At 45.6% G+C, this 115,343-nt stretch carries 96 protein-coding genes and 1 tRNA gene (1 of these 97 only partly in view); 82 read left to right on the top strand and 15 right to left on the bottom strand.

The genetic code is table 11. The features are described from left to right. From CCC17_RS11195 to CCC17_RS11110, 18 genes are all read left to right on the top strand, one after another. A protein-coding gene (locus CCC17_RS11195) for a class I SAM-dependent methyltransferase (RefSeq protein ID WP_287083106.1) crosses the window boundary here: on the top strand, positions 1–771 show its 3' portion. The gene continues 36 nt to the left of window position 1, outside the view; the window shows 771 of its 807 coding nt (coding positions 37–807); its start codon lies beyond the left edge, outside the window; it ends in the stop codon at positions 769–771. Positions 772–784: 13 nt separating this feature from the next. Then, on the top strand, positions 785–1,720 hold the full coding sequence (locus CCC17_RS11190) for an acyl-CoA thioester hydrolase/BAAT C-terminal domain-containing protein (protein ID WP_161209044.1): 936 nt from the start codon (positions 785–787) through the stop codon (positions 1,718–1,720). 116 nt (positions 1,721–1,836) lie between these two features. Further along, complete coding sequence (locus tag CCC17_RS11185) at positions 1,837–2,466, top strand: TetR/AcrR family transcriptional regulator (RefSeq protein WP_227573844.1); 630 nt, start codon at positions 1,837–1,839, stop codon at positions 2,464–2,466. Between the two features lie 176 nt (positions 2,467–2,642). Beyond that, positions 2,643–4,397 carry an ABC transporter ATP-binding protein gene (locus tag CCC17_RS11180; RefSeq protein WP_287083105.1) on the top strand — a complete coding sequence of 585 codons (1,755 nt, stop codon included), beginning with the start codon at positions 2,643–2,645 and terminating at the stop codon, positions 4,395–4,397. Position 4,398: 1 nt separating this feature from the next. Continuing rightward, positions 4,399–6,138, top strand: coding sequence for an ABC transporter ATP-binding protein (locus CCC17_RS11175; RefSeq protein ID WP_287083103.1), 1,740 nt, complete (start codon positions 4,399–4,401; stop codon positions 6,136–6,138). A gap of 208 nt (positions 6,139–6,346) precedes the next feature. Next, positions 6,347–6,496 (top strand): hypothetical protein, encoded by a 150-nt coding sequence (locus CCC17_RS11170; RefSeq protein ID WP_156906918.1) that lies wholly within the window; start codon positions 6,347–6,349, stop codon positions 6,494–6,496. 105 nt (positions 6,497–6,601) lie between these two features. Continuing rightward, the gene (gene clpB / locus CCC17_RS11165; protein ID WP_287083102.1) at positions 6,602–9,184 is read left to right on the top strand and encodes an ATP-dependent chaperone ClpB; all 2,583 of its coding nucleotides are present in this window, start codon (positions 6,602–6,604) and stop codon (positions 9,182–9,184) included. 285 nt (positions 9,185–9,469) lie between these two features. Next, positions 9,470–9,643, top strand: a complete 174-nt coding sequence (locus tag CCC17_RS11160) for a DUF4250 domain-containing protein (protein ID WP_110925881.1) — start codon at positions 9,470–9,472, stop codon at positions 9,641–9,643. Positions 9,644–9,946: 303 nt separating this feature from the next. Beyond that, complete coding sequence (locus CCC17_RS11155; RefSeq protein ID WP_021651325.1) at positions 9,947–10,465, top strand: MarR family winged helix-turn-helix transcriptional regulator; 519 nt, start codon at positions 9,947–9,949, stop codon at positions 10,463–10,465. Next, positions 10,458–12,620 (top strand): ABC transporter ATP-binding protein, encoded by a 2,163-nt coding sequence (locus CCC17_RS11150; RefSeq protein WP_092068410.1) that lies wholly within the window; start codon positions 10,458–10,460, stop codon positions 12,618–12,620. Before CCC17_RS11155 ends, CCC17_RS11150 begins: the two co-directional genes overlap by 8 nt. Further along, entirely contained in the window at positions 12,617–14,449 is a 1,833-nt protein-coding gene (locus tag CCC17_RS11145; RefSeq protein WP_015527233.1) for an ABC transporter ATP-binding protein, read from the top strand. The genes CCC17_RS11150 and CCC17_RS11145 overlap by 4 nt, the downstream gene beginning before the upstream one ends. A 397-nt stretch (positions 14,450–14,846) precedes the next feature. Continuing rightward, positions 14,847–16,214, top strand: coding sequence for a hypothetical protein (locus tag CCC17_RS11140; RefSeq protein ID WP_092068733.1), 1,368 nt, complete (start codon positions 14,847–14,849; stop codon positions 16,212–16,214). Between the two features lie 4 nt (positions 16,215–16,218). Beyond that, positions 16,219–17,370, top strand: coding sequence for an aminotransferase class V-fold PLP-dependent enzyme (locus tag CCC17_RS11135; RefSeq protein WP_118368957.1), 1,152 nt, complete (start codon positions 16,219–16,221; stop codon positions 17,368–17,370). A 124-nt stretch (positions 17,371–17,494) separates the two neighbouring features. Next, positions 17,495–17,788: a hypothetical protein gene (locus CCC17_RS11130; protein WP_110103239.1), complete on the top strand. Its 294-nt coding sequence runs from the start codon at positions 17,495–17,497 to the stop codon at positions 17,786–17,788. Between the two features lie 104 nt (positions 17,789–17,892). Then, positions 17,893–18,762 (top strand): AraC family transcriptional regulator, encoded by an 870-nt coding sequence (locus tag CCC17_RS11125; RefSeq protein ID WP_092068404.1) that lies wholly within the window; start codon positions 17,893–17,895, stop codon positions 18,760–18,762. A 172-nt stretch (positions 18,763–18,934) separates the two neighbouring features. Next, positions 18,935–21,304, top strand: a complete 2,370-nt coding sequence (locus CCC17_RS11120; protein WP_092068401.1) for a glycoside hydrolase family 31 protein — start codon at positions 18,935–18,937, stop codon at positions 21,302–21,304. Positions 21,305–21,461: 157 nt separating this feature from the next. Then, positions 21,462–21,782 (top strand): putative heavy metal-binding protein, encoded by a 321-nt coding sequence (locus tag CCC17_RS11115; protein WP_015527228.1) that lies wholly within the window; start codon positions 21,462–21,464, stop codon positions 21,780–21,782. Between the two features lie 5 nt (positions 21,783–21,787). Continuing rightward, a complete protein-coding gene (locus CCC17_RS11110) occupies positions 21,788–23,890 on the top strand; it encodes a HelD family protein (protein WP_287083100.1) in 2,103 nt (700 codons plus the stop codon). 98 nt (positions 23,891–23,988) lie between these two features. Here the strand turns inward: CCC17_RS11110 and CCC17_RS11105 are convergent, their stop codons facing one another. Then, positions 23,989–24,756, bottom strand: coding sequence for a response regulator transcription factor (locus CCC17_RS11105; protein WP_256163851.1), 768 nt, complete (start codon positions 24,754–24,756; stop codon positions 23,989–23,991). Positions 24,757–24,760: 4 nt separating this feature from the next. Then, positions 24,761–26,563 (bottom strand): sensor histidine kinase, encoded by a 1,803-nt coding sequence (locus CCC17_RS11100; protein ID WP_287083099.1) that lies wholly within the window; start codon positions 26,561–26,563, stop codon positions 24,761–24,763. 285 nt (positions 26,564–26,848) lie between these two features. On the opposite strand from CCC17_RS11100, the gene CCC17_RS11095 reads away from it, so the two are divergent. From CCC17_RS11095 to CCC17_RS11085, 3 genes are all read left to right on the top strand, one after another. Further along, entirely contained in the window at positions 26,849–28,174 is a 1,326-nt protein-coding gene (locus CCC17_RS11095; protein WP_015527223.1) for an ABC transporter substrate-binding protein, read from the top strand. Positions 28,175–28,258: 84 nt separating this feature from the next. Next, positions 28,259–29,140: a carbohydrate ABC transporter permease gene (locus tag CCC17_RS11090; RefSeq protein ID WP_287083097.1), complete on the top strand. Its 882-nt coding sequence runs from the start codon at positions 28,259–28,261 to the stop codon at positions 29,138–29,140. Beyond that, a complete protein-coding gene (locus tag CCC17_RS11085) occupies positions 29,140–29,961 on the top strand; it encodes a carbohydrate ABC transporter permease (RefSeq protein ID WP_287083096.1) in 822 nt (273 codons plus the stop codon). The genes CCC17_RS11090 and CCC17_RS11085 overlap by 1 nt, the downstream gene beginning before the upstream one ends. 90 nt (positions 29,962–30,051) lie before the next feature. Here CCC17_RS11085 and CCC17_RS11080 read toward each other — a convergent pair whose 3' ends face one another. Further along, on the bottom strand, positions 30,052–31,182 hold the full coding sequence (locus CCC17_RS11080) for a pyridoxal-phosphate-dependent aminotransferase family protein (protein WP_287083095.1): 1,131 nt from the start codon (positions 31,180–31,182) through the stop codon (positions 30,052–30,054). A 54-nt stretch (positions 31,183–31,236) separates the two neighbouring features. Next, complete coding sequence (locus CCC17_RS11075) at positions 31,237–31,794, bottom strand: ECF transporter S component (RefSeq protein ID WP_287083094.1); 558 nt, start codon at positions 31,792–31,794, stop codon at positions 31,237–31,239. Between the two features lie 444 nt (positions 31,795–32,238). Between CCC17_RS11075 and CCC17_RS11070 the strand changes: the two genes are divergently transcribed. From CCC17_RS11070 to CCC17_RS11055, 4 genes are all read left to right on the top strand, one after another. Further along, positions 32,239–33,369, top strand: coding sequence for a hypothetical protein (locus CCC17_RS11070; RefSeq protein WP_059086908.1), 1,131 nt, complete (start codon positions 32,239–32,241; stop codon positions 33,367–33,369). A 176-nt stretch (positions 33,370–33,545) separates the two neighbouring features. Then, positions 33,546–34,319 (top strand): class I SAM-dependent DNA methyltransferase, encoded by a 774-nt coding sequence (locus tag CCC17_RS11065; protein WP_287083093.1) that lies wholly within the window; start codon positions 33,546–33,548, stop codon positions 34,317–34,319. Between the two features lie 17 nt (positions 34,320–34,336). Then, a complete protein-coding gene (gene hslO / locus CCC17_RS11060) occupies positions 34,337–35,218 on the top strand; it encodes an Hsp33 family molecular chaperone HslO (protein ID WP_015527218.1) in 882 nt (293 codons plus the stop codon). A gap of 19 nt (positions 35,219–35,237) precedes the next feature. Then, positions 35,238–37,187, top strand: a complete 1,950-nt coding sequence (locus CCC17_RS11055) for an NAD(+) synthase (RefSeq protein ID WP_021651334.1) — start codon at positions 35,238–35,240, stop codon at positions 37,185–37,187. A gap of 74 nt (positions 37,188–37,261) precedes the next feature. Here the strand turns inward: CCC17_RS11055 and CCC17_RS11050 are convergent, their stop codons facing one another. Further along, the gene (locus CCC17_RS11050; protein ID WP_287083092.1) at positions 37,262–37,699 is read right to left on the bottom strand and encodes an FMN-binding protein; all 438 of its coding nucleotides are present in this window, start codon (positions 37,697–37,699) and stop codon (positions 37,262–37,264) included. 167 nt (positions 37,700–37,866) lie between these two features. On the opposite strand from CCC17_RS11050, the gene addB reads away from it, so the two are divergent. Both addB and addA read left to right on the top strand, forming a co-directional pair. Further along, positions 37,867–41,289, top strand: coding sequence for a helicase-exonuclease AddAB subunit AddB (gene addB, locus CCC17_RS11045; RefSeq protein ID WP_330577317.1), 3,423 nt, complete (start codon positions 37,867–37,869; stop codon positions 41,287–41,289). Further along, the gene (gene addA, locus CCC17_RS11040; RefSeq protein ID WP_287083090.1) at positions 41,270–44,992 is read left to right on the top strand and encodes a helicase-exonuclease AddAB subunit AddA; all 3,723 of its coding nucleotides are present in this window, start codon (positions 41,270–41,272) and stop codon (positions 44,990–44,992) included. The genes addB and addA overlap by 20 nt, the downstream gene beginning before the upstream one ends. Before the next feature lie 52 nt (positions 44,993–45,044). Here addA and CCC17_RS11035 read toward each other — a convergent pair whose 3' ends face one another. Then, positions 45,045–46,505, bottom strand: coding sequence for an RsmF rRNA methyltransferase first C-terminal domain-containing protein (locus CCC17_RS11035; protein ID WP_287083089.1), 1,461 nt, complete (start codon positions 46,503–46,505; stop codon positions 45,045–45,047). Between the two features lie 256 nt (positions 46,506–46,761). Here CCC17_RS11035 and CCC17_RS11030 point away from each other — a divergent pair, with 256 nt between their 5' ends. From CCC17_RS11030 to CCC17_RS10985, 10 genes are all read left to right on the top strand, one after another. Then, positions 46,762–47,079 carry a PadR family transcriptional regulator gene (locus tag CCC17_RS11030; RefSeq protein WP_015527209.1) on the top strand — a complete coding sequence of 106 codons (318 nt, stop codon included), beginning with the start codon at positions 46,762–46,764 and terminating at the stop codon, positions 47,077–47,079. Between the two features lie 2 nt (positions 47,080–47,081). Then, positions 47,082–47,858, top strand: a complete 777-nt coding sequence (locus CCC17_RS11025) for a DUF1700 domain-containing protein (RefSeq protein WP_092068371.1) — start codon at positions 47,082–47,084, stop codon at positions 47,856–47,858. Beyond that, positions 47,855–48,772, top strand: a complete 918-nt coding sequence (locus CCC17_RS11020; protein WP_287083088.1) for a DUF4097 family beta strand repeat-containing protein — start codon at positions 47,855–47,857, stop codon at positions 48,770–48,772. Before CCC17_RS11025 ends, CCC17_RS11020 begins: the two co-directional genes overlap by 4 nt. A 13-nt stretch (positions 48,773–48,785) precedes the next feature. After that, positions 48,786–48,968 carry a PspC domain-containing protein gene (locus CCC17_RS11015; protein ID WP_015527206.1) on the top strand — a complete coding sequence of 61 codons (183 nt, stop codon included), beginning with the start codon at positions 48,786–48,788 and terminating at the stop codon, positions 48,966–48,968. A gap of 97 nt (positions 48,969–49,065) precedes the next feature. After that, positions 49,066–49,257, top strand: coding sequence for a small, acid-soluble spore protein, alpha/beta type (locus CCC17_RS11010; protein WP_287083087.1), 192 nt, complete (start codon positions 49,066–49,068; stop codon positions 49,255–49,257). 168 nt (positions 49,258–49,425) lie between these two features. Beyond that, positions 49,426–50,370: a DUF308 domain-containing protein gene (locus tag CCC17_RS11005; RefSeq protein WP_215638213.1), complete on the top strand. Its 945-nt coding sequence runs from the start codon at positions 49,426–49,428 to the stop codon at positions 50,368–50,370. A 43-nt stretch (positions 50,371–50,413) separates the two neighbouring features. Beyond that, complete coding sequence (locus CCC17_RS11000; protein ID WP_287083086.1) at positions 50,414–51,229, top strand: arginase family protein; 816 nt, start codon at positions 50,414–50,416, stop codon at positions 51,227–51,229. After that, entirely contained in the window at positions 51,229–51,999 is a 771-nt protein-coding gene (locus CCC17_RS10995; protein ID WP_015527202.1) for a prolipoprotein diacylglyceryl transferase, read from the top strand. The genes CCC17_RS11000 and CCC17_RS10995 overlap by 1 nt, the downstream gene beginning before the upstream one ends. Positions 52,000–52,103: 104 nt before the next feature. Further along, positions 52,104–53,915, top strand: a complete 1,812-nt coding sequence (locus CCC17_RS10990; RefSeq protein WP_118752997.1) for a S8 family peptidase — start codon at positions 52,104–52,106, stop codon at positions 53,913–53,915. Between the two features lie 220 nt (positions 53,916–54,135). Then, the gene (locus tag CCC17_RS10985; protein ID WP_287083085.1) at positions 54,136–55,224 is read left to right on the top strand and encodes a class II aldolase/adducin family protein; all 1,089 of its coding nucleotides are present in this window, start codon (positions 54,136–54,138) and stop codon (positions 55,222–55,224) included. Between the two features lie 151 nt (positions 55,225–55,375). On the opposite strand, the gene CCC17_RS10980 is transcribed toward CCC17_RS10985, so the two are convergent. Then, positions 55,376–56,602 carry a 6-phosphofructokinase gene (locus tag CCC17_RS10980; RefSeq protein WP_015527199.1) on the bottom strand — a complete coding sequence of 409 codons (1,227 nt, stop codon included), beginning with the start codon at positions 56,600–56,602 and terminating at the stop codon, positions 55,376–55,378. A gap of 157 nt (positions 56,603–56,759) precedes the next feature. On the opposite strand from CCC17_RS10980, the gene CCC17_RS10975 reads away from it, so the two are divergent. The 17 genes from CCC17_RS10975 to CCC17_RS10895 all read left to right on the top strand — a co-directional run bounded on the left by CCC17_RS10975 (position 56,760) and on the right by CCC17_RS10895 (position 70,595). Next, positions 56,760–56,990 carry an HPr family phosphocarrier protein gene (locus tag CCC17_RS10975; RefSeq protein WP_015527198.1) on the top strand — a complete coding sequence of 77 codons (231 nt, stop codon included), beginning with the start codon at positions 56,760–56,762 and terminating at the stop codon, positions 56,988–56,990. 216 nt (positions 56,991–57,206) lie between these two features. Next, on the top strand, positions 57,207–57,485 hold the full coding sequence (locus CCC17_RS10970) for an autorepressor SdpR family transcription factor (RefSeq protein ID WP_015527197.1): 279 nt from the start codon (positions 57,207–57,209) through the stop codon (positions 57,483–57,485). After that, the gene (locus CCC17_RS10965; RefSeq protein WP_242981968.1) at positions 57,472–58,131 is read left to right on the top strand and encodes an SdpI family protein; all 660 of its coding nucleotides are present in this window, start codon (positions 57,472–57,474) and stop codon (positions 58,129–58,131) included. Before CCC17_RS10970 ends, CCC17_RS10965 begins: the two co-directional genes overlap by 14 nt. Before the next feature lie 155 nt (positions 58,132–58,286). After that, positions 58,287–58,718: a hypothetical protein gene (locus CCC17_RS10960; RefSeq protein ID WP_092068357.1), complete on the top strand. Its 432-nt coding sequence runs from the start codon at positions 58,287–58,289 to the stop codon at positions 58,716–58,718. Positions 58,719–58,752: 34 nt separating this feature from the next. Continuing rightward, positions 58,753–60,039 carry a vWA domain-containing protein gene (locus tag CCC17_RS10955; RefSeq protein ID WP_287083084.1) on the top strand — a complete coding sequence of 429 codons (1,287 nt, stop codon included), beginning with the start codon at positions 58,753–58,755 and terminating at the stop codon, positions 60,037–60,039. After that, positions 60,036–61,556, top strand: a complete 1,521-nt coding sequence (locus CCC17_RS10950) for an ATP-binding protein (protein WP_287083083.1) — start codon at positions 60,036–60,038, stop codon at positions 61,554–61,556. The genes CCC17_RS10955 and CCC17_RS10950 overlap by 4 nt, the downstream gene beginning before the upstream one ends. A gap of 124 nt (positions 61,557–61,680) precedes the next feature. Further along, complete coding sequence (locus tag CCC17_RS10945; protein ID WP_015527192.1) at positions 61,681–62,553, top strand: phosphoribosylaminoimidazolesuccinocarboxamide synthase; 873 nt, start codon at positions 61,681–61,683, stop codon at positions 62,551–62,553. A 177-nt stretch (positions 62,554–62,730) separates the two neighbouring features. Beyond that, complete coding sequence (gene srtB, locus CCC17_RS10940; protein WP_021651401.1) at positions 62,731–63,549, top strand: class B sortase; 819 nt, start codon at positions 62,731–62,733, stop codon at positions 63,547–63,549. Between the two features lie 32 nt (positions 63,550–63,581). Continuing rightward, positions 63,582–64,304 carry an NAD-dependent protein deacylase gene (locus tag CCC17_RS10935; RefSeq protein ID WP_287083081.1) on the top strand — a complete coding sequence of 241 codons (723 nt, stop codon included), beginning with the start codon at positions 63,582–63,584 and terminating at the stop codon, positions 64,302–64,304. 50 nt (positions 64,305–64,354) lie between these two features. Next, positions 64,355–64,549, top strand: coding sequence for a DUF951 domain-containing protein (locus tag CCC17_RS10930; RefSeq protein ID WP_022426426.1), 195 nt, complete (start codon positions 64,355–64,357; stop codon positions 64,547–64,549). Between the two features lie 115 nt (positions 64,550–64,664). Then, positions 64,665–64,952: a 30S ribosomal protein S6 gene (gene rpsF, locus CCC17_RS10925; protein WP_015527189.1), complete on the top strand. Its 288-nt coding sequence runs from the start codon at positions 64,665–64,667 to the stop codon at positions 64,950–64,952. A gap of 74 nt (positions 64,953–65,026) precedes the next feature. Then, entirely contained in the window at positions 65,027–65,485 is a 459-nt protein-coding gene (locus tag CCC17_RS10920) for a single-stranded DNA-binding protein (RefSeq protein ID WP_015527188.1), read from the top strand. 48 nt (positions 65,486–65,533) lie between these two features. Then, positions 65,534–65,797: a 30S ribosomal protein S18 gene (gene rpsR, locus CCC17_RS10915; RefSeq protein ID WP_021651398.1), complete on the top strand. Its 264-nt coding sequence runs from the start codon at positions 65,534–65,536 to the stop codon at positions 65,795–65,797. 172 nt (positions 65,798–65,969) lie between these two features. Continuing rightward, the gene (locus CCC17_RS10910) at positions 65,970–68,018 is read left to right on the top strand and encodes a DHH family phosphoesterase (protein ID WP_022426425.1); all 2,049 of its coding nucleotides are present in this window, start codon (positions 65,970–65,972) and stop codon (positions 68,016–68,018) included. Between the two features lie 2 nt (positions 68,019–68,020). Then, positions 68,021–68,467, top strand: coding sequence for a 50S ribosomal protein L9 (gene rplI / locus CCC17_RS10905; RefSeq protein WP_015527184.1), 447 nt, complete (start codon positions 68,021–68,023; stop codon positions 68,465–68,467). 3 nt (positions 68,468–68,470) lie between these two features. Continuing rightward, positions 68,471–69,799: a replicative DNA helicase gene (gene dnaB / locus CCC17_RS10900; RefSeq protein ID WP_015527183.1), complete on the top strand. Its 1,329-nt coding sequence runs from the start codon at positions 68,471–68,473 to the stop codon at positions 69,797–69,799. Between the two features lie 226 nt (positions 69,800–70,025). Continuing rightward, positions 70,026–70,595: a MerR family transcriptional regulator gene (locus CCC17_RS10895; protein WP_022426424.1), complete on the top strand. Its 570-nt coding sequence runs from the start codon at positions 70,026–70,028 to the stop codon at positions 70,593–70,595. A gap of 46 nt (positions 70,596–70,641) precedes the next feature. Here the strand turns inward: CCC17_RS10895 and CCC17_RS10890 are convergent, their stop codons facing one another. After that, on the bottom strand, positions 70,642–70,812 hold the full coding sequence (locus CCC17_RS10890; RefSeq protein ID WP_015527180.1) for a DUF362 domain-containing protein: 171 nt from the start codon (positions 70,810–70,812) through the stop codon (positions 70,642–70,644). Positions 70,813–71,019: 207 nt separating this feature from the next. Here CCC17_RS10890 and CCC17_RS10885 point away from each other — a divergent pair, with 207 nt between their 5' ends. Further along, on the top strand, positions 71,020–71,220 hold the full coding sequence (locus tag CCC17_RS10885) for a DUF1858 domain-containing protein (protein ID WP_015527179.1): 201 nt from the start codon (positions 71,020–71,022) through the stop codon (positions 71,218–71,220). 106 nt (positions 71,221–71,326) lie between these two features. On the opposite strand, the gene CCC17_RS10880 is transcribed toward CCC17_RS10885, so the two are convergent. Continuing rightward, complete coding sequence (locus tag CCC17_RS10880; protein ID WP_114002148.1) at positions 71,327–72,094, bottom strand: adaptor protein MecA; 768 nt, start codon at positions 72,092–72,094, stop codon at positions 71,327–71,329. Between the two features lie 359 nt (positions 72,095–72,453). Here CCC17_RS10880 and CCC17_RS10875 point away from each other — a divergent pair, with 359 nt between their 5' ends. The 10 genes from CCC17_RS10875 (at position 72,454) to CCC17_RS10830 (ending at position 83,161) form a co-directional block, all read left to right on the top strand. Then, a complete protein-coding gene (locus CCC17_RS10875; RefSeq protein ID WP_227573883.1) occupies positions 72,454–72,723 on the top strand; it encodes a hypothetical protein in 270 nt (89 codons plus the stop codon). A 185-nt stretch (positions 72,724–72,908) separates the two neighbouring features. Next, positions 72,909–74,558 carry a glycosyl hydrolase family 18 protein gene (locus CCC17_RS10870; RefSeq protein ID WP_278795525.1) on the top strand — a complete coding sequence of 550 codons (1,650 nt, stop codon included), beginning with the start codon at positions 72,909–72,911 and terminating at the stop codon, positions 74,556–74,558. An 85-nt stretch (positions 74,559–74,643) separates the two neighbouring features. Continuing rightward, positions 74,644–75,363, top strand: coding sequence for an N-acetylmuramoyl-L-alanine amidase (locus CCC17_RS10865; RefSeq protein WP_022426421.1), 720 nt, complete (start codon positions 74,644–74,646; stop codon positions 75,361–75,363). Positions 75,364–75,432: 69 nt separating this feature from the next. Then, positions 75,433–77,430 (top strand): hypothetical protein, encoded by a 1,998-nt coding sequence (locus CCC17_RS10860; RefSeq protein WP_287083079.1) that lies wholly within the window; start codon positions 75,433–75,435, stop codon positions 77,428–77,430. Continuing rightward, the gene (locus tag CCC17_RS10855; protein ID WP_173746037.1) at positions 77,420–78,130 is read left to right on the top strand and encodes a glycosyltransferase family 2 protein; all 711 of its coding nucleotides are present in this window, start codon (positions 77,420–77,422) and stop codon (positions 78,128–78,130) included. The genes CCC17_RS10860 and CCC17_RS10855 overlap by 11 nt, the downstream gene beginning before the upstream one ends. An 18-nt stretch (positions 78,131–78,148) precedes the next feature. After that, positions 78,149–80,407 carry a DUF2298 domain-containing protein gene (locus CCC17_RS10850; RefSeq protein WP_287083077.1) on the top strand — a complete coding sequence of 753 codons (2,259 nt, stop codon included), beginning with the start codon at positions 78,149–78,151 and terminating at the stop codon, positions 80,405–80,407. A 135-nt stretch (positions 80,408–80,542) separates the two neighbouring features. Beyond that, positions 80,543–81,124, top strand: coding sequence for an HD domain-containing protein (locus CCC17_RS10845; RefSeq protein ID WP_022426060.1), 582 nt, complete (start codon positions 80,543–80,545; stop codon positions 81,122–81,124). Positions 81,125–81,136: 12 nt separating this feature from the next. Then, positions 81,137–82,219: an L-threonylcarbamoyladenylate synthase gene (locus CCC17_RS10840; protein ID WP_022426059.1), complete on the top strand. Its 1,083-nt coding sequence runs from the start codon at positions 81,137–81,139 to the stop codon at positions 82,217–82,219. Next, positions 82,200–82,628 (top strand): ribose 5-phosphate isomerase B, encoded by a 429-nt coding sequence (gene rpiB, locus CCC17_RS10835; RefSeq protein ID WP_015527166.1) that lies wholly within the window; start codon positions 82,200–82,202, stop codon positions 82,626–82,628. Before CCC17_RS10840 ends, rpiB begins: the two co-directional genes overlap by 20 nt. A gap of 38 nt (positions 82,629–82,666) precedes the next feature. Then, the gene (locus CCC17_RS10830) at positions 82,667–83,161 is read left to right on the top strand and encodes a deoxycytidylate deaminase (RefSeq protein ID WP_015527165.1); all 495 of its coding nucleotides are present in this window, start codon (positions 82,667–82,669) and stop codon (positions 83,159–83,161) included. Between the two features lie 86 nt (positions 83,162–83,247). Here CCC17_RS10830 and CCC17_RS10825 read toward each other — a convergent pair whose 3' ends face one another. Further along, positions 83,248–85,932 carry a sensor histidine kinase gene (locus tag CCC17_RS10825; protein ID WP_287083076.1) on the bottom strand — a complete coding sequence of 895 codons (2,685 nt, stop codon included), beginning with the start codon at positions 85,930–85,932 and terminating at the stop codon, positions 83,248–83,250. A 42-nt stretch (positions 85,933–85,974) separates the two neighbouring features. Continuing rightward, positions 85,975–86,676 (bottom strand): response regulator transcription factor, encoded by a 702-nt coding sequence (locus CCC17_RS10820; protein ID WP_161209093.1) that lies wholly within the window; start codon positions 86,674–86,676, stop codon positions 85,975–85,977. A 236-nt stretch (positions 86,677–86,912) separates the two neighbouring features. Here CCC17_RS10820 and CCC17_RS10815 point away from each other — a divergent pair, with 236 nt between their 5' ends. Next, positions 86,913–87,848, top strand: a complete 936-nt coding sequence (locus tag CCC17_RS10815) for a radical SAM protein (protein WP_287083165.1) — start codon at positions 86,913–86,915, stop codon at positions 87,846–87,848. A gap of 182 nt (positions 87,849–88,030) precedes the next feature. Here CCC17_RS10815 and CCC17_RS10810 read toward each other — a convergent pair whose 3' ends face one another. Next, a complete protein-coding gene (locus tag CCC17_RS10810; protein ID WP_021651380.1) occupies positions 88,031–89,470 on the bottom strand; it encodes a TrkH family potassium uptake protein in 1,440 nt (479 codons plus the stop codon). A gap of 12 nt (positions 89,471–89,482) precedes the next feature. Next, complete coding sequence (gene trkA, locus CCC17_RS10805) at positions 89,483–90,841, bottom strand: Trk system potassium transporter TrkA (protein ID WP_015527160.1); 1,359 nt, start codon at positions 90,839–90,841, stop codon at positions 89,483–89,485. A 244-nt stretch (positions 90,842–91,085) separates the two neighbouring features. On the opposite strand from trkA, the gene CCC17_RS10800 reads away from it, so the two are divergent. From CCC17_RS10800 to CCC17_RS10790, 3 genes are read left to right on the top strand one after another with little or no spacing between them, the layout of a single operon-like run. Beyond that, entirely contained in the window at positions 91,086–91,331 is a 246-nt protein-coding gene (locus tag CCC17_RS10800) for a spore coat associated protein CotJA (RefSeq protein ID WP_015527159.1), read from the top strand. After that, the gene (locus CCC17_RS10795) at positions 91,331–91,609 is read left to right on the top strand and encodes a spore coat protein CotJB (protein ID WP_015527158.1); all 279 of its coding nucleotides are present in this window, start codon (positions 91,331–91,333) and stop codon (positions 91,607–91,609) included. Before CCC17_RS10800 ends, CCC17_RS10795 begins: the two co-directional genes overlap by 1 nt. 3 nt (positions 91,610–91,612) lie before the next feature. Further along, positions 91,613–92,236, top strand: coding sequence for a manganese catalase family protein (locus CCC17_RS10790; protein ID WP_015527157.1), 624 nt, complete (start codon positions 91,613–91,615; stop codon positions 92,234–92,236). Between the two features lie 135 nt (positions 92,237–92,371). Here the strand turns inward: CCC17_RS10790 and CCC17_RS10785 are convergent, their stop codons facing one another. After that, on the bottom strand, positions 92,372–96,613 hold the full coding sequence (locus CCC17_RS10785) for a 2-hydroxyacyl-CoA dehydratase (protein WP_256163838.1): 4,242 nt from the start codon (positions 96,611–96,613) through the stop codon (positions 92,372–92,374). A 302-nt stretch (positions 96,614–96,915) separates the two neighbouring features. On the opposite strand from CCC17_RS10785, the gene tgt reads away from it, so the two are divergent. From tgt to CCC17_RS15220, 11 genes are all read left to right on the top strand, one after another. Then, entirely contained in the window at positions 96,916–98,067 is a 1,152-nt protein-coding gene (tgt, locus tag CCC17_RS10780; RefSeq protein ID WP_015527155.1) for a tRNA guanosine(34) transglycosylase Tgt, read from the top strand. Positions 98,068–98,224: 157 nt separating this feature from the next. After that, positions 98,225–98,539, top strand: a complete 315-nt coding sequence (gene yajC / locus CCC17_RS10775; protein ID WP_015527154.1) for a preprotein translocase subunit YajC — start codon at positions 98,225–98,227, stop codon at positions 98,537–98,539. A 680-nt stretch (positions 98,540–99,219) separates the two neighbouring features. Further along, entirely contained in the window at positions 99,220–100,575 is a 1,356-nt protein-coding gene (locus CCC17_RS10770; protein ID WP_173761274.1) for an SPFH domain-containing protein, read from the top strand. Between the two features lie 84 nt (positions 100,576–100,659). Beyond that, the gene (locus tag CCC17_RS10765) at positions 100,660–101,745 is read left to right on the top strand and encodes a hypothetical protein (protein WP_022426084.1); all 1,086 of its coding nucleotides are present in this window, start codon (positions 100,660–100,662) and stop codon (positions 101,743–101,745) included. A gap of 13 nt (positions 101,746–101,758) precedes the next feature. Beyond that, entirely contained in the window at positions 101,759–102,559 is an 801-nt protein-coding gene (locus CCC17_RS10760) for a TPM domain-containing protein (RefSeq protein ID WP_021651410.1), read from the top strand. A 266-nt stretch (positions 102,560–102,825) separates the two neighbouring features. Next, positions 102,826–103,911 (top strand): 3-isopropylmalate dehydrogenase, encoded by a 1,086-nt coding sequence (leuB, locus tag CCC17_RS10755; RefSeq protein ID WP_173746050.1) that lies wholly within the window; start codon positions 102,826–102,828, stop codon positions 103,909–103,911. 119 nt (positions 103,912–104,030) lie between these two features. Next, positions 104,031–105,704, top strand: a complete 1,674-nt coding sequence (ilvD, locus tag CCC17_RS10750; protein WP_092068317.1) for a dihydroxy-acid dehydratase — start codon at positions 104,031–104,033, stop codon at positions 105,702–105,704. A gap of 15 nt (positions 105,705–105,719) precedes the next feature. Continuing rightward, positions 105,720–107,402, top strand: a complete 1,683-nt coding sequence (gene ilvB / locus CCC17_RS10745; RefSeq protein WP_092068314.1) for a biosynthetic-type acetolactate synthase large subunit — start codon at positions 105,720–105,722, stop codon at positions 107,400–107,402. Then, the gene (serC, locus tag CCC17_RS10740; protein ID WP_015527147.1) at positions 107,395–108,477 is read left to right on the top strand and encodes a 3-phosphoserine/phosphohydroxythreonine transaminase; all 1,083 of its coding nucleotides are present in this window, start codon (positions 107,395–107,397) and stop codon (positions 108,475–108,477) included. Before ilvB ends, serC begins: the two co-directional genes overlap by 8 nt. Further along, entirely contained in the window at positions 108,477–109,640 is a 1,164-nt protein-coding gene (locus CCC17_RS10735; RefSeq protein ID WP_021651414.1) for a phosphoglycerate dehydrogenase, read from the top strand. Before serC ends, CCC17_RS10735 begins: the two co-directional genes overlap by 1 nt. 520 nt (positions 109,641–110,160) lie before the next feature. After that, on the top strand, positions 110,161–110,406 hold the full coding sequence (locus CCC17_RS15220; RefSeq protein WP_370816449.1) for a pentapeptide repeat-containing protein: 246 nt from the start codon (positions 110,161–110,163) through the stop codon (positions 110,404–110,406). Positions 110,407–110,589: 183 nt separating this feature from the next. On the opposite strand, the gene CCC17_RS10730 is transcribed toward CCC17_RS15220, so the two are convergent. Then, positions 110,590–111,561: a carbohydrate kinase family protein gene (locus CCC17_RS10730; RefSeq protein ID WP_022427213.1), complete on the bottom strand. Its 972-nt coding sequence runs from the start codon at positions 111,559–111,561 to the stop codon at positions 110,590–110,592. A gap of 215 nt (positions 111,562–111,776) precedes the next feature. Here CCC17_RS10730 and glgB point away from each other — a divergent pair, with 215 nt between their 5' ends. Both glgB and CCC17_RS10720 read left to right on the top strand, forming a co-directional pair. Continuing rightward, positions 111,777–114,050, top strand: coding sequence for a 1,4-alpha-glucan branching enzyme (glgB, locus tag CCC17_RS10725; protein ID WP_287083074.1), 2,274 nt, complete (start codon positions 111,777–111,779; stop codon positions 114,048–114,050). A 124-nt stretch (positions 114,051–114,174) separates the two neighbouring features. Continuing rightward, positions 114,175–114,247, top strand: a tRNA-Thr gene (locus CCC17_RS10720). The last annotated feature ends 1,096 nt before the right edge of the window (positions 114,248–115,343 follow it).

Here is a 115,343-nt window from a genome sequence, read left to right as displayed (position 1 = left end):
ACGATGGTACAGACTCTGTATGCAAGAGCAAAAGAAACAAGAAAGAAAAATGCTAAAATAAACGACGAAATTGCAGTAGAACTTGTGAAAAATCTTGATTATGACTTTTCTAAAGCGGATAAAGATAAAGCCATGAACTATGGCGTGATTGCAAGAACAATTGTATTAGACCGGATGGTTGAGCAATATTTGGAGAAAAATGCAAATACAATTGTTATAAATATTGCATGTGGACTGGATACCAGATGTTATCGAATGAAAGGGAAATATCTGCATTGGTACAATATAGATTTGCCGGAGACTATGAAGATAAGGCGGCAATTTCTTCCAGAAACAGGTCCGATATATCAGATTGCAAAGTCTGCAATGGATGATTCCTATGTAGATGATATAGATTATCACTGTGAGAATGTTCTGGTAATAATCGAAGGGCTTACAATGTATTTGTGTGAAAAAGATATCAGAAAGATGTTTTTTATTATTGAAAAATCATTTCAGAAAGTAACCGTAATGGTCGAAACCATGTCACCTTTTGTTGTAAACCATGTGAAAGAAAAATCCATAGAGGGAAGCAATGCAAAATTCACATGGGGAGTTAAGAACGGAACAGAACTGCAAAGAATTGTGCCGGGATTTTCTGTTCAACAGGAAGTCAGTCTGGTTGAAGGAATGAAAAAGCTTATGCCGATTTATCGTGTGATAGGAAAGATTCAAATCGTTCGGAATATCTCAAACAAAATAATAGTTTTGGAGAAACGTGGCCGATATTAAGGAGATGATACAAATGAAGAAAAGACATTTTGATGTGGAAACAGATGGATTTTATGGTGCATACTGGAAATGCAAAACAGGATCAGACTGTGCAATGATTGCCATGATCGGGGATGATCCAGAGGATTATCTGGCGCGTACATCCGTGAAATGGCTACATAAACTCGGTGTGAATGTGATGACAATGTCACCTGGAAAAAAAGATTATGGACATCATAATTATCCATTGGAACGTATAGAGAAAGCAATCAATTGGTTAAAAGCACATGGTGATCAGAAGATAGGAATTGTCGGGGCATCTACTACAGGAACACTTGCATTGACTGCCGCTTCTTATTTTGAGGATATTACATTAACGATAGGTCTGACACCGAGTGATTTTATCTGGCAGGGGTTTATGCAGGGCAAAAAAGATGGCTGTAAGGAATGGCCGATTGAAGGAGAATCTCTTTTTTCTTACAAAGGAGAACCCCTTCCGTATATGCCATTTTGCTACAAACATCCGGATTACTGGCATGTGATTAAGAAAGAAACAAAACGGACCGGTGATATGATTAATTCAAGAAAACTGTTTGATGACTCGGAAAAGGCTCACCCAATCACAGAAGACGAGATGATCAAGATTGAAAAAATCCATGGAACGTTATTGCTGATTGGTGCGGAAGATGATGTGTTGTGGGATACTGCAAAATATATCCGCCGTATGAAGCAGCGTATGAAAGAACATTCACACACATGCAGATTGGATTATGTCATTTATGAGCATGGAACCCATTTCGTTTTTCCGGAGAGCATGCTAAAGACAATGCTCCCGGTTGGATCCGGACTCTTTGTGAAACTGGCATTTCAGGCAGCAAGAAAACATCCGAAAGAATGTCGCAGAGCACGTCTGGATATTGACTGGCGGGTAAGAAATGCTGTTGCAAAATGGAAAAGAGTAGATAGATAAAAGATAAAGAAAATCTAAACAGCAGACTTGACAAATTCCTATAATGAGTTAAAATATAACAGTGATATATAACACTGTTATATTTATGAAAAGAAAATTTTGAGGATACAAAAAGCATGTCGACGAAAGCAGAAGATACACAAAAAAATATATTAAATACAGCCAGAAAACATTTTCTGAAAGATGGTTTGACAGGAGCATCTTTAAGAAATATTGTAAAAGATGCAGGGCTTACTACTGGCGCATTTTACAAATATTATCCGACGAAAGAGGCACTTTTTGATGCACTGACGGATCCTTATATGGAACATATTTATCAGATTTATGACCAGATCGTTGAGGAGTTTGAAAAGCTTTCTGCCAGTGATCAGACAAGGAATATGTCGGATACATCCAGTGATGGGATGGAGAAGATGGTTGATTATATCTATGATCATTATGATAATTTCAGATTATTGTTGAAATGCGGAGACAGTGGAAAATTTGAACTATTCATACACAATATGGTAGAGCGGGAAATGAAGTCCAGCTTGAATTATATGGAAAAGATGAAAGAGAACGGTGTGAAAATACCGATTGTAGAGGAAAGCCTTATGCATATGATCTATACGGGATTTTTTTCATCAGTATTTCAGATCATTGAGCATGATATAGATAGAGAGACTGCAAAGAAAAATGTGCATCAGCTGAAAGAATTCAATACAGGTGGCTGGGAACGATTGTGGAATATTGAGTTTCCGGTATAACTGATGTAAGAATCCGGAATAGAATGTATGTGTTGCATGTTCTGGATTTCTGAACGAGAATCCGACAGGATAATAATATCAGGTGGCTGGTGCCAATAGGCCGCCTGTTTTATTATACATAAGTTAGATAAAGCTAACAAAAATAACAATAAAACGAACGTAAGGAGTGAACAGATGTGAAAGAAAAAAAGAAGTCGGCAGTCAGCTGGATCCTGACATGGGCCGGACAAAAAAGAATTGCCTATGTATGGAGTGTGTTACTTGCAATAGGAAATGTGATTTTTAAGATTTTGCCGTATTTTATTATTGCAGATGTAGTAAAGCTGTTTTTAAATGGTGAAAAGGAGTTTAAAACATATCTTGCAAAAGCGGTTCTGATCGCATTGTCGTTTATCATTGCAGAATTGCTTCATTCACTCTCGACAGCATTGTCGCATAAAGCGACGTTTGCAGTACTCGCAAATATAAGAAAATCCTGCTGTGACAAACTGGCACGGGTACCTCTTGGTTATGTAAAGGATACATCCTCCGGCACATTTAAGAATATCATGGTGGAAAGAATCGACAGTATCGAGACAACACTGGCGCATATTGTCCCGGAATTCACGTCCAATCTGCTGGCACCGATTGTGATTTTGATTTATTTCTTCCTGACAGACTGGAGACTGGCACTCTGGTCATTGGTGCCGGTTATAGTGGGATTTCTTTCCTATTTTGGAATGATGCTGGATTATAAACCAAGCTTCGAGAGAACGGTTCAGACAACAAAAGATCTGAATGACGCGGCAGTGGAATATATTGACGGAATCGAAGTGATCAAGGCATTTGGAAAGACAGAAAGTTCTTATGCAAAATTTACAAAGGCGGCTATGGCTTATGCAGATTCCTTTATTTCCTGGATGAAACGGTGCTCGATCTTTCATGGACTGATGATGGTGGTCACACCTTATACGCTTCTTACGGTATTGCCGTTTGGGGCACATTATGTAGCCAATGGAACACTTGCGATTTCAGATTTTGTCATCTGCATTATTTTATCACTTGGAATCGTTGGACCGTTGATCACAGTGGGTTCCTATACAGATGATCTTGGCAAGATCGGAGTGATTGTTGGTGAAGTGGCAGGAATTCTGGAACAGCCGGAGCTTGAACGTCCAGAGAAAAGTAAAAGTGTTCCAAAAGATAACTCCGTTACTCTTGAAGATGTCAGATTTGGTTATCACGACAAAGAAATCCTGCACGGAGTAACTATGGAGATGAAAGCAGGAACGGTAAATGCGATCGTAGGACCTTCCGGAAGCGGCAAGTCGACCATCGCAAAGCTGATTGCGTCCCTGTGGGATGTGGATTCCGGAAGCATCAAAATCGGTGGAGTTGATGTCAAAGAACTGGCATTTGCAGATTTTAATCGGAAAATTGCATATGTTGCACAGGACAATTATCTGTTTAATGAAACAGTCCGTGAAAATATCAGACAGGGAAATCCGGATGCTACAGATGAACAGATCATCGAGGTGACAAAGAAAAGTGGATGCTATGAATTTATCATGCAGTTGGAGAATGGATTTGATACAGTTGTAGGAGGTGCAGGAGGACATCTGTCAGGTGGCGAGAGGCAGCGTATCTCCATTGCAAGAGCAATGTTAAAGGATGCTCCGATCGTGATCCTTGATGAGGCAACTGCTTACACAGATCCGGAAAATGAGGCAATTCTGCAGAATTCTATCGCAAAACTGGTAGCAGGGAAGACCCTGATCGTAATAGCACACAGACTTTCTACTGTTAAGGACAGTGACCAGATCTTTGTTGTAAATGATGGAAATGTAACAGCACATGGCACACATGAGGAACTTCTGGTGTCATGCCCGCTTTATAAGGAAATGTGGAATGCCCATATTTCTGTAAAAGATACGGTGAAGGAGGGAGAATGATATGTTTGGGATTCTGGCAAAATTCTTTCGTTTTTCAGGCAGGGAAAATGGCAATAAATTTAAACTGTCGATAGTGATCGGACTCATAGAGGCTCTTGCTTCAGCAATGAAGATTCCGGCTATTATGTACATACTGATTGGTCTGCTGAGTGGGAAACCGACAGGAAAATATATTGGAGGCTCCGTTGCGATTATGGTTCTTGCAATTGTAGTCGACGTAATCTGCAAGAGATGCTCTACAGTGCTTCAGACAGAGGGAGGATATAATGCAAGTGCTTTTGTGAGAATCAAGATTGCAGAACATCTGCGATATCTGCCGATGGGGTATTTCAATTCCAACAGTATCGGGGAAATTTCTTCCATTACAACCAATACAATGGAAATACTTGGCGATGTGGCTGCGAGAGTGGTCATGCTGACCATGCAAGGAATTCTGGAAACATCCATGATCATTCTGATGTTGTTTCTTTTTGACTGGAGAATCGGACTGATCGCCGCAGCAGGAGTACTTATTTTCTTTGGGGTCAATTCTGTGATGCAGAATGCGGGTGAAAAAGATTCAGAGCAAAAAGTGGTATGCGATATGGAGCTTGTAAACCAGATCATGGAGTATCTGCAGGGAATATCAGAAGTTAAATCATATAACTTGCTTGGGAAACAGGCGAAAAGATTAAATGATGCAAATGAAGCATGTGAAAAGATCAATACAAAGATGGAAATGCTGTTTGTGCCCTATCATTTTCTGCAAAGTGTGATAACCAAAATTACAGGTGCTGTGATCGTGGCTTGCAGTGCATATTTTTATATTAATGGAACTATGAGTGCGGTCTATGCGATCGGTATGACAATTTCAGCATTTATGCTTTATGCCAGTCTGGAATGTGCAGGAAATTATTCATCTCTTTTACATGTGGTAAGCGTATGTGTAGATAAAGCAAATGCAATATTGGAGCTGGATACCATGGATATCGACGGTAAAGAAATACAGCCGGAAAATTACGATATCAGACTTTCTAATGTTTCGTTTTCTTATGACAAACGGAAGATCATTGATGATATATCGCTCTCTATTCCGCAGAAAACGACGACAGCAATCGTTGGACCATCTGGTGGAGGAAAATCAACGCTTTGCAATCTGATTGCCAGGTTCTGGGATGTGGATTCCGGAGAAGTGACACTTGGAGGTGTGAATGTAAAAGACTACAGCATGAACAGTCTGATGAGTAATTTCTCATTTGTGTTTCAGTCGGTGTATTTGTTTGCAGACACCATTGAGAATAATATTAAATTCGGACGTCAGGATGCAAGCCATGAGGAAGTGGTGGAAGCGGCGAAGAAAGCATGTTGTCATGATTTCATCAGCAAACTTCCGAATGGATATGACACAGTGATCGGAGAAGGAGGAGCCACACTTTCCGGTGGTGAGAAGCAGCGTATTTCGATAGCCAGAGCGATTATGAAGGATGCGCCAATCGTCATATTGGATGAAGCAACGGCAAATGTTGATCCGGAGAATGAAAAGGAGCTGATGGATGCAGTAGATGCACTTACAAAGGAAAAAACGATTATTATGATTGCCCACAGATTAAAAACAGTCAGACATGCAGACCAGATTGTGGTTGTTGAAAAAGGAAGAATTGCACAGCATGGAACACATGAGCAATTAATGAAACAGGAAGGTATTTATAAGAGATTTGTGGATGCAAGGCAGCAGGCGGTAAGTTGGAAAATGGTGCACTGAGAAATAATCCACAGTTGGTGAATATCCAAATTGAATTGTCTGAAAGAGATTTAATTTAAGTTTCGCTAAGTTTCACTTATATAGGCAGAATGAGGGATATTCAATAAAGTAATATGAAAAAAGCACTGAAAACCGTTGGATTGATATGCTCCCCATATGGTAGACAATGGAAATATCCAAAAATCTATCATATGAGGAGCATATTTTTATGTCTAGGAAACAGTATAGTAAGGAGTTGAAACTTGAGCTCGTAAAGAAACACCTTCCAATAAAAGAGCATAAAGGGCTAAAGGCGGAAATTAGTTTTTCATTTTACGGTTGCAAAAAAATAACACAAAAATTAGCACTCACCTCTTGACAGTGCTAACAAATAGTGTTATAGTTCTCCTAGAACAAGAAAAAAGCACAGCATTTCCAGTATGCGAATATTGGAAATGCTTTTCATAGAATAGGAGGAAAGCCTATGAATATCAGTAAATTTACACAGAAATCCGTACAGGCTGTCCAGGATCTTGAGAAGGTTGCTTATGAATATGGCAATCAGGAGATCGAAGAGGAACACCTTCTGTATGCCTTGCTGACACAGGAGGACAGCCTGATCCTTAAGCTGATCGAGAAGATGGAAATCCAGAAGGAATATTTTATTGATACAGTTAAGAGGGCACTGGATGCCAGAGTTAAGGTTTCCGGTGGAGAGCTTCGATTTGGTCAGTATCTGAACAAGGCACTGGTCAGTGCAGAGGATGAAGCGAAGGCTATGGGAGATGAGTATGTATCGGTTGAGCATCTGTTTCTTTCCATGCTGAAGAATCCAAGCCCGAGCATGAAGAAGCTATTCAATGAATTTGGTATCACCAGAGAGCGTTTTCTTCAGGCATTATCTACAGTCAGAGGAAACCAGAGAGTTGTCAGTGACAACCCGGAGGCAACCTATGATACCCTGAATAAATACGGTGAGGATCTTGTGGATAAGGCGAAGAACCAGAAGCTTGATCCGGTGATCGGCCGTGATATGGAGATCCGGAATATTATCCGTATCCTTTCCCGTAAGACCAAGAACAACCCGGTTCTCATCGGTGAGCCTGGCGTTGGTAAAACAGCAGCCATCGAGGGACTGGCACAGCGTATTGTGGCAGGAGATGTACCGGAAGGTCTTAAGAATAAGAAGATTTTTGCCCTGGATATGGGTGCGCTGGTTGCAGGTGCCAAGTATCGTGGTGAGTTTGAGGAACGTCTGAAAGCGGTACTTGAGGAAGTGAAAAAGAGCGAAGGACAGATCATTCTGTTTATCGATGAGCTTCATCTGATCGTGGGTGCAGGTAAAACAGACGGCGCCATGGACGCAGGAAACATGCTGAAGCCTATGCTTGCCAGAGGTGAGCTGCACTGTATCGGTGCAACAACTCTGGATGAGTACCGACAGTACATTGAGAAGGATGCTGCACTTGCCCGTCGTTTCCAGCCGGTTATGGTAAATGAGCCGACAGTGGAAGATACCATTTCCATTCTCCGTGGCCTGAAGGAAAGATATGAGGTATTCCACGGTGTTAAGATCACAGACAGTGCATTGGTTGCAGCTGCCACACTTTCACACAGATACATTACAGACCGTTTTCTCCCGGATAAGGCCATCGACCTTGTTGATGAGGCCTGTGCGCTGATCAAGACGGAACTGGATTCTATGCCGACAGAGCTGGATGAGCAGAGACGTAAGATCATGCAGCTGGAGATTGAGGAGTCTGCCCTGAAAAAAGAAACTGACAACTTAAGTAAAGAGCGTCTGGCTGATCTGCAGAAAGAACTTGCAGAGCTGAGAGATACTTTTAATACCCAGAAAGCTCAGTGGGATAATGAGAAGCATTCCGTAGAGAAGCTCCAGAAATTACGTGAGCAGATCGAGGATATCAATAAACAGATCCAGAAAGCAAAACAGAATTACGATCTGGAGAAAGCAGCAGAGCTGCAGTATGGTGAGCTGCCGAAGCTTCAGCAGCAGCTGGAGATTGAGGAAAAGCAGGTTAAGGAGAGTGACAGAAGCCTGGTACATGAGGCTGTTACGGATGATGAGATCGCACGTATCATTTCCAGATGGACCGGTATTCCGGTAACCAAGCTGACAGAAGGTGAGAGAACCAAACTGCTGGGCCTTGAGGATGAGCTGCACAAACGTGTAGTAGGACAGGATGAGGGTGTTCGTCTTGTAACAGATGCGATCCTTCGTTCCAAAGCCGGAATCAAGGATCCCACAAAGCCGATCGGTTCCTTCCTGTTCCTTGGACCAACCGGTGTTGGTAAAACAGAGCTTGCCAAGTCTCTGGCTGCCACACTGTTTGACGATGAACAGAATATGGTCCGTATCGATATGAGTGAGTACATGGAGAAATATTCCGTGTCCCGTCTGATCGGAGCGCCTCCAGGATATGTCGGATATGAGGAAGGCGGACAGCTGACAGAGGCCGTTCGAAGAAAACCGTACAGTGTTGTTCTTTTTGATGAGATCGAGAAGGCTCACCCGGATGTATTCAATGTACTTCTGCAGGTACTGGACGATGGACGTATCACGGATTCACAGGGACGTACGGTTGATTTTAAGAATACGATCCTGATCATGACTTCCAACATTGGTTCTCCGTACCTTCTTGACGGTATCGACGAGAAGGGAGATATCAAACCGGAGGCACAGGAACAGGTTATGAATGATCTTCGTGGTCATTTCCGTCCGGAATTTCTGAACCGTCTGGATGAGATCATCATGTTCAAGCCGCTGACCAAGGATAATGTAGGTAAGATCGTAGATCTTATGGTCAAAGAGCTCAGCGACCGTCTGGCTGACCAGGAGCTTTCTCTGGAGCTTACAGATGCTGCCAAACAGATGGTAGTGGATAACGGTTATGATCCGGTTTACGGCGCACGTCCTTTGAAGCGTTATCTCCAGAATTATGTGGAGACACTGACAGCCAAGAAGATCCTTTCCGGTGATGTACATGCCGGAGATACCCTTGTGCTGGATGTGAAGGACGGAGCGTTTACCGTCAGCACGAAGTAAAAAATAACTCCATAAAGTTATGATAGATTGACAAGGAAAAGAACTGTCGGTTCTGATAGAAATCCATTTCAGGATGAAAATCGGAACCAGGCAGTTCTTTTTTGGACAAGGAATGGAATATTTTTATCAGATACTGAAGAAATAAAAAATCCTGAAAAATTTTTTACTGGCTCTTGACAAAAAATAAAATTGGTAAGATAGTAAATCTGATATTTCAGATCAGACAGCTATCCAGCAGCATCTGGGATATTGGATAAATATCAGATAAAAGGATGGAAACAGATTATGATACCAAAGGACCCGGTAATGCTTTTAAGCTATGTGAACACGCAGCTGAGGGATTTTTACAGTTCCCTGAATGCTTTCTGCGAGGACAGAGGACTTGACAGGAAAGAACTGGAGGATAAGCTTGACATGATCGATTATGCTTATGATCCGGCTGTGAATCAGTTTGTATAAGAAAATCAGGAACAGAAAGAAGTACCCGTTTCGAATAAAAAAACGAAGCGGGTATTTTTTTTGCGAAAAAAATAGGAAAAACAGCAGAAAATAAATTAGCTTGACAAATTAATTAATAGATTTCAGGTGGAAATTAAAGAAGCTGTAAATCTTAAAAAAGTGTAAAATTTACAAAAACCAGTTGCATTTTTTGTGCAGATGTATATTATATATAGTTAGCCGACTAATTAAAAAAGAAGATCACTGCTTCGTATATCATTAACAAAGAGCAGGTGTCTGATCGGATGAGAGAGGAGTGACAGCGTGTTTTGTAAGGAGGAAGATGAGAAAGAAAGGCAGAGCAGCTTTTTATCTCTGTTTATGAAGGTAGACCGTTATTTTATGACGAAATGCTTTGGTCAGATGCAGGAGCTTGGGATTTATCCGGGACAGATACCGGTTCTGGGGCTTGTGTCCGGAAGGGATGGCCTGAGTCAGCGGGAAATTGCAAAGATCCTGCATATCAAGCCGCCTACGGTAAATGTATCGATACAGAGACTGGAGAAAGCAGGCTTTCTTTATAAGAAACCGGATGAAAAGGACCAGCGTGTGACCAGGATCTACATGACAGAAAAGGGAAAGGAAATCAAGGCAAAAGCACTGGAACGGATCCATAAAAATGAGGCTGTGATGATGGAAGGCTTCAGTGAGGCGGAACAGTGCCTGCTTCGGAGATTTCTGGAGCAGATCCTTGTAAATATCGAAAAGATCCAGCCGGAGGAAGCCATAGAAAAGCTTCATCCGGATGAAATGACAGAAAGGAAGGAACAGAAACGTGATTAAACTGATGAAATATCTGAAACGATCTGCAGGTTACATCGTACTCATCATTGCGCTTCTTTTTCTTCAGGCATACTGTGATCTGTCTCTGCCGAATTACACATCAAATATCATTAATGTGGGAATTCAGCAGAACGGTATTGAAGACAGTGTTCCTGAGAAGATCAGAAAGACGTCTATGGACAGTCTGAAGCTGTTTATGGAAGAGGATGATGCGAAAACTGTGGATGGATTTTATGAGGAAGAGGGAGATGATCTGGTATTAAAGGATAAAATCTCCAAAGAAGACAGAGAAGAACTCAACGATATCTTCGGCAAACCGATGGTGATCGTTTCTACTCTGACGTCCGACAGTGAGGAATCAAAGGCAGCTCTTGCAAAAATGGGAATCCCGGAAGGGACGGATCCACTGGCGGCTCTTTCTCAGATGCCGGCAGAGGCTTTGGCTGCTATGAAGGACCAGGTCGGAGAAAAGATCGACAAGATGCAGGAATCCATCATCACACAGGCAGGTGTTTCCTATGTTCGTGTAGAATATGAAGCTATGGGTGAAGATGTGGATGCCATACAGATGGATTACATGAAAGCAACAGGTATCCGCATGGTGCTGATGGCACTGGTCACCATGATGGCTGCAGTATGTGTGGTATTTCTTTCATCCAGAGTTGCTGCATCTATGGGACATGATCTCCGTGGGCTGGTTTATAACAAAGTCATAGGTTTTTCCAGCAGAGAGTACCATAAGTTTTCAACAGCATCCCTGATTACACGATGCACGAACGATATCCAGCAGATCCAGCAGGTAATGGCTATGATGTTCCGTATCGTGCTTTACGCGCCGATCCTTGGAATCGGTGGTGTGATCCGCGTGCTTCAGAGAGATTCCTCCATGACATGGATCCTTGGGGTGGCCATTGTACTGATCATGGCATTTATGGCAATGCTGTTCAGGATCGCAATGCCGAAATTTACAGCCCTGCAGACCATGGTAGATAAGCTGAACCTGGTAACAAGAGAAATCCTTACCGGTATTCCGGTTATCCGTGCATTCAGCCGGGAGAAACACGAGGAGGAGCGTTTTGAGGATGCAAATATCACTCTGACGAAGACAAACCTCTTTGTAAACCGTTGTATGACATTTATGATGCCGGTGATGATGCTGATCATGAACGCAGTTTCCGTACTGACCATCTACAGCGGTTCTTATGCAGTAGACAGCGGAAGCATGCAGGTTGGTGATGTTATGGCGTTTATCCAGTATGCAATGCAGATCATCATGTCATTTTTGATGATCACAGCAATGTCTATCATGCTGCCGAGAGCAAATGTATCTGCACGCCGTATCAACGAGGTGCTTGAGACAGAAGTCAGTGTCCAGGATCCGGAGGATCCGGTACAGCCTTCCCAGGATGTGAAGGGGACTGTAGAATTTGATCATGTAAGCTTCGCATATCCGGAGGCAGGAGAGAATGTTATCACAGACATTTCCTTCAAGGCAGAAAAAGGTGAGACAGTAGCGATCATCGGAAGTACAGGAAGCGGTAAGAGTACACTGATCAATCTGATCCCGCGTTTCTATGATGCAACAGAAGGATCTGTGAAAGTGGATGGCGTGGATGTCCGGAAAATGACACAGAAGGATGTCCGTGACAGGATCGGTTATGTTCCGCAGAAGGGTGTACTTTTCTCAGGAACCATTGATTCCAATATCCGTTACGGAAAGACAGAGATTTCGGAAGATGCAGTGAAAAAAGCAGCAGAGGTTGCACAGGCTACGGAGTTTATCGACACCAAGCCGGAGCGATATAAGACTCCGATCGCACAGGGAGGAAGCAATGTTTCCGGTGGACAGAAGCAGAGGCTTTCCATTGCCAGAGCTATCGCAAAAGATCCGGAGATCTTTATCTTTGATGACAGCTTTTCCGCACTGGATTTCAAAACAGACAGCACACTTCGAAAAGCGCTGAAAGAACATACAAAAGAAGCAACAACCATTATCGTGGCACAGCGTATCAGTACGATCTTAAATGCAGATAAGATCCTTGTACTGGACGATGGACATATGGCAGGGATCGGAAGCCATAAGGAGCTGATGAAGTCCTGCGAGGTATATCGCCAGATTGCCATGAGTCAGTTATCAGAGGAGGAATTGGCATGAGTCAGCAGAGAAGAAGAGGTCCGATGGGCGGACACGGAATGCAGCCAACAGAGAAGGCCAAGGACTTCAAAGACTCCATGAAAAAGCTCTTTGGCTATATGGGCAGATATAAATTTCGTTTTATCCTGATGTTTATCTTTGCAGTGGCAGGTACAGCGTTTAATATTGCAGGCCCGAAGATACTTGGAAAAGCTACCACAGAGCTGTTCAATGGTCTGGTTGCTAAGGTAAACGGTACAGGCGGTATTGATTTCGGTAAGATCGGAATGATCCTTCTGTGGACTTTGGGACTGTATGTGGCAAGTGCATGCTTTTCCCTGATCCAGGGATTTGTCATGACGGGGATCTCCAATGATGTTACATACAATCTCCGAAAGGATATTTCAAAGAAGATCAACCGTCTGCCAATGAATTATTTCGAGAGCAGAACAAACGGTGAGATCCTTTCCAGGGTGACAAATGATGTGGATACCCTGCAGATGAGCATCAACCAGAGCATGACACAGCTGATCACATCCGTAACAACACTGATCGGTGTATTTATCATGATGCTTTCCATCAACGTGTGGATGACACTGGCAGCAGTGCTGATCCTGCCGGTTTCCATGCTTATCATTAATAAAGTAATGAAACACTCCCAGAAATATTTCCAGGCACAGCAGGAGTATCTGGGAAAAGTAAATGGTCAGGTTGAGGAAAATTTCGGCGGCCATGATGTGGTAAGAGTATTCAACAAAGAGCAGGATGCGCTGAAGGAATTTGAGCATGACAACCAGAAGCTTTATGAGTCTGCATGGAAGTCACAGTTCTTTTCCGGAATGATGATGCCGATCATGCAGTTTGTGGGAAATCTGGGATATGTGATGGTGGCACTTCTCGGAGGGATTTTTGCCATCAAAGGAACTATCGAGGTTGGAGATATCCAGTCCTTCTTCCAGTATATCCGTAACTTTACACAGCCGATCCAGCAGATCGCCCAGGTTACAAACCTTCTGCAGTCCTCGGCGGCAGCTTCTGAGCGGGTATTTGAATTTCTTGAGGAGCCGGAGGAAGAACTTCAGCCGGAGAACCCGGATTCCATTGAGGGACTGGAAGGAAATGTACAGTTTGAGCATGTGAAATTCGGTTATAATCCGGATAAGATCATTGTAAATGATTTTTCCGCAGATGTGCATGACGGTCAGAAGATCGCCATTGTAGGACCTACAGGTGCAGGAAAAACGACGATCGTAAAGCTGCTGATGCGTTTTTATGATGTAAATGGCGGAAGCATCAAGGTTGACGGACATGATATCCGGAACTTCAACCGCAGCAATCTCCGTGAGATGTTCGGAATGGTGTTGCAGGACACTTGGCTGTTTTCCGGAACCATTATGGAAAATATCCGCTATGGAAGACTGGACGCAACGGATGAAGAGGTGATCGCAGCAGCAAAAGCGGCCCATATCCACAACTTTATCATGCAGCAGCCCGGCGGCTATCAGATGGTCCTGGATGAGGAGACCAGTAATGTTTCTCAGGGGCAGAAGCAGTTGCTTACCATTGCAAGAGCGATCCTGGCAGACAATAAGATCCTGATTCTGGATGAGGCCACATCTTCCGTTGATACAAGAACAGAAATGCAGATCCAGAAGGCTATGGATAACCTGATGAAGGGCAGAACCAGCTTTGTTATCGCCCACAGACTTTCTACCATTAAGGATGCAGATCTGATCCTGGTGATGAAGGACGGAGATATCATTGAGCAGGGAGATCATGAAGAGCTGCTGGCACGGAAGGGCTTCTATGCGGATCTGTATAACAGTCAGTTTGAACAAAAACAGGCATAATCCTGTTTTTGTTCATGAGGAAGTAGCGAAGCGGATTCCGAATGTCTGCTTTGCTGAAAGAGGCACAGGCATAAGATAACCTGAGTATTGGGCAGGATTACAGCACCGGAAATGTACTTCCATCCGAAAAACGGATCGGCCACGTTTCCGGTGCTTTTTTTTGCGGATTTTTTTCAGGTTAATGTGGTGAATAAATATTGTATAATTCATATAAAAATGATGGGAATAATAATATAAATTATATGAAAATAGCACAAAATCGTAAGAAAGTACAGTCTGTTCGGAAGAATAAAGAGGAATTCCATGATTCATACAGTATAATAGGATATATCGAGTGTGTGGAAAAACTACAAACTGGAAAATGCGGAATGTTAAAGAGAAGAGAGGTATTTTTATTATGAAACAGAAAGCAATGGATATGAAACTTGTAGTAAAACCGTTGGTTGGATGTCTGACACATACACATTTCTGGGAGGGACCATGTCGTGCCGGACATAAAGAGGATATGACTGTTGAAGCTGAGACAAAAGCAGCTGATGAGGCGTTCAAAAATTCAGTTAAGGGATTACAAGGGGTTATTGATGAGGTAGAATTCACGGAGCCTGTGGATGTCCGCTATAATGAGTCTTTTGTTGTAGATAAAGACCTTTTTGCAAAAATCGGAGAGGATGTTGATGAGATCGATTGCTTCCTCTGCATGGGATGGAGAATTCCTAAGCTTGAGCGTTTCGGAAAGCCGGTCGTTATCTGGCAGAACGGAAACGAAGGAATTGATTTTGCAGCATACTGCCGTTCCATCGGAGTAGAGGCATATGTATGTATGGATCTTCAGGATGTGAATGAGATCATGCATATTCTCTGGGTAAGAAAAGCAGTTCGCAATACAAGGGCGCTTGTACTGACAGCAGGATCTCAGCCTACATTCGGAATTCAGAGTCTGATCCGCGATCCGGAGATCCTTCGTCAGCGTTACGGAGTTGAAGTGGTGAAGCTTCCATTTACATCCATTTTCAAATATATGGATGAGATCACAGATGAGGAAGCAAAACCGATTGCAGATAAGATCATTGCAGGATCTACCGATACACAGGTAAACACAGACTGGTTTATCAATGACGTGAAATATTATCTGGCTGCCAAAAAGATGATGGATATTTATGACTGCAACGCTTTCTCAACCGCATGTCATGAGCTCTGTACAACAGAAATCCCGCAGAACCGTAAATTCACACCATGTATGTGCCATTCCATCATGAAAGACGAGGGAATTCCAAGCGGATGTGAGGAAGATCTTAATGCACTGATGGCCATGCTAATCATGCAGTATGCCGGAAAACGTCCGGCATTCATGGGTAACCCGAACCACGAGACAGACGAGCTTCTCCGCATCCACCATGCAGTACCGGCTCTTCAGATGAACGGTTATGGAACAAAACCGCTGGCATACAAACTCTGGGCATTCACAGGCCAGGGATTCGGTGGAAAACTGCAGGTTGACTTCACAGAGAACGATGATGATTATATCACACTTGGACGTTTCAATCCGGCAGGCGATACCATGTGCATCAAGAAAGGCAAGGTTATCCGTTCTGAATATGCAGATACATACTGCAGTCCGTTCTACTACATCCAGATGGACGATGCAAGAGAATTCATGCACAATCTTGCAGGATTCGGACATCATCAGGTGCTGATCTTCGGTGATTACACAAAGATGATCAAGAAGATTGCAAAAATTATGAACTTCAATATTCTGGAAGGATGATTGGATGATATATCTGAACAACGGGGCAACTTCCTGGCCGAAGCCCCCTGCTGTTTTGGAAGCTGTGCAGGCGTGCCTTAGCGGCACGCCTGCTTCGCAGTTCCGGGGCGGCAGCTCGATCATGAAAAAAGATGTGGAAGTACTTTGCCGGGAAAAACTGGGACAGCTCCTTGGAATCAGGGAAACAGAGAGAATATTTTTTACATCAGGGGCAACAGAAAGCATGAATACAGTCCTTGGGGGGCTGGACTATGGTGAAAAAGGCAGTAGCATCCTGGTAACGCAGACAGAGCATAACAGTGTGCTACGTCCGGTATATAATCTGGAACAGCTGAGAGAACATCCGGTGCTGGTAGTGAAGTGTACGATAAACGGGACAGTGACGGAAGAAGCCCTGGAAACAGCAGTACGACCGGACAGCCGTGTGCTGATCGTGAACCACTGTTCCAACGTGACAGGCTGTGTGCAGGATATGGAGATGATCCGGGAATTTGTAAAGAGACATGGACTGATCCTGATTGTGGATGTGTCGCAGAGTGCTGGCTGTATCCCTGTTGATGCAGATAAATGGGAAGCAGATGCGCTTATTTTTACAGGCCACAAAAGTCTGATGGGAATTCAGGGAACCGGCGGATTTTATGTCAGGAGCGGAATTGAGCTGAAGCCTCTGAAATATGGGGGAACCGGAAGAAACAGCGCACAGCTTACCTACGAGAACAAAGATTATGAGTATGAGGTAGGAACTCAGAACATGCCGGGAATCACAGGACTTCTGGCTGGGGCGGAGTTTATTGAGCAGACAGGACTTGCGGCAATTATGGAAAAAGAAGCTCGTCTGATGGAAATGCTTTATTGTGGTCTGGAACAGATAGAGGGTGTAAGGAGCTACGGAAACCATGACGTATGCAGAGGACCTGTGATGAGCCTGAATTTTCAGGGACTGAAAGCTTCGGATGCCGCGTATATTCTGGAAAGCGGATATGGGATCATTGTCCGTTCAGGGCTTCACTGTTCGCCATTGATCCATAAGGCAATGGGAACAGAAGAGGGCGGAACTGTGAGAGTAAGTGTTTCGTGGTTTACGGAGGAGAAGGATATAAAGGAATTTTTAGGAGCTGCGAAGGAAATAGCAGCATCTGTGGCACGGAATATTTAGCAGGCAAGTTACAGAGCAAATTTATACGGATGTATTACGAAGAACGATCACAGGAATCAGTCATATAGAGCAGACAGCAGATCCACGGGAAATCTGCCTGTAAAGGAAAGGGGAATACACGATTATGAAAATAATAGGAAAACAGCCTTCCAGGGAAAAATGTGCAGAATCCGGCTGGTTTGCCTGGGATTATCTTCTGGATGAACCGGTAGAGCGGGAATTCATTCTGAAGCTGAGACCATTGGGGGGATTCACATATCTTGATATGCTGAAACAGCCGTTTTTTAAGATTGACAGCGATTACTATATGATAAAAGGAATTCAGGGTAATGATTATTTCCGCATTGCTGTCCATGGGAAGCACGAAGATCAGCTGGAAGAGTTAGAACGAACTATCACAGATTGCATGGAAAAATAATATCTGCTATAATATTGTGAGCGTAAGAAGACACTGGAAAGGCTGCCGGTCCTGCCGGAAACAGCTGATGCGATGACAGTGTCTGCGTTTACAGGAGGCAGAATTTGCGATTAGAGAGAGACAACATACCCCTTGACAAAGAATTTCCTTTTCAGATTTCAGAGGTGGAACTGACACCGGAGAACAGTCGGCCTGGAAGTTATCACTGGCACAGCTATTTCGAGATCACCTGTGTGTTGGGGGGCAAGGGAAATTATTTTGTAAACGGGCAGGAATATACAATGGAAGAAGATGACATCATCATCTTCAATAATGTGGAGCCTCATGGATGGAAGCTGATCGGTGGAGACATGAAGCTTCTTGTGATGATCTTTTCACCGGAATTCGTGGCCGAAAAGCTGAGTATTTTTGATACGGAATATCTGAAGCCTTTTGTTGAGAGAGGAAGTAATTTTAAGAACCGTATCGGCAGGGAAGAAGAGGTAAGCGGAGAGATCCGTTCCAGTATCTGGGAGATCTATCACGAATGGCAGCAGAAAAAAGAAGGCTATCCGCTGATGATCAAGGCGAATGTACTTCGCATCCTTACCATGCTGATCCGGGCTTATCAGGATGAGAGCAAGTCAGGGGAAATGCTCCGTGAGAAGAAAAATGCAATGAAGCGTCTTGAGCAGGCTTTTAATTACATAGATGATCATTACTGTGAGAAGATCACTCTGGAAGAAGTTGCTTCTTCCGTATATATGAGTTCCAACTATTTTTCTTCTTATTTCCGTAAGGTGACAAATATCAGTTTCAGCGATTATGTCACAAGGATGAGGATCAACCATGCGCGTGAGCTTCTTCGGGAAACAGATAAAAATGTTACGGAAATCGCCATGGAATGCGGATTTAATAATATTTCCAATTTTTACAGACTTTACAAAAAACACGTGGGGAAACCGCCGAAAGATGAGAAGCAGAAGAAACAGTAAAAATAGTTAAAATTCATGAGCGGATAAGTCATAGACGGAAATCAGGCTTCGATGTTAGGATAAAAGTAAGAAATTTTGTCCTGATATCGGAGCTTTTTTATTAGAAAGGCTCCGATATCAGAAACGGAATATTAATGTCTGATTTACCGGACAGATAAGGAGAAGGGAAATTATGGTTAAAACAGATAGCTATGTACAGTTTGAAGCAGGAAAGCTGACATACCGGGTGGTTCCGGTGACAGAGGAGATCATCCGCATGATCGTTTCCGGAAAAGAGATCAAAGAGGCACAGGACTCCCTGATCATTGAGAAAAAAGAATATCCTGAGGTTGATTTTTCAGCAGAGGAAAATGCAGGAAGTATCATTGTGAAAACTGTGAAAGTTTGTGCAGAGATCAACACTGCATCCGGTGATATCATCTGGAAGCATGCAGACGGAAGCAAGTGGCTTTCCCAGAAGAAACCGGAACTGACTGAAACAGATGTGATCCACTATAATACAGGCGATGAGGAGCCGATCATCAACCGTGTAAAGACAGTTGACGGTGAGAGGAATTTTATCCAGAATCTGAAAGCTGAGAAAGTAAGAACAGCATATCGTGGAAAACTGTTCTTCACATGGAAAGAGGATGAGGAAATCCATGGGCTTGGCCAGGCAGAGGAAGGTATTTACAATTACAGAGGTCACTGCCAGTACTTATATCAGCATAACATGCGTATCCCGATGCCGGTTTTGGTTTCCACAGAAGGATATGGAATTCTTGTTGACTGCTGTTCACTTATGACTTTTAATGATGATCTGAAAGATTCCTATCTGTTTCTGGATACTGTAGATCAGATCGATTATTATTTTATGGGCGGTCATACTATGGATGAGATCATCCATGATTACCGTTATCTTACAGGCAAGGCGCAGATGCTGCCGAAATGGGCTTATGGCTATGTACAGTCCAAAGAGCAGTATTACACGGCAAAAGAGCTTCTTGAGATTGTTCGCCACTACCGTAAGATCGGGGTTCCGCTTGACTGTGTGGTACAGGACTGGAATACCTGGGATCCTGGAAACTGGGGCGAGAAGATCCTGGATCAGAAGCGTTACGGAGATATGAAAGAATGTGCGGAGGAAATCCACAAACTGAATGCCCATACCATGGTTTCCGTATGGCCGAATATGAATGCAGGCGGCAAGAACCATACAGAGTTTTTTAAGACTGGTCATCTTCTTTATGATTATGCGACTTATGATGCTTTTAATGAAGAAGCGAGAGAAATGTACTGGAAACAGGCACAGGAAGGACTTTTTGACCAGGGCTTTGATTCCTGGTGGTGCGATTCCACAGAACCGTTTTCCGGTCCTGACTGGAGTGGTGCAGCAAAGAGAGAGCCATGGGAAAGATATGAGCTTGTCGGCGGTGAGCACAAGAAATATCTGGATCCTGCTGTTGCCAATGCTTTTGCACTGATGCATGCAAAGGGAATTTATGAGAATCAGAGAAAAACTACAGAAGAGAAACGAGTTCTTAACCTGACACGTTCCGGCTATGCTTCCGGCCAGAAATATTCTGCAATGCTGTGGTCAGGCGATACCTGTGCATCCTGGGATAATCTTAAGACACAGATCGTGGAAGGCCTGAATATGGGACTGAGTGGATATCCATACTGGACACTGGATATCGGCGCTTTCTTTACAGTTGCTGATAAGTGGCAGAACCGTGGATGCGGCTGCAACACAGATCCGGAGCCGAAATGGTTCTGGCAGGGCAAATATAACGAAGGTGTGAAGGATAAAGGATACTGTGAGCTGTATACAAGATGGCTGGAGATGGGAACCTTCCTTCCGATGTTCCGTTCCCATGGAACTGATACACCAAGAGAAATCTGGAACTTTGGTGAAAAAGGAACCATGTTCTATGATGCCATCGAGAAGTTTATCAAGCTCCGTTATCATCTGATGCCGTATATTTATTCCCTTGCAGGTGCTGTACATTTTAATGATTATACGATTATGAGAAGCCTTCTCTTTGACTTCCCGGAGGATAAAGAAGCACGCAAGGTTGAGAATGAGTTTATGTTCGGACCGTCCCTTCTGATCTGTGCTGTTACAGAGCCGATGTATTACGGACCGGAGAGTACTGAGCTCCATAGAGAGAAAACATGGAAATGCTATCTCCCGGCAGGTACGAAATGGTACGATTACTGGACAAACAAGGAGTATGAAGGCGGCCAGTACGTAACCGTAGATGCTCCGATCGACCGGATGCCGATCTTTGTAAAAGTAGGAAGTATCCTTCCTGTTGCAGAAGGACTTGTTTATGCATCCCAGAAACCGGAGGAGCCGGTGAAACTTATGGTATATCCAGGTGAAGACTGCAAGTTCACTATTTATGAGGATGAGGGAAATAACTACAATTTTGAAAACGGTGCTTATGCAACAACAGAGCTTACCTGGGATGATAAAACAGGAACTCTGACTGTTGGCGGGCGTCAGGGAAGTTATCCGGGAATGGAAGAAGTTTCCTACGTGACTGAAGTTGTAAAATAAAATAATCGATAATAAGGAAAGACTGTCTGAAAAGGTGCCTGGCATCTCTTTGGGCAGCCTTTTTTTACTCTATACATCGTGACGGCTTTCGGGTATAATTCTGTAATAAGGCATTTTTATGCCTGAGAAAAAACAACAGAAACGGGAGGATTTTACCATGATCATAACAACAACGCCATCTGTAGAGGGAAGAGCAATCCGTGAATATAAAGGAATCGCATTCGGAGAAGTGATCACAGGAGTAAATTTCATGAAAGATCTTGGAGCAGGTCTTCGGAATTTCTTTGGCGGCAGAAGCGCCGGTTATGAGGAAGAACTTCAGAAAGCCAGAGGAGAAGCCCTGGCAGAGCTGGAGCAGCGTGCAGGTGCAATGGGAGCTAATGCAGTGATCGGTGTGGATATTGACTACGAAGTGCTTGGTGCAGATAATGGAATGCTGATGGTAACAGCAAGCGGAACTGCTGTAGTGGTGGATTAAGGCTTATGGCAGCGGTAAAAAACGGACGTGAATACCTTTCACATGTGACAGAGTCATTAAAGCACAGGATCGCACAGCTGGATGAATCCATAGAGGCCGGACAGAAAGAAATCGAAGGTATGCATGAGTACTACTGGGAAAACTATACAGAGATGGACCAGTACGGATATGAGAATTTTGATAACCAGCAGGCACTTCTCCATGAGATCAATGCCAGCAATGAGAAGATCGAACTGCGTCGGAGATTCAGGAAGATGATGGATTCACCGTTTTTCGGAAGGGTGGATTTCTGCTATGAAGGAGAAGATGAGCCGGAGATATTTTATATCGGAATTGCGAACCTGGCTGAGGAGAACGGCGGACTTCCGCTGATCTATGACTGGAGAGCACCTGTGTCCGGACTGTTCTATGATTTTGACAAGGGACCGGCTTCCTACCAGGCTCCGCTTGGCGAGATCCACGGGGATATTGCTGCCAAGTGGCAGTACAAGATCCGCGGTGGAAAAATGATCTATGAGTTTGAGAGTGATGTGAAGATCGACGATGAGATCCTGAAGGCAGAGCTTGGAAGCAACGGTGATGTACAGCTGAAGAATATTATCCGCACGATCCAGAAGGAGCAGAATGCGATCATCCGAAACACTTCGGATCGTATCATGGTGATCCAGGGAGCAGCAGGAAGCGGAAAGACTTCCATTGCCCTGCACAGGATCGCTTATCTCCTGTATCATGACAGGAAAAATCTGAAATCTTCTTCTGTGCTGGTGCTTTCACCGAATGGGGTGTTCTCGGACTATATTTCCCATATCCTGCCGGAGCTTGGCGAGGAGAATATCCGGGAGATGAGCTTTGACCTTTTTGCATACAAGAGACTGAAAAATGTTGTTTCTGACTGTGAAGACAGATATGATCTGATCGAGCGTCAGATTGCAGGATTATGCGATGAAAAGCTTCTGAAAGAGAAACTGTCACGGGATTTTCTGGATCGTATGGAAGGATATCTGGTGGAGCTTGAGGACAGCCTTATGAACTTCCGTGATGTGGAACACAGAGGCGTGGTCAAAAAAGAGCAGGAGATCATAGAGCTTTTTTACTTTAAATTCATGGATATCCCGCTGCTTTCCAGAATGGATGCAGTAGCAGAATATTTCATTGATGAGGTGGAGACTCTTAAGGGATTCGATCTTCCGGATGAGGAAAGGGAGGCTGTGAAGAACCGTTTCTACAGGATGTATGAGACAAGAGATCTCTATGTGCTGTATAACCGTTTCCTGAGACAGGAGGGTTTTCCTTCTCTTCCACAGGTTCAGTATGAAAAAAGAAAGCTGCGCTATGAGGATGTGTATCCGGTTTTGTATCTGAAATATCGGCTGGAAACTCAGCAGGAGGATTCCGGTGTGCGCCATCTGATCGTGGATGAGATGCAGGATTATTCCATGATCCAGTATCTGATCATTCAGAGACTCTTTAAATGCAGGATGACTATTCTTGGGGACAGAGAACAGACTATGGACGGCGAGCAACAGGATGTGCTGACATTTCTGCCTAAGATCTTTGGAAAAGATATACGCAGGATCGTGATGAACAAGAGCTACCGTAATACTGTTGAGATTGCGTCTTATGCCAATAAACTGGCGGGAATTACGGAAGTGGAGCTTTTTGAACGTCATGGAAAACCTGTTGTGGAAAAAGAATTTCCGGGGCTTGAGGAGGCACTGGAGAGCGTAGTGAGAGAGCTGCGGCTTGAGAAGCAGGCAGTCATAGCTGAGAATGCAGATGAAGGTGTTGAAGATATTATTTCATATGAAACAGCAGCAGTGATCGCAAGAACTGCAGATGAAGCAAGGGAAACTTACTACATTCTGAAGGAGAAGCTGGAAGCAGAAGGCTTTGATACCAAGGAGCGTTTGTCCCTTCTTCACAGAGACAGCACAAACTTCCAAAAAGGACTGACTGTCACAACATTCTACATGGCAAAGGGTCTGGAGTTTGATCAGGTATTTTCTGTATTTCCTGGGCAAGACCGAAGTCAGATCGTGGAGCGGGCGAGATATATTGCGGCGACGAGAGCTCTTCATGAATTGTATATGTATGAAGTTGTGAAATAAAATATAAAAAGTCATTTCAGAAGCCGGATGCTTTGGGAACAGAGCATAACCGGACGTCGTGAAATGACTTTTTTGTTTATATATACCTGGAAAATTTATTAACTGATCTGCTGGCTCTCTCCCTCATCTTTATATTCCAGAGGGCTTTTCCCTGTATGTTTCTTAAAGATCCTGCTGAAATATCCCTGGTCGTGATAGCCGCACATTTCACCGATCTGTTTTACAGAAAGGGAAGGCTCATGGATCAGCAGCTTCTGTGCATGGCTCATCCGGAGATTGATCAGATATTTGGTAGGGGTGCAGTCATAGACCTGACAGAAGATTTTGGTCAGGTAGCTGGGACTGTAGTTCATGGTTCCTGCAATCAGGTTCAGGTTGATATCCTCTGCATAATTCTGTACCATGAAGTTCTTGAGAAGCTCTGCAATCTGTCCCGGTGACATGCAGGAAGCACCTGGGGCGAATACGGTTTCGTAGTCATCACGTTTGATCTGAAGTTCCTGTTTGATCTTAAGGAGAACATTTTGGAGTTCGTCCGGATCTACAGGCTTCAGAAGGTAATCAGAAACCTTCAGCGTGATGGCTTTTTTTGCGTATTCAAAATCAGAAAATCCGCTGGTGATCACAAATTTCGTAAAGGGAAACTGATCACGGATCCTGGTGAGCAGGGTGATTCCGTCCATGACGGGCATCTTGATATCCGTAAATACCACATCCGGGCTCATCTGTTCCACCAGCGAGAGGGCCTGTGCACCTGTCTGTGCTGTGCCGATCACCTGAAAATCAGGATCTGCTTTTTCAATCTTATGTACCAGATTATTCAGAAGAAGTTCTTCATCTTCTGCCACAATAACAGTATAGTTCATAGTATTATTCCTCCGCATCTGTCTGAAAATACCGTCCAATAGAAACAATTCCGTGGCCGTCCGCTGTATTTCCATACCTGAAAATGATGTCATCTTTGCAGAAGAGTTTCCAGCGGAGAAATACATTGACAGTGCCAAGACCGTTGATCTTCAAAGCAGGCATGCCGGGATTTCGAATGGCATTCATGATATCTGAATTTATTTTTTTCTTGGCTTTTTCAGTGAATCCCGGTCCGGTGTCTGTAACATCGATCTGCCAGCTGTTTTGGTTTATTGTACTGCTGATTGTGATAGTCCATGGCGGTTCGCAGTCAGAACCATATTTGATAGCGTTTTCCACAATAGGCTGGATGATCAGCTTCGGAACCGGCTGATCCAGAAGAGATTCATCCACATCAATGGAATAATTCAGACTGGACTGGTAGCGGACCTTCATGCAGTAGAGATATTTCTGGACATAATCAAGCTCTTCGCGGAGTGTTACAGTTGTTTCAGCAGTATTGGTAATATAACGCATGATCCTGGAAAGATTGCGGCACATTTTTTCCACGGTATCCGTATCTCCGTTTTCTGCAAGCACCATAATGCTGGAAAGAGAGTTGTAATAAAAATGAGGATTAATCTGACTCTGCAAAGCCATGCTGCGTGCTTTCATTTCCTGCTCCTTGGCTTCGTTAAGCTGAGTCATGGAATCTTTTAGGTTATCGCTCATCAGCTGGAATGCCTGATACAGTTCTTCCAGTTCATTGACGGAAACCGGATAGGAAGTGACTTTTTCCTGGCCGAGAGTGTCCAGTTCCATACGTTGGATAATGTGCTTCAGGTGTTTCACCGGTTTTACTACAGAACGGGAAAGCCTGTAGGAAACGATTACTGCTGCGGCAAGAAAAGCAGCAACAACAGCCAGAAGGATCTTCAGCATTTTGTATACAGGGGCAAGGATCACAGATTCCGGCTGGATAGTCAGATAAGTGTAGCCTGTATATGCGGAATTCAGTCTGGAGACGTATTCTTTCTGATCTGTGACGGGACTCTGTACGGTAAGGGTATCCTGGTCAGAATCAGTAAGTTTGTAATATTTTGAAATATCATTGGTATCGTCGGCTGTGATATCATAAGGATAGATAAGATCGCCGGACTCATTGAAAACATAGACACTGGCAGCATTTCCGTGATTTTTTTTCTCATAGGAAATGATGCTCTTAAAGATGGATTTACATTGTTTGGCGGTTTCAATCACGCCGACACCACGGCCGTACTGGTTGGTGAAGGAGCGGTACAGGGAGATGAACCACTGGGGATAGCGGGCAGATTTGGAATAGACGTAAGTGCTGTAAGGAGCTGTCAGGACTTTTTTTCCGTTGGCTTCACGGGCTTTCTGGATCCATTCATTATGAGAGTCGTCGCTTTTTTTGACCATGGTGGAAAGGCCGGCCTGGAGCACATATCCGGAGAAATCATAAAGATTTACCTGATCAGCTTTCAATTCGGTGCCGCTTAAGGAGATAAAAAGATCGGACATGGCAGAAAGCATTTCATCGGAAATATTAAGGTCAAATTTCTGGTCGAGAACGGATTTCGACATGTTGCTGTAATTGATGTTTACAGATACAGTGTCAAGATTCTGGATTGCAGAGTCTACCTGGGACTGAAATGTGGAATTTAAGGTGCTTATGGCACTGATCTGGCTTTTCTTCAGCTGCCCGGATGCAAAAACATAAAAGAATATGGCAAAAGAAAAAAGGATCAGGCAGGCCATGCCAAGATAGGCGATAAAAAGTTTGGACTGCAGACTGCGTGTTTTCATATTGGTAAGCCCCCTGTGTGTGAAATGGTCGTGCAAAACATTGGCTAAAAGTATAGCACATTTGTAAAAAAAGTACAAACCATAAAAATGTAATTCTGAAATAGTGCTTGAAAATGTCAATAGAAACTTGTGTATAGTTACGGAAAATATGAAAAAAGTATAATGAACTGTGAAAAAAGTACAAATACAGGGCAGGAATATCCATGGCTTTTAAAATCATCAGATGATAAACTAATATCATCAAGAGAGAACGAAAAATCAGTTCAAAAAAAGGAGGAAACATTAATGAAAAGAAAGAGATTTCTGGCAGTAGCCTGTGCAGCAGCAATGATCGCTTCCATGACGACAGGACTTGCAGTGAACGTATCTGCAGCGGATGAGAAGAGCGATTTCGCAGGCGAGGAGCTCAGCATCCTGGTTTCAGCAGGATGGATGGACAATCGTTACGATGAGACAATTAAACGTTTTGAGGATACCTACGATGTTACCGTAGACCTTCAGACGATTCCGGCTGATCAGTATTCAGATCTTCTTCAGTCCAAACTTGCTACAGATTCCTGTGCAGATATCTTCTGGATCCAGTCCAACCCGTTTGCAATTGAATCTACCATCGTTGATCCTGAGAAATACTGCATCGACTTTACAGGAGCTTCCTGGGAGAATGTTATGCCGGAGACAAGAAAAGAGTCCTGCGTATACAATGACAAACTGTACGGACTTCAGATCTGGAACGCATCTCCGGAGTATGTAATGGTTTACAACAAGACACTGTTCGAAGAGAACGGCTGGGAAGTACCGACAACATATGATGAGCTGAAAGAACTCTGCGGTAAGATCCAGGATGCAGGAATCACACCTTGGTTCATGCCTGGTGCAGATGGATGGCAGCATCAGCTGGCATTTTTCCAGATCGGCGGCGTTTATGAAGAAGCAACACCTGGTCTATATGACGAATTAAATGAAAACAAAGCAACATTTGCAGATAACGAGAAGATGCTTGAAGTTCTGAATGAGTTCAAAGAACTCTCTGATGCAGGATACTTCGGAGAAGACTGGATCGGAACAGACAGTACAAACATGTCCAACGAATTTGGTGACAGAAACTGTGCAATGGCACTTGCAAATTCCAGTTTCATCAAACAGATCCAGGAAGACACAGGCACATCTGATGAGTTTGGAATGTTCCTTGAGCCACTTGGCGACAATACCTGGTATCCAAGCAGCAACTCCGGCCCGACAATGTTTGGTTACAAGGGAACAGAGCATGAGGATCTTGTAAAAGAGTTTTTCAACTTCGTTACAACAACAGAGAGCCTTCAGGAAATTCTTGACAACTCTCCGGCATACACAAACCTTGACGTTAACGATGACAAGCTTGAGCAGCACTGGCTGCCGGAGGAGCAGGAGTTCCTTAAAACAGTTCCGGATGACAAGAAGGCTGTTGTAACACTTCAGACAGGTACAAAATATACAAACGATTACTGGACACAGTTTGGTCAGGATATGGTTGCATTCTGCCAGGGCGAGATGGAAGCAAACGATGTTCTTAAGAACATGGATACCAACCGTGCTGAGGCAGCAAAAACTGTAGGCGACGAGAACTGGAAATAAATAACAGAACTTAAAACTAGTTGACCCGAAGGCAGAGCCGGTATTTGCCGGCTCTGTTTTAACTTAAAACAGGAGGTGCTTTCTGTGAATAAGAAGAGAATCTATCCACAGTGGTTTCTGATACTGCCGTTGGCATTATATATCATTTTTTTCCTGCTTCCCAGTGTAATGGGTGTTGGTTACTCCTTTACAGACTGGAACTCCAGAAGTGTTCTTAATGGTACTCATTTTGTGGGACTGCAGAATTTTGCTGAGATTTTTACATCAGATAAGTCTTATCTGAGCGGTATTGGCAATACATTGAAGTTTACTATCATTTCCAACATCGTTAAGCTGATCCCGGCTCTTCTGATCGCGATTATGCTTCAGGAGGGACTTAAAGGCAAAGGGCTTTACAGAACATTGCTCTACCTGCCGTCTATTCTGCCTTTTGTAATCATTGGTCTTGTATTTAAATCCATCCTGAATTATAATAACGGACTTTTAAACACACTTCTTGATGCATTCCATCTTGGAATCTTCAAACAAAAATGGCTGTCTGATCTGGCTGTTGTATGGAAATCTATCTATGGCGTAGATGCATGGCGAGGTATTGGTTATGTTATGACTATCTTTCTTGCAGGTCTGAATACGATTCCGAAATCTTATTATGAGGCTGCGCAGATCGATGGTGCAAACTTCTGGCAGAGACTTCGGTATGTAACACTTCCGATGCTGAGTGGTGCTATCATGATCAACCTTGTATTTGGTATTACATATGGTCTGAAAGTATTCGATATTGTTTATGTACTTACAAACGGCGGTCCTGGACATGCAACAGAGGTTCTTACAACTTATGCATTCCAGCTCTATTCCAGAGGCCAGTATGGAATGTCTTCTGCATTGAATACTGTTCTTCTTGTAATTACAGCGATCATAGGTGTATTTATTGTTAAGACATTAAGTAAACAGGAGGTACAGCAGTAATGGCAAAAAAAAGAATTCAGAATTTATTAAAACATGTTATATGTATCCTGCTTTGCTTATGTGTCGTGCTTCCATTTTATATGGTATTGATCAATTCTTTTAAGACAAAAGCAGAGGCAGCCAGAATGAGTCTGGCACTTCCTACAGAGTGGGTATTTTCCAACTACTCTGAGGTTATTGAAAAAGGAAGCCTGATCCAGGGATTCCTGAACAGTTTTGCATATGCGCTGATCGCTACAACACTTGGCGTTGTACTTTGCTCCATGGCTGCATTTGTTATGTGCCGTAAGAGAACAAAATTGAATGTATTCCTGTACTACTTTGTACTTTGCGGACTGTTCTTCCCTGTCAACTATGTAACATTGGTACGTGTACTCAGTACACTGCACCTGAACGATACAAGAGTTGGCATTATCATGGTATTTACCAGTGCAATGATTCCGTTCTGTGTATTTACCATCCGTAACTTCGTAATCTCTGTCCCGGTTGAGCTGGACGAGGCTGCTGTTATCGACGGCGCAGGCCCGTTAAGCCTGTTCTTCAAGATCATCATGCCGCTTCTGAAACCAACTATGGTAACATGTTTTATCCTTCAGTTCATGACAGTATGGAGCGATTTCCTCACACCTTTGTATCTGTCAAGCAAGAGCCGTCTCTTCCCGATGACAATGGCTGTATATCAGTTCTTCGGAAAGAACAAGAGTTACTGGAACTATATTTTTGCTGATATCGTACTTACCTGTATCCCGGTTATCATTGTTTACATGATCGGCCAGAAATACATCGTAGGTGGTATGACATCCGGTGCGGTAAAAGAATAAAGAAAAATATTATAAGAATTATAAAAAAGCACTGCGAGATGAAAAGTTGGATTCATCTTACAGTGCTTTTTACTATTGAAATCTCAGAAATTACTGCATGTTTTTGCAGAAGATTTCTTCCATGGATCCGGTAAGAGGAACGCCAAGCTTCTGCAGGGTTCCGTCCAGAGCATGGAAAACTTCACGTACATTGTAGAAAGCTGCATTATTTCCCATGTGACCGATGCGGATAACCTTTCCGGCAAGGACATCGAAGGAGCCTGCCAGCATGATGTTATAGTCTTTTCTGACTCCGTCCAGGATCGCAGCGGCAGTGGTGCCTTCCGGGACTTCAAAAACAGTTACCGTGTTGGAATAGCCGCTGTGGAGATACAGCTTAAGTCCGGCTCCTGTAATGGCCTTTCGGGAGGCTGCGGCGATTTTGGCATGGCGTGTAAGGATCCCGGGATCATCGGCAATGTTGTCAATAGCAGCCCGCAGACCATAGATATCGCTGATCGGCATGGTATATGGAAACCATTTTTCTTCATAATAATGTGCGAAGGTTGTGAGATTTGCATAGAAAGAAGCAATGGGTGTCTTTCTTTCAGTCATTGCCTTTTTTGCATCGCTGCTGACTACAACAAAGGTAAGTCCCGGAGGTGCAGATACCACCTTCTGTGATCCGCCGCACATGATATCGATCTGGCATGCATCAATGTTCAGAGGCTCGCCGAAGGAAGCGGAGACAGAATCTACAACGGTAAGGATCCCGTATTTTTTAAGGAGCGGGCAGATGGCAGATACATCGTTGAGCATGCCACTTGGAGTATCGCCGTGTACTACGGTTGCATATTTGTAGTCATGGTTATCCGCAAGGAAGGCTTCCAGTTCCTTTACATCGAGAGTGTTCTGATAATCTCTGGTATAAAGCTCCGGTCTGCCTCCGTACATGGAAACAAAATCGGCAAAGCCTTTTCCGTAGATACCATTGTCCAGAACAAGAACCTTATCTCCGGGCTCAGTCATGGAAGCAATGGCAGCCTCCAGTCCAAGGATACCCTCACCGCTTAAGATGAGAGTTTCGTTGGAGGTATGGAGAAGAGCGCTGATCTTCTCGCAGGTTTCTTTATAAAATTCGACAAAATCTTCGTCCAGATCCGGATTTGTGCATTCCATGCTCCTTGCCAGACGGACATTTTCTGCGACCTGTGTAGGTCCAGGTGTCATGATCTTATACATAAGCTCACCTCTTGATCTTTATATTATTTCCGCAAATTGCGGCAGCTGTTACAGTTATTTTTTTAATCCGGTTTTTCTTGCTGCAAGGTTTAATGGTGTGATCACTACGAGAACGATGACAGCTGCAACACCGATCTGGACCAGGTTTCCCGGGATGGAAGATACCGGTGCCAGTGGATTTCCATAGATGATAACCTCTGCAATGTAGTATCCTGCAACCTTGATCACGCAGGCTGCGGCAATGGCGATCACATACCATTTGATGTTCTGGTGCCGGCGATCCTCTGTGAGCTTACCTACTGTGAAGCCCATGATCCCTACAATGATCAGAGTAAATGGTGCCCACAGGGTCCAGCCGGAGAGAAGGTCAAAGAGCCCCATTCCGATCCCACCGGCAATGGCTCCGGTTTTCTTTCCGAATAAAATGGCACCGATGAATAACGGTACATTTCCAAGGTGGATCAGTCCGCCGTTGGCTGCGATCGGAAGCTTAACATTAATAAATGCGGTGAAGATATAAGTCAGTGCAACAAATGCGGCTGTAATGGTGAGAAACTGAACAGATGAAAGCTCCTGGTCAGTTCTCTGAGATGTCTGAACTGCTTTTTCCATAGTGATAGATCCTTTCCCGAAAACATCGATGTATGGATGTCCTCTTTTCATATATTTTTGGTTGGGTATACTTTACAACATGAGTGTACATGAATAAAGACACAATTATAGAAAAAAAAGAGAGGACAGATTCAAGGAGATATTTGTCATTAAAACAGGAGGCTTACTTGGTTGGGGAATAAAACAGAGCTTCCGTAATGAAGGCGTAAAACGGGAAATACAGGAACAGCATAAGAAGAGAATAAGATAGGTATATCTGGGAAGATTATAATGTTAGAAAAATCCTGTACGGAGCAGGATATCTGCTTACAGGATATTCATAAAGTACAGGGAGAAATCAATTGACAAAGCTGTAATAAAATCGTAAACTATAGCAAAGAGTGTGTTCAGGAGTGAATGTTCCGGACACACTTTGTGACTGATGATGATTATGAGGAGGATACTATGAAGAATAAAAAATTTATTGCACTTTTAGCTATGACTGTTGCTCTTTCTGGTGTCATGACGGCATGTAGTTTCGGAGGAGGAAAAGAGGACAGCGTGGTTGTGGAGTCTACTCCTACTCCGACACCGGCGAAAAAAGCGAAGGTTACACCGACTGTTGCAGCAGACGCACAGAATACAACCTATACATCCAAGGATAAATCCGTAGCGATCAAGCTTCCGGATGCAACCTGGGCCAACAAGTCCGACGAGACAGATATGGTAAGCTTCGAGTCTCCGGACCAGGGCAGGATCCTGATCCTTCACGGATCCGGCGCAGATCTGGAATCCGCAGTGATCCCGAACTCCCAGGATATGGCAGTTTCCATGACACAGGCAGAGAACATGGTAAATGGAACCGATTTTGAGATCCAGGATTACAAGGCAGATCAGAAAGACGGAATCAACATTTATTCCTATACTGTGAAATATAAGGATACGACCAAGAGTGACGGTTATGTATATGCTATCAATAAATACTTTGTAAATGACAGTGAGTATTACAGCCTTGTGGCATCTGTTAAAAAAGAGGATGCTCTGAAAAAGGTTCAGGAGTCTGTCGACAGCTTTGCGATCCTTGGTGATTCCACTCTGAAGAGTGCGGCAAATGGTTCCGCAGCCAAGACTGCCGGTAAAGGTAATGCAGCAGCTTCCTCTGACGGAAGTGCATCTGCAGATGGTAATGCAGCAGCTTCTTCTGACGGAGCAGCAGATGGAACTACAGCTGCCGACGGAAGCACATCTACAGACGGAAGTGCAGCATCTGACGGAACATCTACAGACGGAAGCAGTACATCTGATGGTTCTTCCAATGGAACTGCATCCACTGACAGCAGCTCCTCCGGTGCTATCGTAAATGGCGGATTTACAGATGAGCAGCTTGGCAACACAGATGAGACAAGAACTATTTACAGAAACTCCGATGGTAAACCACGTGTTATCGTTCCGGACGGAAACGGTGCATGGATGGATAACGAAGGAAACCGTTTCACCTTCTCTTCTCAGTATGACTGTGATGTATATGAAGAGGATGGAACAAGCTTCTACTGGCACGGTGAGGCTGCAGACGTATACTATATGCCTGTACAGTAAAGCCTGGAGCAGCAGGAAATTCGGTTAGATAAGAATTCCGGGATCACAGCTTTTGTGGCTGCGGTCCCGGATTTTTTGTGTCATATTATGTCAGAGGCGTATACTTATACAGGAAGACATGGTATAATGTGAACGCTGCGGGCGATGGAACGCCCGGAAAATATTTGGAGGTTTTTATGGAAGCATACAGTGATTTTGCCAGAGTTTATGACATTTTCATGGACAATGTGGAATATGAAAAATGGGCGGAATATCTTATAGGAAGTCTTAAAGAATACGGAATTGAAGACGGGATCGTGCTGGAACTTGGCTGTGGGACCGGAGTGATGACAGAGCTTCTGGCTGAGTCCGGTTATGATATGATCGGTGTGGATAACTCTGAGGAAATGCTTGGCGAAGCCATGGAAAAACGTGCAGAATCCGGTCATGAGATCCTTTATCTGGAACAGGATATGCGGGAGTTTGAACTTTATGGAACAGTACGTGCTGTCGTCAGCGTCTGTGACTGTATGAATTACATCACAGAGGAGGATGATCTGCTTACTGTATTTAAACTGGTGAACAATTATCTTGATCCGGATGGAATTTTCATATTTGATATGAACACCCCGTATAAATACCGGGAAATGCTTGGAAATACGACTATTGCAGAGAATCGGGAAGAGGGAAGCTTTATCTGGGAAAATGAATTTGATGAGGAGACCGGGATCAATGTGTATGATCTGACTCTGTTTCTTCCGAGAGAAGATGGTCTTTATGAGAGAGACGAGGAAATTCATTACCAGAAGGCCTATGATTCGGAGAAAGTAAGGGAACTTCTTGAAAAGGCAGGCCTGATCCCGCTGGCGGTTTATGACGCATACACCAAGGATGTACCGAAGCCGGACAGCGGAAGACTGACTTTTGTGGCCAGAGAACATGGAAAGGAAATTCCGTCAGACGAGAAATAAAGGAGGAAATTTTTTATATGAGTGATTATATTGTAAGAGCAACAGCGGCAAACAGCCAGATCCGTGCATTTGCGGCTGTTACAACCGATATGGTGGAGACAGCGAGAAAGAATCATAACACCAGTCCGGTGGCAACAGCGGCACTGGGACGTCTCCTTACCGGCGGTGCCATGATGGGAGCTATGATGAAAGGAGAAAAGGATCTCCTTACACTTCGGATCCATGCAGGAGGACCACTGCAGGGAATCACAGTAACTGCAGATTCTCACGGAAATGTAAAGGGCTATGTGGGGAATCCGGATGTATGTATCCCGGCAAACAGCAAAGGCAAGCTGGATGTTGCGGGAGCTGTCGGCGTAGGCTTTATGGATGTGATCAAGGATATGGGACTGAAAGAGCCATATGTGGGACAGGTTGCTCTTCAGACCAGCGAGATCGCAGAAGATCTCACCTATTATTTTGCAACCAGCGAGCAGGTTCCGTCTGCGGTAGGACTGGGTGTGCTGATGAATAAGGATAATACAGTCCGTCAGGCGGGAGGCTTTATTGTACAGCTGATGCCTTTTGCAGAGGAAGAGGTGATCGCAAAGCTTGAGGAAAACGTATCAAAGATCGATTCTGTTACCAATCTTCTGGAGCAGGGACACACACCGGAAAGTCTTCTTGAAAAAGTACTGGAAGGCTTTGACATAGAGATCAATGATACACTGCCCACACAGTTCCATTGCAACTGCTGCAGAGAGCGTGTGGAAAAAGCGCTGATCAGCATCGGAAGAAAAGAACTTAACGAGATGATCCAGGAAGGCAAGGACATTGAGATGAACTGCCATTTCTGCAATAAGAATTATAATTTTACCGTGGAAGATCTTAAGAGGATCATAAGAGAGTGCAAGCGATAAAACTCGGGAGGAAGAAAAAATGAAGCATGGTTTTATCAAGGTGGCAGCGGCAACGCCGAGAGTTACCGTTGCAGACTGCAAGGCAAACGGAGAGGAAATCCTGAAGGCCATTCATGAAATGGAAAAGGAACATGTCAAGCTGATGGTATTTCCGGAATTTTGTATCACAGGATATACCTGTCACGATCTTTTTCTCCAGAGATGTCTTCTGGACAGTGCGTGGGATGAGCTTCTGCATATTGCAGAGGAGACAAGGGAGACGGACGCCCTGATCTTTGTGGGACTCCCGCTGCGTCACAGAGGCAAGCTCTATAATGTGGCAGCAGCTCTGAATCATGGCCGTATCGTGGGATTTGTGCCGAAGACGCATATTCCGAATTATAATGAGTTTTATGAGCAGAGACAGTTTGCAGGTGCAGAGGAAGAAGATGTGGAATTTGTGGACTTCCTGAAGTGCGAGAAAAATGAGGAGGATGAGTTCTGGGATGAAATTCCTTTTGGAACAGAGCTGATCTTTGAATGTAAGGAATTTCCGGAATTCACCGTTGCAGCAGAGCTTTGTGAGGATCTCTGGGTCCCTGCGCCGCCAAGTATCCGTCATGCCGTCAACGGTGCGCATATCATCGTTAATCTTTCTGCCAGTGATGAGATGGTAGGTAAGGATTCCTACCGGAGAACTCTGATAAGCGGGCAGTCAGCACGACTGATCTGCGGATATATTTATGCCAGTGCAGGGGAAGGGGAGTCTACCCAGGATCTCGTGTTTGGCGGACAGAATATGATCGCAGAGAACGGTTCCATGCTTGCGGAAAGCAGACGCTTTGAGAACGGCATCATTTACAGTGAGATCGATGTGCAGAGACTGGCTGATGAGAGAAGAAGAATGTCCACGTATCCGGCAGTTTCTACCTGCAGTCATACAAGAGTTGATTTTTCCGTAGCAGAGGAGGAAACAAGACTTACCAGAAAATATCCACAGTATCCCTTCGTTCCGTCTGTGAAGGAAGAGCGTGATGAGCGCTGCGAGGAGATCCTGAACATCCAGGCTATGGGACTTAAGAAACGTATGGAGCATATCCACAGCAGGAGTGCGGTAGTAGGACTTTCCGGAGGACTGGATTCTACCCTGGCGCTTCTTGTAATGGCACGTGCCTTTGACCGGATGGAAATGCCGAGAGAACAGATCCACTGTGTGACTATGCCATGCTTTGGAACCACAGACAGAACCTATCAGAATGCCTGCAAGTTAAGCCGTTGCCTTGGTGCAAGGCTTACCGAGGTAAATATCAAAGAGGCGGTAAATATCCATTTCCGGGATATCGGACATGATCCGGAGATCCACGATGTGACGTATGAGAACAGCCAGGCACGTGAGCGTACTCAGATTCTGATGGATACGGCAAACAAGGAAGGCGGTGTTCTTGTGGGAACCGGAGACCTTTCCGAGCTGGCTCTTGGCTGGGCAACCTATAATGGCGATCACATGTCCATGTATGGTGTAAATGCTTCTGTCCCGAAGACACTGGTACGTCATCTGGTACGTTATTATGCGGATACCTGCGGAGATGAGGAACTGAAGGAGGTTCTTCTGGATATCCTGGATACTCCGGTAAGCCCGGAGCTTCTTCCTCCTAAGGATGGCAAGATTGCCCAGAAGACGGAGGATCTGGTAGGACCTTATGAGCTTCATGATTTTTATCTGTATTACATGCTGCGTGCAGGATTTACACCGGATAAGATCTACAGGCTTGCCTGCCTGACCTTTGAGGGGATTTATGATAAAGAGACGATCCTGAAATGGCTGAAAACCTTCTATCGGAGATTTTTTGCCCAGCAGTTCAAGCGTTCCTGTCTGCCGGATGGCCCGAAGGTAGGTAGTGTGGCACTTTCTCCAAGAGGAGATCTCAGAATGCCAAGTGATGCAAGTGCAAGGATCTGGCAGGATGTGCTGGAGAAGATTGAAATCTGAATGTAGATCACAAAGAGGAATGTGAATGCTGTTACAGGATCAAATATATCTGATATGAGAAAAAAGCGGAGAGCTTAAGTGTTCTCCGCTTTTTTTACTGCATCCGTGATAGCTGAAAGGAGTACCTGGGAGGTATATTTCCGGTCTCCTGCATACTGAATGTCTTCCAGGGACTGACTGGAATAGATTTGACTTGCCAAAGAATCCAGAACCGGTTCCATAAGAGGATAGGAAGCTTTTGTGGCTTCATTTAAATTCACCAGACGGATGGCCTTGATCCTGTCAGCATTTACAGTAACTTCCACATCGAAGGTATTCTCGTTCAGGGTGATGGAAGAGGTATAGACGCCCGGCTTGTAGCGGGATTTTTCGCTGGCTGTATGACTGGAATTTTTTCCGGGACCGAACATGAAGAAAAGAACGACAGCCAGAACAACAGCGAGAGCCAGAAAGACAGCTGTGTAAATGATCTCTTTCATATGTAGGACGATGATCCTGGTTTTGGAACTCATGGCGCACGCCTCCCAAAGCTTTTTATATAGTTTATTATCGGGATGGAGGATTTATGCCACAGCTGTGCGCAGGTCATTCGATACTGTGCCTGGAAAAATAAGGAAAAGAGCAGGCAGATATTTCAGAATATAGAGAACGACCGTTCTATAGGAGTAGAATTTGTGGTATGATAGGAATACTTCAGGCGCAGGATGGCGCCGGAATGACTGAAAATCTGCAAGTGATCGGGAGGATGAAGATGTCATTACAGTTTATCATAGGAAGTTCCGGAAGCGGAAAATCCTGTTATGCTTATCAGAATATCATAGAACAGGCAGGGCTGCATCCTGAGAAGCTTTTTTATGTGATCGTGCCGGAGCAGTTTACCATGCAGACCCAGAAGACACTGGTGGAGATGAGTCCGGGCAGGGGAATCCTGAATATTGATATCCTGAGCTTTGAGCGTCTTGCATACCGTGTTCTGGAGGAAGTTGGAGGAGACAGCCGCATCCTTCTGGAAGAAACCGGTAAGAGTATGGTGCTGCAGAAGATGGTACAGCAGCATGGAAAGAAGCTTTCCTATCTGGGAGGTCAGATGCGTAAAGCGGGATACCTGGATGAAGTGAAGTCTATTCTGTCGGAGTTTATGCAGTACGATATCCGGGACAGTGAGATCCAGGAGATGATCGAGGATTCCGGTGACAGAGCGTTACTTCAGATGAAGCTGAAAGACGTAGCTGTTCTTTACCAGGCATTTACCGGATATCTGAAGGATCATTATATGACAGGAGAAGAAGTAATGGATGCGCTGGAAAAAGCTCTTCCGTTTTCTGAAAAAATGAAAAACAGTGTACTCCTTCTGGATGGTTACACCGGTTTTACGCCTATTCAGATGCGTGTTGTGGGAGAACTTCTTGCTGTCTGTGAGAAGGTGATGGTAACGGTGACCATGGATGCGGATGAGAATCTGAGCATGAGAGGAAAACCTTATCAGCTTTTTTATATGAGCCGTCAGATGATCCACGGGCTTTCGGAGCTGACCAGGGAGATCGAGACACCGGTTCTTTTGAAGGATGTGGGAAAATCCCGTTTTTCCCAGGCACCTGCCCTTCATTTCCTTGAAAAAAATATCTTCCGTTACCGAAAAAATATATATAAAAAAGCGCAGGATGAGATCTGCATGTTTTCGGCAGTGAACCCGCAGAAGGAGATGGAAGAAGCTGCCCGCCGGATCGCCAGACTTGTAAGGGAAAAGGGCTGCCGTTACGGTGAGATCGCCGTGATCACAGGTAACCTGGAGGAGTATGGAAATCTTGCAAAGCAGGTATTTACAGCAGCAGGGATCCCGTATTTCATTGATGAGAAGCACACGGTCCTGATGAATCCGTTTGTAGAATATTTCCGGGCAGCACTTGAGATGGCAGTGCAGGATTTTTCCTATGAGAGTGTATTCCGGTATCTCCGGTGCGGAATGTCCTGTGTGACCAGGGAGGAAGCAGACCTTCTGGAGAATTATGTGCTGGCTCTTGGTATCCGTGGATTTAAGAAATGGGATGAAGTGTGGGTGCGTATTTACCGGGGAATGCCGCCGGAAAGCATTCAGAGGCTTAATGAGATCCGGCAGCGGTTCGCAGATGAGACCAGAGAGCTTGCGCTAAGCTTTAAAGGTGGGAAAAAGACGGTGCGGGAATACTGTACTTTTCTCTACGAGTTTGCAGTGCGGAGCCAGGTACAGCAGAAACTGAAGCATCAGGAACTGAAATTCAAGGAACAGGGCGACAAGGCCATGGAAAAGGAATATGCCCAGATCTACGGAATTGTTATGGAACTTCTGGATAATATGGTGGAGATTCTTGGAGAGGAAACCGTGAACCGCCAGGATTTCCGTCAGCTTCTGGAAACAGGACTGAACCAGGCCAAGGTGGCTCTGATCCCGCCAAGTATGGACCAGGTACTTGTGGGAGATATGGAGAGAACCAGGCTGAAGGATATCCGTGCACTGTTTTTTGTGGGAGTAAATGAAGGAAATATTCCGAAGAATACATCCGGTGGAGGAATGCTTACGGAGATTGACAGAGAATTTTTTAAAGATCAGGGGATCCAGCTTGCACCGGGGCCAAAGGAACTGATGAACATGCAGCGATTTTATCTGTATCTGAACATGACCAAGCCAAGAGAACTGCTCTGTCTGTCCTTCTGTCAGTCCGACAGCCAGGGAAAAGCCCTGAGTCCGGCCTTTCTTGTCAGTAATATCCGGGAGATGTTTCCGGAAATGGAGATCCGGCAGTGCGGAGATATGCAGGAACCTATGGAATTACTGGAGCTTCCGGGAATCAGCCTGGATTATTTCCTGAGAGGGCTTGCAGGAGAAGCTTACCAGGATAATGCGGTCTTCCAGGAACTGTACAGCTGGTATCTTCAGAGCCCGGAATACCGGATCCTTGTAAAAAAACTTACAGAGGCATCTTTTTCAGAACGACCGTCAGACAAGATCGGAAAAACAGTGGCAAAGATCCTCTATGGAGAAATTTCCCCGTACAGTGCTACCCGGCTGGAGCGTTTTGCGGCCTGTGCATTTGCACATTTTCTGCAGTATGGCCTGAAGGTTACAGAACGTGCAGAGTATGAGTTCCGGGCTATGGATATGGGAAATGTCATGCATATGGCACTGGAAAAATTTGCAGCGGAAGTCCGAAAAGAGGGACTGGACTGGGCAGAGCTTACGGAGGAAGAGCGAAACCGTATCATAGACAGCTGTCTGGATCAGGTTTCCGCAGATTACGGAAATACGATCCTTAAAAGCAGTGCGAGAAATGAATATATGATCGAACGGACCAGACGTATTTTGCGGCGTACCGTGTGGGCTTTGCAGGAACAGCTGAAGCATGGAGCATTCCGGCCGGAAGGATTTGAGGTGAGGTTTCAGGGCGGAAGGATCGACCGTGTGGATATCATGGAAGAGCCGGAGAACAACCGGGTCTATGTGAAGGTGATCGATTATAAAACCGGAAATACTTCGTTTGATCTGCTGGCGTTGTATCATGGCCTTCAGCTTCAGCTGATGGTCTATCTGGATGGAGCATTACAGGTGGAAAAAAGGAAGTATCCGGATCGCGAGATCGTTCCGGCCGGTGTGTTTTATTATAATGTGAAGGATCCTATGATACAGGAGAAGATCCATGCGGATATGGAAAGCATCAATGAGCAGATGCTGAAGAAAATGAAAATGAATGGGCTTGTACAGGCAGATGATAATATGAGTACCAAAATCGACAGCACTATGGCCTCCATACCGGTATCCCTGAACCGGGACGGAAGCTTCAGCAAAAGATCTTCTGTTGCCTCAAGGAAGCAGTTTGATGCTCTGGGAGCGTATGTGCGGAGAAAGATCTGTGACATCAGGGAATCAATCCTGGATGGAAATGCGGCAGTGGAACCCTATGAACTTGGAAAAAAGAATGCCTGCACATATTGTCCGTATTTTACTGTGTGCGGCTTCGACAGGAAGATACCGGGATATGAGTTTCACAGGCTGTCGTCCATAGAAGAAGATGTACTGTGGAAAAAGATCATGAAGGGAGAGGAAGAGAATGGCAGTGAAATGGACTGAGGAGCAGAAAAAGGTCATCACGCTCCGGGATCGGAATATTCTGGTCAGCGCAGCAGCCGGTTCCGGTAAAACTGCAGTGCTGGTGCAGAGGATCTTAAGTAAGATCATGGATCCTTTGAAACCGGTGGACATTGACCGTCTTCTGATCATGACATTTACAAGGGCGGCAGCGGGAGAGATGCGGGAACGTATCGAACGTGGACTGGATCAGGCACTGGCTGAAGATCCGGATAATGAGCATCTGCAGAGACAGATGATGTTGATCCATACGGCACAGATCACTACCATTGACGGCTTTTGCGCCTATGTGATCCGAAATTATTTTCATCTGATCGGACTGGATCCGGGTTACCGGACTGCAGATGAGGGTGAACTGAAGCTTTTGCAGGAAGATGTGCTGAAGGAGCTTTTTGAGGATCATTATGCAGAAAGAAAGGCAGATTTTACTGCATTTGTGGAATGCTATGCGCCAGGAAAAACGGATGAAGGACTGAAGGAACATGTGCTGGAGCTTTATAATGCTGCGATGAGTAATCCATGGCCCGAAAAATGGCTGGACAGCTGTGTGGAGAATTATCATCTGGATCCGGAAAAAGGTCTTGAGGGAACGCGATGGTTCCGATATCTGTGGGAGGCTGCAGACTGCGCACTGAAAGAAGCGGAAGAGCTTACAGAAACCGCAATGAAGACCTGTCAGCTCCAGGATGGACCGGAGCTTTATCTGGAGGCTCTGGAAAAAGATATGATACTGATCCGGCAGTTAAAACAACTGTCCGTTAAAAGGGATTATGATGAGATAGCGCAAAATCTCCGGAATCTGAAGTTTGCAAGACTTTCCTCAAAAAAAATGGAGGGAGTATCGGAGCAGCTGAAAAATCTGGTAAAAGCTCTTCGCGAAGATGCAAAAGATAATCTGAAGGAACTGGGAATCCGATATTTTTACGGAAATCTGGCTGAGCTGACGGAACTGACAGAAGCATCTGCACCACCGCTGGAGATGCTGGTAAAGCTGACAAAGGATTTTGCAGAACGTTTCCAGGCAAAGAAGCGTGAAAAAAATGTTCTGGATTTTTCAGATATGGAACATTTTGCCCTGGACATCCTTCTGAAAAAGGAAGGAGAAACCTATGTGCCCAGCCAGGCGGCAAGAGAGCTTTCTGAAAAATATGATGAGGTCCTGCTGGATGAGTATCAGGACAGTAATCTGGTCCAGGAGATCTTGATGCAGACAGTTTCCGGCTGGGTCAATGAACGCAAAAATATCTTTATGGTAGGAGATGTAAAGCAGAGCATCTACCGTTTTCGTCTGGCCCGTCCGGAACTGTTCATGGAAAAATATAAGAGCTATTCACTGGAAGACAGTTCGGAACAGCGGATCGACCTGCACAAAAATTTCCGAAGCAGACCGGAAGTCCTTGAAAGTGTCAACTTTATTTTCCGGCAGATCATGGGGGAAGATCTGGGAGGAATTGCTTACGACGAGGCGGCAGCTCTGTATCCCGGAGCTTCTTTTCCGGAAGGCCAGGATCCGGAATTTGTAAAAACAGAGATCCTTCTTGTGGATAAATACAGTCCGCTGCTGGAAGAGGAGGATGAAGAAGTAACGGAGAATGAGAGAGAGCTGGAGGCCCTTGCCATTGCAGGAAGGATCCAATCTATGGTAGGGCATGAACGGGTGCTGGATAAGGAAACGGGAGAGTATCGACCTCTTCAATATGGAGATATCGTGATCCTGCTCCGATCTGCTTCAGGCTGGGCTGAAACCTTCGGGGAGGTTTTGAGTGCAAGAGGGATACCGGTATATACGGCCTCCAGAACCGGATATTTTTCTGCAACAGAGGTTGTGACACTGCTGAATTATCTCCGGATCCTGGATAATCCGCTGCAGGATATTCCCATGACCGGCGTACTGCGTTCACCGATCGTTGGATGTACCACAGAAGAGCTGGCTGAGCTTCGGATCGCATATCCGGAAGGAATGATCTATGAATGTGTGTGCAGGTTTGTGGAGGACTACAGAAAGCATGGAAGCTCTGAGGAAAACAAAAAAATCCTCGGAGAGAAGCTGTCCTGTTTTATGGACACCATGAATACACTTCGTGATAAGGCGGCTTACACGCCGGTCCATCAGCTGATCCTGGAGGTACTTGCACGTACCGGATATGGAGACCATGCAAAGGCAATGCCAAATGGTGAACAGAGGAATGCAAACCTGAACATGCTTGTGGAAAAGGCAATGGAATATGAGAAGACAAGCTATCGAGGCCTTTTTAATTTTGTAAGATATATCCAGAAGCTTCAGCAGTATCAGGTGGATTACGGGGAGGTAAATCTTTCCGGAACCGGGGAAAGTGCAGTACAGATCATGACGATCCATAAGAGCAAGGGACTGGAGTTTCCGGTAGTGTTTGCAGCAGGAATGGGAAAACGCTTTAATTTCCGGGATATGAACGCAAGTATCCTGATCCATCCGGAGTTGGGGATCGGTGCGGATGCGATCCTGCCGGAGAAGAGGATCATCGCTCCATCCCTTTGCAGGCAGATCATACGGAGAGCGCTTCTGATGGAAAGTCTCGGTGAAGAGCTGAGAGTACTTTATGTAGCGCTTACACGTGCAAAGGAAAAACTGATCCTCAGTGGAACCATTGGAGCTCTGCATCCGGAATTGGGAGAATTGTCCGCATTAAGGGACAGTGAGGAACCATTGCTTTCTCTGGGCAGGAGGCTTGGCGGGAAGACTTACTGGGATTATGTGCTTCCGGCACTGGCAAGACATCGCTGCATGGCACCATTATTTCATGAATATGGCATCTTTATGAATACCGCAAATCCTCTGTACAAAGATCCGGCAGAATTCAAAGTTACACGGGTCACAGCACGGGAACTGACAGAAAGCGAGGTTATGGAACAGGCAGAGCGGGAAATGAAGAAGGAAACACTGGAGAACTGGAATCCGGGCAGAGTTTTTGACAGTGAGATCCGGGAGGAGATCCAGAGACGTTTTTCCTTTGTATATCCCTATCACTATCTGGAAGATCTTCCTGTGAAGGTGAGTGTATCAGAACTGAAAAAGCGAAGCTACCACAGTGAGCAGGATCTGGAAGAAACGGTGGATTATGAGACGGAAGAAGAGATCCAGCCGCTGGTTCCCCGATTTATCGAGGAGAAGAAAGAGGAAGGGTATACAGGGGCACTTCGTGGAACGGCTTATCATCGTGTAATGGAATGCCTGGACTATCAGAAGACAGCAAGCAGGGATGAGATCCGCAGACAGCTGAGAGAATGGGTTGACGCCAGGAAGATGGAAAGAAAAGAGGCTGAGTCGGTTCGGGTAAAGGATATCTGGAATTTTGTGGAAACACCTCTCGGACAGCGGATGAAAGCAGCTTCAGAGAAGAGACTTCTGTTCCGGGAGCAGCCTTTTGTGATCGCAAGAAAAGCTTCGGAGCTCGATCCGCAGTGGCAGTGTGAGGAAAATGTTCTGGTACAGGGAATTATTGATGCGTATTTTATAGAGGATGAAGAAATCGTTCTGGTGGATTATAAAACGGACTTTGTGAGACGTGGAGAAGAACAGAAGCTGATCGACCGTTATCATGTACAGCTGGAGGATTACGCCCAGGCGCTGGAACGGATGACAGGCCGGAAGGTGAAGGAACGGTATATTTATTCGTTTACTCTTGGAGAAGCGTTCAGTCTCTGATCTGAAAATGAAATGATATGTTAATGTGGGCAGATATCCTGCGGCGGAGAGATTACACTCTCCAGCCAGCAGGATATTTGTTTTTCAGGATCCCGTTTACAAGCTTTCCGAAGCCGAGAGGATAACCGTCCACACAGAGAAGGTGCCAGCCTTTTTTGTGAGCGGCCTCTTCCGGCTCGATCATAAGAGTTTCGCCTTTCAGATAACGGGTAAGCCGCTCGTCGGAAACCGGCAGGGAGATAACTGCTTCCACATCTCCTTTGTGAAGCGCCAGCGCCAGAGGCTGAGACGGCTCAAAACGGTTTTTCTTCAGATCACCCAGGTAGAGGCCGTTTCGAAGAAAGGAGATTCCGCGGAGATCCAGAGGGAAGGGCAGCTGATAGTATACTTTATCTTTGCGGACTTCCACACGGTTCCAGTCAAATTCCTGACCGCCAATGGTTTTCAGGCCGATCTCAGAGAAAAATTCCTCCAGCCATTTCCGGGTATTTTTGTCCGGTCCTTTTGCGGAAAGGCGGAAAACAGGTGGAAGAGAGTCACCTTTTTTGCGGAACAGGGCGAGAAAATGACCTTCGCCATCCATTTTGTGTGGAAAGATTCGGACGCATTTTTGAAGTTCTTCCGGATTAAATGCATTTAAGCTTAACGCGATTTCGGAATCGGAAGTGTCTGCTGTGCCGGCATATTCCGGGCGGCCGCTGGAGAAGCCTTCATATCCTGGCATTTCCATAAGTTCCATATCCGGGCGTTGTCTGAGAAGATAGGCTACCACTTCTTCGTCTTCACATGGGGAAAAAGTGCAGGTGGAATAAAGCAGCATTCCGCCCGGACGGAGCATATCGGCAGCTTTTAAGACCAGGTCTTTCTGGATATCAGAAAGCTCAGCAGATTTTTCCGGTGTCCAGTCGCGGGCAAGGGCTTCCTCTTTTCGGAACATGCCTTCCCCGGAGCATGGAGCGTCCAGAAGGATCTTATTGAAGAAAGCAGGAAAACGCTGGGCAAGTTTGGCGGGCTTTTCGTCGGTGACGAGCATATTTTTCATGCCAAAAAGCTCCAGATTCCTAAGAAGGGCTCTGGCTCTGGAAGTACTGATATCGTTGGCAAGGAGAAATCCGGTGTCATTTAAGGCTGCACCCAGGGCAGTGGCTTTTCCTCCGGGAGCTGCACAGAGATCCAGGACAAAATCTCCAGGTTCGATAGGAAGCCTGGAAGCTGGTGTCATGGCACTTGGTTCCTGGAGATAATAAAGGCCCGCCTGGTAGTAAGGACATCGTGCAGGGCGGCTTTCCTCCTCGTAGAAGTATCCGGTATTGATCCACGGGATCGGCCGGATAGGGAAAGGGGAAAGCGCCTGAAAATCCTGGCAGGAGAGCTTGGCGGTGTTTACACGTAGACCGTAGGTGCGGGGATTTTTGTAGCTTTTCAGGAAAGCATCATAATCATCTCCCAGCATTTCTTTCATACGCTCCAGAAAAGGAAGCGGTAATGTCTGTATTTTATCTGAATCTGTCATAATTTCCTCCATAATATAAACTTGACTCTCTCGGATATTGTGTGAAAAGAGTGGTTTCCGAAAAATATTATAAAGTATAGAGGGATTTTTCTAAATACTATTGACAAAACTATATTATACGATATATAGTATTATTCACAGAACAATATTACATGACTTATCATGTGAGCGTTGGATCGTGAAGTGATCGCGTTCATCAGCATGTAGTAAGACGGAATGTGAATGTCCGTTTTACAGGTCATAGAGAGGTGAGCAGATGGTATTTAATACAGGAGCAGCCCTCCTGGATGCGATCGTTCTGGCTGTTATTTCCAGAGAGAAGGACGGTACCTACGGGTACAAGATCACCCAGGATGTGCGAAGTGTTCTGGAGGTTTCAGAATCTACGCTGTATCCGGTCCTTCGCAGGCTTCAGAAGGATGAATGTCTGGAAGCCTACAATATGGAATATGCAGGCAGAAACCGGAAATATTATAAGCTGACAGATAAGGGCGCAGCGCAGCTGAATCTTTACAGAAGTGAATGGGAGATCTATTCATCCAAGATCACCAGGATGTTTGAGGAGGGAGTTTGATTATGAACAGAAAGCAGTTTATGGAACAGCTTGAACGGCTGCTTTCCGATATTTCAGAGGCAGAGAGACAGGAAGCACTGGAATATTATGAAGGATATTTTGATGATGCAGGTCCTGAGAATGAAGGAGAAGTGATCCGGGAACTGGGAAATCCGGGGAAGGTTGCTGCGATCATTAAGGCAGATCTTCAGGAGAACAGTGAAGATTACGGGGAATACACAGAGAACGGATATCAGGATACCCGTGTGAAAGAGAACGGGGAAATGCCGGACCATTATACAGAAGTAACCGTATACGGAAATGGACAGGGAGAGGCCCATCGTGATACGGGAAATACAGAAAATTTCGAAGACCGCAGGAAAAGACGTGCCCAGCGCGGCTATCACGCAGAGAAAAAGCAGAATAAGGCAGGAATCATTCTTGCGCTGATCGTTCTTGTTTTTGCGGCTCCTCTGATAAAAGGATTATTTGGCGGAGTACTGGGGATTTTGGTGACACTGGCATTGCTGCCTTTTCTGCTGACATTTTTTGCAGGAGCGGGATCGATCATCCTTGTGATCGGTGCAGCTGCGTGCATTGTTGTTGGGATTGCCATGACGGTGTCTCTTCCGCCGGCCGGGATTTTGACTATCGGTATCGGATGCCTGATGATGGCATTTGGACTTTTGTTACTGTTACTGACGGTGTGGTTTACAGGTAAGATATTGCCTGCGATCCTGCGGAAATTTACGGGATTCTGCAGCAATCTCCTGAATGGAAGAAAGGCGGAAAAAGTATGAAACGTTTTCTGAAGGTAATTCTGATCCTTGCAGCAGTATTCGGTGTAGCAGGCCTGGGACTTACTGCCGGCGGAGCTGCTATGGGAGCGACTATGGGAGATGTGAGTGTTCTGGATCATGGAATCACGCAGGTGCTTCGTGTTCTGGATCATGAAGACAGCTGGGAAGTGGAAGATTCCGAGGAAGATATGGATGAGCAGGAGGACGATTTTCAGGCAGCTGCAGAGAGCGCGGTAACTGAGAAGGGCGTTCTGGCAGACAGTGCAGACAGTTCCGCATATACGAAAGTATATGAGGCCTCGGCTGTGTCAGACCTTTTCTGTGATCTGAGATACGAAGAACTGGTTTTGAAAACATGGAATGAGGATAAAGTTCAGGTGAAAGTTTCAGGGAAGGATCACAATCGCATTCAGATCAGCAATGACAACGGTAGTCTGAGAATTGCAAGCAATCAAAAAGTGAGAAACCGTTCCATAGAAATTTTTTGCCCGGAAAACTTAAGCTTTCAGAAGATAAAACTTCAGATGGGAGCCGGAACCATCGAACTGGATGGTGATTTTAAAGCGGAGCAGATGGAAGTAAATGTGGGGGCCGGAACCATTGAAAATTCCGGCAGCCTGGATATAAAGGAAGCAGATTTTACAGTCGGAGTGGGAACTGCTGACATCAGTGAACTTCAGGTGGAGAATTTAAAAGGAAGCTGTGGTATGGGAGATATGGAGCTTACACTTACAGGAAAAGCTGCTGAGTATAATTATGAGCTGAAATGTGGTCTTGGAAATCTGGAGGTGGATGATTCTCTGGAAACATCCATTACTTCCGGAAATAAACAGATCACAAATGAAGGTGCCACGAAAAATATAAAACTGGATTGCGGAATGGGAAACGTTCAGGTTGAATTTGAAGAAGACTAAAGGAGGAAGCATTATGAGTAACAAAAAACTATACAAATCATCAGTAAACCGTATGTTATGTGGTGTCTGCGGCGGAATTGCGGAATACTTTAATATCGATCCGACTCTTGTCCGGCTGGTATGGGTAATCATCACGCTGATGGGCGGAGCTGGAATCCTGGCGTATATCATTGCGGCGATCATTATTCCGGATTAAAAATGACAGTACCCATAAAGGACGGATATATTTTTCAGAATGCATAATTTATCCGGAAATTGTCCATACTCCATAAAAAAGATGAGGAGTGTGGAAGATGAACAGGGAGAAAGAAGTAAAAGCATATCTTGAGGGAAAGCTTTCCCAGGCGGAAAAATTGAAATACGAGATTGCCGATGAGATGGGAGTTCTGGATAAAGTGATCAAAGACGGGTGGAAAAGCCTTTCTGCAAAAGAAACCGGACGGATCGGTGGTCTTATGACAAAAAGGAAGAAACATAAAAAGTAAAATACAGCCTGAAGGAACAAGGCGAAATGACGCCGGAAAAGTCCTTCGGGCTGTATTGAATTATAAGAATATTTTTCTGGAAAAAAGAAATTTTTTTGACGGTTCAGGGTGGACTGACCAGTGGAAAAGAGCTATACTGTTGGAATAACAGAGGAGGTATGAAGGAACATGGGTGAAAAAATCAACAACATTCTAAAGGGTGAGATCATCTCCTCAGTATTTTATATACTGCTGGGACTTTGCCTGATCCTGATCCCCACGCAGACGGTGGACGTGATCTGCAAAGTAGTATTCGGGCTGATCCTCATCGGAGCTGGCATTTATCATATCTATATTTACATACGTGGAAAAGCGAAAGCTACGATCATGGATCTTCTAAGTGGTGTGGTTGTTTTTGTGCTGGGGGTGTTTCTTTTTATGACACCGTCTATCGTGATCAAACTGCTTCCATGGATGCTCAGCGCATTTGTACTGGTTGACAGTCTGTGGAAGTTTAAAGGAGCCTTCCTTCTGAAAAAAGGAGGAAACGGCGCATGGAGCGTGCTTCTGATCGGAAGTCTTGTTTTCATTGCACTTGGAATCGTGATGCTGTTTGGAAGATTTCCGAAGATCATGACTCTGCTGATCTTTTCCGGTTGGGTGCTGGTGTGTGACGGAGCTGCGGATATCGTATTCTATATTATTATGAAGCTGGGGCTTCGAAAGATCGCAAAAAAGGCGGAGACAGAGAAGGAAGATTCTGGTGCAGACAGTTCAGATGCTGTAAATGAAACGGCAGATATGGATGTGCCAAATGATACAAGAACCCAGGATGAAAATGCGCCGAGTGAGCAGCAGAGTGGGAAGGAAACAGAATATCCAACAGAAACTACAGCAGAGACTACAGCGGCTATGCTGGCGCAGGATGCAGACGGATATTCTGCGGACAGAAAAGAGACAGAAGAATCCACAGAACCGGAAGAAGAGCAAAAGCAGAAGAATTCCCGATGGGAAAAAGAACCGGAGAATGTGGAGATGAAGCTCTGGGCTGTAGGCAAAGACCAGGCGGAAACCGGCAGCCTGAAGGATCTTCTGGACGGTTCCGATGAAGAACTGGAAGAGTGGAAGGACTGACCCTTCTCTTGCATCATCTGCCATTCCGTGGTAAGATGTGCACATGAAAAATACAGATAAAAATATAAAGATACTGATGATGGATTTTTCCGGAATATATGAGGATCAGCAGTTCTGGAGGGGAAAAGAAGTATCCCGGGTGGAGGCCAGGGACATTCCCGGAACCAACTGCTACTGTGATGAGGATGCGATGAATGCCATTCGCAGCCGTATTGCCCCTTATTCTTCCGGAGGAATCCATTTTATTGATTCCGGAAACTATCACTATATGACAAGGATCTGGCTGGAAAAGATATCGGAGCCTTTCTCGCTTCTTGTATTTGACAATCACACGGATATGCAGCCGCCGGCATTCGGAGGTCTGCTTTCCTGCGGAGGATGGATCTACGATTCTGTTATGGAACTTCCATTGCTTAAAAGGGTGATCCTGATCGGCCCGGATGAGGAAGCTTTTTCCAGAGTGGAATCGGAGATTCAGGAAAAGGTGGAATTCTTGAGCAGAGAGAAGCTTCTGGAAATGGAAGAGGCGCAGGTGTGTGCGTTTGTAAGCAAGCATGTGGGAAAGCTGCCGCTGTACATTTCTGTGGATAAAGATGTTCTCTGCAAGGATGATGCGGACACGAACTGGAGCCAGGGGGATATGCGCCTGAATACGATGCTGGAATGTCTGAAGAGAGTCAGAGAAATATGTGCAGAGGGAATCCTGGGCGTGGATATCTGTGGTGAATGTGATGTAGCAGAATCTGGAAACAGCGCCTTGAATGACCGGGCCAATGCTACATTGCTGGAGTGTTTTCTGTCCGCATACGGGAGCGAAGATCATGACGGAAATAAGAATGAGATAACAGGAGGAAACTGATGAAAAATGAACTTCTTACCATCGGGCCATTTACGGTATACGGTTATGGTCTGATGATCGCCATTGGAATTTTGGCAGGCTGCCTGACTGCAGAATATAGAGCCGGAAAACAGAAGCTTGACAGTGAACAGATCTTTCCAATGATCCTGTGGTGCCTGGTGGGTGGATTTTTCTGTGCAAAGCTTCTCTTCTGGATCACAGAGTGGAAATCAATTGTTCAGGATCCGGGATTTATAATGGAAACTTTAAGCTCCGGTTTTGTGGTGTTTGGCGGTATCATCGGCGGGATACTGACGGGGCTTCTGTATTGCAGGATCAGAAAGCTTGTATTTTTTAAATACGCGGATGTGATCCTGCCATCTGTGGCACTGGCCCAGGGATTTGGACGGATCGGATGTTTCCTGGCGGGCTGCTGTTATGGAAAAGAGACAGAGAGTGTTTTTTCTGTGATATTTCAGAATTCCGAATATGCGCCCAATCACGTGGCGCTGATCCCGACGCAGTTGTATTCCAGCGGACTGGATTTTCTGCATTTTCTTTTGTTGTTGCTGATCGCACGGAACAAAAAAGAAGATGGTCAGGTTACTGCCTGTTATCTGATCTTTTATAGCATTGGACGGTTTGTGATCGAGTTTTTCCGTGGGGATATTATCCGTGGAAGTGTGGGAATTTTGTCGACTTCCCAGTTTATCAGTATTTTTACAGGGATTGCGGGGATCGTGCTGCTGATACGGATCAGGAAAAAAAGAGATAGCAAGAGCAGTGTTTAAATGGATCAGGGAAGTCCCATGTATCAGGAAAAAGTTGGACAATAGTGGTATAAGGACAGGTTTTCGCTGCATACATCTATGAAAAAGGCGAAAGCAGGCCTGTCATGCTCAGAAAAGAAGATTTTGAACCAAATATGAAAACAGAGGATAAGATCCCCGGAGCGCAGACGGAAAATCCGGCACAGAGTCAGCGCTTCGGGGATTTTATCGTGAAATATATGCAGAATGTCCAGGATACTATGGAACTTTTTCCGGGGGCATCTTTTAGGGCGATCAATGAAATTTTCGGGGTTCTTTATGTTCCGCTGGAAAGTATGGGAGAAATTGAGGTCACGGGAACCTCCTATAATTCGATCCCGAAATGTTATACCTACATGGATATGGAGGCAGCAGGGGAATCAGGGATCAACAGGCTGCACGATCACCCTTATCTGAAGCTGCGTGGAAAAGGTACTGCGGTGGCGGTGATCGATTCGGGGATTGATTATCAGAATGAAGTGTTTCGAAATGCAGGCGGCTCCAGAATCGCTTATTTATGGGATCAGTCCATAGAAGAGGAAGAACAAAATCAGTCTGGACGGGAGTTGGAAGCTGAAAATGGAGATGCAGATAATTTGCCGGGGGATGATATAGCAGATACAGAAGTTCCATATGGCAAATTATTCCGGAAAAAGGATATCGACCGGGCACTGGCTTCCGAGGAGCCGTTTGCCATCGTGCCATCCAGAGATACCAACGGCCATGGCACGGCACTGGCGGGTATTGCTGCCGGAAATATGGTACCCGGAGAAAATTTTACCGGAGCAGCGCCGGAGGCAACCCTGATCATCATCAAGGTAAAGCCGGCAAAGCAATATCTCCGGAATTTTTATCTTTATCCTCCGGAGGCAGAAGCTTTTCAGGAAAATGATGTGATGATGGCCATTGCTTTTGCGATTTCCCAGGCCAAAAAGCTGAAGATGCCACTTTCTATCTGCCTGGGGATCGGAAGCAGCCAGGGCGCGCATCTGGGGACCAATGCGTTAAGCCAGTATGTGGACTATGTGGCAAATTTTTCTCAGGTATCCGTATCTGTGGCAGCAGGAAACGAAGGAAATACAAGAAACCACAGTACGGGGATTTTTTCTCAGGGAAGGGAACAGATCGTGACAGAACTCCGTGTAGCGGAAAGAGAGCAGGGCTTTACCATAGAATTCTGGGGAGAACCGCCGGAAATCTATGAGCTTTCCATCCAGTCACCAACCGGTGAGATACTGGAAGTCAGCAGTTCCATAGGTTCCAGAACCCAGGAGCTGTCATTTGTTTTTGTGGAAACAAAGGTGTATGTGAATTATATCCTGATCGAGCGTCAGACCGGATATTCCCTGGTGTATATCCGATTTTTCCATCCGGCGTCCGGTATCTGGAAAATTTTTACCCAGGCAAGAAATCAACAGAACGTACAGTTCCATATATGGCTTCCTGTGGAAGGGCTGATCTCCCAGGATACCTATTTTCTGGAACCATCCCCCTATACCACGGTGACAGCGCCGGGAGACGCCAGGAACAGCATTACGGCAACTGCCTACCAGCATCGTGACGGAAGCATCTACATTGCAGCAGGCAGAGGCTATACGCCAGATGGCATGATCACTCCACATCTGGCAGCTCCTGGCGTTAACGTAAAAGTGCCGCTGGTACGAGGCGGCTTTGGAACCCGCTCCGGGACCAGTATCTCCGCCGCACAGACCGCCGGTATCGCGGCACTTCTGTTTGAATGGGCGATCATACGGGATAACCAGCCGTTTTTTACCGGGAGCAGCGTGAAATATTATCTGCAGAGAGGCGCAAGAAGAGAAGAAAACATGCAGTACCCAAACCCGGAGTGGGGGTATGGGAAGGTGGATCTGTATCATACCTTTGAACTGCTGACGTGAGATGATGAGAATTGGAAAAAATATGAAAAGCAGAAACAGATCATTTCCTTTGGAAAGAGTAGATGCACAAGATGCATAGATATTACATTTGGAAAAATAAAAAAAGGATACGAAAGTACTAATTTTGGAAAAAATATTCATATAGATAATTCACTTTGTATCGTGTACTATAAATATATGGAAAAATCATATAATGACACAACAGGGAGGAATTTTACTTATGGAGCTTTCAACTTTGGTAAAAATGTCAAACACTTACGGAAGCAATCCGGCCTATGTTCTGGCAGGAGGCGGTAATACTTCTGTAAAAGACGATACAACACTGTATGTAAAGGGATCCGGTACACAGCTTGCTACCATTAAGGCAGAGGAATTTGTCAAAATGGACAGAGCCCGTCTGAATGAGATCATGAAAACGGAATATCCGGCGGATGATGTGAAGCGTGAATCTGCATATCTTGCAGATGTAATGGCGGCAGTGACCGATGAGGATAAAACCAAACGTCCCAGCGTGGAAGCACTGCTCCACAATCTGTTTGCTTATACGTATGTCCTGCATGTTCATCCGACACTTATCAATGGACTGACCTGCGGAAAGGGCGCAAAGGCTCTTTGCGAAGAGCTTCTTGGAAAAGATGTACTCTGGATCGATATCTGCAAACCGGGATACACACTTGCCCGTATCTGCTTCGAGAAAATGAATGCCTATAAAGAAGAAACAGGAAAAGACGTGCAGGTTCTTCTGCTTCAGAATCACGGAATTTTTGTTGCGGCTGATACTGTAGAGGAGATCGGCGTTTTATTCGATGGTGTGATCGGAAAGCTGGAAAAGCAGGTAAAGAGAACTGCGGATGTAAGTGATGCAGTTACACCTGAAAAAGAGCAGGCAGCACAGAAGCTTTCCAGTCTGCTTGGACATGCGGTGGAAGTCGTACCGGCTGCGGAGGCGGATCATTTTGTAAAAGATAAAACTGCTGCGGCACCTCTTCTGAAGCCGTTTACTCCGGATCATATTGTATATTGCGGACCTTATCCGTTATTTGTAGAAAATATTGATGAGGCGAAAAATACGCTGGATGCATTTATGGCAGAGCATGATAAAGAGCCAAGACTGATCCTGGTACAGGGCGTTGGCGCATTTATCATGGAAGATGACAAAGGAAAGGCAGCAAAGGCACAGCTTCTGGTAAAGGATGCGATCAAGCTTGCAGTGTATGCAGAGAGCTTTGGCGGCCCGCTGCAGATGACTGATGAGATCACATATTTTATCACACACTGGGAAGCAGAAGCATACCGCAGTAAGAAATAAAAAAGAAAAATATATATAGAGAAATAAAGAAAATGCATCGGGAACTATTAGGAAATTCCCGGTGCATTTTTTATCGAATGACGGATAAACAGTTACTCAGGACAGAGTTACGCAGCAAATGTGGATATTTTTATCCGCATTACCACAAATCTTATTTCCGATACACGAACGCCGGCAGTCCATCCTCGCCAACCGGAACATTTACAGTTCCCTGGATCAGCGGGCGGGCATAGCGGATAAAGTCTTCGGTGACATCGGAGCCGTCTTCTGTGATCCATTCCACAGGGACCGTCTTTTCTTCGTTGCAGATAACGTTGACATCCTCCAGTGTACATTTCATGGAGTACGGAGAATCACTCTGACGTTTAAATGCGATCATCTTTCCGGTTTCGCCGTTCAGGGCAGCCTGTACACCAAATTCACCGGCGAGGATGCCTTCTTGCTGGTCTGTTCCGGCGAGCATAGCTGCAGAGCAGCGCTGGCTTACATTGAGCTCTACGGAGCGGGCTTTGACACCAAGACGGCTGCGTACAAGATTCTCAAGATATTTACCGCAGCCAGCAAGCATCTTGTGACCGAAGGCGTCGGTTCCGGCAGCGCTGTCGTATTCGCAGATGAAAGTGCCGTCTTTATCATGGATTCCCTCAGATACACAGACTACGACGTTGCAGTTTTTCTCGAAGGCAGCATGAACTTTCTGGAGAAATTCTTCTACATCGAAATCGGTTTCCGGAAGATAAATGAGAAGCGGATTGTCTCCAACATATTTCCGGGCAAGGGCAGCAGCTCCGGTGAGCCAGCCTGCGTGACGTCCCATGATCTCGATGATAGTGACAGATTTTTTCTCGTAGACGCAGGCGTCCAGGGTGATCTCACGGACGGTGGAGGCTACGTAGCGGGCAGCACTTCCGAATCCGGGAGTATGGTCGGTGTTTACAAGATCGTTATCAATGGTCTTCGGCTCACCGAGGATACGGATGTCGCTGCCGATCTTTTCAGCATAGCGGGAAAGCTTGCTGACGGTATCCATGGAATCGTTGCCGCCGATATAAAAGAACCAGCCGATATTCATCTCCTCGAATTTCTGAAAAAGCTTCGGATAAACCGGATCCTCCAGGGATTCCGGAAGCTTGTAACGGCAGGAGCCAAGGTAAGCGCCGGGGGTCCAGGTAAGAGCGAGAAGCTGCTCTCCCGGAAGTGCTTCCTGGAAATCAAGGACTGTTCCGTTTAAAAATCCCTCAATGCCGTTGACCATACCATAAACATGGTCAATCTCTTCTGTATGTTTAAGTGCTTCAGATACCACACCGTAAAGACTGCTGTTGATAGCTGCGGTCGGTCCGCCGGATTGTCCTGCGATAAGGTTCTTTTTTGACATTCTGATACCTCCTGGGTGTTGTTTTTTTATATTGTAACAGAAATAGGAGAAGATAACATCTAAAAAAATCACCTTTTTTATAAAAAAAATACTCTATACAAATAATTATATCATAGTAAAATAGTAGTATAGATAGAGAAAAGAGGTGAAAAAAACGATGACAGTAAAAAAAGTACAGTTTGAGAGCATGGATGAAGTGAACCGTTTTCTTGATGTGACGGAGCATTTTCCGTTTGCAGTGGATCTGAAAAGGGGAAGCAGAACAGTAAATGGCAAATCCATTCTTGGAGTTGCATCCATTGGCCTTGGCAGAGAGATGGACTTTTGTGCACATGTGCCGGAGCTTGCGCCGGAGATCACATCCAGTCTTGGTTTTTGCATGAGGTAGGTTTAAGAGGGGAAAAAATAAATAATGGTTGATCGATGGTGAATGAGGATATCGTAAGGTCGCAGAGGCGATGATCGGTATCCTCATTTTTTTATAGATGACAAATGTAAGTATTTAGAAAAAAATCTAAATACTTATTGACTGGGAAATCTGAAAATGATATATTCTATTTAGAAATATTTCTAAATACCATCCAAAAGGAGGAAGACATACACGATGGCGTTTGCGGAAACCTTCAAGGCACTTTCGGATCCTGTGCGGAGAGAAATCCTGCAGCTTCTGAAAAACGGGAAAATGTCAGCCGGTGAGATCGGAGGACATTTTGACATGACAGGCGCAACCATATCCTATCATCTGAAAATTTTGAAGAAAGCAGATCTTGTGTGGGAGACGAAGGTGAAGAATTTCGTGTATTACGAACTGAATACTACAGTTGTAGAGGAGCTGCTTCTGTGGCTCAGTGATCTGAAAGGGGGAAAGAATGATGAAAGGTGAAGAAAGAAAAGAGTTTCTGAAGGAATATAAAATGTCTCTGATCTCCGGGAGTATCCTTACGGTCTCACCGTCACTGGCAGGGATCCTGCTGTGGAACCGTCTGCCGGAGAAGATCGCAACACATTTTGATCAGCATAATCTGGCCAACGGCTGGAGCAGCAAGCCGATGGCAGTTTTTGGAATTCCGTTTCTGCTTTTGCTGATCCATCTGTTTTGCGTGTTTTTTACAGCCAATGATCCAAAGAGAAAAAATATCAACAGGCGTATTTTTACCATGGTCCTGTGGCTGGTTCCGGTGGTGTCTGTGATCACCTGCATGTCAATCTATGGTCTTGCTCTGGGTATGGACATTGATATAGGTGTGATCGTGAATATCATGGTGGGGATCATGTTTATCATTCTCGGAAATTACGTTCATAAGGTGAAACAGAATTATACAGTGGGAATGAAGCTTCCCTGGACCTTGAACAGCGAAGAGAACTGGAACCGTACCAACCGTATGACAGGCTGGATACTGATCCTGTCAGGGCTGCTTTTTCTTATGAACTCGCTGCTTCTGAAAACGGAAATTGTTTTTGCGGTAATTTTGCTGGTCATCCTTGTGCCAATGATCTATTCATTTATTCTTTATAAAAAGGGAATCTGAGAAAAATCTTCAGACCGTCATTGTCGTAAAAAGGCAATGGCGGTTTCTTTTTTATCAAAAAATAATGTTCAAACAAAGCGGTACGTGATATGATAATGTCATACAAAAGCATTTCCTCGAACACTATAAACAGACAGCAGACAGGAGGGATCATTATGACAGAATTAAGCCGTTTTCAAAAAGATGTGGAAGTTGCTGCCACTGCTCTTGAAATGCGGGCAGAGAACGAGGATGCCAAAGAAGAGGCCATTCATCTTTACCGGAAATTCGGAAGTACCAAACAGGAGCCGCTGCGGCTGGCAGTTGCCCTGCGGGGATATTTTCTGGAGGAAGGTGTGGAGGAAGAGGAACGCGCGCATTATGGAGCATATCTTAAGAAAAGGATCCGTCCGGCTGTGGAACGCCTGATTCTGGAAGATGACTGGGAAAAGATCGAGAAGCTTTATGAGAACGAATGGTTTGGGGAACAGGAGCTGGAGGTGTTCCTGAAACTGGCTGAAGAGTGGAGGAGACCTGCAGCGCTGATGGGACTTCTCCATTTGAAAAAAGCAAATTATGGATTTAAAGAGAAGAAATTCGAGCTGTGATTTTTTCAGGAAATCGGGAATGGAGGCGGATTCGGTGGAACGGAGGCAGGAAGAGCTTGGAATACATATCCTGGAAAATATAAGGAACGAACTGTACTACTATTTTCCATATCTGGACGGTGCTTTTGCCTGCATTTCCGGGAAGGGCTCAGAGCAGACCGGAACCATTGGAACAGATGGAGCTTTTTTGCTTTTTTCCCCGGAATATCTTCTGAAGCTTTATGTAAAAAAGCCGGAGGCAGTGCGAAGAGGTTATCTGCATATGCTGCTGCACTGTCTGTATCTGCATCTTTTTCGGGAGGATCAGGAGGACAGACGCTTATGGAACCTGGCCTGTGATATTGCGGTGGAACAGATCATTTCCAGGGAAAAGATCCCGATTCTGGAGACAGGCGGCGATGCGAAAAAAATCCGTGAAAAGGTTTTTCATATTCTGGGAGACAGGTCGGATTCCGCAGAAAAGATCTGCCGGAAGCTGAAGGAACAGGCTTTTCCGTTTCACCTGAAAGAACTGGAGGAAGCCTTTCATTTTGATGACCACACCCTGTGGGACATCTGCACAGGAGAAAAAGGAAAAAGAACAAAGGAAAAATGGAACAAGCTTCTTTCCTATACTGCTGCAAACCGTCAGGATCACCGGAAACGGCGGGGAAGTCAGAAAGGGGACCAGAAGGAAGAGGCAGGAACGGTAAGATCCGGAAGATACGATTACAAAAAATTTCTCCGTCAGTTTTCTGTGCTGCGGGAAGAGGTGGAGCTGGATACGGAAAGCTTTGATTATATTTTTTATAATTACGGGATGGAGCATTATGGAAATCTTCCGCTGATCGAGCCGCTGGAATATAAGGAAGTGAACCGTCTGGAGGAGCTGGTGATCGCCATTGATACTTCCGGCTCCTGTGATGGAGAGACTGTGCGGAGATTCCTTGGAGAAACGTATTCCATTCTCAGTGAAAAAGAGAATTTTTTCCATAAAATGAAGGTGTACCTGATCCAGTGTGACTGCTGTATCCAGGATGTTAAGGTGATTCATTCCGAGGAAGAATGGAAGGAATACAGCAAAAATATCACCATACAGGGCCGGGGCGGAACAGATTTCCGGCCGGTGTTCCGGTATGTGAAGGAGCAGCAGGAGAAAAAAGAAATCCGCAGTCTTAAGGCTCTGATCTATTTTACAGACGGGGACGGGATATATCCCGGAAGCAAACCGGATTATGAAACGGCCTTTGTATTTTTGCATAAAACAGAAAAAATGGAGCTTGTTCCGCCCTGGGCGATCCGGCTTGTGGCAGAGCAGGAAGGAGTGCGTTACAGAACATGAATATAAAAGAGGCAAAAGAAGAGATCAAACATACCTTACTGGCTTACAACCGGAAGGATGCAGCCGGGCGCTATACATTTCCCAGACTCCGGCAGCGTCCTATCCTGCTTATGGGACCTCCCGGAATCGGAAAAACAGCGATCATGGAGCAGGTGGCAGAGGAATGCGGGGCAGGTCTGGTAGCTTATACCATCACCCACCATACAAGACAGAGTGCGGTAGGACTGCCAAGGATCGTGACCCGGTGCTACAATGGAAAAGAGATCAGCATCACAGAGTATACTTTAAGTGAGATCATTGCTTCTGTGTATGATTGTATGGAACGTACCGGGAAGAAGGAGGGAATCCTTTTTATTGATGAGATCAACTGTGTTTCCGAGACACTTGCACCCACTATGCTGCAGTTCCTTCAGAACAAGACCTTCGGAAGTCACAGCGTGCCGGAAGGATGGCTGATCGCGGCAGCAGGAAATCCTCCGGAATATAATAAATCGGTCCGGGAGTTTGATATTGTAACACTGGACCGTGTACGGAGGATGGATATCGAGGCAGATATTGATGTGTGGATGGAGTATGCCTGGAAAAAGGAGATCCACGGATCGATCCTGGCTTATCTCGGCATGAAAAAGGATCATTTTTATTCTGTGGAGAATACAGTGGACGGGAAATTCTTCGTGACAGCAAGAGGCTGGGAAGACCTGTCTGAGATCCTGAAGGCTTATGAGGAACTGGGCGTGGAGATCACGGAGAATCTGGTCGGGGAGTATTTGTGCAGAGATGAGATCGCAAGAAGCTTTTTTGCCAGCTATCAGCTGTACCGGAAGTACGGAGAGGACTATGGCCTGGAACGCCTGCTTTCCGGAGAGATGCCGGAGGAGGAACAGCAAAAAAAGGTAAAAATGGCGAAGGAAGCTTCCTTTGAGGAACGCTTCCTTGTGACAGGGCTTCTGCTTGACGGCCTGAACGGAAGTTTTCTGACCTATGAGAAGATGGATGGTGAGACAGGTGCTGTTTATCAGGAACTTCTGCATCTGAAAGCTTTTCTTCAGGATAAAAAGGACATGACAGCGCTGGATGAATTTACAGATATGAAGAAGAAAAGTCTGGCTGTCCGTCTGGAGGCGGAGCTTCTTACCACAGATCAGCAGACTACGGAAGAGCTTGTGATCCGCACTCTGGAGGAATTCAGCCTTACTATCCGAAAGGAGCATATCACAGAAACAGAGGCTGGCTTTGAACGGATCCGGCAGCTGTTTACGGAAATGGCGGAGAAGAGAAAGGTCTGTGCGAAAAAGATCAGCGGGGAGCTGGAACAGGCATTTGCATTTATGAAGGAATGCTTCGGGGACGGACAGGAAACGGTGCTTTTTGTCACCGGATTGACCCGGAACAGTCATGCGGCGGCCTTTATCCGAGAGTATGGCTGTGATCCTTATTTTGCCTGCAGTGAGAAGCTTCTTTACCGGAAACAGGAGAAAAAGCTTCAGGAGGAATGTGCATCACTATTAGAAATATGAATGATTCCTTAACGAATACTTATGACTGAAAGGGGTCTGACATCTTGACAGGAGGGCTTGTGAGGTGATACGGTAACGATGTCGAAAACAAAAATCAAATAACCGAATGATGAGGTGTGAGAACATGCAGGAATTAAAACCAATCAAAGAAGGTAAAGTACGTGAGATCTATGACAATGGAGACAGTCTGATCATGGTCGCAACAGACCGTATCAGCTGTTTTGACGTAATTCTGAATAACGAAGTTACAAAGAAAGGTGCTGTACTGACCCAGATGTCCAAATTCTGGTTTGACATGACTGAGGACATTCTTCCGAACCACATGATTTCTGTAGATACCAAGGATATGCCGGAGTTTTTCCAGCAGGAGAAATTCGAAGGAAAATCCATGATGTGCCGTAAACTGAACATGCTGCCGATCGAGTGTATCGTACGTGGATACATCACAGGAAGCGGCTGGGCAAGCTACAAGGAGAACGGCACTGTATGCGGCATCAAGCTTCCGGAGGGACTGAAGGAATCCGACAAGCTGCCTGAGCCGATCTACACACCATCTACCAAGGCTGAGATCGGTGATCACGATGAGAATATTTCCTTTGAGCAGAGTATCGATCATCTTGAGAAATACTTCCCGGGAAAAGGACGCGAGTATGCAGAAAAGCTTCGTGACAACACCATTGCTCTTTACAAAAAATGTGCAGAGTATGCACTCAGCAAGGGAATCATCATTGCAGATACAAAATTTGAGTTTGGTCTTGATGAGGATGGAAACATGGTTATCGGTGATGAGATGCTGACACCGGACAGCTCCCGTTTCTGGCCGGCAGAAGGCTATGAACCAGGACATGGTCAGCCATCCTTTGACAAACAGTTTGCACGTGACTGGCTGAAAGCCAATCCGGACAACGACTGGACACTTCCGCAGGAGATCGTTGACAAGACTATTGAGAAATATCTCCAGGCATACAAAATGCTTACAGGAAAAGAACTGGCCTGAAAAATAACAGCAGCTCTGAAATAGAATATACCTTACAAGCCGCTTCGGATGCCCATTCCGAGGCGGCTTCTTTCTGTATAAAACAGGACAAAAACAAAACGGTTGCAAGAAAACGGAGGGATATTTATAATAAATACAGAAACCAGATGATCCTGACAGATTTAAAGGAGTGTGATTATGAGCAGGAAAAACAAGGTGAAAAAGAAAAAAACAGTTGGAGATCATATTCTGACGATCGTTCTGATCGTGGCAATCTGTATTTTCTGTTATGCAGCTTTTAACCTTTATCATATTTATACAGAATATAAAAAAGGAACCGATGAATATAACAGCATTTCCGAAATGGCAGTGACAGAACGTGATCCGGACCAGGTGGAAGAGATAGATCAGCCGGATGAACAGCCTGTAGCACCTGTGAGCATTGATTTTGATTCTCTCAGGAGTATCAATGAGGATGTGATCGGCTGGATTTATATGGAAGCATTGCCTGAGATCAGTTATCCGGTGGTACAGGGAGAGGATAATAATTTTTATCTGCACCAGACATATGAGAAAAATTATAATTTTGCGGGAACGATCTTTATTGATTATGAGAACAAAAGAGATTTCAGCGATTGTAATACCCTGGTGTACGGACACAACATGAAGAATGGTTCCATGTTTGGAATGCTGAAAAAGTACAGAGCTGATGAGACGCTTTATAATACCAGCAAATATTTCTGGATCCTCACACCGGAAAAAGATTACCGGTATGAGATCATTGCAGCGTATACGACTTCTGTAAACAGCGATACGTATACCTTATTTAAAGGACCTGGCAAAGAGTTTCTGGAATATGAGAAAAAAATGTTCCAGAATTCGGAGATCAGAACAGATGCCACTGCAAGTGAAGCCAATGTGAAGGATAAGATCGTTACATTATCAACCTGTACCGGCAATCAGGCAACACGTTTTGTGGTACAGGGAAAAAGAGTGAATGCGGTGAACCCACAGTAGAGCTTTTGCGGATAAGTTTGGGAGGAAATGATATGGGAAATGAGATAGAAAAATTACAAAAGATCATTGATGAGAGCAGAAATATTGTATTTTTCGGCGGCGCAGGTGTTTCAACAGAAAGCGGGATCCCGGATTTTCGAAGCCAGGACGGACTGTATAACCAGAAATATGATTACCCGCCGGAGACGATCTTAAGCCATACATTTTTTATGCGAAAACCTGAGGAATTCTTTAAATTTTACAGAGATAAGATGCTTTGTGATACTGCAAAACCGAATGCGGCACATCTTAAGCTGGCGGAGATGGAGCAAACAGGAAAGCTGAAGGCTGTGATCACTCAGAATATCGATAATCTTCACCAGATGGCAGGAAGTAAAAAGGTCCTGGAGCTCCACGGAAGCGTTTACCGAAATCATTGTATGAAATGCGGGAAATTCTATGATTTTAAATATATGAAGGAATCGAAAGGTGTTCCGCGGTGTAGCTGCGGCGGCATGATCAAGCCGGATGTGGTCCTTTATGAGGAAGGGCTGGATGACTATACGATCCAGGAATCAGTAAGAGTGATCTCGGAGGCGGGGGTGCTGATCATTGGGGGAACTTCTCTGGCGGTATATCCGGCAGCAGGCCTGATCGATTATTTCCGGGGAAATCATCTGGTGGTGATCAATAAGGCACCGACACCGAGGGATAAATATGCGGATCTTCTTATTAAAGAACCGATCGGGCAGGTGTTTTCTCAGATAAGAGTTTGAAAATATGGGAACCTGGGATGATCTGCAAAAATAAAAATGAGGAGTATCAAATGGGATTAAATTATGAAGTTGGAGATATTGTCACATTGAAGAAGGCTCATCCCTGTGGCAGTAAAGAATGGGAGATCCTTCGCGTAGGAGCGGATTTCCGCCTGAAATGCAAGGGCTGCGGACATCAGATCATGGTGGCACGTAAGCTGGTTGAGAAAAATACACGAGATTTGAAAAAAATTGAAAAAAATTAAATTTATGCTTTACATCACGGGAGAGATGTGCTAGAATCAACAATCGTGATATATTTCATATCCTTGCTCTTTGACAGGCAAAGGGCCAAAAGACCATAAGGAGGTTAAGACAAGCATGAACAAGTACGAGTTAGCATTAGTTGTGAGCGCTAAGCTTGAGGACGAAGCACGTGACGCTGTAGTTGAGAAAGCAAAAGGCTACATCACACGTTACAACGGCGTGATCACAGAAGTTGAAGAATGGGGTAAGAAGAAATTAGCTTACGAGATTCAGAAAATGCATGAAGGCTTCTACTATTTTATTCAGTTTGAAGCAGATTCTCAGTGCCCGGCGGAGATCGAGAGACATGTCCGCATCATGGACAATGTATTAAGATACCTGGTTGTCAAGAAAGAGGCATAATTTTTGCAGCGGATTTTTCGAAAACACCATTAAGAACCTGTTCAGTTAAGTGAAATCATAAGAGAGGTAGAACGATGAACAAAGTAATATTAATGGGACGCTTGACAAGAGATCCTGAGGTAAGATATTCCGCAGGAGAAAATGCCCTGGCAATCGCCAGATATACACTGGCAGTTGATCGCAGATTCCGTCGTGACGGAGAGGCAAGTGCTGATTTTATCAGCTGTGTTTCTTTCGGACGTACAGCAGAATTTGCGGAAAAGTATTTCAGACAGGGACTGAAAATTGCAGTTACGGGACGTATCCAGACAGGAAGCTATACGAACCGTGAGGGACAGAAGGTTTATACGACAGAGGTTGTTGTTGAGGATCAGGAATTTGCTGAGAGCAAAGCATCAAGCGACAGCTATGCAGCAGCTCATCCGAGAACAGAGGCAGCACCTGCAACGTCTATGCCGAGTCCGAGCGCAGCAAGCGCCGACGGCTTCATGAACATTCCAGATGGAATTGATGAGGAGCTGCCGTTCAATTAGAACATCTGATCAAGACAGATGAGACGAATAAGATAGGAGGAAACAATCATGGCTTACAATAGAGGCGAGAGACCAGATTCTCCGATGAAGAGAAGAGGCGGACGCAGAAGAAAAAAAGTTTGTGTATTCTGCGGTAAAGAGAATAACGAGATCGATTACAAGGATGTAGCAAAGTTAAGAAAGTATGTTTCCGAGAGAGGTAAAATTCTCCCGAGAAGAATTACAGGTAACTGTGCGAAACATCAGAGAGCACTGACAGTTGCTGTTAAGAGAGCACGTCATATGTCCCTGATGCCATACGTTCAGGACTAATTCTGATCTTATACGGGGTCGTTGCGAAACAGATGAGCAGTCATCTGGAGGCAGCGGCCCTGTTTTTTTATGAGCAAAACAGATTTTATCATTGCTATGGAATTATAATAAGGAATCTGGTATAATGTTAAATAACTTGTGGGTTAAATTACATTAAGAACAGGAAAAAGCAATGAACAACAAAGTTAAATTCAAGGGGCCTATGAAACACTTCATGCGCTGGCCGCTGTACCTTTCGGTCCTGGTCGTGCTGCTGGACCTGCTGGTGTTTATTGTAAGTGTAAAGGCCGGAATTCTGGTGTCTGTAGGTACTGTGATCTATATTTTTATCGCAGTACAGCTTTTTCGATATCACAAACCGCTGATCATCAATGATATGATCGCATTTGCCAATCAGTATGATGTGGTAGAAAAGCGGATGCTGGAAGAACTGGCGCTTCCTTATGCCATTATGGATATGGAAGGCCGCATGATCTGGTCCAACCGTATTTTTTCAGAGATCACGGGGAGAGATCAGTTTTATAAAAAAAATATCAGCACAGTTTTCCCGGATATTACTCCGGACAAGCTTCCTGTAGCCGATGAACCGGAAATTTCCGAGATGAGTATACATTTCGGGGATCGGATCTATCGGGTTTCCATGCAGCGGGTGACTATGGGTGAAGTAGTCAGCCATGCGGATATTTTGGAGAATATGTCCCAGAATGTCAGTCTGATCGCCATGTATCTTTATGATGAAACAGAGCTTAAGGAATACATCCAGAAAAATGAGGATAACAAGCTTGTTGTAGCACTGGCTTATCTGGATAATTATGAAGAAGCACTGGAGAGCGTGGAGGATGTGAGAAGATCTCTGCTTATCGCACTGATCGACCGAAAGATCACCAAGTATTTTTCCAACTTTGACGGCCTTGTGAAGAAACTGGAGAAAGATAAATATCTTCTGATCATGCGCCAGAGTTCACTGGAAACACTGAAGGAACAGCGTTTTCATATCCTGGATGAGGTTAAGACAGTTAACATCGGAAATGAAATGGCTGTGACATTAAGTATCGGAATCGGTCTGAATGCTTCTACGTATATCCAGAATTACGAATATGCCAGAATTGCCATTGAGATGGCACTGGGCCGTGGCGGTGATCAGGTAGTGATCAAAAATGAAAATAATATTACCTACATTGGCGGCAAGGCACAGCAGATGGAGAAATCAACCCGAGTGAAGGCACGAGTGAAGGCTCAGGCTCTGAAGGAATTTATGAGCACCAAGGATCGAGTGGTGGTTATGGGACACAAGATCACAGATGTGGATGCTCTGGGAGCTGGGATCGGTATTTACCGTGCCGGTAAGACTCTTGGTAAGCCGGTGCATATTGTGATCAATGATCCGACCACATCCATTCGGCCGCTGATGAGTGGATTTATGGAGAATCCAGATTATGAGCCGTCCATGTTTGTGGACAGTAATCAGGCCAAAGAACTGGTGGATAACAATACGGTAGTAATTGTGGTGGATACCAACAAGCCAAGCTATACCGAATGCCAGGATCTTCTCTATATGACAAAGACCATTGTGGTATTGGATCATCACCGCCGCGGCAGCGAGGTGATCCAGAATGCAGTTCTGTCCTATGTGGAGCCATATGCATCTTCAAGCTGCGAGATGATCGCAGAGATCCTGCAGTATTTTGCAGACGGGCTGAAGCTTCGCAGTATTGAGGCGGACTGTATTTATGCGGGTATCATGATCGATACCAACAACTTTACAACAAGAGCGGGTGTGCGTACCTTTGAGGCAGCAGCATTCCTGCGCAGATGCGGAGCAGATGTGACACGTGTACGTAAGATGCTCCGGGATAATATTGATTCCTATAAGGCGAGAGCGGAGGCAGTTCGTACTGCGGAGATCTACAGAGATTATTTTGCCATTGCAAGATGTCCGAGTGAAGGTCTGGAAAGTCCTACCGTTGTAGGAGCACAGGCGGCCAATGAGCTGCTCAATATCGCAGGAGTCAAGGCATCTTTTGTTCTTACCAGCTATAATAATGAGGTTTACATCAGTGCCAGAGCCATTGATGAAGTGAATGTACAGGTCATGATGGAACGGATGGGCGGCGGCGGACATCTGAATATTGCCGGTGCACAGGTGAAAGACACCATGGATGAGACCGAAAGAATGCTGAAAGAAATTATAGACCAGTTATATCAGGAAGGGGACAAATAGAAATGAAAGTAATTCTTCTGGAAGATGTTAAATCCCTGGGTAAAAAGGGACAGATCGTAAATGTAAGTGACGGATATGCAAGAAACATGATCCTGCCAAAAAAGCTTGGTGTTGAAGCTACATCCAAGAATCTCAATGACCTGAAACTCCGTAAGGCAAATGAAGAAAAGGTTGCACAGGAAAACCTGGACGCTGCCAAGGCATTTGCAGAGGAGCTTTCCACAAAGGAGGTTATCCTTACTCTGAAGGTAGGTGAAGGCGGAAGAACATTCGGTTCTGTATCCTCAAAAGAAATCTCAGAGGCAGCCAAAAAACAGCTGAATCTTGATATCGATAAGAAAAAGCTCCAGCTGGAGAATCCGATCCGTAACCTGGGTGTTACCAATGTTCCGGTACGACTTCATCCGAAGGTAACCGGAAGTCTCAAAGTCTGGGTAAAAGAGGCGTAATCAATGGAAGAAGCACTGATCAAGAGGATTCTGCCTCACAGTATTGAGGCAGAGCAGTCAGTGATTGGATCCATGATCCTGGATCGTGATGCGATCCTGGTGGCTTCCGAGATCCTGACCAGTGATGATTTTTATCAAAAACAATATGGTATCATTTTTGATGCCATGGTGGAGCTCTGTAATGAAGGACAGCCGGTAGATCTGATCACTCTGCAGAATCGTCTCAAGGAGAAAGAGCTTCCGCCGGACATCAGCAGTATGGAATATGTCCGTGATCTGATCGCAGCAGTTCCTACATCAGCCAATGTGAAATACTATGCCAATATCGTAAGCGAAAAGGCAGTTCTCCGTCGGCTGATACGGACTACGGAAGAAGTTGCCAATGCCTGTTATCTGGAAAAGGACAGTACGGAAACCATACTTGAGGAATCCGAGAAAAAGCTGTTTAATATTTTGCAGAGAACAAATGGCAGCGATTATGTGCCGATCCAGCAGGTTGTGTTGAATGCAGTCAGCAATATTGAGAAGGCTTCCAAGCTGAAGGGCTCCGTTACCGGGATCCCGACCGGATTTGTGGATCTGGATTATAAGACTTCCGGTATGCACGCGTCCGATCTTGTACTGATCGCAGCTCGACCTTCCATGGGAAAAACTGCCTTTGTATTGAATATTGCCCAGTATATGGCGTTTCGTAAAGATGTGACCGTGGCTATTTTCAGTCTGGAGATGTCCAAGGAGCAGCTGGTAAACCGTCTTCTTGCTATGGAATCTCACGTGGATTCCCAGAATCTCCGTACCGGAAATCTGAAAGATGAGGACTGGACGAAGCTGGTAGAAGGAGCGGATATTATCGGTGGCTCCAATCTTATTATTGATGATACACCTGGAATCTCCATTGCGGAGCTTCGTTCCAAATGCAGAAAATATAAGCTTGAGCATAATCTGGGGATCATCATGATCGATTATCTTCAGCTGATGAGCGGAAGTGGAAAATCGGATTCCAGACAGCAGGAAATTTCAGATATTTCACGATCGCTGAAAGCGTTGGCAAGAGAGATCGATGTACCGGTAATTGCGTTATCACAGCTTAGCCGTGCAGTGGAACAGAGACCGGATCACAGGCCGATGCTTTCGGATCTTCGAGAGTCCGGAGCTATTGAGCAGGATGCGGATGTGGTCATGTTTATCTATCGAGATGATTATTATCACAAAGATACCGAGAAGAAAGACATTGCGGAAATTATCATAGCCAAGCAGAGAAACGGCCCGATCGGAACTGTGGAGCTGGTATGGCTGCCGAGATATACCCAGTTTGTAAATATGAAAAAATAGAGCCGTGCAGACGGTAAATGAAAGGCTGTCAGGATGAAAGCTTATAGTTATCCTGATGGCCTTTTGTATTTTTGTCTGTGTGATCGTGGAGTTCGGGATGCTATGGATATAGGCAAAGAGTCATATTTGGTAAAATTATGTCAACCGATTATTCTTGCTATTTCCTGATCTCAGGGGTTATACTGTAGACAGCAGCAGTGAATCTCTATATAAGGGGGCGTTCACAATGGAAAAAAGATATACAGTCAGACAGGCCGTAACACTGACCGGAGTGAAATCTTATGTCCTGCGTTACTGGGAGGAAGAACTGGAGCTTCGGATCGGACGCAATGAACTGGGACATCGCTATTATACACCGTTTGATATCCAGCTTTTTCTTAAAATAAATGAGCTGAAAAGTAAAGGACTTCAGTTGAAAGCAATCCGTACACTGATCCCACCGGAGGCAAGAAAGGCAGATACACCGGATTTTTCAGAATCTGGTATCAGGATCCTGGATGGAGAAGCTGTTGAGCTTGAAGATATCCCAATGAAAAAAACGGGATCTGAAAAGGAGTTCATGGAAAAAACGGAATCCGGGAATACAGAGAAGTGCGGAGCAGATAACGATAAGATACTGGAGTTTCAGGAAATCATGGAACGCCTGATCCGTGAGGAAATGCAGAGAAAGAAAGAAGGAGAGTACCGGTGTCGTTCTCTGGATGAAGCGATCCGCAGGCAGCAGCAGGCAAGAAGAGAAGCGGCAGCTTCCTGTGAGGGAAAAAAGAATAAAAAAAACAGAAAAGGCTGCCGGTAAACCGGCAGCCTCATTCATTATAGCAGCTTATCAAGCTAATGATGCATTACTCAGCAGAGATAGCACCAACTGGACAGGCCTCAGCGCATGTTCCGCAGTCAACACAAGCGTCTGCGTCGATTACATAATGCTCGTCTCCCTGAGAAATAGCCTCGTTCGGGCACTCACCCTCACATGTTCCACAGCTAACGCACTCGTCAGAAATTACATATGCCATAATTGATATCCTCCTTTTAAATTGTGTATTGTATGTATCCCCTACCAGGGATTCTATTCCCATTCTAATATATCTGCATAAAGAATACAAGTATAAATTTATAAACAAAACTGAAAATTCGTAACCCGTTGATTCCATTCCGGATTCGTATTATAATAGCAGAACGGAATGAAATATTTCGATAAAACAGTAAAGGAGAATACAATCATGGCAAAAGTTACAAAGAGCATGCTGATCGGAGAACTGCTCACTGTAGACCCGAATATCGCACCGATCCTGATGAGAGCAGGAATGCATTGTCTTGGCTGCCCGTCTTCACAGATGGAATCTCTGGAAGAAGCAGCAATGGTCCATGGCCTGGACGCAGATGTCCTCGTAGCTCAGATCAATGATTTTCTTGGTGAGTAATAAACAGAAGCTTTTTTGCTGAAACAAAAGGACCGCTGTCGGGAAATGCAGATCATATGGATCGCATTCCGACAGCGGTTTGTTTGTCTGTAGGATATTTGGTTTGTCAGATATTCAGAAGCTTCTGAAGTGCATGATCAGCGATCAGTGCACAGTGCTCTCTGAGGTAGGCTTCACCGGCTGGTGTGAATGCGCGGCCGATGCCATACTCGGAAAGGATATTGCAGACCTTGTTAAATTCTTCAGGTGTACAGTCTGACTGATGAAGTACCAGCTGATAGACACCGTCTTCTCCTTCACGATAGAGAGTATTATCACCGGTAAAGAAACCATTCATACCATGAGATGCGGCAATAACATCATCCAGCCCCGGGAAAGAGTACAGGCGTATAAGCTTTACAGAACTCTCAGCCGGCTGCTGTGATGCATCCGGAGTTTCTGTTGTCTGAGGGGCGGAAGTTTCCGCCCTTTTTTCTTCCGGTTTCTGTGAAAGATCCTTAAGCTTGGATTCACAGAGCTTCTGGAAGATATCGATGATATTGTCAGCGCCATCGATCTCTACGGTATCGGAAGGTTTGTTGCCCTTGAAGGGTGCAAATTTGGAAAAACGTGTATCCAGTTCTTCAGGATCTTCCACTTTAGTGATAATGAGGATAATACTTTCGGCATTGACAGGAATAGCCTCGATCATCAGAGGAATATTATCTGCTTCAAAACCAAATTGTATCTGTGCCTGCTGCATCATATCACGAAAGAGACGTTTGGCTTTTTCGGTACCGTATGCAAGTTCGCTGATACGGATCTGATGACTGTCCAGATCTTCTTTCGTCAGGGTACAGCGGATCTGATTTTCATTGATTTTTTCTATTTTCATATGATCACATCCTATAGGTAAATAAATTTAATCTTTTACATATTGTATTATATAACAGTTATACACAAGATGTAAAGATGTAGAAACCGGAGAAAAAAGAAAATTTCTGATTCTTTTATAAAAGACTTGCATCTGAAGGGAAATCAGGTATAATGAAAAGCAGAAAAGCTGTCTCCTCCCGGAAACAAGAAGACAGTAACGATAACTTAAAGTCATATTTTTCTGAAGATAAGGATTCTGTGTGAAATTCATCGGCGAGTCTGTCGGTACACAGAGAAATTTCCCCCATTTTATTATTTATATTTTATTACAAGTATCATCCTAACAGGGAAGTTGCAGCTTTTCGAGAACCATTGCTGGTGTTTTCTGAAAATCTAACCAGGAAAGGAGGTCGGGATACGCCAAATATATCACAGGAAAAAAAGAAATCCGCAAAACCCCTTCGAAGGGAGCTGGAGCTTTATCGTGAGAACGGAGTTTCTCTTTATCTCGATGGAGCACCAAGCACTCCGAAAAAAATCGCAAAAGCCTGTCAGATTGCGGAAAACGGGGTCTATATGCGGGATTATACGGAAGATGAAGACGGCCATATCGCCTGTGTAAGCTTTGATCTTATTCGCAAAGAATGACCGTACATAAGAAAAAACGGTTCCCCGGATAACGATCATCCCCTGCACTCATGCATACCATACGGGGAACCGAAATTCTAAAGAAATTGTGAAAAATTATTAAAAGTCGATTTTTATAACGAAATGTAGACAAGATATGTTATAATGAAACAAATTATGACATTTTATACCGAAAGGAAAAAAACATGATAAAAAAACACATACCGGTCCTTGTGGTAGGTCTGCTGATCGTTCTGGTCGCTCTTGCCGGAGGGGCTGTTTACGGGATCAATAAGCTTATACCAAGCAGGAAACAGATGGATCTGACAGAATACTACGGCCAGAATGCAGACGGTGAGGCTGCGTTGATACTTGGAACTGAGAAACTGGAAGAGAAGGCACTTATCTCAGGAGAAGATGTATATCTTCCGCTGGATGTAGTGAACGGATATTTGAATCAGAGATATTACTGGGATAGCGAAAACAAGAAGATACTGTATGCAACACCATCCAGTCTCACAGAGGAACCGGCTTCAGATAAGGCAGACGGAAACGTGTGGCTGAAGGATGACACGGTTTATCTGAAACTGGATTATGTAAAAAAGTATACAGATATCGATTCTTATATAGAGCAGGATCCTGCAAGGGTTGCGATACAATACAAATTTACCAATGTGGAGACCGTGACCACGAAGAAAGATACCGTGATTCGTTACCGGGGCGGGATCAAGGCGCCGATCCTTTCCAAACTGGCGAAGAATACAGTTCTCCGGTTGATGAATGAAGGAGAGGACTGGGATCAGGTGGCAACCGATGACGGTTACATCGGTTATATTCAGAAGAAAAAAGTAAGTGCTGTGGATACAACGGATTATGAAAGGGATTTTAAAACAGAGTCCTATACATATCTTACCATGGATGAGCCGGTGAACCTAGCATGGCACCAGGTTACCAGCACAGATGCAAACAGCTATTTCGCAGATGCGGTACAGAATATGACAGGCGTGAATGTGATCTCTCCAACCTGGTTTTCTGTAACAGATAACTCCGGAAATATTTCAAGTCTTGCATCTGGGGAGTATGTGATGCAGGCACATGAAAAAGGACTGAAGGTATGGGGACTGGTGGATAATTTTAATGAGAACATGAGTACCACAGAAGTTCTTTCAAAAACCAGTTCAAGGCAGAATCTGGAGAATCAGCTGATCACTTATGCACTGAAAGCAGGACTGGATGGAATCAATGTTGATTTTGAATCTTTGAGCGAAGGAGTAGGAATCCATTTCCTTCAGTTTTTAAGAGAGCTTTCTATCCAGTGTCACGCCAATAATTTGGTACTGTCTGTAGATAATCCGGTTCCGGAAGATTTTACCAGTCATTATGACCGTGCGGAGCAGGGCAAGGTTGTGGATTATGTGATCATTATGGGCTATGATGAACATTACGTAGGCTCCGATGCCGGTTCTGTGGCATCTCTGCCATGGGTAGAACAGGGGGTTAAGGATACGCTTTCAGAAGTAGCGGCTCAACGGACGATCCTTGCGATTCCGTTCTACACAAGGCTCTGGAAGACTACAGATGGCGGTGCACTGACAAGTGAGGCCATCGGTATGGATCAGGCACAGCAGACGATCAGTGATAACGGAGCAGAAACATACTGGGACAAGAAGACAAGTCAGAATTATGGAACCTATGAAGGGGAAGGTGCCACATACCAGATCTGGCTGGAGGACTCTAAGTCTATTGCGGAAAAGGTTAAACTGATCAAAAAATACAAACTGGCAGGTGTGGCAGAGTGGAAGCTTGGATTCGAGAACAGCGGGATCTGGAGCGTGATCACAGAAAACCTGTCATAAACAGAAGAAAACATTGTGATCTTCACAATGCTAAAAACACTCCCGGCAACATATATTAAAATAAATATGCCGGGGGTGTTTTGCGTTGAAAAAACATTTCATAGAATTGGCAATGGCAGTTCTTATGCTGGTCTGTTTTTATATTCTGTCATGGGAAGCGGCAGAAACTGCAGGCAGACTTATAGATGTATCCGGAAATATAAAAGCAGATCAGGTGATCCTGGTGGATGCCGGTCATGGCGGTGTGGATTCCGGAATGGTGGGAATCGGTGGACTGAAGGAAAAAGGAATCAATCTGGATATTGCCATGAAGCTAAAAACGATCCTGGAAAAAAAAGGCCTTGCCGTAGTAATGACCCGGGAAGAAGATAAAGGTCTTTATGAAAATGGTACAAAAAATATGAAAGCACAGGATCTGCAGAATCGTATTGAACAGATCCGGATATATGAACCGGTGCTTTCTGTGAGTATCCACCAGAACAGCTACAGTGATCCCGGAGTAAAAGGTCCGCAGGTATTTTATTATGAAGATTCGGAAGGCGGAAAAGAACTGGCACTTGCGATCCAGGAAAACATGAACCGGAAGCTTTCCATTGCACGGCCGCGGGTGGCAAAAGGAAACAGAACCTATTATCTTCTGAAGAGAAGTCCGGGTGTGATCAATATCGTAGAATGTGGATTTCTTACAAATCCGGAGGAAGCCGCCCTGCTTCAGACAGAGAAGTATCAGAGAAAGGTAGCAGAGGCTGTGGCTGATGGAATCGTTACATATCTGAAAAAACAGAAGGAAAACGAAAATAATTGAAAAAAATGTGAATAGCCTTTTCATAGGAAGGTGATTCTGCTATACTTTACGTGAATTAAGGAGAATCCTATGCTTGGAATCATTTATCTTATATTATGTATGTTAACAGGAATGGAAATGGCAGGATGTCTGTTTCCGCGTCAAACAACTGAAAGAGGAAACAGGATATGGGTGGTCCTGCCGGCAGCGTTTGGGATGGGAATCCTGATGCTGACCTGGGCAGTCTATATTCTTTCCTGGATGTTCAGCATATGCGCGGGGGCAGAGCATCCTCTTTTTTATGGAAATCTGATCGTATTTCTGGTAGATATCCTGCTGCTTTCGGGAATCTTCCGGTGGAAAAAGAAAAAACAGCAAAAAATGTTTGTGATATCCGAACGGATGATCAGCAGAAAATGGATCCTGAAAAAAGAGCTTCTGCTTTTTGGCATTTTGACGGTTTTTGTGACCTGGATGATGTTTTACGTTTTCCATATGAAAGACGGCATTCTGTACTCCGGCTTTTCGGTATACGGAGATTATGCACCCCACACGGCAATGATGCGATCTTTTTCAAGGGGAAATAATTTTCCTACCCAGTATCCGCATTATGGCGGGCAGGATGTGAAATATCATTTTATGTTCCAGTTCCTTGTGGGAAATTTGGAGTATCTGGGCCTTCGTCTTGATCTGGGATATAATCTGGTAAGCATCCTGTCTCTGGCGGGATTTCTTATGGTGCTTTACGGGATCAGCTACCGGATGTTCAAAAGCTTCTGGGCAGGGGCAGCTGCCATTGTTTTCTTTTTTTTCCGCAGCGGAACAGCGTTCTGGCGTTATCTGTGGGAACATCTTCAGGCGGGGGACCTTGTACGGACTCTGGAAGAAAATACGGCATTTATCGGTTATACTACTAATGAAAACTGGGGATTATGGAATTTCAATGTATATCTGAACCAGCGTCATCTGGCTTTCGGCCTTCTGATGGCAGCTGTAGCGGTATGGACCTTTATGGATTGGGTGGAAGCCGGATGCAGTCACAAGGAGCAGGGCTTTTTGTGGGTCCGTAATCGTTTTTTTACAAAAAAAGCCTGGATCTGCAGAAATGTGGATACGGCGATCCTTCTGGGACTGTTTCTGGGATTAACTGCTTTCTGGAACGGAGCTGCGCTGATCGGCGGCCTTCTGATCCTTGCCGGACTGGCAGTGTTTTCTGACGGTAAGCTGGATTATGTGATCTGTGCCGGACTGGCAGTGCTTTTTTCGGAACTGCAGTCGAAGATCTTTGTGTCGGGAAGTGTTATGAGTCCATCCTTTTACTGGGGCTTTCTGGCAGACAATAAAAGCATTTCCGGTGTACTCTGGTATCTGGTGGAGATCAGTGGATTTTTCTTTGTGGGAATGATCGTGGCAGCAGTATTTCTGAAGAGAGGTCAGCGGGTAGTGCTGATGGGCTGTTTGCTTCCAATGGCATTTGCATTTCTGGTATCTCTGACTCCGGACATCAATGTCAATCATAAATATGTGATGATTTCCTATGCCTTTGTGACAGTTTTCTGGGGCTGGATCGTAAGATGTGTTTTCCTTGCAGTGAAAAACAGCTGGAAGAAATGGGCCGGTCGCGCAGCGGGAGCGGTCCTTTGTATCTGTCTTAGTGCAACGGGGATCTATGATTACGTGATCATCTTAAGAGACAACGATTCCGCACACAGGATGACTGTAAATATGGAAAGCAGCCTGACGGACTGGCTCAGTGCAAATCTTAAGAAAAATGATCTTCTGCTGACACCGGAATATACCATGAACGAGGTCACCATGTCCGGTGCCATGCTGTATTGCGGATGGCCTTATTATGCATGGTCTGCAGGGTACGATACGGGCTATCGTGCCGGCCAGGCAGTGCTCATGTATACCACGGATGATCCGGAGCTACTGAAAGCTACCGTAAAACAGGAAAAGATCACATATATCCTGTTTGAGGAGGATATGGAATTTGAACAGCAGGAATGTCGTGAGGATATCATCAGGGAGACATATCCACTGGTGTATACCTCAGAGGATGGGGGAATAAGAATCTATGAAACATGACAGCTTATATATCATTATGCCGGCATATAATGAAGAAAAAAATATCGGGACCGTGATCGAGCAATGGTATCCGGTAGTGGAGAGGATCGGCGGGGACAGCCGCCTGGTGATCCTGAATGATGGCAGCAAAGATGCGACCTACAAAAAAATACAGAATTATCAGAAAAATCATGACCGTCTTATCGGAATCGATAAACCGAATGAAGGACATGGAGGAACAATACTCAGGGGATATCGTTACGCAGTAGAAAAAGGTGCCGATTATATTTTTCAGACGGATTCAGACGGCCAGACACTTCCGGAGGAATTCTGGCAGTTTTGGGAAAAACGCAAAAAGTGCGGGCTTCTTATCGGTTACCGGCAGAAGAGAGAGGACGGGCTTTCCAGGATTTTTGTGACAAGAATACTGCGGCTTGTGCTTTTCCTTATTTTTGGAACCTGGGTAAAAGATGCAAATACGCCATATCGGCTGATGGAGGGAAAACAGCTCGCCAAAGTACTGAAGCGTATCCCAGGCGGATTTTTCCTTTCCAATGTGCTGATGACAGTGATCTATGAAAAACATCATCTTTATGTGGAATATATCCCCATCACATTCCGACCGAGACAGGCCGGAAAAAACTCTATCAACATGAAACGTATCATAAAGATCGGAAGACAGGCATTTGCGGACTTTATCCGTCTGCGGGGCAGGATCTGATACAGGAGGGACAGAAGGATGAAAAAAAAGATCAGAGAATTATTTCCGGAGCTGACTGCAGCAGTGCTCCTGACAGTACTTTCTGCGTATCTCCTGGGAGGAGATGTATGGACATTCTGGACCTGGTGGCTGCTTGCGCTGTTTATGGGAATGGTGGCAATGCCGGTCACAGGAAGGCTTTTTGGTGGTTTTGAAGACCGGGGCTGGCTTTTTTCAAAGGTACTTGCCATTGCGGTTACCGGATTTCTCACCTGGCTTCTGGTAGCGGTGGAAATCCTTTCTTTTACAGCAGCAGTGTGTGTAGGAGTATCTGTGGCTGTTGGCATTTTATGTGCTGTACTTTTTCATGTTCAGCTGAAGCATGGCATTGAATGTTATCCGTCAGGAAAGATGCAGTTGATCTTTCGGGAGGAGCTTCTGTTCTTTGGGATCTTTCTGCTGTGGACTTATCTGGCAGGATTCCGGCCGCAGGCATATGGAACAGAGAAATTTATGGATTATGGCTTCATGGAGGCCATGATGCGGAGCAAAACTCTTCCTGCACGTGATCTCTGGTATTCACAGGGAACCATCAATTATTACTATGGCGGGCAGTATTTTGCAGTATTTCTTACGAAGCTTACAGGAAGCAGAGTGGAAGTGACTTATAATCTGATGCGTACCTTTGTGGCAGCGTTTGCCTTTGTGTATCCGTTTTCCCTGGTCCGTCAGATGACGAAGGACAGGCTGTATGGACGACTGGATGGAAAGAAGAAATATATTCCTTCACTAGCAGGAGTTACTGCAGGTATTGCAGTATCTATCGCGGGAAATGTACATTATATCGTCTACCGTTGTGTACTGCCGCTGATCCGGAAGATACAGGGAGTGGCAGAAACAGCCAGCTACTGGTTCCCGGATGCAACTCGTTACATAGGGTATAATCCGGTGAATGACAGTGATAAGACCATACATGAATTCCCATGCTATTCCTTTGTTCTGGGAGATCTTCATGCCCATGTGGTAAATGTGATGTTTGTGACATTTCTGGTGGGAATGCTCTATGCATGGCTGAAAATGATCCGAAAAAGAGGGCCTGAGCCTGAAAAACAGGAACGCAGTGTTTTCTGGCTGAGACAGCTTCTGATGCCGCATATCCTTTTGGCGTCCGTTTTTCTTGGCATGTTCCAGTGGACCAATTACTGGGATTTTGTGATCTATTTTGTAGTGACCGGTGGAGTTGTCCTGATCGCAAATATCATACGATTTGAGGGAAAGATAATCAGGATCCTGGCAGTGACGATCGTACAGGCAGTGGAGATCATAGGTCTCTCTTATCTGGTGATCCTGCCCTTTACATTGAAATTTGATACGATGGTACAGGGGGTGGCACTGGCACAGCATCATTCACTGTGGTATCAGCTTCTGATCCTCTGGGGACTTCCGGTGCTCCTTACTGTTTTGCTGATCCTGTCTGTCATCACAGAAAAAATGAAGGGACTGAAGCATAAAAGTCTTTACAGGCTGCTGGAGGCGATCACAGTTCCGGATCTTTTTGCAGTGATCATGGGCTTATGTGCTATCGGACTGGTTTTGATCCCGGAGCTTGTATATGTGCGGGATATTTATGAAAATGGAAATGCCAGAGCCAATACTATGTTTAAGCTGACGTATCAGGCATATATCCTTTTCGGAATGACAATGGGATATGGGATTTATCGTATGCTGGTGATATCCAGACAGAAGATCATCCGGATCCTTTCAGGTGTGGGGCTTTTTGTACTGCTCTGGACCGTGGGCTATTTCGGAAATGCCGTGCATTCCTGGTTTGGGGATGTCTGGAAGGTTTCGGAGTATCAGGGACTGGATGCAACTACATTTCTTGAGCAGGATTTTCCTCAGGATGCGTCGGCGATCCGCTGGCTGAAGCAGAATATCAAGGGCTCTCCTGTGGTGCTCGAGGCTAACGGGGACAGCTATACCGGATATGAGAGAGTTTCTGCATCTACGGGGCTTCCGACCGTACTGGGATGGTATGTGCATGAATGGCTCTGGAGAAATAATGTACCTGACCTCAATGAAAAAAGTGCGGACATCCAGACTATTTATACATCTACAAATGCAGAGACGGTAAAAAAACTGATCAGCCGTTATGATATTTCCTATATCTTTGTAGGAGGACAGGAAAAAGAAAAATACGGAACAGAGCTTAATGACAGTGTTCTTCAGAGTCTGGGAAGCATTGTCTTTGAAGATGATATGTCAGGAACCTACATTGTGAAAGTGGAGCAGGATTGACATTTTTTCCATAATAACGCTATAATGTAACTATTATGTAGCTATCTGTTAACGGATATGCTCAGCAGGAGATTTCTGCTGGCAGTATACAGAAAAAAGTGACAGTTGCAGGATGGCAGCAGAGAGGAGGATATTATGAACAGAATCGACAGACTTTATATGGAAATGATCCATTATTATCAGGGGGATCCGAAGCATATCCAGCATTTTGTGAAGGTGCATGATCTTTCAAGGCTGATCGGCCAGGGTGAGGGTCTGGACGAAGATACGATGTATGTTCTGGAAGCTGCGGCTCTCGTTCATGATATCGGGATCAAAGTCGGTATGGAAAAATACGGACGCTCTGATGGAAAGACGCAGGAAGCAGAAGGTCCGGCAGCTGCCAGAGAGATGCTTACCGCACTGGGCTTTCAGGAGAGGGTGATCCGCAGAGTGGAATATCTGGTAGGACATCATCATACCTATAAGGATATTGACGGGCTGGATTATCAGATTCTTGTGGAAGCTGATTTTCTGGTTAATTATTTTGAAGATGGACTGGATAAAGAACATATAAAGAAAAGTGTAGAGAAGATCTTTAAAACAGAAACAGGTAAAAAAATAGTAAAAGACATGTTTTTCCCGGAGATTTTTCAGAAATCCGAAACCTGGGCACAGGATGCCCTTCAGGACCTGGAAGATTTTATTGAAGAGCAGGGGATTTATATCAGACAGTAAATGGAGCGTAAAATGAAAGCAGAAATAGCAGTTATGACAGCGGAGAATATAGACAGAAAGGCAATTGCCAGAGGTGGCGAGATCCTGAAAAACGGCGGGCTTGTGGCATTTCCCACAGAGACTGTATACGGCCTTGGAGGAAATGCCCTGGATCCGAAAGCATCGATGAAGATCTATGCAGCCAAGGGAAGACCTTCGGACAATCCGCTGATCGTACATATCGCAGATATCCGTGACCTGGATAAGATCGTTACAGAGGTTCCTGAAAAAGCCAGAGTACTGGCTGAGAAATACTGGCCGGGTCCGCTGACAATGATCCTTCCCAAGGCAGATATCGTGCCAAAGGAAACAACCGGAGGATTGGACAGTGTGGCAGTACGTTTTCCAAGTGATCCTATCGCACAGGAGCTGATCCTTGCGGCTGGCGGATATGTGGCAGCGCCAAGTGCCAATACTTCCGGAAGACCAAGTCCTACGACAGCGGGACATGTGGCAGAGGATCTGGGAGAAGCCATTGATATGATCATTGATGGAGGCCAGGTAAATATCGGTCTGGAATCTACGATCGTAGATTTTACAGAAGACATACCGGTAGTCCTGCGGCCGGGATATATTTCCCTGGAAATGCTCCGGGAAACACTTGGAGATGTAAGGATGGATAAGGGGCTGATCAAACCGGACAGCAAGGTCCATCCAAAAGCACCGGGAATGAAATACCGTCATTATGCACCAAAGGCAGATCTTGCCATTGTGGAGGGGTCCACAGAGGGTGTGATCGCGGAGATCGAAAAAAGAGCCGGAGAGGCTGAGGAGAAGGGACTGACTGTGGGGATCATCGCAACAGATGAAACAAAAGGCCGATATTCACATGGAATCGTAAAGAGTATCGGAAGCCGGGAGCAGGAAGAAACCATCGCGCATCATCTGTACGAGGTCCTGCGTGATTTTGACAGCTGTAATGTAAGTGCCATTTATTCAGAGGCATTTTTTACACCAAGAATGGGACAGGCGATCATGAACCGCTTACTGAAAGCGGCTGGTCATAAAATTATCAACGTTGAGGAGGAGAAAGAAAATGATAGCACTGGGATGTGATCATGGCGGCTATGAGCTGATGCAGGAGGTAAAGAAGCATCTGGAAGAGAGAGGACTGGAGTACAAAGATTTTGGATGCAATGGTCCGGAATCTGTAGACTATCCTGTTTATGGAAAGAAAGTAGCGCAGGCGATCGTGGACGGTGAGTGTGAGAAAGGAATCCTGATCTGCGGAACAGGTATCGGAATTTCCATCACTGCTAATAAATTCAAGGGAATCCGTGCTGCACTTTGTACAGATTGCTTTACTGCAGAAGCAACAAGACTTCATAACGATGCCAACATTCTGGCCATGGGCGGTCGTGTAGTAGGACCGGGACTTGCTCTGAAGATCGTGGATACATTCCTGGATACACCATTTTCCGGGGATGAGCGTCATATCAGAAGAATCAACATGATCGAGGATTGATCGATCAGTAAGAAACCAATAGAAAAAGAGGATTCTGTATGGATAAAAAAGGACAGAAACGACAGGGATATCTTTCCTGGGATGAGTATTTTATGGGTGTTGCCATGCTTTCCGGCATGCGTTCCAAGGACCCGCATTCACAGGTTGGTGCCTGTATCGTAAGTGAAGATAACAAGATCCTGTCAATGGGGTACAATGGATTTCCAAAGGGATGCTCCGATGATGAGTTTCCCTGGGGAAGAGAAGGAGATCCGCTGGATACCAAATATCTTTATGTGACACACAGTGAGCTCAATGCCATCCTGAACTACCGAGGAGGAAGTCTGGAAGGTGCCAAGCTTTATGTGTCCCTGTTTCCCTGCAACGAATGTGCCAAGGCTATTATCCAGGCAGGGATCAGGACTATCGTATACGACTGTGATAAATATGCAGATACTCCGTCGGTGATCGCATCCAAAAAAATGCTGGATGCAGCCGGAGTCCGGTATTATAAATATAACCGGACAGACCGTGAGATCACCATTAAAGTGTAAAAGAGAACAAAAATAAGAGAAAAACAGCAGCCTGGCTCCTGATCCATCATATCATCAGGGCTTCCGCTGCTGTTTTTTATGAATGGTTAAGAATGTGCTTCGGAATGAGGATCTTCCGGTGCGGATAAGGCTGTGGGAGAGATCTTCTGTGGAAAACTTAAGCAGACTTTGAAAAGGTCACCGTCCAGATAAAGTTTAAAGGTGCCACCTTGAAGCTGGGTAAGGCTCTGTGCGATGGATAATCCAAGTCCGCTGCCTTCTGTATTTCTGGCAACATCGCCGCGGATGAAACGTTCGGTCAGTTCTTCAGCCGGAATGTTCAGAGGCTGTGCGGAAATATTTTTCAGGGTAAAGATGACTTGATCTTTTTCCAGAAGAACTTCTGCATAGACCCTTGTGTTCTCCATGGCATATTTCAGAATATTGCCGAAAAGATTTTCAAGGATACGCCACATCCGTCTGCCATCGGCATAGATCATGGCAGGAGAATCCGGCAGATGTGTCATCAGGGTCAGATGTCTGTTTTCCATCCGTTCTTCGAATTCACCCATCACCTGGTAAAGCATTTCCACAAAGTTCAGTTCCGTCATTTCCAGAGAAAGATTTCCGGTACTGGCTTTGGAAGCTTCCACTACATCTTCGGTCAGACTTTTCAGACGATGTGCCTTTGAGTCCAGGATCTCAAGATATTTCAGTGCTTCCGGATCTTTGAGGTTCAGCCTTTTCAGCAGATCAATGTAATTGATAATGGAAGTCAGCGGCGTTTTCAGATCATGGGAGACATTGGTGATCAATTCGGTTTTCATACGCTCATCTTTGAGGCTTTTTTCCACGGCAGCGTCCAGCCCATCACCAATGCGGTTGATATACTGTGCCATTGCTTTCTGATCACCACGGAGTTCCTTTTCCGGGATCTTGTAAGTGAGCTCTCCATCGGTGATCCGTTTCAGGCCATCAAGGAGGAGTTCCCGTCCAAGAGCAATTTTGTAGACGCAGAAAAGCGCACCCAGATCCAGAAGGAATAGAAGCAAAAACATCAGGAACCATCCATCAGATGCCGCGAGCAGGGCACTGAAGAAAAATTCAAGGAATAGAAATACGCCAAGTCCCACTACCATACGTATTCTGCTGATGGTATTCCTGGAGAAAAAATCGATCAGCTTACCGGCTTTACAAAGACACAGACGGGGAAGCTTCAGGCATTTGCGAAGCAGGCTGTTTTTCCACAGGGTGCGAGCTTTGATTCTGCGGATCAGGCTTAAATAGCCGATCCAGAACAGGCACGTGATCAGGAAAATCGTGATACCCAGGATGATCAGGGAGGAGACAAGGTTATAGGTGCAAGCTTGCATGCTCAGTCCTGCGGTCAATACACCAAGTGCCGGGATACACACAAGTCCTGCTGCTGCTTCCGTATAGATCCTGTCAAAAAAGTTCAGTTCTGGCTGAACAGTGTCTGTATTACCGCTATCGGAATTTCTTCTTCCGGTGTGGACAGTAAGCCAGATAAAATCTATGATAAAGAGCAGAAAACTGATCATGGTGATCACAGCAGCCGGGATAAATAAAGTACGGTAAGTCAGGAAATGCTGTCTGTCAGTTTTAATGGAATCCTGTACAGGAAGGCTGGTATCATCGATCCAGGCAAGAAAACTGCAGTTTTCATCGTATGTGGAATTTCGAAGGAGATCGATCCAGTTTCCTACAGAAGGGTTTGCAGCAGCAGAAAGATTCAGATTCATAAGACCATTCCGGGCATTTTTCTCATCTGTGGCAGCTTCGTTGACACTTAGGAACACGTAAGGCTTTTTGTCTGAAAAACCGGAAATATCAGTCAGGTCGGAAGTATAGGCTGCATCTGTATTTGTGAAGATTTTCTGTGAGGTGTTATCCGTATAGGCATAATGGAGATTGGAATTATCATTGCTGTACTCATCCAGTGTCTGAGCAGCTTCTGTCCAGCTGGAAAAAAGATCCCGGGCATTATCCAGCTGCTCAAAGGCATCGTTCAGGTTCCCCTTGAAATTCCTGGTTTTGGATGAGGTGGAATTCATGTAATCCAGGAGACTGTCGTAACCTTCCGGTGCACAGGGGATTTCAAAGATCGGAGTGAGCATATCTGCCACATCTGTGTAAACCACGTTTCCGTTTTTGTCTGTGATGTTTTTCAAAGGTTCCTGTGACTGGATGCCGCCGTCTGCATATTCGGCGCTCAGAGCGGAAAGAATCCTCTCAGTCCAGTCTTTCTGGGAAATTCCCTCGTGCTTCAGGGCACCGGAGTTGGCATTTAGCTGCAGGACCCCGTCTTCCAGAGCCTTTTTGAAATCGGAATAGTACATATATTTTGTTTCACCCTCCGGGGTGGTAAGGCTCAGGACGATCCAGTCATCATTGGAATGGATACTCTGTGAGCTCCATTCCTTAAGATCATTGAAGGAATAGGCTAGTCCGGAGGTGTTTTTGAAGGAGAGGGAATCTCCGTTATAAAGCTCTCCGAGATCAATGTATGCATCTTCGTTTGTTTTATCCAGGATTTCTCTGGCTGAGATTCCGGACAGGATTGTGGAAGCTTTTGAGTAAAAGCTGTCAGCAAAAGCAGAGGTCTGGAAATAATCCTTTGTTTTAAGATCTTCTGCAGAGTCCATCCGGATACCTGCCTGGATCACCAGTGCCGCTGAAAAGACCATGATCAGAGGCAGGATAAGGGCAAGGACAAGAGCAGGAATGCGCATAAATGAACGTTTTTTTTCCGTATGTTTATTTTTATTCATAATACCCCTTTCTGAAGTACAGATACTTCATGGCCGGCTGGCTCACCGGCTCAGTTTTTCGATTTTATAACCCAGGCCCCAGACAACTTTCAGATAGCGGGGATCCCTGGGGTTGATCTCAATCTTTTCGCGAATGTGACGGACGTGGACGGCTACCGTGTTATCCGCGGCCAGAGCATCTTCATTCCAGATGCTCTCGTAGATCTGTGTGGTGGAAAAAACACGTCCGGGATTTTTTATGAGAAGAAGCAGGATATTATATTCGATGGGCGTCATCCGTACCGCTTCTCCATCTACCAGCACCTCTTTTTTGTCATCGTTTACCGTAAGACCTCCGGTTGTGTAGATGTGTTCTGATGCTGCCGGTGCAGCGGAGCCAAGCTGTGTGTACCGGCGCAGCTGGGATTTTACCCTGGCGATCAGCTCCAGAGGATTGAAAGGTTTGGTAATATAGTCATCTGCACCGATGTTAAGGCCAAGGATTTTGTCCGTGTCTTCAGATTTTGCGGACAGGATGATGATGGGCAGAGGATTGCATTCCCGGATCTTGACCGTTGCCCGGATCCCGTCGAGACGGGGCATCATCACATCGATGATCAGCAGATCTACAGTTTCGCTGTTCAGGATATCCAGTGCTTCCTGTCCGTCATAGGCTTTCAGAATGTGATAGCCTTCCTGCGTAAGATAGATTTCGATAGCTTCCACGATGTCTTTGTCGTCATCGCAAACAAGTATGTTAGCCACTTTTTTGTACCTCCCTGATGTTATTAGAATAGCAGCCGGAAATTAAGACGAAAGGGGTAAATTCTTAAGATTCCATGAAATCCATTGTACTATATTAAGGATATAGTGTAAACAGAGAAAGCCTTGTTGGCAGCAGACGTGATGTGCTAAACTAGTACTAGATAACAGAAAATAACGATAGTGGAAGAAAGATCAGGAGAAAAGTGAAAGTGGAGAATGAAAATAAAATCAGCAGTATGGCAGGGAGCGCGCACTGTACGGAAGAAATTATGTCAGCTTGTGCTCTTTGTCCAAGAGAATGCCTGGCAGACCGGGGTGCAGGGAAAAAAGGCTTCTGTGGCATGGATGAGAGAATTTATCTGGCAAGAGCGGCGCTTCATATGTGGGAGGAACCCTGTATCTCCGGAACAAAAGGCTCCGGGGCAGTGTTCTTTTCCGGGTGCGGGCTGCGCTGCTGTTTCTGCCAGAATCATGATATTGCTATGGGGAGCAGGGGACGGGCTGTAAGTGTGGAACGGCTTGGAGAGATTTTTCTGGAACTGAAGGAAAAAGGAGCTGCAAACATCAATCTGGTAACAGGTGCACACTATGTACCACAGATCATAGAGGCACTGGATATGGCCTGGAGGAAGGGTCTGGATATTCCGGTAGTGTATAATTCCAGCGGGTATGAAAAAACAGAAACCCTGAAGCTTCTGGAAGGATATGTGGACATTTATCTTCCGGATCTGAAATATCTGGATCCGGAGCTTGCACAGAAATTTTCTTATGCGCCGGATTATGTGCAGGCTGCAAAGGCTGCAATTAGAGAGATGGTGCGTCAGACCGGGAAATGTGAGTTTGGAGAGGATGGATACATCCGGAAAGGAACCATTGTCCGTCATCTGATCCTGCCGGGACATACAGGAAATTCCATAAAGGCTCTGAGGTATCTTCATGAAACCTATGGGGAAGATATTTATATCAGTATTATGAATCAGTATACGCCGGTGAGAAAATTTGTGGAATTTAAGGAATTAAACCGGAAAGTTACAAAAAGAGAGTATGAAAAAGTTCTGGATGCTGCTGTGGATATGGGGATTCAGAATGGATTTATCCAGGAAGGAGAAACTGCTTCAGAAAGCTTTATTCCGGATTTCGATTATGAGGGAGTGGAAAAAAATACTCCATAAATGGAAGGAGGCCGGTACTTTCGTACCGGCGCGTATGAAAAAGAAAAATATTATAGAAAGTTCATCACCTTCTATGGTTTATAATATACAGTAAAAATGTGAAGAAAGTGTGTCTAACATTTGAAATAAATGTGAAAAGAACAATTTATGCCACAAACATAGCAAAATATGACGAATATTTATCAGAATTTCTTCCAGGTTTCACGAAGGAAAAGGATCAGGATCGGAAATAGCTCCAGTCGGCCGGCCAGCATATCGAAAGAAAGGACCAGCTTGGACAGCGGAGAAAAGATCCCGAAGTTTCCGGTAGGACCGATCAGGGAAAGACCGGGACCCACATTGTTTAAAGTGGTGACTACGGCTGTGAAATTTGTTACAAGATCAAATTCATCAAAACTGATGATAAAGATAGATGTAGCCACGATCATCAGATAAACGATCATATAAATATTGGTGGCACGCATAACTTCGTGAGACACCGCTTTTCCGTCCATTTTGATCTTTTTTACTGCATTGGGATGCAGATAAAGATGCAGTTCCTTGCGGACGGATTTTGCAAGAAGCAGAAGACGGGAAATCTTGATTCCGCCGCCTGTACTGCCGGCACAGGCACCACAGAAGGTAAGCAGTACCAGGATCGTTCTGGATACCGCAGGCCACTGGTTAAAATCCGTAGTGGCATAACCGGTGGTGGTGATAATAGAACCAACCTGGAAAAATGCCTGTTGAAGTGCTTCCCACACATTGTCAAACAGATGTCGGACATTGAATGTGATCATCAGGGCAGAAGCGATGATCACAAAGAAGTAGCAGCGGACCTCTTCAGATTTCAATGCTTGAGAAAACTTCCTGGTGAGAAGAAGAAAATAGACATTGAAGTTTACGCCAAACAGGATCATAAAGATGGTGATGACGATCTGAATATATAAGCTGTAGCTTCCCATACTGTCGGATTTGATTCCGAACCCACCGGTTCCGGCAGTTCCAAATGCTGCACAGAGACTGTCGTAAAGAGGCATCCCCCCAAGAAGCAGGAGGATGATCAGTGCAACAGTGAGTGCAATGTAGATCTTGTACAGGATCTTGGCAGTTGACTGGACTTTTGGAAGAAGCTTTCCTACGGAAGGACCGGGGCTTTCTGCCTTCATAAGGTTCATATGATAGCCACCTGCAAGCGGAAGCAGTGTCAGGATAAATACCAGAACACCCATACCACCGATCCAGTGGGAAAAACATCTCCAGATATTGATGCTGTAAGGCATCTGTGATGGATCGGAGAGAATACTGGAACCGGTTGTAGTGAAACCGGAAACAATCTCAAAAAAAGCATCAATGGGATTCGGGATAGCCCCGCTGAGCACAAACGGCACAGCACCGACAATACTGAGGACGATCCAGCTTAAAGCAGTAGTCACAAGGCCTTCACGGGCGTAAAACGCTTTCTTGGACGGTTTGCGGCTGACCAGTGGAACACCGATGGCCAGACATGCCAGAATCGTGATCAGGAAGGCAATACCGGATTTTTCGCGGTAGATAAGGGCAGTGATGCCGGGAACCAGCATACAGACAGCCTCCACATTCATGATCCATCCCAGGATATAAATAATAATCGAATAATTCATTTGGCAGTACCTCTATTTTTCAAGTATATCTGTGATGTCGCGAAGCCCCTTGTGAGTGGTTACGATGATCACGGTATCTCCCACCTGGATCATATCCTGACCACGGGGAATGCGGATGCGGCCGTTGCGGTTCAGGCATCCCACCAGAAGATTCTTGCGGAGATTCAGCTCTGCAAGAGGGATATAAGTTACGGCAGATTCCTCACGGATCGCAAATTCCAGTGCTTCTGCATTGCCATCCAGAATATGATAAAGGGTTTCTACATTGCTGCCGATGCTGTTCTGAGTGGCACGGACATACTGCAGGATATAATCAGCAGTGATATTTTTCGGGTAGATGACACTTCCGATATCCAGGGAGTCGATGACATCATCAAATTCCAGACGGTTGACCTTGGCAACCAGCTTGGCATCGGAGATGCTTTTGGCAAAGAGAGCAAGAAATACATTCTCCTCATCCAGATTTGTCAGAGTGACAAAGGATTCGGACTCGGAAAGTCCTTCTTCTAGCAGAAGAGAACGGTTCGTTCCGTCACCATTGATGATAGTCGCATCTGGAAGCAGTTCGCTTAAGTGCTCACAGCGGTTTTTGTTCTGCTCGATGATCTTGACACTGATCTTCATACCCAGAAGTGCATGGGCAAGATAATAGGAAATGGTTCCGCCACCTACGATGATACAGTTTTTGACCTGATTGGTCTTGAGACCGATCTTACGGAAAAATGCCGCTGCATTAAGCGGAGAGGCCAGAATGGAAACCATATCTCCGTCGTGTATAATGTGATCACCACCAGGAATGGATACATTGTCACGGCTCTCGATCGCGCAGACCAGAATATCACTTCGGAAAGCATCTGAGATCTGGGAAACGCTCATTCCGTCCAGCTTGAATTCCGGGAGAACTTTAAACTTGAGAAGTTCTACACGACCACGTGCAAAGGTGTCAATCTTGATCGCAGATGGAAAACGGAGAAGCCGTGAAATTTCCTGGGCAGCGGCAAACTCCGGGTTAATGATCATGGTAACACCAAGACGTTCTTTGATGAATCCGATTTCTTTTTCATAAATGGGGTTACGGACGCGGGCGATGGTCTGACAGTGGTTGGCCTTCTGCGCGATCAGACAGCAGAGAAGGTTCAACTCGTCAGAAGCGGTAACTGCGATCAGAATATCTGCAGTATCAACACCTGCCTCCATTAAAGTATTGATGCTGGCACCATTACCGACGATTCCCATAGCGTCGATATTTTCGCAGAGATCATTGATCTTGTCGGCAATAACGTCGACAAGAGTGATATCAATATCCTCTGCCTGAAGCTGCTCTGCAAGATTTCTACCGACTTTTCCGCAGCCTACAATAATTACCTGCATAATTTCCTCCTTCAATAGCCGGTCAGGGCTACAAATCATAAGTAAAAGCGCCCATCCGTGTAAAGATAGGCAAGGATATTATAGCACTGTATATCTGATTTTTAAACAGTAATATTTTCCTGTATATATAGAAAAAAATGGCAGAAAGATAGATATATATGAAGGAAAGTGAACATTCCTGTTTTCACAAGTTTAAAAAACGGTCATAAAATATAGCGTGATCATGAATGAAAGGATTTCGATTATGGACCGATTTCAGATGAATCGTTCGGGCTGCCGGCCATATCAGTATACCTGTGGGATGAATAGCGGGATGGCAGGCCGGACGGATCGATCATTTTCTGATATGGCAAAACAGGTTCCTGCAATGGCGTATGTGCCATACCAGGAATTTGCGCCTACCTTTGAGCTGAAAAAAGCTCTTCAGGTCGGAACTATTTTCCCTGAGCTTTGCAAGCCGTTCTGCGGCAGGAGAGGAGGAAGTCGATGATGTATGGAAATTGTACTTCCAAAAAAGAACTGCTGCAGTTTATTGACCAGGTAAGCTTTGCCATTGACGATCTTCTCCTTTTTCTGGATACGCATCCAAAAGAAAAAAGAGCTCTTGAATATTACAGTGAGCTTTCAGCAAGAAGAAATGAGCTTCTGGAAAAATATGCAAAATTTTATGGACCGCTGACCATTGATACCGGAAACGACAGCAATCTTAAGTCATGGCAGTGGATGGAACAGCCGTTTCCATGGGAACAGGAAGGAGGGTGCAGATAAGGTATGTGGAATTATGAAAAAAGACTCCAGTATCCTGTAAATATCAAGACGCCTAACGCAAAGCTGGCACAGTTTATATCCAGCCAGTATGGCGGGCCGGACGGAGAAATAGGAGCTTCCATGCGGTATCTTTCCCAGCGTTTTACCGCACCGAACCGGATGGTCGCGGCAGTGCTCAATGATGTGGGAACAGAAGAACTGGCACATTTGGAAATCGTGTCCACCATTGTCCATCAGCTGACAAAGGATCTTTCTATGGAAGAAATCGAGAACAGCGGACTTGGGCCGTATTATATTGACCACACGGTGGGAATCTGGCCGCAGGCTGCAGGTGGAGTGCCCTTTAATGCCTGCGAATTCCAGAGTAAGGGTGATCCGATCACGGATCTGTTTGAAGATCTGGCGGCAGAACAGAAGGCACGCTCCACCTACGATAATATCCTCCGGGTGGTGAAAAATATCCCGGAGGTTGCAGATCCCATCCGTTTCCTTCGGGCAAGAGAGGTAGTCCATTTCCAGCGTTTCGGTGAAGCACTGAGATCCGTGCAGGAGCAGCTGGATGCCAAAAATTTCTATGCCTTTAACCCGAGCTTTGATGCTCCGTGCAAAGCCTCCTGTGAAGAGTGATGGATCAGAGAAAAAATCTGTCTGACAGGAATCATATCTGAAATAAAAAGAGCTGCACAGCCGGCAGGAATCCTGCGGCTGTGCAGCTTTGAATTTGTTTTCTTGGAAAAAGATGTTTGTAACCTACATTTCTTGTTATGCGTCTTTTTTATCGTCTTTATGCAGATTCTTCTGTGCTGTGGAAAGCATAAGTTTGATCCTGTTCAGCTGATTTACTTCGCTGGCACCTGGATCGTAGTCGATGGCAACAATGTTGGCTTCCGGATGCTCACGGCGAACTTCCTTGATGACACCTTTTCCTACGATGTGGTTCGGCAGGCATCCAAAAGGCTGGATGCAGACGATGTTCGGGACACCGCCATGGATGAGTTCCATCATCTCTCCGGTCAGGAACCATCCTTCACCGGTCTGATTTCCGGCAGAAACGATGGGCGCAGCCATTTTTGCAAGATCACGGATATCTGCGGCCGGTGTAAAGTGGCGGCTCTGCTCCAGAGCCTCATTTGCTGTTTTTCTCAGCCAGTCGATGGCTCTGAGACCAAGATTTGCGATGGTTGCCTTGGATTTCTTGAATCCAAGCTTTTCAACCTTGAAATTCTGGTTGTAGAAGCAGTAGCAGATAAAGTCGATAAGATCCGGAACAACCGGTTCTGCCCCTTCTGCCTCCAGAAGATCTGCCAGGTGGTTGTTGGCAGCAGGCAGGAACTTGACAAGGATCTCACCTACGATACCAACGCGAGGCTTTTTCTCATCGGAGATCGGGATCGTATCAAAATCATGGACCATCTCACGGCACATTTTTTTGAAGGTACCATGGCTGACGCTGCTGCCTGTTACGAAGGCAATGACGCGCTGCTCCCAGATTTTGTGCTTGCGGTTTACGATACCCTTTTCCAGCTCGTAAGGACGCATGCGATATACGCATTTCATCAGGATATCACCGAATACGGCACCGTAAACGATACGCTTGATCAGCGGCAGTGTCAGCTTAAAGCCAGGGTTGCTCTCCAGTCCGCTTAAGTTGAGGGAGATAACCGGAATCTGTTCCATGCCGGCTTTTTTCAGAGCACGGCGGATGAATGCGATATAGTTGGAGGCACGGCAGCCGCCGCCTGTCTGAGACATGATGACTGCAGTTTTGTTCAGGTCATATTTGCCGGAAAGAAGAGCATCCATGATCTGTCCCACAACCATCAGGGACGGATAGCAGGCATCGTTGTTTACATATTTAAGGCCCACATCAACAGCATGCTTGTTGTCGTTGGGGAGGACTTCCAGGTTATAGCCGGATGCCTTAAAAGCAGCCTCAAAGATTCCGAAGTGGAATGGAGACATCTGCGGGCAGAGAATGGTGTACTCCTTACGCATCTGCTTGGTAAAGGATATCTTCTCAATGGAAGCCGGCTTGATGTTCCTTTTTTTATTCTGTGCCTGTTTTGCACGGATAGCAGCGATCAGGGAACGGATACGGATCCTTGCCGCACCCAGGTTGTTGACCTCATCGATCTTCAGGCAGGTGTAGATCTTGTCACTTCCATCCAGAATCTCATAAACCTCATCAGTGGTAACGGCATCAAGTCCGCATCCGAAGGAATTCAGCTGGATCAGATCCAGATCCTCTCTTGTTTTTACAAAATTTGCGGCAGAGTAGAGACGGGAGTGATACATCCACTGGTCGTTGACACGGATGGGACGCTCCAGATGTCCAAGGTGTGCAACGGAGTCTTCGGTAAATACGGCGATTCCGTAGCTGTTGATCATATCCGGGATACCGTGGTGGATTTCCGGATCAATATGGTATGGACGGCCTGCAAGAACGATTCCGCGGCGGCCGGTTTCTTTCAGGTACTGCAGGGTTTCTTCACCCTTTTTCTGGATATCCATATGTACGGCTGCAAGTTCTTCCCAGGCCTTATGGGCAGCAGCTTTGACCTCGGCAGCAGGAATATCCTGGAATTCTTCCACAAGGCGGTTTGTCAGGATATCCTCGGAAGTAAATGCCAGGAACGGGTTGCGGAAGGTGATGGATGGATCACTGAGCTCGTCCACATTGTTCTTGATATTTTCCGCATAGGAAGTAACGATCGGGCAGTTATAATGGTTGACCGCATCCGGGAATTCGTTGCGTTCGTAAGGGATGCATGGGTAGAAGATAAATTTCACACCGTTACGGATCAGCCATGTGACATGTCCGTGAGCAAGCTTGGCCGGGTAGCATTCGGATTCACTTGGGATGGATTCGATACCCAGCTCGTAGATCTTACGTGTGGAAGTAGGAGAAAGTACCACCTGGTATTTCAGCTCTGTAAAGAAGGTATACCAGAACGGGTAATTCTCAAACATGTTCAGAACACGTGGGATACCAACCTGTCCACGGGTAGCCTTATCTGCGGAAAGAGGTTCATAGGAAAAAATCCTTTTATATTTGTAATCGAAAAGGTTTGGGATATGATCCTTGTTCTTTTCCTTTCCAAGTCCGCGCTCACAGCGGTTTCCACTGATGTATTTACGGCCGCCGGAGAATTTGTTGATGGTCAGACGACAGTTGTTGGTACATCCGCGGCAGTTTGCCATGGAGGTGGTGTACTGGAGGCTGTTGATCTGATCGATGGAAAGCATGGAGGTTTTTTCACCCTCCTGATAGCGCTCCCTTGCGATCAGAGCAGCACCGAAGGCACCCATGATCCCGGCGATATCCGGGCGGATGGCCTGGCAGTTGGCAATCTTCTCAAAGCTGCGGAGAACTGCGTCATTATAGAAGGTACCACCCTGTACAACGATATGCTTGCCAAGCTCGGAAGCATCGGAAACCTTGATAACCTTGTAGAGGGCGTTTTTGATAACGGAGTAGGCAAGACCAGCGGAGATATCGGAAACCTCAGCGCCTTCCTTCTGGGCCTGCTTAACTTTGGAATTCATAAATACAGTACAGCGTGTTCCAAGATCAATGGGATGTTTTGCAAAAAGAGCTGCTTTTGCAAAGTCCTGTACTGTGTAGTTCAGAGATTTTGCAAAGGTTTCGATAAAGGAACCGCAGCCTGAGGAACATGCCTCGTTGAGCTGTACACTGTCAACAGTCTGGTTACGGATCTTGATACATTTCATATCCTGACCGCCGATATCCAGGATGCAGTCTACTTCAGGATCAAAGAAAGCAGCTGCGTAATAATGGGAAACGGTTTCGACTTCACCTTCGTCAAGAAGAAGTGCCGCTTTGATCAGGGCTTCGCCGTAACCGGTGGAGCAGGAAAAAGCAATTTCTGCATCTTCCGGAAGAAGGCTGTAAATCTCCTTGATGGAGTTGATGGTGGTTTTCAGCGGGTTTCCGTTGTTACTGCTGTAGAAAGAATAAAGAAGAGTTCCGTCTTCGCTTACCAGCGCGGTTTTTGTTGTGGTAGAGCCGGCGTCGATCCCCAGGAAGCATTTTCCCTTATAGGTGGAAAGATCTCCGGTTTTTACCCTGTAGGCACTCTGACGGTCATGGAAAGCCTGGTAGTCGTCCTCTGTGGCAAAAAGCGGCTCCATACGTTCTACCTCAAAATCCAGCTTGATGGTGGTCCGCATGCGTTCCTTCAGTTCGGTCAGGGAAACGGTAACATCCTGCTTTGCATTCAGGGCGGAGCCGATGGCTGCGAACAGATGAGAGTTGTCTGGTGCGATAATATGTTCATCATCCAGCTTCAGGGTTCGGATAAAAGCAGTCTTCAGCTCAGAAAGGAAGTGAAGAGGCCCGCCAAGGAAGGCAACGTGTCCGCGGATCGGTTTACCGCAGGCAAGACCGGAAATGGTCTGGTTGACAACTGCCTGGAAAATGGAGGCAGAAAGGTCTTCCTTAGTTGCTCCGTCGTTGATCAGTGGCTGGATATCTGTTTTTGCGAAAACACCGCAGCGTGCCGCAATGGGATAAAGTGCCTTGTAATGTTTGGCGTATTCATTAAGACCTGGTGCATCGGTCTGGAGCAGAGATGCCATCTGGTCAATGAAGGAACCGGTACCGCCGGCACAGATGCCATTCATACGCTGCTCTACATTTCCGTTTTCGAAATAGATGATTTTGGCATCCTCGCCTCCAAGCTCGATAGCAACATCTGTCTTTGGTGCCAGCTTCTGCAGGGAAGTGGATACGGCGATAACCTCCTGTACAAAAGGTACTTCCAGATGATTGGCAAGTGTCAGTCCGCCGGAACCTGTAATGACCGGACAGAGTGTCAGTTCACCAAGCTGATCCTCAGCTTTCTGAAGAAGATCTGCAAGGGTTTCCTGGATATTTGCAAAATGTCTCTCATAGTCGGAGAAGACAAGCGTATCGTTTTCGTCTAAGATCGCAATCTTAACAGTGGTGGAACCAATGTCAATTCCAAGTGTGTGTTTCTTCATAAAAAATTGATTTCCTCCTCGTTGTATCTATACAGGGGTTGCCCGACTCTGACATTTCTGTCAGATGGGAGTTGTTTCTTCTTATTATAAAGGATTTTTAAGCGAATATTCTATATTATACGATATCGTTTAAAAAATGGCAATGTAAAAGTTTAACAATCAGTAGCCGTAAAGAAAAAAATGTGTTATGATATTGACTAAAAGTTTTGAAAGATATTTGCATCGGCAGCTGGTTATGGCTGTATCTGCGACGCAGATGCCGGGCAGAGACAACTTTAAAATGTTTTTAGAAGGGAAATGAAATGGCAGAATATAAACTGATCACAACAGAAGGAAGAGCGAAAAGGGGCGAGTTTAAGACGGTCCACGGAACGATCCAGACTCCTGTTTTTATGAATGTAGGAACAATTGCGGCAATTAAAGGTGCAGTTTCCACTGTGGATCTTCATGAGATCGGTACACAGGTAGAGCTGTCCAATACCTATCATCTTCATGTGCGCCCTGGAGACAAGGTGGTAAAGCAGCTGGGAGGTCTTCATGAATTTATGAACTGGGACAGACCGATCCTTACCGATTCCGGCGGATTCCAGGTGTTTTCGCTGGCGAAGCTTCGTAAGATCAAGGAAGAGGGCGTGTATTTTAACTCTCATATCGATGGTCATAAGATTTTTATGGGACCGGAGCAGAGCATGCAGATCCAGTCAAATCTGGCTTCTACCATTGCAATGGCCTTTGATGAGTGCCCAAGCAGTGTGGCAGACAGGGATTATGTACAGAAATCGGTAGCGCGTACAACACGCTGGCTTAAAAGATGCAAGGATGAGATGGCTCGTCTGAACAGTCTGCCGGATACCATTAACAAGAACCAGCTTCTTTTTGGCATTAACCAGGGGGCTGTTTATGAAGATATCCGTATTGAGCATGCCCAGGCTATCGCGGAGATGGATCTGGACGGCTATGCAGTGGGCGGCCTTGCAGTTGGTGAAAGTCATGAGGAGATGTACAGGATCCTGGATGAGGTGGTTCCGCATTTGCCGCAGAACAAGCCGACGTATCTTATGGGGGTTGGTACCCCGGCCAATATCCTGGAGGGGGTTGAGCGTGGTATTGACTTTTTTGATTGTGTATATCCCAGCCGTAACGGCCGTCATGGTCACGTGTATACCAACCATGGCAAGATGAATCTTTTTAATGCAAAGTATGAGCTGGATTCCAAACCGATCGATGAGGAGTGCCAGTGCCCGACCTGCCGTCATTACAGCAGAGCGTATATCCGTCATCTTCTGAAGGCGAAGGAGATGCTTGGCATGAGGCTTTGTGTTCTGCATAATCTGTATTTCTATAATCATATGATGGAAGAGATCAGAGATGCGCTGGATGCAGGGAATTTTGCGGCTTATAAGAAGATGCGTCTGGAAGGCTTTGAGGAAGGCAGGATCAACGGGAACCGGTAAGTTTTATTTATAAAATTTGTGTAAATTACTTTGATTTTATAAGAAAACTCTTGAAGGTTTTTTGGTTTTTGTGTATGATAGTACGAAGTGACACTTTTAGAGGTCAGTAACGGCGGGGGTACCGCAGATTATTTGTTTTTAGCAGGAGGAATTTGAAATGATCGCATCATCTACAGCGGCAGCTGGCGGACTTAGCGCGGGTCTTGGTATTGTCTGGATCGTAGTTCTGTTTGGAATTATGTATTTTATGATGATCCGTCCGCAGAAGAAGGAGCAGAAGAGAACTCAGACTATGTTGAACAGCATGGAGGTTGGTGACAGTGTTGTTACTACCAGTGGTTTTTATGGTGTTGTTATTGATATGACTGAGGAAGATGTTATTGTTGAGTTTGGTAATAATAAGAATTGCCGTATTCCTATGAGGAAGCAGGCGATTGCTGAGGTTGAGAAGGCTGATCAGGCTTCTGCTTGATGCTTTTTTCGCAATAACTTGAATATGAGAGAGGCACTGCGTTTTTTTGTGACGTGGTGTCTTTTTTTGTGTGGACGAAGGGACGCCGGGGAAGGGGATGCTGGCTGGTCTGCGGCTTCGTCAGGGGCTGGCTTCTAGGACGCCGGAAATCTGCTAAAAGCGTTTTTAAAAAGTCCGAACTCGCGGCCTGCTGCCGCTCAGACAGCGGACTTTTGAAAAACAACGCAGATTCCCGCCGTCCAAGAATCAGCTCCCCTCCTGCAGAAGCAGAGCCATCCAGCATCCCCTGCCCCGGCTGGTGCTTCCGGTGAGAAATAGTGTCGTTTGACGGTTGGTTGTGGGTCGTCAGCGCTGCGCTGGACGACTGCAATGGCTGAGTTTGTGTTGGGTTGGGGGGACGGCTGAGGCGCTGCGCTGTCAGCCTGGGGTTGCGGATGTGCTGGGATTGCGGATGTAATGGGATTGCGGATGTGCTGGGATTGCGGATGTGTTGAGATTGCGGATGTGCTGGGAGTGTGGATGTGATGGGAATATGACAATTGTAATATTGTATAGAAATAAGTGGATTTTTGGTAAAATTCGTGTAATAATGATGTTACTATCAGAAATGAGAGTGACGATAGCTTTGGAATATCGTAAAATTGTAAATAAGAATGAATTTTCAGAAAGGGGTTGGATTTATGGGTCTTATCAGAGCGGCTGTGGGTGCAGCGGGTGGTACGTTGGCGGATCAGTGGAAGGAGTTTTTTTACTGTGAGGCTATGGATAAAGAAGTGATGGTTGTGAAGGGGACGAAGAGGTCTTCTTCCAGGTCTTCCAATAAGCATGGGAGTGATAATATCATTTCCAGCGGCAGCGGGATCGCTGTGGCGGATGGTCAGTGTATGATGATTGTGGAGCAGGGAAAGGTTGTTGAGGTTTGTGCGGATCCGGGAGAGTATACGTATGATGCTTCTACGGAGCCGAGTATTTTTTCAGGTAGTCTGGGTGACGGAATCAGGAAGACCTTTGATACGATCGGGAAGAGGTTTGCTTTTGGCGGTGATACGGGTAAGGATCAGAGGGTGTATTATTTTAATACCAAGGAGCTTGTGGATAACAAGTTTGGTACTGCTAATCCGATCCCGTTCCGGGTTGTGGATTCCAGGATCGGGCTGGATGTGGATGTGGCTGTGAGGTGTCATGGTGTTTATTCCTACAGGATCGCGGATCCCCTTCTTTTTTATACGAATGTGTGTGGAAATGTGGAGCGGGAGTATACTAGAGAGGAGCTGGACGGACAGCTGAAGGCGGAGTTTATCAGTGCGCTGCAGCCTGCTTTCGGAAGGCTTTCGGAGCTGGAGATGCGTCCGAATCAGATCGTGACTCATAATACGGAGCTGGAGAATGCCATGAATGAGGTGCTTTCTGCCAAGTGGGAGGAGCTTCGTGGGCTTAAGGTGGTCAGTGTGGCACTTGGTTCTGTGACATTGCCGGATGAGGATGCCGAGATGATCAAGCAGGCTCAGCGTACGGCTATGATGCGTGATCCTGCTATGGCTGCGGCTACTTTGACCGGGGCCCAGGCGGATGCTATGAAGGCTGCGGCTTCTAATTCAGCAGGGGCTATGACTGGTTTTATGGGCATGGGTATGGCTGCTAATGCAGGTGGTCTGAATGCGCAGCAGTTGTTTGAGATGGGCCAGAAGCAGCAGGCGCAGCAGCAGAGTGTACAGAAGCAGGCAGCGCAGCCGGTTTCGCCGGCAGGGAACGGAGCAGGGGCTGCGGCTGGTTCCTGGACCTGCAGCTGTGGTGCGGTTTCTTCGGGGAAATTCTGTCCGGAGTGTGGTGCATCGCGTCCGGTGGAGGACAGCTGGACCTGTTCCTGCGGTACGGTGAATAAAGGAAAGTTCTGTATGAACTGCGGAGCGAAGAAGCCGGAGAAGAAGATGCAGTATCGTTGCAGCAGGTGCGGATGGGAACCGGCAGATCCGGAGAATCCACCGAAATTCTGCCCGGAGTGCGGTGATCCGTTCGGACCGGAGGATGCAGTATAGATCAGAAAGAGAGATGGTCAGGAGCAAAATGCAGGGTAACTCCTGCCGGTTGTTGGATACAGAATGATGAAGTGAGGTGAATATATGGCGAAGATGCAGGAGTTTAAGTGTCCGTGCTGTGGTGGCTCCATAGAGTTTGATAGTTCTGTGCAGAAGATGAAGTGTCCGTTTTGTGATACGGAGTTTGATGTTGGTACGTTATCGGAATATGCCCAGACTGTGGAGGAAGAGCAGCCTGAGGATATGAGCTGGTCGGATGAGGCCGGCAGTGAGTGGCAGGACGGGGAGAGTGAGGGGCTGCGTACCTATGTGTGCAAGTCCTGTGGCGGTGAGATCGTGGGAGATGCCAATACGGCAGCAACGGCCTGCCCGTTTTGCGGAAGTCCGGTGGTAATGACCGGGCAGCTGTCCGGTGCACTGAAGCCGGATTATGTGATCCCGTTTAAGCTGGACAAGAAAGCGGCAAAGGAGAGGCTGAAAAAGCATCTTACCGGTAAGCGGCTTCTGCCGAAAGCATTTAAGTCAGAGAATCATATCAGCGAGGTTAAGGGCATCTACGTTCCGTTTTGGCTGTATGACACAGACGCAGACGCAGATATCCGTTACCGTGCAACAAAGACCCGGTTCTGGAGCGATAGCGATTATGATTATACGGAGACCAGCTATTATGCAGTACACAGAAGTGGTTCTCTTGGTTTTGATCATGTACCGGTGGATGGCTCTGCCAGCATGGAAAATGATCTGATGGAGTCTATAGAGCCTTTTGATTTCAAAGAAGCGGTGGATTTTCAGACTGCGTATCTGGCTGGATATTTTGCAGATAAATATGATGTGACAGCCAGCGAGTGTGAGGAACGTGCCAATGAGCGTATCCGCCGCAGCACAGAGGCTGCATTCCGGGATACGGTGAGAGGATACGCCAGTGTGGTACCGGAGAATACCAGTATCCGGCTTCATAATGGGACAACGAAATATGCGCTATATCCCGTATGGATCCTGCAGACGAAGTGGAAGGGGGATAATTACATATTTGCCATGAATGGTCAGACAGGGAAATTTGTGGGAAATCTGCCTACAGACAAGAACGCTTTTGCACGATGGTTCCTAGGAACAACGGGGGTCGTGGGTGTGATCACTTATATTATCCTGTATCTGATCTGGGCTTTGTAGGGAGGTGGATGCCATGAAAAAAAGAATATCTGTATTTTTGATATCGATCCTTTTGTGTCTGGCATGTGCTTTTCCAGTATGGGCAGGCACCGTAAGCCGTCTGGATGACCAGGCGGGACTTCTGGATGCAGAGCAGCAGGAGAGTCTGAGCAGTACTCTGGATGAGATCAGTGAGCGGGATCAGGTAGATGTTGTGGTCGTTACCGTTAACAGTCTTGAGGGAAAAACAGCCCAGGCGTATGCGGAGGATTATTTTATTGACCATGGATATGGACAGGGGGAAAATGGTGACGGTATTTTATTCCTGTTGGATATGGGAGACCGTAACTGGGCCATTGCAACACACGGATATGCGATAGAAGTGTTTACGGATGCCGGACAGTCCTACATCATGGATCAGGTGAAGCCTTATTTAAGTGACGGTGATTATAACGAAGCGTTTCATAAGTTTGCCACGGAATGCGATGATTTTATCACGCAGGCAGATGAGGCAGAGCCATACGATGTGGAAAACCTTCCGGATGAGCCTTTTGCGGTTGGGATAAACCTGCTGATCGCTCTTGCTGTGGGGCTTGTGGCAGGATTACTGGTGACCGGAAATATGAGAAGAAAGCTGAAAACTGTGCGAAAACAGGATCGGGCGGCTTCTTATGTGCGGCAGGGCAGTATGAATGTGACCAGAAGTAATGATTTTTACCTCTACAGTACGGTATCAAAATCCGCAAAACCGAAAAATGAGGATAATAACGGTGGTTCCAGCACCCATACCTCATCTTCCGGTGATACCTTCGGTGGTTCCAGCGGAAAATTCTGAGAAGATCATCAGGAAAAACAGAATATGATAAAAAAAGAAAGACTGCTGTACCGGAATGGTAGGGCAGTTTTTCTTTTTTCTGTGTGCGAAAGTATGTCTCTGTGGCGGCAGAAACAGGGAATTGCCGTTTATTTTTTGCATTCCGGAAATAACTTTATCTATTTAATAGGTTGAAATCCGTCGAAAAGTGCGTTATGATAATAACAATTATCCACACCAGTGCGTTAAAATTTTACAGCACAGGGGAAATCGGAGGAGTGAATAAAATGGAGTACAAGATTGCCCTGATTCCGGGAGACGGAATCGGTCCGGAGATTGTTGCCGAGGCCAAAAAAGTTTTAGACAGAGTATGTGAGAAATACAGTCATAAATTTTCATACACAGAGGTTCTTTTAGGAGGGGCATCCATTGATGCTCACGGAGTACCTCTTACAGAGGAAGCCATTGCCCAGGCAAAAGCTTCTGATGCAGTACTGATGGGTTCCATTGGCGGCGATGCCAAGACATCCCCGTGGTACAAGCTGGAGCCGTCCAAACGCCCGGAGGCAGGTCTTCTTGCGATACGTAAGGCGCTGAACCTGTTTGCAAACCTTCGTCCGGCTTATCTTTACAATGAGCTTCGTGATGCCTGCCCGCTCCGTGATGAGATCATCGGAGATGGTTTTGACATGATCATCGTAAGAGAGCTTACAGGAGGTCTTTATTTCGGAGCAAGAAAGACTACTGAGGAGAACGGAGTCCGCACAGCAGTAGATACTCTTTCTTATAATGAGAATGAGATCCGCCGTATTGCCATTAAGGCATTTGAGATCGCACGTAAGAGAAGAAATAAGGTTACAAGTGTAGATAAAGCCAATGTTCTTGATTCTTCCAGACTCTGGAGAAGTGTAGTAGAGGATGTGGCAAAGGACTATCCGGATGTAACACTGGAGCATATGCTGGTTGATAACTGTGCAATGCAGCTGGTACGTGATCCGAAGCAGTTTGATGTTATCCTTACAGAAAACATGTTCGGAGATATCCTCTCTGATGAGGCAAGTATGGTGACCGGTTCTATCGGAATGCTTTCCTCCGCAAGCTTAAATGAGACAAAGCTTGGTCTCTATGAGCCGAGCCATGGTTCTGCACCGGATATCGCAGGCCAGAACAAGGCAAACCCCATCGCAACCATTCTTTCCGCTGCTATGATGCTGAGATATTCTCTGGATCTTGATAAAGAAGCAGATGCTGTGGAAACAGCAGTACAGAAGGTTCTTACAGAGGGTTACAGAACAGGAGATATCATGTCTGACGGATGCAAGCTTGTCGGAACCAAAGAGATGGGCAATCTGATCGCAGATGCCATTGCATAAATAAAGCGGGACAGAGAGAAGAAAACGAAACAGAACAGAAAAAACCGGTACCTGGAAGAGGAAGTCTATAAACAGATACCGGATCCTATCGTAAAGAATAAAAAGGAGAGACCTTAAAAATGAAAAGTGATACCGTAAGAAAAGGCACACAGCAGGCACCACATCGTTCCCTGTTCAATGCCCTTGGAATGACAAAGGAAGAAATGGACAAACCACTGGTAGGAATCGTAAGTTCTTATAACGAGATCGTACCGGGACATATGAACCTTGACAAAATTGTAAATGCTGTAAAGCTCGGCGTTGCAATGGCTGGCGGCACACCGGTTGTATTTCCGGCGATCGCAGTATGTGACGGAATCGCAATGGGACACGTTGGAATGAAATATTCCCTTGTAACACGTGACCTGATCGCAGATTCCACAGAGGCCATGGCACTGGCTCATCAGTTCGATGCTCTGGTCATGGTTCCCAACTGTGACAAAAACGTACCTGGCCTTCTGATGGCAGCGGCAAGGATCAACGTTCCTACTGTATTCGTAAGCGGCGGTCCGATGCTTGCCGGCCATGTAAAAGGACACAAAACCAGTCTTTCCAGTATGTTTGAGGCAGTAGGATCCTATGCAGCAGGAACCATCACAGCAGATGATCTGGAAGAATTCGAGAACAAAACCTGCCCGACCTGCGGATCATGTTCCGGTATGTACACTGCGAACAGCATGAACTGCCTGACAGAGGTTCTCGGTATGGGACTGAAAGGAAACGGTACCATCCCGGCAGTATACTCTGAACGTATCCGTCTTGCAAAGCATGCAGGAATGCAGGTAATGGAAATGTACAGAAGGAACATCCGCCCAAGAGACATTATGACAAAAGAGGCAGTTTTAAATGCACTTACAGTAGATATGGCACTTGGATGCTCCACAAACAGTATGCTTCATCTTCCGGCTATCGCACATGAAATCGGAATGGATTTTGATATCAGCTTTGCAAATGAGATCAGTGAGAAGACCCCGAACCTTTGCCACCTTGCACCGGCAGGCCCGACCTACATGGAAGATCTTAATGAGGCCGGTGGTGTCTATGCGGTCATGAATGAGCTGAACAAGCTGGGACTTCTCCATACAGAGTGTATGACAGTAACCGGAAAAACAGTAGGTGAGAATATCAAAAACTGTGTAAACCTGAATCCGGAGGTTATCCGCCCGATCGACAATCCGTATACAAAGACAGGCGGACTTGCCGTACTGAAAGGAAACCTTGCACCGGATGGTGGTGTTGTAAAACGTTCTGCTGTTGTACCGGAGATGCTGGTACATGAGGGTCCTGCACGTGTATTTGACAGCGAGGATGACGCAATTGTTGCCATCAAGAGCGGTAAGATCGTAGAGGGGGATGTTGTGGTTATCCGCTATGAGGGACCAAAGGGTGGCCCTGGAATGAGAGAGATGCTGAACCCTACATCTGCCATCGTGGGAATGGGACTTGGTTCTTCCGTAGCCCTGATCACCGACGGACGTTTCAGCGGTGCATCTAGAGGAGCCGCTATCGGACACGTATCACCGGAGGCAGCAGTAGGCGGCCCGATCGCACTGGTTGAGGAAGGCGATATCATCAGCATCAATATTCCGGAGCTGAAACTGGAGATCAAGGTTTCAGATGAAGAGATGCAGGCTAGAAGAGAAAAATGGCAGCCAAGAGAGCCGAAGGTGACAACCGGATATCTGGCAAGATACGCTTCCATGGTAACATCCGGAAACCGTGGTGCGATCCTGGAAGTACCGAAAGCAAAATAAGGAGGAACGAAAGATATGCAGCTTACAGGTGCAGAGATCATCGTAGAATGTCTGAAGGAACAGGGCGTTGATACCGTATTTGGATATCCGGGCGGCGCGATCCTGAATGTTTACGATGCCTTATATGAATACAAAGATGAGATCACACATGTACTGACCTCCCACGAGCAGGGTGCATCCCATGCTGCTGACGGTTATGCAAGAGCGACCGGAAAGGTAGGTGTCTGCCTGGCAACCTCCGGTCCAGGAGCAACTAACCTGGTAACAGGGATCGCGACTGCATACATGGATTCCGTACCGATGGTAGCCATTACTGCAAACGTAGGAAGACCACTCCTGGGAAGAGATTCTTTCCAGGAGGTTGATATCGCAGGTATCGTAATGCCTGTAACAAAATACAGTTTCATCGTAAAGAATATCGAAGATCTTGCAGATACGTTAAGAAGAGCATTTTATATTGCAAAAAGCGGAAGACCCGGCCCGGTGCTTGTGGATGTCCCGAAGGATATCACAGGAATGAAATATGAATATGAGCCATGCCATCCGGCTATGGTTAACCGTGAGATCAAAAGTATCCGTAAAGAAGATATTGATCAGGCACTGGAAATGATCAGAGAGGCAGAGAAACCGTTTATTTTTGTTGGCGGCGGATGTGTGATCTCCGGTGCTGACCAGGAAGTACGTGAGCTGGCTCGCAGGATCCAGGCTCCTGTCTGCGATACTCTGATGGGCAAGGGTACCTTCCCGGGAGAAGATCCTCTCTATACAGGTATGGTAGGTATGCACGGAACCAAGACTTCCGATCTTGGCGTAACAGAGTGCGATCTTCTTATTGTTCTCGGTGCACGCTTCAGTGACCGTGTAACAGGAAATACCAAAACTTTTGCACATAATGCAAAAATCCTTCAGATCGATGTGGATGCTGCGGAGATCAATAAAAATATCAAAGTGGATGCCAGTGTGATCGGTGATGTGAAGGAAGTGCTGAAACGCCTTCTGGAGGAAATTCCGAAGAAAGAACATCCGGAGTGGATCGCACATATCCAGGAATTGAAATCAAAATATCCGCTGAATTATGATCACACACAGCTTACAGGTCCGTATATTATAGAGAAACTTTATGAGTTGACCAACGGTGATGCGATCATCTCCACAGATGTTGGACAGCATCAGATGTGGGCGGCGCAGTATTATAAATACAAAGAGCCGAGAACTCTTCTTACTTCCGGCGGCCTTGGAACCATGGGCTACGGCCTTGGCGCTGCAATTGGCGCGAAGATGGGCAGACCGGAAAAAACAGTTGTAAATATAGCAGGTGACGGATGCTTCCGTATGAATATGAATGAGCTGGCAACAGCTGCACGCTGTGGCAGACAGCTGATCCAGATTGTTATGAACAATCATGTACTGGGAATGGTGCGTCAGTGGCAGACGCTTTTCTATGGAAAGAGGTACTCTTCCACAGTACTGGATGACGCCGTTGATTTTGTGAAATTATCAGAGGCGCTGGGTGCAAAAGCCATTCGTGTGACAAAGATGGAGGATGTGGAGCCTGCACTTAAGATGGCACTGGCAGCAGAGGGACCTGTCGTTCTGGATTGCTGGATCGATCAGGATCTGAGTGTGTTCCCGATGGTACCGGCTGGTGCGAACCTTGATGATGTATTTGACGAGGAGGATATGAAGAAACATGAGTAGAGTGTATAATTTTTCTGCCGGACCGGCAGTGCTTCCAGAGGAAGTACTCAAAGAAGTAGCGGATGAGATGATGGATTATAACGGCACAGGAATGTCTGTTATGGAAATGAGCCACAGAAGTGCAGCTTTTCAGGAGATCATTGATACTGCAGAGAAAGATCTTCGCGAGCTTATGAACATTCCGGATAACTACAAGGTACTTTTCCTTCAGGGAGGAGCATCCCAGCAGTTTGCCATGATCCCGATGAACCTCATGAAAAACAAGGTCGCAGATTATATCGTAACAGGACAGTGGGCAAAAAAAGCTTATCAGGAAGCTCAGAAATACGGAAAAGCAAACAAGATCGCATCTTCTGAAGATAAAACCTTCAGCTATATCCCGGACTGCAGTGATTTGCCGATCAGCCCGGATGCAGACTACGTATACATCTGTGAGAACAACACCATTTACGGCACAAAATTCAAAAAACTTCCAAACACAAAAGGTAAGACTCTGGTAGCAGATGTATCCTCCTGTTTCCTGTCTGAGCCGGTGGATGTAAGCAAATATGGTATTATTTATGGCGGTGTTCAGAAGAACATCGGACCGGCAGGCATGGTTATCGTGATCATCCGTGAGGACCTGATCACAGAGGATGTTCTTCCGGGAACCCCAACCATGCTTACTTATAAGACACATGCAGACGCAGGCTCTCTTTACAATACGCCGAATGCTTACTGCATCTATGTATGCGGAAAAGTATTCAAATGGCTGAAGAAGATGGGCGGCCTGGAAGTGATGAAGCAGCGCAATGAGGAAAAAGCAAAAATCCTTTATGATTACCTGGATTCCAGCAAGCTGTTCAAAGGAACTGTAGTTCCGGAAGACAGATCCCTTATGAATGTACCGTTCGTAACCGGTGACAAGGAAATGGATGCCAAGTTTGTTAAAGAGGCAACTGAAGCAGGACTTGTAAACCTGAAAGGACACCGTACTGTTGGCGGAATGCGTGCCAGCATCTACAATGCCATGCCAAAGGCCGGCGTAGAGGCACTGGTTGCATTCATGAAAAAATTCGAGGAGGAGAATGCATAATGTTCCAGTATCATTGCCTGAATCCGATCGCTGAAAAAGGTCTGAAACTTTTTGGCGATAATTATAAAAAAACAGAGACCGCTGACCAGTGTGACGCAATCCTTGTAAGAAGTGCAAAAATGCACGACATGGAGCTGCCGAAGAGCGTTTGCGCAGTTGCACGTGCAGGTGCAGGCGTCAATAATATTCCGGTTAAGGAGTATGCAGAGAAGGGCGTTGTTGTATTCAACACACCTGGAGCCAACGCAAACGGCGTAAAAGAGCTGGTACTTGCAGGTATGCTCCTTGCATCCAGAGATATCGTAGGAGGTATCGAGTGGGTTGCACAGGAGAAAGATAAAGAGCACATTGGCAAGCTTGCCGAGAAGCAGAAAAAACAGTTCGCAGGATGCGAGATCAGCGGCAAAAAGCTTGGTATCATCGGTCTTGGAGCCATCGGAGCCATGGTGGCAAACGCAGCATGCGGTCTTGGCATGGAAGTATATGGCTATGACCCATATCTTTCTATTGATGCAGCATGGAACCTGTCCAGAACCATCAAGCACAGCAAGAGCCTGGATGAGATCTACAGCCAGTGCGATTATATCACCATTCATGTGCCGCTTCTTGACAGCACTAAGAAGATGATCAACAAAGAAGCTTTTGATAAGATGAAGGACGGCGTAGTTCTTCTGAATTTTGCAAGAGATCTTCTTGTTGATGAGGATGCGCTGATCGAGGCTGTTGAGAGTGGCAAGGTTAAGAAGTATGTAACTGACTTTGCAAATGAGACAGTTGCAGGACGCGAGGGTATTCTGGTAACTCCGCATCTTGGTGCGTCTACAGAGGAATCTGAAGAGAACTGTGCAGAGATGGCTGTAAAAGAGATCCGTGATTACCTTGAGAATGGTAATATTAAGAATTCTGTGAATTATCCGAATTGTGATATGGGTACCTGTGTGGCTGTTGGAAGAATCTCTCTTGCGCACAGCAACACACCGAATATGATCAGTCAGGTTACCAAGATCCTTGGATCTGAGGGACTGAATATTGCGGATATGACGAATAAGAGTAAAGGGGAGTTTGCTTATACTCTTATTGATCTTGAGAGTGCGGCGTCTGCTAAGGCGTTGGATGAACTCAAGGAGATTGAGGGAATGTACAGGGTGCGTGTTGTTAAGTAAAGGAACAAGAGGTTAGAAATACTTTTTTTTAAATACTGTGTGGCGTTTGCTTTTTTGGCGAATGGTGCACAGTATTTTTTTTGAGGAAAAAAGGAAAACCGCAAAGGGGCCGCAAAGCCGCGGCCCCTCTGCACACCCCTCGGGCTTTTTTTAGGAGTGCTTGGTTGTGGAGGACGGGAGTTTGGTTGACTTGTGTCTGTATGCGACGGTGCTGGGAACGAAAGGTTGAGCCGATGGAGGAGAACGGCCTGACGGGGTTGTTGAGAGTGAAAAAGTCTTGAGGCCGTTATAGGTATGTGACGGTATTGGATGTGGAAGGTTGAGCCGAGAGTGAGGGTGGGAGGGCGTTGGTAGGTCTCGATGTGCGGGGCACATCTGCGGATTTTTTGGAATAATATAGAAGTGAATTTGAGCGGTAAATATATCAAATGCAGATATATCAAATGATCAAATTCAAATATATCAAATGATCAAATGTAAATATATCAAATTCAAATATATCAAATGATCAAATGTAAATATATCAAATGCAAATATATCAAATGCAAATATATCAAATGCAAATATATCAAATGCAAATATATCAAATGCAAATATATCAAATGCAAATATATCAAATGCAAATATATTAAATGCAAATATATTAAATGTAAATATATCAAATACAAATATAATGTGCAAATATAATATGCGTAATGATATTGGTTGTAAATTTTTATACGATAAGATATTAATAAAAATATATGATATAATAGGGAAAATATGAAGAATACACAACAATTGGCGGATAGGCGCGAAGCGTCGTTTCTGCGGTACGTGCCCGGAAAGAGGGGGTGCAGGGGGAGAAAAACGGGCTTTGTAACTTTGAGTGCTTTCTCCCCCTGCGGTGTTTTCTCAGCTTTTCAAAGCCAATAAACAAAAAAATAATTCAATAAAAGAAAAACATACACTACTTGCGGGAGGCAATGAAGTCAAGAACTTCATCTCTTTCAGGCATTACGCGGAGTGCTCCCTTCTTTGTTGTGATGAGAGAAGCTGCTGCATTTGCAAAAGTAAGCAGCTCTGCGAGATTTTCGTCAGTGAGATCCTCAAGACCGTGTTCCAGCACATAATTCAGGGTGCTTGCACAGAAGGTGTCTCCTGCACCGGTGGTTTCAATGGTTTTTTCCTGAAGGAAAGGAGCAGCCTCGACCTTCCGTCCGCGATAATAAGCGCGGCTTCCGTCTTTTCCCATTGTGATCAGCACAAGCGGGATATGATATTTTTCTTCGATAAGGGCAGCACCCTTATCATAATCTGTTGTGTCAAAAAGAAATTCCACTTCATTATCAGAAATCTTCAGTACATCACAGCGTTCCATGCCGTATTCGATCTCTTTGCGGGCATCGTTCAGATCCTTCCAGAGTGGAGGGCGTAAGTTCGGGTCAAAGGTGATGATGCATCCGGCTTCTTTTGCCACGTCAAGAGCATAGCGGGTTGCTTCACGGACACCCTCATGTGTGGAAGAAAGCGTGCCGAAATGGAAGATCCTGGAATTGCGGATCAGATCGGCATCTACCTCATCCTTTGTCAGCATCATATCTGCACCTGGATTACGGTAGAAAGAAAAATCACGGTCTCCGTCCGGGTAAGTATGTACAAAAGCAAGGGTAGTGTGAATTTCATCGTCCATGACAAGATTTCTGGTATCAATGCCGCATTCTTCTACGGCAGCCTTCAGCTGCTTGCCGAACATGTCGTTTCCGACCTTTCCGATAAATGCAGTTTTTTTGCCAAGACGGTTCAGCATGGCAAGAACGTTACAGGGAGCTCCGCCCGGGTTTGCCTCGAAAGTAGGGTTTCCTTGGGAACTGTCACCGTTTTCTGTGAAGTCGATCAGAAGCTCGCCGAGAGCTGTTACATCATACTGTCTGTTTTCCATTGATGATTCCTCCTGATAAGTTATTTGTTTCATATTCTGCTTCATATTATAATCGTTACACATGATTTTGGGAAGAACCAAATCGAATTATTTTCTGTTCTGTTACCGGTTACTTGTGGTGCTTTTTGCGAAGATTAGAACTGTTATCTTTATTTTTCTGTAAAATGGTGGTAAACTTAGTCTATAAAACAACAAATATGATGGAGGAGACGATTATGGCTGATAAAGCGTATGAATATATGGATTGGCCCCGGATCGAGGCGATCGTTTATGGGGAGGAGGCATCACCTCGTGATGTGATGCAGCCAAGGGTAACAGAGGATGGCGTTCTGATCCAGGGATTTTTTCCGGGAGCGGATGCTGCAGAGGTTGTTGTAGGGGAAAAGAGTTATCCGATGATCCTGGAAGATGAGGCTGGTTATTATGCTGTAATGCTTCCACTGAAAAGGATTCCGGAATATCGTTTCCGTGTGATAAGAGGAAGCAGGAAAGAGACTTTTTACGATGCGTATGAATGTCCATGCCAGATCACGGAAGAGGAGGAACGAGCTTTTTGTGCCGGCGTCTATTACAAGGCATATGAGAAGCTGGGAGCGCATCCGGGGACCTGTGGCGAGGTAGAAGGAACATATTTTGCTGTCTGGGCACCCAATGCAATCCGTGTCAGTGTGGTCGGTGATTTTGACAGGTGGGATGGAAGGCGTCTTCCGATGCATCGGATGCCAATGTCCGGAATTTTTGAGATTTTTGTTCCAGGTGTAGAGGCAGGGGCCTCTTACCAGTATGAGATCAAGATCAAAGGCGGCGATGTACAGCGGAAGTCTGATCCTTACGGAAATGGAACTCAGGGAGCGCCGTCTGTGATTTCTGTTGTAACAGAGCTGGGGGATTTTTTATGGCAGGATGAAGCGTGGATGAAGGAACGTGAAAGGTTTGCCAGCCGTGAAGTTCCGGTTTCTATTTATGAAACGGATGTAACAGAGTGGAAAAACAGTGGTGAACTGGTGGAGTTTCTGAAGGAAACCGGTTATACGCATGTAGAATTTCATCCGGTGATGGAGTATCTTGACCGAAGTTCAGGAGGATATTCTACGTCTGCGTATTATGCTGTGACTACCCGTTTTGGGACTGCGGCAGATTTCCGGACACTGGTGGAGGATCTTCATCAGGCAGGGATTGGCGTGATCCTGGACTGGACACCGGCTCAGTTTCCGCGGTTTGATGCAGGGCTTGAGAAATTTGACGGAACTCCTCTTTATGAAGTACAGGATCCGGCTATGGCCGTTCATCCGATGTGGGGCACCATGCTTTATAATTACGGAAGTCCTATGGTCAAAGATTTTCTTATTTCTAATGCGTTTTTCTGGCTGGATGAATTTCATGTGGACGGATTTCGGATGGATGATGTAGATGCGATGCTGTATCTGGATTTTGGAAGAGAGGCGGGACAGTGGACGGCTAATCTTTATAGTTCCAATGAGAATCTTCAGGCACTGGAGTTTCTGAAGCATCTGAATTCTATTGTGAAGAAGCAGTATCCGGGGATTCTTCTGATCGCACAGGAGGATGGTTTATGGCCGCAGCTTACAGACAGTGTGGAGAATGATCATCTGGGGTTTGACTATAAATGGAGTGGTGGCTGGACAAAGGATCTTCTTTCTTACCTGGAAGCAGAGCCTTTGGACAGACGAAATTATTATGATCAGCTGACGCTTTCCATGATGTATGCATATAGTGAGCATTATGTACTGACTCTGGGGAAGAGAGATGTGGGTACGTTAAAAGAGTTTCTGGAGAAGCTTCCGGGATCTTCAAGGCAAAAGGATGCTCAGCTGCGTGCTGCGTATGGCTATCTGATGCTTCATCCGGGTGTGAAGATGACTGCGCCGGATGGGGATGTGGGGCCGGAAATGAGGGTGTATCTGCATGATCTGAATGAACTTTACAGGAATCATCCGGCGTTGTATGCAATGGATGGTAATTCGGATGGGTTTGAGTGGATCCAGTTTACCAGCTATGATGAGAATGTGGTTGCGTTTCTTCGTAAGACGGAAAAGCAGGAAGAAACGATTCTTGCGGTGTGTAATTTTTCACCGGTATCTTATGACAGTTACCGGGTTGGTGTGCCTTTTGCGGGGAAATATAAGGAAATTTTCAACAGTGACAGTGAAAAGTTTGGCGGACAGGGTGTGGTGAACGCACGGGCGAAAGCGGCTGTTCATATGGAGTGTGATAACAGGGAGTTTTCTTTGAAGCTGAAGCTTCCGGCTTATGGTGTGGCGGTATTTGGGTGTACACCGGAGAAGGGGAATGTGAAGAAAAACTCTGTGAAGAAAGGAAATGTGAAAAAGACTGTGGGGAAAAGCAGGGGAAAGCGTATGGATAAAGCGAAAATGACGGTGGTTGAAAAATCTGTGGCTGTAAAGGATGCGGTAAAGGTTGTGAAACGGGTGGCTTCTCGCAGGAAGGGGGCTTCCGGGGATGAGTGATGGTTTGTGAATTAAATGGGAATATGGTTGGGGTGATTGGAGGGTAAGGATTTGAGTGGATTGTAGGAAAAAGTGCTTGCATTTTTTGTAAAATACGGTATAATATCAGTTGTGTTTAGCACAAGCTGGAATAGCTCAGTCGGTAGAGCACTTCACTCGTAATGAAGGGGTCGTGAGTTCGAGTCTCATTTCCAGCTTATATATGACTGATGGGAGTCCGGTGTCTTTGGAATATGAAGATGCCGGGCTTTTTTGGTGTGTATGGATGTGGTTGAGGGACGTCAGAGGAAGGTGGTATCGCTCGGTGGATGCAGTCGGGGATGCTTTTGAGGTTTTGTGAGAAGGATGGAGAGGGACGCCAGAGGAAGGTGACATTGCTCCGGGGGTGGATGCAAGCGGGGATGTTTTTGAGTTTTTGAGAGGTGGATGTGGTTGAGGGACGCCAGGGGAAGAAGGCATCGCTCCGGGAGTGGATGCAGTCGTGGATGTTTTTGAGGTTTTGAGAGGTGGATGTGGTTGAGGGACGCCAGAGGAAGGTGGCATCGCTCCGGGCAGGGACTCCATCGGGGGATACTACTAGGGCTCCGTGAGACGGCTAAAAGCATTGCGGCAGGGCCAGAACTCGCCTGCGGCTCAGACAGCAGACCCTGCCGCAATAACGCCGTCTCCCGCAGCCCAAGTAGTAATCACCCCTCCTCCGCAGCAGCCCGGCCCGATGCCACCTTCCTCTGGCTGACGCTTCCAGCCGACAGGAAAAAAACGGAGCATGGGACGGAAGCGGACTGGGCGTCCTGTCCTGAAATGTCAGACTGGTACAGAATATTCCTATAAGTATCGAAGAATACAGAAACGGGATCGTCACAGCGTATCACCATAAATATCGAAGAATACAGGAACTAGATTGGTACAGCGTATCACCATAAATATCGAAGAATACAGGGACCAGATCGGCCCAGCGTACCACTATAAGTACCGAAGAATCCCAGAACCAGATCGCAGATCGGCATAGCGTATCGCCATAAATATCGAAGAATACAGGGAACAGATCGGCACAACGTTCCATTCTGAGTACCGCAGCATACAGACAAAAGTCAACAACGCAGCACACACAACAACGCAGAACTCCTTCCGTGCCCAAGAGGGTGGGGGTGCAGGGGGAGGGCCTTCGGGCTACGGAACTCTGAGATGGCCTTCCCCCTGCATATTCCCGCATTGAAAATGCGACCGGCGTAGCGCCATCCAGCGAAGAGTCTTATTATAAAAAACAACACAATAAACAACAAGAAAGATAAT

Source organism: Blautia sp. LMAG:36 (assembly GCF_008680535.1).
GTDB lineage: Bacteria > Bacillota > Clostridia > Lachnospirales > Lachnospiraceae > Blautia_A > Blautia_A fusiformis.
The sequence above is the reverse complement of the archived record's forward strand: the minus strand, read 5'-3'. Positions and strand labels throughout refer to the sequence as shown.

Coding starts and splice junctions, on each gene's coding strand:
- CCC17_RS11190 (WP_161209044.1), top strand. CDS start 785: ATGAAGAAAAGACATTTTGATGTGGAAACAGATGGATTTTATGGTGCA.
- CCC17_RS11185 (WP_227573844.1), top strand. CDS start 1,837: ATGTCGACGAAAGCAGAAGATACACAAAAAAATATATTAAATACAGCC.
- CCC17_RS11175 (WP_287083103.1), top strand. CDS start 4,399: ATGTTTGGGATTCTGGCAAAATTCTTTCGTTTTTCAGGCAGGGAAAAT.
- CCC17_RS11170 (WP_156906918.1), top strand. CDS start 6,347: ATGTCTAGGAAACAGTATAGTAAGGAGTTGAAACTTGAGCTCGTAAAG.
- clpB (WP_287083102.1), top strand. CDS start 6,602: ATGAATATCAGTAAATTTACACAGAAATCCGTACAGGCTGTCCAGGAT.
- CCC17_RS11160 (WP_110925881.1), top strand. CDS start 9,470: ATGATACCAAAGGACCCGGTAATGCTTTTAAGCTATGTGAACACGCAG.
- CCC17_RS11145 (WP_015527233.1), top strand. CDS start 12,617: ATGAGTCAGCAGAGAAGAAGAGGTCCGATGGGCGGACACGGAATGCAG.
- CCC17_RS11140 (WP_092068733.1), top strand. CDS start 14,847: ATGAAACAGAAAGCAATGGATATGAAACTTGTAGTAAAACCGTTGGTT.
- CCC17_RS11135 (WP_118368957.1), top strand. CDS start 16,219: ATGATATATCTGAACAACGGGGCAACTTCCTGGCCGAAGCCCCCTGCT.
- CCC17_RS11130 (WP_110103239.1), top strand. CDS start 17,495: ATGAAAATAATAGGAAAACAGCCTTCCAGGGAAAAATGTGCAGAATCC.
- CCC17_RS11120 (WP_092068401.1), top strand. CDS start 18,935: ATGGTTAAAACAGATAGCTATGTACAGTTTGAAGCAGGAAAGCTGACA.
- CCC17_RS11115 (WP_015527228.1), top strand. CDS start 21,462: ATGATCATAACAACAACGCCATCTGTAGAGGGAAGAGCAATCCGTGAA.
- CCC17_RS11110 (WP_287083100.1), top strand. CDS start 21,788: ATGGCAGCGGTAAAAAACGGACGTGAATACCTTTCACATGTGACAGAG.
- CCC17_RS11105 (WP_256163851.1), bottom strand. CDS start 24,756: ATGAACTATACTGTTATTGTGGCAGAAGATGAAGAACTTCTTCTGAAT.
- CCC17_RS11100 (WP_287083099.1), bottom strand. CDS start 26,563: ATGAAAACACGCAGTCTGCAGTCCAAACTTTTTATCGCCTATCTTGGC.
- CCC17_RS11095 (WP_015527223.1), top strand. CDS start 26,849: ATGAAAAGAAAGAGATTTCTGGCAGTAGCCTGTGCAGCAGCAATGATC.
- CCC17_RS11085 (WP_287083096.1), top strand. CDS start 29,140: ATGGCAAAAAAAAGAATTCAGAATTTATTAAAACATGTTATATGTATC.
- CCC17_RS11080 (WP_287083095.1), bottom strand. CDS start 31,182: ATGTATAAGATCATGACACCTGGACCTACACAGGTCGCAGAAAATGTC.
- CCC17_RS11075 (WP_287083094.1), bottom strand. CDS start 31,794: ATGGAAAAAGCAGTTCAGACATCTCAGAGAACTGACCAGGAGCTTTCA.
- CCC17_RS11070 (WP_059086908.1), top strand. CDS start 32,239: ATGAAGAATAAAAAATTTATTGCACTTTTAGCTATGACTGTTGCTCTT.
- CCC17_RS11065 (WP_287083093.1), top strand. CDS start 33,546: ATGGAAGCATACAGTGATTTTGCCAGAGTTTATGACATTTTCATGGAC.
- hslO (WP_015527218.1), top strand. CDS start 34,337: ATGAGTGATTATATTGTAAGAGCAACAGCGGCAAACAGCCAGATCCGT.
- CCC17_RS11055 (WP_021651334.1), top strand. CDS start 35,238: ATGAAGCATGGTTTTATCAAGGTGGCAGCGGCAACGCCGAGAGTTACC.
- CCC17_RS11050 (WP_287083092.1), bottom strand. CDS start 37,699: ATGAGTTCCAAAACCAGGATCATCGTCCTACATATGAAAGAGATCATT.
- addB (WP_330577317.1), top strand. CDS start 37,867: ATGATAGGAATACTTCAGGCGCAGGATGGCGCCGGAATGACTGAAAAT.
- addA (WP_287083090.1), top strand. CDS start 41,270: ATGGCAGTGAAATGGACTGAGGAGCAGAAAAAGGTCATCACGCTCCGG.
- CCC17_RS11035 (WP_287083089.1), bottom strand. CDS start 46,505: ATGACAGATTCAGATAAAATACAGACATTACCGCTTCCTTTTCTGGAG.
- CCC17_RS11030 (WP_015527209.1), top strand. CDS start 46,762: ATGGTATTTAATACAGGAGCAGCCCTCCTGGATGCGATCGTTCTGGCT.
- CCC17_RS11025 (WP_092068371.1), top strand. CDS start 47,082: ATGAACAGAAAGCAGTTTATGGAACAGCTTGAACGGCTGCTTTCCGAT.
- CCC17_RS11020 (WP_287083088.1), top strand. CDS start 47,855: ATGAAACGTTTTCTGAAGGTAATTCTGATCCTTGCAGCAGTATTCGGT.
- CCC17_RS11015 (WP_015527206.1), top strand. CDS start 48,786: ATGAGTAACAAAAAACTATACAAATCATCAGTAAACCGTATGTTATGT.
- CCC17_RS11010 (WP_287083087.1), top strand. CDS start 49,066: ATGAACAGGGAGAAAGAAGTAAAAGCATATCTTGAGGGAAAGCTTTCC.
- CCC17_RS11005 (WP_215638213.1), top strand. CDS start 49,426: ATGGGTGAAAAAATCAACAACATTCTAAAGGGTGAGATCATCTCCTCA.
- CCC17_RS11000 (WP_287083086.1), top strand. CDS start 50,414: ATGAAAAATACAGATAAAAATATAAAGATACTGATGATGGATTTTTCC.
- CCC17_RS10995 (WP_015527202.1), top strand. CDS start 51,229: ATGAAAAATGAACTTCTTACCATCGGGCCATTTACGGTATACGGTTAT.
- CCC17_RS10990 (WP_118752997.1), top strand. CDS start 52,104: ATGCTCAGAAAAGAAGATTTTGAACCAAATATGAAAACAGAGGATAAG.
- CCC17_RS10985 (WP_287083085.1), top strand. CDS start 54,136: ATGGAGCTTTCAACTTTGGTAAAAATGTCAAACACTTACGGAAGCAAT.
- CCC17_RS10980 (WP_015527199.1), bottom strand. CDS start 56,602: ATGTCAAAAAAGAACCTTATCGCAGGACAATCCGGCGGACCGACCGCA.
- CCC17_RS10975 (WP_015527198.1), top strand. CDS start 56,760: ATGACAGTAAAAAAAGTACAGTTTGAGAGCATGGATGAAGTGAACCGT.
- CCC17_RS10970 (WP_015527197.1), top strand. CDS start 57,207: ATGGCGTTTGCGGAAACCTTCAAGGCACTTTCGGATCCTGTGCGGAGA.
- CCC17_RS10965 (WP_242981968.1), top strand. CDS start 57,472: ATGATGAAAGGTGAAGAAAGAAAAGAGTTTCTGAAGGAATATAAAATG.
- CCC17_RS10960 (WP_092068357.1), top strand. CDS start 58,287: ATGACAGAATTAAGCCGTTTTCAAAAAGATGTGGAAGTTGCTGCCACT.
- CCC17_RS10950 (WP_287083083.1), top strand. CDS start 60,036: ATGAATATAAAAGAGGCAAAAGAAGAGATCAAACATACCTTACTGGCT.
- CCC17_RS10945 (WP_015527192.1), top strand. CDS start 61,681: ATGCAGGAATTAAAACCAATCAAAGAAGGTAAAGTACGTGAGATCTAT.
- srtB (WP_021651401.1), top strand. CDS start 62,731: ATGAGCAGGAAAAACAAGGTGAAAAAGAAAAAAACAGTTGGAGATCAT.
- CCC17_RS10935 (WP_287083081.1), top strand. CDS start 63,582: ATGGGAAATGAGATAGAAAAATTACAAAAGATCATTGATGAGAGCAGA.
- CCC17_RS10930 (WP_022426426.1), top strand. CDS start 64,355: ATGGGATTAAATTATGAAGTTGGAGATATTGTCACATTGAAGAAGGCT.
- rpsF (WP_015527189.1), top strand. CDS start 64,665: ATGAACAAGTACGAGTTAGCATTAGTTGTGAGCGCTAAGCTTGAGGAC.
- CCC17_RS10920 (WP_015527188.1), top strand. CDS start 65,027: ATGAACAAAGTAATATTAATGGGACGCTTGACAAGAGATCCTGAGGTA.
- rpsR (WP_021651398.1), top strand. CDS start 65,534: ATGGCTTACAATAGAGGCGAGAGACCAGATTCTCCGATGAAGAGAAGA.
- CCC17_RS10910 (WP_022426425.1), top strand. CDS start 65,970: ATGAACAACAAAGTTAAATTCAAGGGGCCTATGAAACACTTCATGCGC.
- rplI (WP_015527184.1), top strand. CDS start 68,021: ATGAAAGTAATTCTTCTGGAAGATGTTAAATCCCTGGGTAAAAAGGGA.
- dnaB (WP_015527183.1), top strand. CDS start 68,471: ATGGAAGAAGCACTGATCAAGAGGATTCTGCCTCACAGTATTGAGGCA.
- CCC17_RS10895 (WP_022426424.1), top strand. CDS start 70,026: ATGGAAAAAAGATATACAGTCAGACAGGCCGTAACACTGACCGGAGTG.
- CCC17_RS10890 (WP_015527180.1), bottom strand. CDS start 70,812: ATGGCATATGTAATTTCTGACGAGTGCGTTAGCTGTGGAACATGTGAG.
- CCC17_RS10885 (WP_015527179.1), top strand. CDS start 71,020: ATGGCAAAAGTTACAAAGAGCATGCTGATCGGAGAACTGCTCACTGTA.
- CCC17_RS10880 (WP_114002148.1), bottom strand. CDS start 72,094: ATGAAAATAGAAAAAATCAATGAAAATCAGATCCGCTGTACCCTGACG.
- CCC17_RS10870 (WP_278795525.1), top strand. CDS start 72,909: ATGATAAAAAAACACATACCGGTCCTTGTGGTAGGTCTGCTGATCGTT.
- CCC17_RS10860 (WP_287083079.1), top strand. CDS start 75,433: ATGCTTGGAATCATTTATCTTATATTATGTATGTTAACAGGAATGGAA.
- CCC17_RS10855 (WP_173746037.1), top strand. CDS start 77,420: ATGAAACATGACAGCTTATATATCATTATGCCGGCATATAATGAAGAA.
- CCC17_RS10850 (WP_287083077.1), top strand. CDS start 78,149: ATGAAAAAAAAGATCAGAGAATTATTTCCGGAGCTGACTGCAGCAGTG.
- CCC17_RS10845 (WP_022426060.1), top strand. CDS start 80,543: ATGAACAGAATCGACAGACTTTATATGGAAATGATCCATTATTATCAG.
- CCC17_RS10840 (WP_022426059.1), top strand. CDS start 81,137: ATGAAAGCAGAAATAGCAGTTATGACAGCGGAGAATATAGACAGAAAG.
- rpiB (WP_015527166.1), top strand. CDS start 82,200: ATGATAGCACTGGGATGTGATCATGGCGGCTATGAGCTGATGCAGGAG.
- CCC17_RS10830 (WP_015527165.1), top strand. CDS start 82,667: ATGGATAAAAAAGGACAGAAACGACAGGGATATCTTTCCTGGGATGAG.
- CCC17_RS10825 (WP_287083076.1), bottom strand. CDS start 85,932: ATGAATAAAAATAAACATACGGAAAAAAAACGTTCATTTATGCGCATT.
- CCC17_RS10815 (WP_287083165.1), top strand. CDS start 86,913: ATGGCAGGGAGCGCGCACTGTACGGAAGAAATTATGTCAGCTTGTGCT.
- CCC17_RS10810 (WP_021651380.1), bottom strand. CDS start 89,470: ATGAATTATTCGATTATTATTTATATCCTGGGATGGATCATGAATGTG.
- trkA (WP_015527160.1), bottom strand. CDS start 90,841: ATGCAGGTAATTATTGTAGGCTGCGGAAAAGTCGGTAGAAATCTTGCA.
- CCC17_RS10800 (WP_015527159.1), top strand. CDS start 91,086: ATGGACCGATTTCAGATGAATCGTTCGGGCTGCCGGCCATATCAGTAT.
- CCC17_RS10795 (WP_015527158.1), top strand. CDS start 91,331: ATGTATGGAAATTGTACTTCCAAAAAAGAACTGCTGCAGTTTATTGAC.
- CCC17_RS10790 (WP_015527157.1), top strand. CDS start 91,613: ATGTGGAATTATGAAAAAAGACTCCAGTATCCTGTAAATATCAAGACG.
- CCC17_RS10785 (WP_256163838.1), bottom strand. CDS start 96,613: ATGAAGAAACACACACTTGGAATTGACATTGGTTCCACCACTGTTAAG.
- tgt (WP_015527155.1), top strand. CDS start 96,916: ATGGCAGAATATAAACTGATCACAACAGAAGGAAGAGCGAAAAGGGGC.
- yajC (WP_015527154.1), top strand. CDS start 98,225: ATGATCGCATCATCTACAGCGGCAGCTGGCGGACTTAGCGCGGGTCTT.
- CCC17_RS10770 (WP_173761274.1), top strand. CDS start 99,220: ATGGGTCTTATCAGAGCGGCTGTGGGTGCAGCGGGTGGTACGTTGGCG.
- CCC17_RS10765 (WP_022426084.1), top strand. CDS start 100,660: ATGGCGAAGATGCAGGAGTTTAAGTGTCCGTGCTGTGGTGGCTCCATA.
- CCC17_RS10760 (WP_021651410.1), top strand. CDS start 101,759: ATGAAAAAAAGAATATCTGTATTTTTGATATCGATCCTTTTGTGTCTG.
- leuB (WP_173746050.1), top strand. CDS start 102,826: ATGGAGTACAAGATTGCCCTGATTCCGGGAGACGGAATCGGTCCGGAG.
- ilvD (WP_092068317.1), top strand. CDS start 104,031: ATGAAAAGTGATACCGTAAGAAAAGGCACACAGCAGGCACCACATCGT.
- ilvB (WP_092068314.1), top strand. CDS start 105,720: ATGCAGCTTACAGGTGCAGAGATCATCGTAGAATGTCTGAAGGAACAG.
- serC (WP_015527147.1), top strand. CDS start 107,395: ATGAGTAGAGTGTATAATTTTTCTGCCGGACCGGCAGTGCTTCCAGAG.
- CCC17_RS10735 (WP_021651414.1), top strand. CDS start 108,477: ATGTTCCAGTATCATTGCCTGAATCCGATCGCTGAAAAAGGTCTGAAA.
- CCC17_RS10730 (WP_022427213.1), bottom strand. CDS start 111,561: ATGGAAAACAGACAGTATGATGTAACAGCTCTCGGCGAGCTTCTGATC.
- glgB (WP_287083074.1), top strand. CDS start 111,777: ATGGCTGATAAAGCGTATGAATATATGGATTGGCCCCGGATCGAGGCG.